The sequence below is a fragment of the Caballeronia catudaia genome (genome assembly GCF_001544755.2).
Classification (GTDB): domain Bacteria; phylum Pseudomonadota; class Gammaproteobacteria; order Burkholderiales; family Burkholderiaceae; genus Caballeronia; species Caballeronia catudaia.
In genome coordinates, this window is record NZ_FCOF02000004.1 from 1 (window position 1) to 114555 (window position 114555).

Genomic DNA, 114555 nt, shown 5'->3' on the forward strand with positions numbered 1-114555 from the left:
GGCGCGGCTGAAGGGGTCGCCGGGGCGGTGCTTGGCGGCGCGGGTTCGAGCGACGGCGATTCGATGCTCAAGAGCTTCGGAGATACTGACGGTGGCGAAGGCGGTTCGTTGCTCAGTGACGCGCAGCCGTTCCAGTATCAGCCGAACGCTTTGAGCGATGATGTAACGGAACTGGCGGCGCGTGGCGTCAGTGAAGCACAAGAGGCTGAATGCTTCGCTGAGTACGATATCGACATGGAAATGTGCTCGGCGGGCGGCGCGATGTACAAGAGTCCGGCGTATTACCTTGAATGTAAGGCGCGTGCCTTCCAGAAATACCAGCAATGCAGAGGATATTGAGATGACCAAACCACCGCGAGCGGCGATTGTCTTCTACGACGAAGACACTCAAGAATTTAAAGTCTGTAACGTACAGCGATCAAAGGTGCAGCCTTTAATCGAACGCGCTACGGTTATGCCTGTCCCGCTTGATGAACATGATGCCACTATCACTGATGAGGACGCACGCAGGCTGGGAGGCATGGTCATGCTAATGCAGGGACACACGAATCCAGAATTGCGTGACCGTTTCAGGATCACAACGGAACGACCAATGAATTGGGAGTCCACACAGCGACCCGAATAAAGACAGTGAGAAAAAACGGACCGAACGTGGCCACGTAAGGAGCAAAAAGGCCGCCCCGTACACGGGCGGCCAAGTCGTACGAACGCGCGATATCCAGGCCCTTGGCGGCGGTTGAACCGCTATTGGTCCGTCGACACCAGCGACGGCCAGTTGTTCGCCGGTCATCTTCAGGACTTCCAAAACAGCGCGCCTTTCGCGCGCTTCTTGGACAAGCAGCGCCGCCCATCCGGCTTGGTCTAACCGCTCGCGGATAGTTTCAATGAGGAAACGATCCAGTCTGCGATACTCTTTCGCGCCGCGCGTCTGGTCTCGAACCCACTTAAGTTCGCCATAGCGCCGCGCGCTTTCGCCTGCTCGAATCGACGGCGCCCGACGCTCAGTTCGACCCGTGCCGCGCTTCCCATGCGCGCAACGCCGTCTCGTAGCGTTCGAGCGCCTCCTCGTAAAGATCGAAGACGCACGGATTGCAGCCGCTCTGACAGCAATCGTCCGGCAATGGACGCTCGGGCGGCGTCGGGCGCGGGTCGTCGGGATCGGGCATCGGCGTGAGCAAGGCGTAGACGGTTCATTGTGCATCGGCTTCGCGAGGCGCGACGCGAGCGGCTAGACTTTGGCGGCGGGCCGCGCCGCGCGCGATGCGATACTGCGCGCGGGGCAATTGCCCGCCCGTCATCACGTCGACAGGACCGAGGACTCACGCGATGAATCAGTTCGTCCGCTCTGCGATCTCCGGCGCGCTCGCGAGCGCCTTGCTGGCCGGCTGCGCCGTGCAGCCGGAAACATCGGAAACGCCGGGCGGCGCCGGGCAGACGGGCGCGGCGAATCAGTCGAATGCCGGCTCACCGGCCGCCTACAGCGCGGAAATCCGCCGCACGCAGGACGGCATTCCGCACATCCGCGCCGCCGAGGTGGGCAGCCTCGGTTTCGGATTCGGCTACGCGCAGGCGCAGGACAACCTGTGCACGCTCGCCGATGGCTTCATTACGTATCGCGGCGAGCGCTCGGCGTATTTCGGGCCGGACGCGCGCCCGATGTCGGCGGCGACCTTCGGCCAGCCGCGCAACATCGACGCCGACTTCTTCTTTCGTCTCGTCGGCGATCCGGCGACGGTCGAGCGCTACCGTTCCGCGCAGCCGGCCGACCTGCGCAGTCTCATCGACGGCTTCGCGGGCGGCTACAACCGCTATCTCGCCGATCTCAACGCGGGCCGCTTTCCCGGCGCGCACGCGGCGTGCCGGGGCAAGCCGTGGCTCGGCAAGATCAGCGCGGACGACATCTATCTGCGCCTGATCTCGGCCAATCTCGCGAGCGGCTCGGCGCGCTTCGTGACGCCGATCGCAACGGCGCATCCGCCGAAGCCTGCTACATCGACGCCGCGCGGCGACACCAATGAAACGCAAACGGCGCTCGACGCACTGCGCTATTCCATCGGCGAGCATCCGGGCATCGGCAGCAACGCGCTGGCGTTCGGCGCGCCGATCACACGCGACAAGCGCAGCATCCTGTTCGGCAATCCGCACTGGTTCTGGCGCGGCCCCGATCGTTTCTATCAGGCGCAACTGACGATTCCCGGACAGATGAACGTCGCGGGCGTGTCGTTTCTGGGCGTGCCGCTGATCGTGCTCGGCTTCAACGAGAACATCGCGTGGACGCATACAGTGTCGAGCGCGCGGCGCTTCGGCATCTTTCAGTTGACGCTCGATCCCGCCGATCCGACGCGCTATCTGGTCGATGGCCAGAGCGAAGCGATGACGCCCGTGCCGCTCACGGTTCGCGCCCGCCGCGCCGATGGCAGTGTCGAAACCGTGTCGCGCACGCTATTCCGCACGCGCTTCGGGCCGGTCGTCGATCTGTCCGCGATGGCGCAGGGCCTCGGCTGGAACGCACAGCGCGCGTATGCGCTCGCCGACGTGAACGTCGACAACACGCGCGTGTTCCAGAACTTTTTCGCGTGGAATCAGGCGCGCTCGCTCGTCGATTTCATGGCGATCCAGAAGCGCTACGCGGCGATGCCGTGGGCGAACACGTTCGCGATCGGGCGCGGCGACGAGCGCGTCTGGTTCGCCGACATCGGTCCGATTCCGAACGTGCCCGACGCCCTCGCCGATGCGTGCACGACGCCGGCAGGCCGCGCGTTCGCGAGCCGCGTGCCGGGCGTGCCGTTCCTCGACGGCTCGAAGAGCGCGTGCGCGTGGCGCATCGATCCGGCGAGCGTACAGCCGGGCGCGCTGCCGCTCGATCAATTGCCGAACACCGTGCGCGGCGATTACGTCGGCAACTTCAACGACAGTTATTGGCTCACCAACGCAAATGCGCCGATGTCGGGCTATCCGCTCGTGGCGGGCGCGACGCGTGTCGAGCAGTCGCTGCGCACGCGTTATGGCCATCTGCTCGCCGCGCGATTGCAGCGCGAGCGCGGCGGCGTCACGCGCGAGGCGCTCGAATCGGCCGTGCTGGAAACGAACTCGATGTCCGAGCGCCTTTTCCGCAAACCGCTGCTCGACGCGGTCTGCACGGTCAACGAAGCGGGCGGCCCGCTGCGCGAGGCCTGCGAGGTGTTGCGCAAATGGAACGGCACGGCGGATATCGACGCGCGCGGCGCAAACCTGTGGGACGAGTTCTGGCTGCGCGTGATGCGCATCGCGCCGGAGCGTCTGTACGAGTCGGGATTCGATCCGAACAAACCGCTCGCGACGCCGGGCGGCTTCAACGTCGACAATCCGGCCGTGCTCCAGGACTTGCGCCAGGCGCTCGGCGGCGCGGCGCTCGCGCTGAATCTGAACGGCTTCGCGCTCGATTCACGGCGCGGCGACATTCTTTACACGACGCGCAACGGCGCGCGCGTGCCGCTCTACGGCGGCTGCGACGAGGCGGGTTACTTCGTGATCGTCTGCGCGCGACGGCCGCTCGACCGGCAAGGTTATCCGATGGATGCGAACGGTCAGGGCGACAGTTACGTGCAGATGGTCACGTTCGGCGAGAACGGCGTGGAAGCCGACACGATGCTTTCGCATTCCGAATCGGACGATCCGGCCTCGCCGCATTCCGGCGACGCGACGCGCGCGTTCGCCGCGAAACGCTGGTCGCGCTTTCCGTTCACCGAACAGGCGATCGATTCCGATCCGGCGGTGACGCGCGCCGTCGTGTCCTCCATGCCCAACGACGCCGCAGGCCCGCCGAAACGCTGACACATCGCTGCAAAAGCGCCCGCCCGGTCGAGCAGAGGACGAATCCCGTCTATGATGGAAGTTTGCTCGAATGGAACTACGGTCATGACAATCGGCGACAGCACGCAACACGAAGCGGTGCGGCTCGATTCCGCCGCGCTGCGGGATTTCGTGGAACGCAAATGGAACGACGAGATCGTGCCGGCACTGACCGACTACATCGCAGTGCCCGCGAAAAGCCCGATGTTCGATGCCGACTGGGCGCACCACGGGTTCATCGAGCGCGTGGTCACGGATGCGGTCGACTGGGTCAAGACGCAGCCGGTGAAAGGCCTGAAGGTCGAGATCGTGCGCTTGCCCGAGCGCACGCCGGTCATCTTCTTCGAGGCGCCCGCCACGCGTTCCGGCAGCACGGAAACGGTCGTCCTGTACGGCCATCTGGACAAGCAGCCGGAATTCGAAGGCTGGCGCAGCGATCTCGGGCCGTGGACGCCGAAGCTCGAAGACGACAAGCTGTACGGCCGCGGCGGCGCCGACGACGGCTACGCGACCTACGCCAGCATCACCGCGCTCGCCGCGCTGGATGCGCAGGGCGTCGAGAGGCCGCGCTGCGTCGGCATCATCGAAACGTGCGAGGAATCGGGCAGCTACGATCTCCTGCCTTACATCGACGCGCTGCGCGAGCGGCTCGGCGACGTGGGCCTCGTCATCTGCCTCGATTCGGGCGCGGGCAACTACGATCAGCTCTGGCTCACCACGTCGCTGCGCGGGCTCGTCGCGGGTGATCTCGAAGTGCAGGTTCTGGACGAGGGCATTCACTCGGGCGGCTACGGCGGCATTGCGCCGTCGACGTTCCGCATCATGCGGCAACTGTTCGAGCGCCTCGAAGACTCCAGCACCGGCGATCTGCTGCCGAAGGAATTTCACTGCGCGATCCCGATGATGCGCCGGCGCGAAGCCGAAGCCACCGCGCGTATTCTCGGCGACGACGTCTGGAAGAAACTGCCGTGGAGTTGCGGCCAGGACGGCGGCAGCGTCTTGCCGACGACGACCGATCCGCGTGAAGCGCTGCTCAATTCCACGTGGCGTCCGTCGCTCACGGTGACGGGCGCGTCCGGCCTCCCGCCGCTCGCCGATGCGGGCAACGTGCTTGCGCCGCGCACCGCGTTCAAGCTGTCGCTGCGCCTGCCGCCGCTCATCGACGCGACCGAGGCGGTCACGCGGCTGCAAAGACTGCTCGAACGCGACGCGCCGTACAACGCCAAGGTCACGTTCAAGCCGGAAGCGGGCGCGGCCACCGGCTGGAATGCGCCTGATCTCGCGCCGTGGCTGGCGACGTCGCTGAACGAGGCGTCGAAGCGGCACTTCGGCGCGAACGTCGCGTTCATCGGACAGGGCGGCACGATTCCGCTGATGAACACGCTGAAGGAAGGCTTCCCGCGCTCGCAATTCATGGTGTGCGGCGTGCTCGGCCCGAAATCGAATGCGCATGGTCCGAACGAATTCCTGCATATTCCGTATGGGAAGAAGCTGACGGCTTCCGTCGCCGAAGTCATCGCAGCGGCGCCCTAAGCGCTGCGGATCGTTGAACTCCGATGAAGCCCGGATCGTCCGGGCTTTTTTTCGGCCGTATTCAACGATTTTGTAAAACAAACTGGTAAGGCCAGTTGAACGCCGGTAAAGTGATGGACCCGAGCGCGTCTCAAAAAACGAACGCGCGCCATCAACTACGGAGACGAGTGTCGCAATGAATGCATCCCCCACGCCCAACGCTTCAACCACCGAACAGCGCATCGCCGCCGACACGCTGCACGCCTATGTCCGAGCCATCTGGGAGTCCGCCGGCAGTGCGCCGCGCGAGGCGGAACTGGTCGCGGATCACCTGGTGATGTCGAATCTGTCGGGTCACGATTCGCACGGCGTCGGGATGATTCCGCGCTACGTCGCGTCGCTCGGCGAGGGACAACTGAAGCTCAACACGCACGCCGAGATCGTGCGCGATGCCGGCGCGGTGCTGACCGTCGACGGCCGCAAGGGTTTCGGGCAGGTTGTCGCTTACGAGGCGATGGAGCACGGCATCGAGCGCGCGAAGAAGCTCGGCGTGTGCGCCGTGGGCTTGCGCAACGCGCACCACATTGGGCGGATCGGCCATTGGGCGGAGCAGTGCGCGAAGGCGGGGCTCGTGTCGTTTCACTTCGTGAACGTGGCGGGCGATCCGCTCGTCGCGCCTTTCGGCGGCATCGACCGGCGCTTTGGCACGAATCCGTTTTGCGCCGCGTATCCGCGCGACGGCAAGAGCCCGCTCGTGCTGGACTTCGCGACCGCCGGCATCGCTTATGGCAAGACGCGCGTCGCATACAACAAGGGCGTGAAGGTCGCGCCGGGCATGCTGCTCGATCATGAAGGCCGGCCGACCGTCGAGCCGAAGGTGATGCACGAAGAGCCGTTCGGCTCGCTCACCGCGTTCGGCTTGCACAAGGGTTCGGGGCTCGCCGCGCTGTGCGAGATTTTCGGCGGAGCGCTGTCGGGCGGCTACACGACGCACGAAGACACGCTGGAGAAGTCGAGCGCGATCATCAACTGCATGACGTCGGTGATCGTCGATCCGAACGCATTCGACGCGCCCGCCGCGCAAGCGGAAGCCGAGGCGTTCCTCGAATGGATGAAGGCGTCGCCGCGCGCCGAGGGCGTCGATGCGATCTACGCGCCGGGCGAGCCCGAAGAGGCGCGCCGTGCGGAGCGCACCGCGAACGGCATTGCGATCGATCCGACGACGTGGAAGCAGATCCGCGATTCCGCGACGAAGTCGGGCATGACTGAAGCGCAAATCGAGAAATTCGCGAGCGCGCTCAAGTAAGTCGCCGATGCAACTACGCGGCAAATTGGTCAAGCCAGTTTGCCGCGCGGCGCAATCAGGCGGTCATGTCCTGCGCGATCCATTCGATGACGGACGTGCGCTTCGGCTGCCAGCCGAGCAGTTCGCGGGTGCGCTTGCTGCGCACGCGGCTGTTCGAACCCAGCCCGTACGAGGCCATTTCGTAGCCCCATTCCTCGATCGCCTGTTCGAGCGGCCAGTCCTCCGGGCCGCGCAGGCCGAGCGCCTTCGCCATCGCGGCCGTCATGTCGCGAAACTGCGCTTCGCCGCTCTCGACGAAATAGAACGTACCCGCCGGCGATTTTTCGAGCGCGAGACGGTAGACAGCGACGACATCGTCGATATGCACGTTCGACCAGATATTCAGCCCGCGTCCCACATGGCGCACGACGCCGCTCTTTTTCGCCTGGCGCTCGAGGCGCGGCAACTGCACGCTCGCCGTATCGGGCACCGCGCCGTGACCATAGATCAGCGTGTTGCAGAGCACGGCGGAGCGTATGCCGCGCTTTGCGGCTTCGAGCACGAGAGCGTCGATTGCGACGCGCGGCGCCTTGTCGGGCGTCGGCTCGGGCAAATCGTCTTCGGTGTAGATCTTGTCCGATGCCTCGCCGCCCGACGCGTCGCCGACGATACTCGACCCGCTCGTATGCAAGAACGGCTTGCCCGAGCCTTCGAGCGCGCCGATCAGCGCTTCGACCGCGCCGCGATGATCGCTGCTCGCCGCGTTGATGACGGCATCCGCCGCGCGGGCTTCGGCGGCGAGAAGCGCGGTGTCGTCCAGACTGCCGGTCACCGGTTCGATGTTCAGGCGTTTAAGTTCGTCGGCTTGCCCGTCGCGCCGGATGAGTCCGCGCACGCGATGGCCGTCGCGCGCCAGTCCCGCCGCAATCGATCCGCCGATGAAACCGCCCGCGCCCGTGATGAAGATGTTCATGTTGCCGCTCCACTGAGTGTCCAAACTGCGATGAACACAGTATGGGCCGCTTCGACTTTCGCAAAAACGGTGATAGTCTCAAATGAACCTTGACTCCGAATCAATAATCGCGATGCCACCGATCGAACTCATCAACGCTCCCGGCCTGCCGATTCCCGCCGGCCACTACAGCCACGCGACGCGCGCGGGCAACCTCGTGTGCGTTTCCGGCCAGTTGCCGATTCGTCCCGACGGCACGCATACCGGCGACCGGCCGTTCGAAGAGCAGGCCGAACAGACGCTGGCCAACCTGCGGACCGTACTCGAAGCGGCAGGGGCGAGCCTTGCGGACTGCATCGAAGTGACGGTGTATCTCGTGGGCGTCGAGCACTGGAAGGCGTTCAACGAGATTTACGCGCGTCACTTCGGCGCGTGGAAGCCGGCGCGCGCCGTCGTGCCGGTCGGCGCGCTGCACTACGGCTATTTGCTGGAAATCTCCGCGCGCGCCTGGATAGAGCGCGCGTAGCCGCTACGCCAGATCCAGCGACTTCGTCAGATCGCCGAGGGGCGCTTCGCCGTTCACGGCGAACGCGCGATCTCGCGCCGCGACGCCGTCGAGTGGCGCGAGATCGTGCACGCGCGAGATGAAGCGCAGTATCGAGTTCGTGTCGTAGACCGTGTGATCGACATAGCCTTTTTTCGCGAATGGCGAGATCACGAGCGCCGGAATGCGCGAGCCGGGGCCCCAGCGATCGCCCTTCGGCGGACCGACGTGGTCCCACCAGCCGCCGTTTTCGTCGACGGTGACGATGACCACCGTGTTCTGCCACTGCGGCCCGCGCTGGATGTGCTCGATCACGTTGGAGATATGGCGGTCGCCCGAGGCGATGTCCGCATAGCCCGCGTGCATGTTGAGATTGCCCTGCGGCTTGTAGAACGTGACGGCCGGCAGGCGGCCCGCGTCGATATCGGCGAGCAGCTTGTTCGTCGATGGATCGTCGCCGATACCTCCGTCGCGCAGATGCCGCTCGCGCGCGGCCGTGCCCGGCGCGAAGCTGGCGAAGTAATTGAACGGTTGATGGTGGTACTGAAAATCCGGCACGGCGCCGGTGTCGCGATGCTCCAGCGCGTACTGCCAGGCGCCCGAATACCACGCCCAGTCGACATTCTTGCCCGACAGACGATCGCCGATGGTCGCGTACGTCTGCGGCGGCAGCACGAGCGCATTCGATCTGTCCGCAAGGCGCGGATCGCCGCCTTGAGGAGGCGGCACGTTGCTCGGCTGGTACGGCGGGAACATGGTGTTGACCGCGTAGCCGTCGGCGGTGAGCGCGCCGTCGCGCACGAACTTGGGTGGTCCTTCGAGCGCGGATTTCGGTGAATCAGGCGCGAGCTTGAGGCGCGAGCCAGTGAGATCCTCGCCATCCACGACCGCGAGCAGCTTCGCCGCCGGACCGCTCTTCGCATCCGGGTAGAAGGGCGCTTGCGCGGAAATCAGGAAGATATGGTTGAGCCACGAGCCGCCGAACGCCGACATGAAGAAGTTGTCGCAGAGCGTGTATTGCTGCGCGAGTCCCCAGAGCCTGAGCGTGTCCGGCGAGCTGCGGTAATGGCCCATTACGAGGCCGCCCGAATCGCCCCACGCGGCAAACTGATTGTTGCGGCCCGCGTTGATCTGCATCTGGTTCTGGTAGAAGCGATGCACGAGGTCCCGCGTGATGACGGAATTAGGCAGCGGCGCACCGTGCGCGTCCACGATCTGGAAGGGCGCATTGCGCTGAGCGGCGATCTGCTGCTCGGTGATCGCATAGCGCTTGCCGCCGACCTCCTGCGCCTGCGGCACGAGCCCGCCCCAGATTTTCGGCAGCGTAGGCATGGGCGTGGCCCCGTCGCGGTCGAGCTGCACGTATTGCGACGCCGGCACCGCCGACAGCGGATACTGCACGCCCGGATAGTCGCCGTAGAGATTCGTGAAGCTGCGATTCTCCGCATAGATCACGACGATGTTTCGCACCTGCGCCGCGAGCGTGCGATCCAGCGCCAAGTCGGCCGTGGTCTTCGGCGTGGACGGCTTTTGTTCGAACAGGTTGCACCCGCCGAGCGACAGGCCCGCGATGCCAACGCCTGCCGCGAGAAGCCGCCGCCGCGCGGGGTCCGCGGGTGCGTCGCCGGCTCGGGTGTCGTTGTCGTTGCTGGAGGGAAGCTCGTTCTGCGGACGGTCGTGCTCATTCATCGACTGACTCCTCGTGAACATGTGGCTCACGCCCGATGGCGCGCGCCTGCATTATCGACACCGAAAGATGACGCGCCAGTTAAGTGCTCATTTGCTGCCCATTACGCCGGCGCACCGACTTGACCGCCCTGCGACTGACGGGTCAACTGAGCGGCAATGATGCCGCAACGACAGGTTGCGTGAAACCCGGCCGAACGGCATAGGCAAAAATTCAGAACGATGTGTGAATCGGCTTATGTCTTCTGGCCGACTGGAAACCGCAATGGAGCGTGACTAACATCAACTGAACAGAAGCTTTGCTCCGACGAGAATCAGCGCCGCGGCAAGGACGTGGCGCAGCAGCGCTTCGGGCGCCTTGGAAGACAACATGCTGCCAATGGCAATGCCCGGGATCGAGCCCACGAGGAGCGAGGCGAGCAGGCCCCAGTCGACCGAGCCGAGCATCCAGTGCCCCGCGCCGGCAATCAGCGTCAGCGGCACCGCGTGCGCCACATCGGACCCGACGATGCGAACCGTCGCGAGACGCGGATAGAGCAGGAGCAGGACGGTCACGCCGATCGCGCCCGCACCCACGGACGTGATCGAAACCAGCACGCCGAGTATGGCGCCGGTGACGACGGTCCACGCGGCGGTGCGCACCGGGTGTTCGGGGCGGCCACGGCCTTTTTTGTAGGCGAAGCGCGCGAGCTGCGGGCGGAATACCAGTGAGATGGCGGTGATGAGGAGCGCCGTGCCGAGAATCACCTGGATCAGCCGCGCGGTTCCGGGCGCAGCAATGTCGTGCTGATGCAGGAAGAACAGTGTGATAGCCGCGGCCGGCACGCTGCCCGCCGCGAGACGGCCGGTGATGCGCCAGTCGACCGAGCCCTTGATGCCGTGCACGAGCGTGCCGGCGGTTTTGGTCGCGGCGGCGTAGAGCAGGTCGGTGCCGACAGCGGTCGCCGGATGAATGCCGAACAGCAGCACGAGCAATGGCGTCATCAGCGAGCCGCCACCCACACCCGTCAGGCCGACCAGCAAACCTACCGCGAAGCCTGAGGCAGAATAAAGTAAGTCGATATGCGGAAATGACATTGCGCGCGGAGAACCCGTCAGGCGTGGTTGGGTCGAAAAACCGTCGATGATAGCGGGTAAGCGGCGCACGTGCTGCAGGAAAGCAGCGTCGAAGGCGCCCGAGCACGATCCGACGGTCCACGAAACACCCTTCAGATTACTTTCAGGAAGGTGCGATGAATACAAAGCAACAGACGCAGGAACAGGTGCAGGAACAAATCCAGGAGTCGCAGGCGAGGCTCGCTGACGAGGCGTTCATCCCGACCGAGCATGCGAACATGCCGAGCGAGCGCCAGTTCGTGCTGAAGTCCGGCAACACGTTTGCTGTGTACGACGCGAACGGCGACATCCGCGGCCACGACGACGGACTCTTCGTCAACGACACCCGCGTCCTTTCGGAACTCGTGCTGACCTTCGGCGGTCGAGCGCCATCGCTGCTTTCGGGCAGCGTATCGAGCGACAACGCCGTGTTCACCGCGCACCTGACGAACCGCCCGCTGCCACCGATCGGCGGTGCACGCACGCCCGAGGGCGTGATCCACGTCGAGCGCAAGCGCGTGCTCTCCGGGCACGTGCTGCACGAGAGCATCGTGCTCACGAACTACGGCACGGAGCCCTCCACGGTGCCGCTCTCGATTTCCTTCGCGGCGGATTTTCTCGACATGTTCGAGGTGCGCGGCGCGACGCGCGGCAAGCGCGGCACCTTGCGGCCGCCGGTGATCGAGAACGGCGAAGTCGTGCTGCGCTATGTCGGTCTCGATGAAGTGGAGCGCACGGCGCGCATCCAGTTCACGCCCGCGCCTGACGTCCTCTCGCCCACGCGCGCCGATTACGCGCTGCATATCCAGTCGGAAACGGCGATTTCCATGTATCTGTCGGTGACGGCGGTGACGCACGCCCTTTCCGACGCCAGCGAGGAAAGCAAGCGCAACGCAGCGGAAGCGGCGGAGTGCGCGCCCGAATCGGGTCGGCCTGCGATCCGCGACGCGCTCGTCGAGGCGCATCGCCGCATGCGCGACAGACGCCGCGCGAGTGCGCGCGTGCGGTCGAGCAATCCGCTCTTCAGCGAATGGATCGACCGTTCGCTCGCGGACCTCGGCTTGCTCACGACCGATCTCGATACCGGTCCGTATCCGTATGCCGGCATCCCGTGGTTTTCGACGGCGTTCGGCCGCGACGCCATCATCACGTCGCTGCAGATGCTCTGGCTGCATCCGACGCTCGCGCGCGGCGTGCTGCGCTTTCTCGCTGCTAACCAGGCGCGCGAGGACTCCGCGTTCCGCGATGCCGAAATCGGCAAAATCATGCACGAGACGCGCAAGAGCGAAATGGCCGCGACCGGCGAAGTGCCGTTCGCGCTGTACTACGGCGGCGTGGACAGCACGCCGCTCTTCATCGTGCTCGCGGGCGCCTACGGCGAGCGCACGGGCGACAGCGAACTGATCGACGAAATCTGGCCGGCGCTGCAGCTCGCGGCGCAATGGGTCGCGCGCCATTGCGACAAGAATCCTCACGGTCTGCTCGACTATCAGCGCGCATCGGAGCACGGTCTTGCGAACCAAGGCTGGAAGGACAGTCAGGATTCCGTCTTCCACGCCGACGGAAAATTCCCGATCGGGCCGATCTCGCTCGTCGAAGTGCAGGCGTACGCGTCGACCGCGTTTTCCACGATGGCGCGCCTTGCCCGCGAGCGCGGCGAAGACGACAGCGCGCGCGACTTCGAGCGGCGCGCGCGCCATATTCGCGAACGCGTCGAGGAGATGTTCTGGATGCCGGAGATGGAGTTCTACGGCATCGCGCTCGACGGCAAGGGCGAGCTGTGCCGCGTGTTGTCGTCGAATGCGGGGCATCTGCTTGCGTTCGATCTCGTCGAGCGCAAGCGTGGCGAGGCCGTCGCGCGTCAGCTCGAATCCACGCTCTTTCACACCGGCTGGGGTGTGCGAACGCTGGCGGCGAGCCAGCCGCGCTTCAATCCGATGTCGTATCACAACGGTTCCGTGTGGCCGCACGATACGGCGCTGTGCGCGCGCGGTCTTGCGCGCTACGGCGAACGCGGCGCCGCCGTGGGCTTGCTGCAATCGCTGTTCGAAGCGGCCGTCACCTTCGACATGCGGCTGCCGGAGCTTTTCTGCGGATTCACGCGCCAGCGCGGCGAGCGGCCCATCGCCTATCCGGTCGCGTGCCTGCCGCAAGCCTGGGCGGCGGGCGCGCCTTTCATGATTCTGGAAGCGTGCCTCGGCATGACCGTCGACGCCGTCAACGACGAAGTGCGGATCGACCGGCCGCAACTGCCGGAGGGCATCGACTGGCTGGAAATCGGCGATCTGCGCCTCGGCGACAAGACCGCGACGGTCACCTTCCGGCGCGTCGGCGGACAGGTGATTCCTTCGGTGGACGGCGACGTGCGGGTCGTCGCGGTGCTTTGAAGCGTCGAACGCGCGGCGCCGGTGCGGCGCCGTGCATTCGACGAGCGCTCAAACCGCCACGCTGCCGACGTAGTTCTCGGCCAGCGCGGTGGCGGCCGCGCGCGACGTCGTCACGTGCTCGAGTTCCGCCACTTGCAGGCGCTGCTCGAACGGCGACGTGTCGTCCAGCTTGTGCAGCATGCGCGTCATCCACCACGAGAAGTGCTCGGCGCGCCACACGCGCTTGAGCGCCGTTTCGGTATAGCCGGCGAGTTTGTCGCTGCGGCCTTCCTTGTAGAAGTCGATGAGCGCAGCAGTCAGCACGCGCACGTCCGACACCGCGAGGTTGAGGCCCTTCGCGCCGGTCGGCGGCACGATATGCGCGGCGTCGCCGGCGAGGAAGAGCCTGCCGGATTGCATCGGCGTGGAAACGAAGCTGCGCATGCCGACAATGTTCTTCTGGAAGATCTTGCCTTCCGTGATCTGCCAGCCGTCGGCGGTATCGACGCGTGCGTGCAGTTCCGCCCAGATGCGGTCATCGGACCAGGCGTCGACGGTATCCTTCGGGTCGCACTGGAAGTACATGCGCTGCACGCCCGGCGAACGCGTGCTGATGAGCGCGAAGCCGCGGTCATGGCGCGCATAGATGAGTTCGTCGGAAGAGGGCGGCGCCTCGACCAGAATGCCGAACCAGCCGAACGGATAAATGCGCTGATAGTCCTGCCGCACCGCCTCGGGAATGCACTGGCGCGAAACGCCCTGCGAACCGTCGCAACCGATGATGAAATCGCACTCGAGTTCTTCGTCGCGGCCTTCGTGCTGATATTTGATGCGCGGCTTGCGATCGCTGCCATCGTGGAAGTCGTGCAGCGAGACGTTCGATACGCCGAACTTCAGCGCGCCATTCGCCGCGAGGCGCGCCGCGACGAGATCCTTGATGACTTCGTGCTGCGCGTACACCGTGATCGAATGTCCGGTCAGCTCGGTCAGCGCGATGCGGCGTCGCTGGCCTTCGAACGCGAGTTCGAAGCCGTGATGCAGCGCGCCTTCCGCCTGCATGCGCGCGCCGAGTCCGGCCTGATTGAGCGTGTCCATCGTGCCTTGTTCGAGCACGCCGGCGCGAATCGTCGATTCGATATCGTTCTGGCTGCGCGCTTCGAGCACGACCGATTCGATACCGCGCAGATGAAGCAGATGAGAGAGCAGAAGCCCGGCGGGGCCCGCACCGACGATGCCGACTTGTGTACGCATGATTGTCTCCGTGAGGCGTTGGTGATGTCGTGCGTACAGTGTCGGCAGAGCGGCCTTATGCCGCAACGCGATACCGAAGATAAGGTCTATCCGATTTCGAGATAAAGGTCCGAAAATGGCCGAAAACGCGTTGAGTCGAGGGTAAATCCCTAAGCGAAGCGGGCGGCATTCGATGCCGCCCACGTCCTGACACTTACTCCGCGCGCTCTTCCTTCAGCTGATTGCGCCGATATTCGCCCTGCCGCGTGAGCATCCAGCCGGGATACTCCGCAGGCAACTGGCTGACTTCATCGAGTGCTGCGAGCTCGTCCGCGTTAAGCTGGACTTTCGTCGCGGCGATGTTGTCATCCAGCTGCTCGATGCGTTTCGCGCCGATGATCACGCTCGACACGACCTTCTGATGCAGCAGCCACGCGAGCGCGATCTGCGCGACCGACACGCCTTTGGCTTCGGCCACGCGCCGCATCACGTCGACGCAGTCGTACGCGCGTTCGACGTCGACCGGCGGAAAATCGAACTTGGTGCGGCGGCTGCCTTCTTCCTTGCTTCCATCGCGCGTGTACTTGCCCGACAGCAAGCCGCCCGCGAGCGGGCTCCACACCATCAGGCCGACGTTTTCGCTACGCAGAAGCGGCGCGATCTCGCGTTCCAGATCGCGGCCCGCGATCGTGTAATACGCCTGCAGCGACTCGAAGCGCGCGAGCCCGAGCCGCTCGGAAATCCCGAGCGCCTTCATGATCTGCCACGCGGCCCAGTTCGACACGCCGATATACCGCACATGCCCGTGCTGCACGAGATTGTCGAGCGCGCGCAGCGTTTCCTCGATCGGCGTCGCCGGATCGAAGCCGTGAATCTGATAGAGATCGACGTGATCGAGTTGCAGGCGCTTCAGGCTCGCTTTCACGCCGTCGATGATGTGATAGCGCGACGCGCCCCGCGAATTCGCGCCCTTGGTGCCGGTTTCGCCGAGGATCTTCGTCGCGACGACCACGTTTTCGCGCGGCACTTTCAGGTTCTTCAACGCCTGACCGGTGATGACCTCCGACTGGCCGTCGGCGTAGACATCGGCGGTATCGATGAAATTGATGCCCGCATCGAGCGAGCGCCCGATCAGCTTGTCCGCGTCCGCCTGCTGCAACTGGCCGATGTTGTCCCAGATTCCGCCCGTCCCGCCGCCGAAGGTCATCGTGCCCAAGCACAGTTCCGAGACGAAAAGACCGGTATTGCCGAATTTCCTGTAGCGCATGGTTGCTCCCGAGTGACGGATGAGGCGCGGCATCGCACGACCGAAACGACGCGATGCGCGCCGGCAATGCAGTATCGTCCCGGCGCACGACCGGCTCATAGCCTGATCCTGTTCGATCCTTGCCTGTTCCTGCAAACGCGCGGGGCGGCCCCGAGCATTCCCGCGCCCGCGCGAGTAAGCTAGGCGGACTCCCTCTCATCCCGAAAATAGTCCGCGAATCATGGCTTTGAACGACACGCCCGGCCTCGCCGGAAAAGACAGTCACGACCAGCCGCAGGAGCGTCGCCACGACGGCGGGCCCGATGCTTCGCTGGATCAGTCGCGGCTCGATCTCGTCGCGCTGCTCGACCGGTTCACCGCCGGTTGCGAGGGTTCGGTCGAAACGCCGGTGCCGGGGCTGTTCCTGCATCGCATCATGAATCCTGGCGGGCCGAAGCACGGCATCCAGACGCCCGCGCTCGCGCTGATCGCGCAAGGCAGCAAGCGCCTCATGGTCGGCGACGAAGTCTATATCTACGACCCAATGCACTATCTGGTGTCATCGGTGGATCTGCCCGTGTGCGGGCAAGTGTCGGTGGCGAGCGAATCGGAGCCGTATCTCGGCATGCGGCTCGATCTCGATGTCGAGGAAATCACGTCGCTGATACAGGACGAGCATCTGCCGCCCGCGACGCAGGCCGACGCGTCGCGCGGCCTCTACGTGAACCGCCTCGGCAACACGATGCTCGACGCCGTGCTGCGCCTCCTGCGTCTCGTCGATACCCCCGAAGACGTGCCGATTCTCGCGCCGCTCGTGAAGCGCGAGATTCTCTATCGGCTGCTGATGAACGGCTCGGGCGCGCGGCTGCGGCAGATCGCGCTCCAGGACAGCCAGACGCAGCGCATTGCGAAGGCCATTCAGCTCTTGCGTCAGAATTTCGATCAGCCGCTGCGCGTGGAGGACATTGCGCGCGACGTGCACATGAGCGTGTCGTCGCTGCATCATCATTTCAAGGCCGTCACCGCGATGAGCCCGCTGCAGTATCAGAAGCAGTTGCGCCTGCAGGAAGCGCGCCGCCTGATGATGCTCGATATCGTCGATGCCGCCACGGCCGCGCATCGCGTGGGCTACGAGAGCGCGTCGCAGTTCAGCCGCGAGTACAGCCGCCTGTTCGGCGCGCCGCCGCTGCGCGACACCCGTCGCTGGCGCGATGCGACGGCGGCCGCGGCCGGCGCATGAACAACAAAATTTCCATGAACCACTGGCCGAGCGCGCGCGAATGGTCTTGAATGGATTGCCGACAGCCGATGCGAGGGCGCTGCCGCATCGATTTATTTCATCGTCCGCGGAATAGTGCAGCGCTTACGAACGTTCTACGGATACTTCTACAACAAGGAAAGATGAAATGAAGAAGCGCATCCAGATGTTCGCCGCTGCCGCAACGGTCGCAACCGTGTTCGCGTCGCTTGCTTCGTCCGCCTATGCCGCGGCGCCGAAGGAAGCCAACGGCATGTACGTCGATGAAAACGGCATGACGCTCTATACCTTCGACAAGGACACGAAAGGCGGCCCGAGCGCCTGCACCGGCGGTTGCGCGCAGGCGTGGCCCGCCGCGATGGCGAGCGATTCGGACAAGCCGAGCGGCAAATGGACCATGGAATCCGCCGATGGCGGCAAGCAATGGGCCTACGATGGCAAGCGTGTCTATCGCTTTGCGAAGGACACGAAACCCGGCGACAAAAACGGGGACAACTTCCGCGACGTCTGGCACGTCGTGAAGCCCTGACGTTTCGGACACGGGCAAGGGACGGAAAACACGCGCGACGCGGCGGACTTGCGGAATAAACCAGCGAGTCCGCCAGTCTTTCAATCAATGGGTAAGGATCATGAAACGATCGATCGGAGTGACGGCGCTCCTGTTCGCGCTCGGCCTCGCATGTGGCGTGGCGGGATGCGCGAGCGGCACGCAAAGTACGCCGGGATCATCGGGTGCGCCGAGCGCGCCGGCAGGCGGAGGCAGCTACTGATGGCGCGGGTCTGGATCGCCTTGCGCGTGCAAGCGGGCGCACGGCCTTGAGCTTCGAAAGCGATCTGCTCGCCCATCTGCCGCAGCTGCGCCGTTACGCGCGCGCGCTGACGGGAGATCGCGCCTGGGCCGACGATCTCGTGCAGGACGCGACCGAGCGCGCGCTCAACCGCGCTAAATCGTTTCATGCCGGCACGAACCTGCGCGCGTGGCTGTTCACGATCATGCGCAACTTGTATATCGACCAGTTGCGCGGGCGCCGCGATATCGCCGTCGACGATGAAACCGCGCCCTGGCGGCAGATGGCCGCGCCGCGCGGCGAAGTCGACGGTCTCGTGCTGCGCGACGTGCAGCGCGCGCTCTACTGTCTGCCGGTCGAGCAGCGTGAGGTGATGCTGCTCGTGTGTGTCGAGGAAATGAGCTATCAGGAGGCATCCGTGGTGTTGAACGTGCCGACCGGAACCGTGATGTCGCGCCTCTCGCGGGCGCGGGAGCACATGCGTGTTCTGCTCGGCGAAGAACCGGGCCGCAAGGCGTCGTCGTCGCTGAAAGTGGTGAGCCGCTCATGACCAATCAAGACCGTCCATCCGAAGGCGGCGACCGTATGGGGCCGCCGAAGCCCGATCGGGACTTGCAGGCGCTGTCCGCCTTCATCGACGATGAACTGCATGGCGACGAGCGCGACGCCCTGGTTGCGCGCATCGCGGACGATCCCGCGAGCCAGGCGACCGTCAATGCTTATCGCGCGCAGGATAACGCGCTGCGCGCGCTGTTCGCCGATCAGACCGAACCACAGGTGGTTCGCCTCCGGCCGAGTGCGCGCGAGCGTTATCTGATCGCGGCGTGCTTTCTGGTCGTCGGCGTTGCGTGCGGATTTCTGATGCACATGCTCCTGCCCGCGCTGGGCGAAAAGCCGCGCTTCGCGGAGCGCGCGGATATCGCCTATGCGGTGTACGCCCCCGAGCAGCGGCATGCGGTGGAAGTGGCTGCATCGCAGCAGGATCATCTGGTCACGTGGCTGTCGAAGCGGCTGAATCGCGCGGTGACGATTCCTTCGCTGACCGAGTACGGGTTTCAGCTCGTTGGCGGACGCCTGTTGCCGGACGAGGAAGGGCCTGCCGCACAGTTCATGTATCAGAACGCGGCCGGCGAGCGCCTCACGCTCTACATGACGACGGCCACGATCAGGGGTAACGACAACAGGATCAGAACGCTCAAGGACGGCCAGCGCACGACGTTTTACTGGGCGTGGGACCGTGTCGGTTATGCGCTGTCGGGACAGATCGGCGAGGCGAAGCTGCAGGCGATCGCCTACGACACGTGCAAGGAGCTCGGCGGCGACCCGAAGAACTGGTGAGCCGCAGCGCGTGTCAACGCGCTGCGGCTCTTTCATGCGCTGCCGGGCTTAGTAATAACGATGCGGTGCCGGCGCGGCGTGGTGATGACGCTCCCACTCGCTGCGCTGCCAGTAACGATGGCCGTCCCAGTAACGATCGCCGTGCCAGCCGACCTTCACGTGATGCGGCGCGGGATGATTCACTTCCGCCGAAGCCACGTTCGCGAGGCCCATGCCCAGCGCCGCGGCGAGGGAGGCGATCAGCAGGCTCTTCTTCGTCTTGTTCATCTTGTTCATGATGTTTGCTCCTTTCTCGTGTGCTCAGTCACGTGATGCGCGCAGGATGAACTGCGATTCATCGGGTAAGAGTTTGATGTTTTGATTCAGTGCGGTTTCAATCGCGGTAATAGCCGTGATGATGGTGCCACTCGCCACCGTCCGGCACGACGATGCAACCCGACAGCGCGCTGCTCAACAACACGCCCAACGCTGCAAGGATCGCTAGTTTCTTCATGGGTTTCTCCCTGTGAATCCATGGAGATCAATTTAGCGGTTGACAAAATGACAAGCCGTGTTCGTTTGTAAGCAAACGTGTAACCTGAAATATTTGCGACGGGCGTCCATAAAGGTACGACGCGGCGCAACGCATCCGTTGCACCCCGGCGCGCGACGCGTTATCCTGAACTCCGATTCGAATTGTCGGAGTGGACATGTCTCACATCAGCACGGGCGTGGAGTACGCGCTGCACTGCATGCTTTATCTCGCGGAAGCGCCGCATGGCGTACGCGAGGCGAGCGTGCGCGATCTCGCCGAACTTCAGGGTGTGCCGGCGGAATACGTCGCAAAGCTCTTCACGAAGCTTCACAAGGCGGGGCTCGTGGTCGCGACGGAAGGCGCGCGTGGGGGCTTTGCGCTCGCGCGGCCGTCGCGTGAGATCAGCGTGCTGGATGTCGTCGACGCGATCGACGGCGACAAGCCGCTCTTCGACTGCAGGGAGATTCGCGCGCGCTGCGCGGTATTCGGCGAGGACGCGCCGCCCTGGGCGACGAGCGGCGTATGCGCGGTTCACGCGGTGATGAAGAACGCCGAGAAGCGCATGCGCGAGGCCCTGGCGGCCGATCGAATCTCGGATCTCGCGGGCCGCATGCACGCGAAGGCGCCGCGCACGTTCGCGCCGCAGGTCGTCAAGTGGCTCGACGAACGTACGAATCAGCGGCGCGCGGCGAAGAGCTAGTTCAGCGGACGATCTTCGGCTTCATGTTCGGCGTGAGCGACACGCCGACCACGTGACCATCGCGCACGCCGCAGCGGCTATCGACGCGCGTCCATTGTTCCTTGCCGCGCGCCTTCGCGAATGCGCGCATCACGATGACCTTGTCGACCGGAATCGGGTTGCCGACACTGAAGATCGCAGTATCGTCGTCGATCTTCGCGGACAGCACGCGCCGGTCCGGCACAATCAGCGTGTCGTACTTCGGCGCGTTCTCGACCCAGCGGTCGAAAGCGGCGACGCATTGCGCGACGGTGTCCGGAACATGCAGCCGCGTCAGATACGAATAATCCTCGGGCAGATCCGGCGTTTCCTGCGCCTGTACGAGCTGACACATCGACGCTGACAGCGCGAGCGAGAACAAGGCGGGGACAAGAATGTTCTTCATGCGATGAGCGATGAAAGGGCGTTCGGGAGGTTCGGGCAAGGTGCGGATCGCCGGGACACGGATCGCGTGATGGGCGCTGTGAGGGCTGCGCGCGCCTGCGCTGGAATGGCGCGGAGTATACCGTGTGACGTTTTATGACGTCGAGTGAATCGCGCATTTTGAATGCCGATCGAAAGCATCGGCACGGGCGTTGTATCCTTCGAAGCGGACAAACACGGCGGCGAGGTGCGCGATGAAAGCGGTGCGATGGTCGCAACAGGACGGCACGGGGCTCGAGCATCTGGTTCTGAACGAGACGCCCGATGGCATCGTGATCGAAAGCGCGGTCGTGGGCGAAGATGAAGCGCATGCCTTCGGCCTCGTCTATCGAATCGAGTGCGATGCGCGCTGGCAAGTCACGCGTCTCGCGATGAAACTCGCGGGGGGCGCAGCGCTCGATCTGCACCGCAAGGACGGCGACAACGGCGACGCGCACGCATGGAGCGACGCGAACGGCCAACCACACGAACTGCTGCGCGGCTGCATCGACGTGGACATCACCGCGACGCCCTTCACGAACACGCTGCCAATCCGCCGTCTGCAACTCGAACGCGGCGAGCGGCGCGTGATCCGCGTCGTCTACGTGCGCGTGCCGGAGTTGAGCGTGAGCGCGGTGGAGCAGGCGTACACGTGCATCGAGCCGGATCATCGCTATCGCTACGAGGGGCTCGATACGGGCTTCACGGCGGATATCACCGTCGACGAAAGCGGCCTCGTGCTCGACTATCCGGGCCTCTACAAGCGAGTCGCATGAGCAACGGCGATAATACGCGGACTCTCGCTTCAACGAACCCCACGATGACCGATACTCCATCACCCCGTCTCACGAGCCTGTCCCACGGCGGCGGCTGCGGCTGCAAGATCGCGCCCGGATTGCTCGCCGATCTGCTCAAACGCACGACGCCGATGCAGGCGTTCCCGAACTTGTTGGTCGGCAACGACACCGACGACGACGCCGCCGTGTACAAGCTCAACGACGAGCAGGCGATCGTCGCGACGACCGACTTCTTCATGCCGATCGTCGACGATCCGTTCGACTTCGGCCGCATCGCCGCGACCAATGCGCTATCCGACGTCTACGCGATGGGCGGCAAGCCGATCCTCGCGCTCGCGCTCGTCGGCATGCCGATCAACGTGCTGCCGCACGACGTCATCGCGCAAGTGCTGAAGGGCGGCGAAGCGGTATGCGCGGAAGCCGGCATTCCGGTCGCGGGCGGGCATTCCATAGATTCGGTCGAGCCGATTTACGGGCTCGCGGCGCTCGGCATCGTGCATCCGTCGCGCGTGAAGCGCAACGCGGCCGCGCGCGCGGGCGACGTGCTCGTGCTCGGCAAGCCGCTCGGCGTCGGCGTGCTGTCGGCGGCGCTGAAGAAAGACAAGCTCGATGCGGCCGGCTACAAGGCGATGATCGACGCGACGACCAAGCTGAACCGGCCGGGCGCGGAACTCGCGCAACTCGACGGCGTGCACGCGCTCACCGATGTAACCGGCTTCGGTCTGCTCGGCCACACGCTCGAACTCGCCCGTGGCGCGAAGCTCACCGCGCGCATCCGCTATGCGGATTTGCCGTGGCTGCCGCAGGTGCGGGATTTCGTGCGTGCGGGCATCTACACGGGCGCGTCGGGACGTAATTGGAGCGCTTACGGTCATGACATTTCGTTGAACGTCGAGGGCAAGGAGGGCGATGAGGCCCGCGCCTTGCTGACCGATCCGCAGACTTCGGGCGGCCTGCTCGTGTCGTGCGCGCCAGAAGCCGTGGACGAGGTGCTCGCGATTTTCCGCGCGGACGGCTTCAACGATGCAATCGTGATCGGCGAGATGGTCGACGGAGCAAGCCGCGTCGACGTGACCTGACCGGCCATCCAAAACCAAAAAAAGGCATGAAGGAAGAATCCCCGAAAGCCATTTTCTACGCGCTCGCCGCGAACTTCGGCATCGCCGTCTGCAAGTTCGGGGCGGCGGCCTACACCGGTTCCGGCGCGATGTTCGCCGAAGCCATCCATTCGACTGCGGATTGCGGCAACCAGTTGCTGCTGCTTTTCGGCCTGAAGCGCGCGCAGGCGCCCGCGAACGCGCTGCATCCGCTCGGTTCCGGGCGCGAAATATACTTCTACGCGCTCATCGTCGCTTTGCTGTTGTTCTTCGTGGGCGGCGCGTTTTCGGTGTACGAAGGCGCGCATCGGCTGCTGCATCACGAGCCGTTGAGCAATCCGGTCGTCGCGCTCGTGATTCTCGGCGTCTCCGTCGTGCTCGAAGCGTTTTCGCTCGCGGGCGCGATCCGCGAAATCCGCAAGGGCGCGCCGAACAAAACCTTCTGGCGATGGTTTCGCGAGACGCGCGAATCGGAGCTGCTCGTGGTCGCGGGCGAGGACGTCGCGGCGCTGCTGGGTCTCGCGATCGCGTTCGCCGCCGTGCTCATGACCATGCTCACCGGCAATCCCGCCTACGACGCGGCAGGCTCGGTCGGCGTCGGCGTGCTGCTGATGATCATCGCGTTTCTTGTCGCGCGCGAAGTGAAGTCGATGATCGTCGGAGAATCGGCGAGCCCCGAAGTGCGCAAAGCGATTGATGCGCACCTGCGCGGGCGTCCCGAGATCAAGCGCATCATCAGCCTCATCACGCTGCAATGGGGCAAGCACGTGGTCGTCGCGGTGCAGGCCGAAATGATCGACTATGCGAGCGGCCGCGCGATGATCGACGCGATCAACGTGATCGAGGACGATCTGCAGCGTGCGTTTCCGCAAGTGCGCTGGGTTTTCTTCGAACCCGATATCGCGCGCGACCGCGGCGAGCCCGCAATCTCGTGAGGGCAGGAGCGCGGCGTGCTGACGCCGATGGGGTCGTCGGGACCGCTTCTGCCGGATCGACGGCATCGCGTTAACATACGTCATGCGCGTCGTCCGCATCGAGTCCCTGAAATTTCGAGATCTTCATCCGACCCATGCGCAAATTGCTCCTTGCCGTATTGTTGATCGTCGTATCGAGTAGTCTTTCGATCGTTTCGCAGTCCTCCTTCGCCGCAGCCGATCCCGCGCAACACGCGTCGCAGCCGGGCGTCGCGCTGACGCCGCAACAGGCGCGCGATGCGCTCTCGGTGCTCAACGATCCCGCGCGCCGCTCGCAGGTCGCGGACACGCTGCGCGCCATCGCGGCAGCGGGGGCGCTGGCGTCGCCGGCGAGCGCGCCGCAGGGTCCATCCACGGCTGCGGCGGCGCCCGCATCGGGCGCGTCAGGCGTGCTCGCGCATTCGCTGACGGCCAACGGTCTCGCGTCGCAGTTATCGCGTCAGGCGGGCCATTGGCTCGTGCAGATCGGCGCGGGCATCCGTCATTCCGTCGCCGCGCTGCTCGATTTCGGCTCGGTGGCCGCATGGTGGCGCGACCGTACATCGAGCGATGAATCACGCGCGCTCATCGGGCATGTCGCGTGGACCGTGCTCGCGTCGCTGCTGCCCGCGCTGCTGCTCGAATTCGTGTGCTCGCGTTTGTTGAAGAAACCGCGCGCCCGGATCGCGGCGCGCGGCATCGCCGATGCCGAAGTGCAGCAGCCCGAACTGGTGCATGAGGAACGCGCCGCCGAACGCGCGGAAGACGCCGCGGCGAAAAGCGGCGACGAAACCGCAATGCATCTCGCCGGGCACAAAGCCGACACCGCGCGCGGCCAGCGTCATGCGGCGCGTCACTGGACCCTGTTGCAACGCCTTCCCAGCGCGCTGCTCTACGGCTTTCTCGCGCTGATCCCGCTCGTCGTGTTCATCGGCGCGGTGACCGTGCTGATGTCGATATTCATCGACGACAACACGCCCGAAGCGCGCGTCGCGGGCTCGCTCATCGATGTCTATCTGGTCTGCCGCGCCGTCGTGATCGTGAGCGGCTTCTTCGTCGCGCCGCGTGCGCCAGGGCTGCGTCTCATCCAGATGCGCGATGTCCATGCGGCCTACACGCATCGCTGGGTACGGCGCATCGTGTGCATCGCGGGCGCGGGCATCGCGCTCGCCAACGGTGCGGAGCCGCTCGGCTTGTCCGGCGACGCGCGCATCGCGATCCTGAAGATCGTGCTGCTGGCGGTGCATCTGATGATCGCGTTCGTCATCTTCGAGAGCCGCGTGTCGGTGGCCGAGCGCATCCGGGCGAGCGCGCGGACGAATCGCTCGGTGCGGCTCTTCGGCAACTGGGTCGCGGATATCTGGGCGGGCGTCGCGATCTTCTTCGTGATCGCGCTGTGGTTCGTGTGGGCGCTCGACGTGCAGAACGGCTACCGGACGCTCTTCCATCTGGGGGGCGTGTCGCTGCTCGTGCTCGTCGGCGCGCGCGTGGTGGCGATCGTCGCGTTCGGCGCGCTCGGGCGCGTCTTCCATCAGGACGACGAGGACGACGCCTCGGACCAGTCGATCGCGCGCCGCCGCGCCTATCGCTACTACCCGGCGCTGCGGCGGATCGTGCAGGCGATCATTTCCATCGCGATGATCGTCGCGCTGCTCGAAGTGTGGGGCGTCAACATCATTCATTTCTTCACGTCGGGCGGCGTAGGCAACCGGCTCGCGTCGGCGTTCATCACGATTCTGATCGCGGCCGTGTTCGCGGTGCTCGTGTGGGAGGCGGCGAACATCGTCGTCGAGCGGCGGCTGGAGCAATGGACCGCGACCGGAGAACGCCTGCGCGCCGCGCGCCTGCGCACGCTGTTGCCGATGATGCGCACCGGCCTTTTCATCGTGATCGCGATGGTCGTCGTGTTGACGGGACTCTCGCAGCTCGGCGTGAACACGGCGCCCTTGCTCGCGAGCGCGAGCATCTTCGGCGTGGCGCTCGGCTTCGGCTCGCAAAAGCTCGTGCAGGATCTCATCACCGGCATCTTCCTGTTGATGGAAAACGCAATGCAGGTCGGCGACTGGGTGACGCTCGCGGGCGTGTCGGGCACGGTCGAATATCTGTCGATTCGCACGGTGCGACTGCGCGGCGGCGACGGTTCGCTCTATACGGTGCCGTTCAGCTCGGTGTCGACGGTGAACAACACGAATCGCGGCATCGGCAACGCGGCGGTGCGTGTGTCGATCGCGCTCGGCCAGGACGTGGATCTCGCGATCTCCACGCTGAAGGGAATCGGCGCGGCATTGCGCGAGGACGAAGCGTTCCGCGACGGCATTCTGTCCGACTTCAGCTTCTGGGGCGTCGATGCCGTCGACGGCTCGACCGTCACGCTCGCCGGTCAGATCCAGTGCCGCGACAGCGCGCGCTGGCCGGTGCAGCGCGAGTTCAACCGGCGCATTCTCAACGAGTTCACGGCGCGCGGCATCGAGATCGCGAATCCGCAGCGCAACTTCGTGATCGTGAACGGCGGCAATCCCGAAGGCGCGCCGGATGCGGACGAAGCGGGCGCGGATCAGCAAGGCGAGCCGTCGAAGGCCGCGCAGCATCCGACGAACGAGGCGGCGGGCTCGCAGAGCGTCGCGTCGAATGCGCCGCCGCCACGGTCGTCGCAGAGCGGAAGCTAATCCTATAATCGTTTGGCCCTGATCGCGCCCTCTGCCGGGCGCGTTTTTTTTCTGAAGGCCGAACGTTACGAGGAGCACGCCCCGCCATGAGAACCGACGCATCGCTATCGCAAAGAATGACGAAGGCCTTCGCCGCGATGACACTCGCGGCCAGTCTCGCGGGATGCGCTTCCACGCCGCGTTCGCCAGAGAGCGCAAGCGGCGCGCGCGAAGTCAAGGTGATGATCGTCACGATGTTCGCGCCCGAAGGCAAAGCCTGGCTCGACAGACTCGGCCCGTGGGACGCGATCGACGTGGCTGGATTGTCGCCGGATTATCCGCAAGTCCATTGCAATCGCGACGACGTGTGCCTCGTCACCACGGGCATGGGTCACACGAACGCGGCGGCGTCGATGATGGCGCTCGCGTTCTCGGACCGCTTCGACTTGCGCACCACGTACTTTCTGATCGCCGGCATCGCGGGCATCGATCCGGCGCAGGGCACGGTCGGCTCTGCGGCGTGGGCGAAGTATCTCGTCGACTTCGGTCCGCAATGGGAGCTCGACGCGCGTGAGAAGCCCGCCAGGTGGCCCAGCGGTTTCACCGGCATCAACACGAAAAAACCGGACGAGAAGCCGCCGCTCGACTATCGCACCGAAGTCTTCGCTCTCGATGCGACGCTCGCCGACACCGCGTACGCACTCTCGCATGACGTCACGCTCTCCGACAGCGACGCGGCCAAAGCCGCGCGCGCCAGATTCCGGTATGCGCCGGCGAACCAGCCGCCAGCCGTAATCCAGTGCGACACGCTCGCGGGCGATACGTGGTGGTCAGGAAAGTTCATCGGCGAGCGGGCGCGCGTCTGGACGCGTCTTCTGACCGATGGCCGGGGCGTGTATTGCACGACGCAGCAGGAAGACAACGCCACCTACGAGGCGCTCAGACGGGCGGCGAGCGTGCGGCGGGTGGATGTGTCGCGCGTGGCGGTCCTGCGCGCCGGATCGGATTTCGATCGTCCGTACGAAGGGCAGAGCGCCGTCGACAATCTGCTCGATTACGCCGCGCAAGGCGGCTTTGCGCCGGCCCTCGAAAATCTGTACCGCGCTGGTAATCCATTCGTACAGGAAGTTGTTACACATTGGGGCACGTGGAGAAGCGGTGTCCCGAAAAGGTAACGGCCGGCGTTACAAACTCCGGTAACTCAGCCCGTAACATCAGCGTAATAAGCGATAGGTAAATATTGCCTGATTCGCATTGCATCGGTAAAGGACGTTCGCGCGGCCATTTTTAGCGTTATTTCTTCTGATGAATAACGTTAAAGATAGCTGGCTCGACGGTCAACCGACTCCCGCAATCCCCCGTTATTGCTGGCGGACAGCGATTATTCCGATAAAAACCAGGCTGTTCTTTTTAAGTCCGGCAAACGTTAGACGAAACAGAAAAGTCCGGCAAAACAGGTCGAAATCTGCAGACCGAAAAAATTACCGATCGCAAGTGTTGTTTGCAACAAAATATTATTGAGATGTGCTTGCTTTAGTTTCAGACAGTTCTTAGAATCCGTCTCACAGTGCTTGTTACAAGATGTAACTCACTGAAACAAAGATTACGCGGTACGTAGCCGGGCAGAACTAGTCCGGTGAGGCACAAAAAAGACATCGGCAAAAAGCCGGCAGAAATTCGGGGATTTACTGGAAGTTGCAACCATGAACGGTCGCGAAACGCTGGAATCGATCCGGGAAATCAACTTGTCGTACATCATGCTCGCGCAGCGTCTGCTGCGCGAGGACCGCGCCATCGGCATGTTCCGGCTCGGTCTGTCGGCGGAGCTCGCCGATCTGCTGTCGGGCCTCACGCTCGCGCAGGTCGTCAAGCTCGCGTCGTCGGATAACCTGCTTTGCGCATTCCGCTTCAACGATCACACGATGCTGTCTGCCCTGACGCAACCCGCGAAGAACGCGGACATCGCGCAGACGCATGCGGCCATCCTGCTGGCTGGCCAGCCGGCTGAACAGTTCGCTTAAGGTGACTCAGGTGACGGAGCGAGCCATGCTGAAGAAGAGCCTCACTGAAGACGCCCAGGAAGTGTTCCGCGCCATCGCGCTGATCGAGCTCGGCGCGCGCATGCAAGTGCTTGAGAGCGAACTCACGCTCTCGCGCGATCGCATGATCCGTCTCTATCGCGAAGTGAAGGGCGTATCGCCGCCGAAGGGCATGCTGCCGTTTTCGGCCGACTGGTACATGACGTGGCTCGCCAACATCCACGCATCGCTTTTCTACAACACCTATACGTTCCTCAAGAACGAAGCTGGTTGCTCGCATCTCGATGCGTTGACCAAAGGGTATCGGCTGTATCTCGAGCACTGCAACCATAGCGGCGCCGAGGCGGTACTCGATCTCACGCGGGCCTGGACTCTTGTGCGCTTCTTCGACGCGGGCATGCTGCAGATGACGCCGTGCTGCCGCTGTACGGGCAAGTTTGTCGCACACAAACATGATTTGCAGAACAACGTGGTGTGCGGGGCCTGCCAGCCGCCGTCACGCGCGGGGAAGACCAAGAAAGCGGCGGCCGCGAAACAGGCCAGCAAAGAAGCCGCTCTGGAGGTGGTGATGTCGAAGAACGAAGTGCCGGAGCATGCGGAGCACACGGTACTCGCACACGTAGCGGCGTTACAGCCGCAACGCGCAGGCCTGGTCGCACAGGCCGCTTAGGCGGTAGCGGCGGCCGCCGCCCTCCGGGGACCGTCCGCGAGGATGGTGGACGATCGGCCCGCCGCTACCGCGTTTTACTTTTTCCAGGATTTCCGAAGCCCGGCGCCGGTTCGCGCGCCGGGCTTTCTCATTTCTCACGCCCAGTAAAATGCTTCGATGGCACGCGCTTTTCGGGGTATCGGTTTGGCTTCGGCACAACAGGGTTTTCTGCTGACTCGTCACTGGCGCGATACCGCGGCGGGGACGGAAGTCGATTTCTGGCTCGCCACCGGCGACGGCCCGAAGAAGATCCGCATCGCGCTGCAAACGAGCGTCGCGTTCATCCGCGCCGAGGACCGCGCGAAGGCGGAACCGGTCGTCGCCGGCGTGCGCGACGCGTATTTGCGCGAGCTGCCGCTGAAGGATCTCGGCCAGAAGCCGGTGCTCGGGCTGTATTGCCCGCAATATCGCCAGTTGCTTGCGCTCGAAAAGCATCTGCGAAGCGCGGGCGTCAATGTCTTCGAAGCCGATATCCGTCCGCACGAGCGCTATCTGATGGAGCGCTTCATCACCGCGCCGGTGTCGTTCGAGGGCGTCGAGCGCGACGGCATCCTCTCCAGCGAACTGAGGCCCGCGCCGGATTACCGGCCGTCGCTCAACGTGGTGTCCCTCGATATCGAAACGAGCGTGAGGGGCGATCTGTATTCGATCGCGCTCGAAGGCTGCGGAGCGCGTCAGGTGTTCATGCTCGGGCCGCCGAATGGCGTTGCCGCCCCGACCGATTTCGCGCTCGATTATTGCGATTCCCGCGCCGACATGCTGCGCCGTTTCAATGCGTGGATCGCCCATCACGATCCCGACGCGATCATCGGCTGGAATGTCGTGCAATTCGATCTGCACATCCTTCAGCGACATGCCGACGACTACGGCGTGCCGCTCGCGCTCGGCCGCGACGGCAGTGCCGTCGAATGGCGCGAGCACGGCATGAAGCGCAATCACTGGTTCATCGCGATTGCGGGCCGGCTCGTGATCGACGGCATCGAGGCGCTGCGCTCGGCGACGTGGAATTTTCCGTCATTCAGCCTGGAGTACGTGGCGCAGTCGCTGCTGGGCGTGGGAAAGGCGATCGACAGTCCCTATGCGCGCATGGACGAAATCGAGCGGCGCTTCCGGGAGGACAAGCCCGCGCTCGCGCATTACAACCTGAGCGACTGCGAGCTCGTGACAAAAGTCTTCGAGAAAACGGAATTGCTGCCGTTCCTGCTCGAACGCGCGACCGTGACGGGCCTGCAGGCCGATCGCAGCGGCGGCTCGGTCGCGGCGTTCACGCATCTGTACATGCCGCGGATGCATCGGCTCGGCTACGTAGCGCCGAATCTCGGCGACGTGCCCGAGGAAGCCAGCCCTGGCGGATTCGTGATGGACTCGCGCCCCGGTCTCTACGATTCCGTGCTCGTGCTCGACTACAAGAGCCTGTATCCGTCGATCATCCGCACGTTTCTCATCGACCCGGCCGGGCTCGCGCAAGGGGTGGCCACGTCCGATGAAGCCGCCACCGTGCCCGGCTTCCGGGGCGCGCGCTTTTCACGCGACACGCATTGCCTGCCCGCGATCGTCGCGCAGGTCTGGGAGGCGCGCGAGGCGGCCAAACGCCAGCGCAACAAGCCGCTGTCGCAGGCGCTCAAGATCATCATGAACTCGTTTTACGGCGTGCTCGGATCGAGCGGTTGCCGCTTCTTCGATCCGCGTCTCGCGTCATCGATCACCATGCGCGGTCACGAGATCATGCATCGCACGCGCGAGCTGATCGAGGCGCGCGGTTACAGCGTCATTTACGGCGACACGGATTCGACCTTCGTCTGGCTGCGCCGCGCGCGCGGGGAAGCAGACGCGGCGCGCATCGGCCGCGCGCTCGTCGTGCATGTGAACGAATACTGGCGCGAGCATCTGCGTGAGACTTTCGGTCTCGACAGCGCGCTCGAACTGCAATTCGAAACGCACTTTAAACGCTTTCTGATGCCGACGATCCGCGGCACGGAAGAGGGCAGCAAGAAGCGTTACGCCGGACTGACCGCGCGCGAGGACGGCAGCGAGGAAATCATCTACAAGGGTCTGGAAACCGTGCGCACCGACTGGACGCCGCTCGCGCAGCGCTTCCAGCAGGAGCTGTATATGCGCGTCTTCAAGGGCGAGGCGTACGAAGATTACGTGCGCGATTATGTCGGACGCACGCGGCGCGGCGAGATGGACGAACTGCTCGTCTATCGCAAGCGGCTGCGGCGCACACTCGTCGACTACCAACGCAACGTGCCGCCGCATGTTCGCGCCGCGCGCATCGCCGACGAATACAACGCGCGCGCCGGCCGTCCGCTGCAATACCAGAACGGCGGCTGGATCAGCTATGTGATGACGACGGCCGGTCCCGAGCCCGTTGAGGCGCGGCATGCGCCGATCGACTACGAGCACTATGTGAGCAAGCAGCTTCAGCCAGTCGCGGACGGCATCCTGCCGTTCATGCGCGACGATTTCACCGTGCTGATGTCCGGCCAGAAAGCGCTTTTCTAGCGCGGTTTCAGGCTAGAAACGCACGCCGATGCCCGCCTCGATGATGTCCGCATCGCGGTCATAGCGCGTCACCATGCGATTCCACGTCACGCGAGCAAGCCAGCGGTTCGTGAATCGGTACGAGGCGGTGAAATCGACGTAATGCCATAGCCCGCGCCGGTACTCGATGCTCTACGCCAGATTCGATTCCGAGTCGGGGCTGTTGAGGATCGTCGTGCCGAGCATCACGGTGACTTCGTTGCTGGTGACCTTCGTCGTGCGCGACGGCGGCCGCGCGCGCGGGCCGGTGCCGTCAGGCGCGTCGAGCTGATAGCCGATGCCGAAGGGCAGCGCGGTCGTATCGGGACCGCCGAACGCCTGCACGCGGTTGAGCTTCATCTCCGCGATCCATCGGCTATCGAAGTAATACGCGGCGCGCAGCGTGAACATGCCGCCCCAGCCGTGCGTGTTCGAATAGTCGCTACCCACTTGCGCCTGCTTGGTATCGAACCCTTGCGTCGGAGCATACCGGCTTAAGAAGATTCTTCCAGTATGCGAATTATTTCGAAATTGGGTCGCCGCGCGGTGAAACGTTTGCGCGACTTTCCGGCTGCCGCTGCAACGGAACAATCGCCCCGCCTACGTTCGCAGCCACTCACAGGCGGGGTTACGCACTTTGCCGACCTTGCGTAGATTGAGCCCATGCCCGTCCCTTCATGCAAGCGAGGTCTGAGTTGGACTCCACTCCTATCGAATATCGAGGCTGCGAGCTCTCGGTCATCGTCCGGCATCTTGCCGGTCAATTTGTCGCGACGCTGCTGATCGAGCGGCCGGGCGGCGTGCGCCGCGCGATCGGGCCGTTTCGCGCATTCCCGACCGCGCTGGCCGCCGCCAGCTACGCGATCGAATGCGGCAAGGCGGAACTCGACGGCCGCCTGGCCGCGCGCCGGCCGCAGGTCGCGATGTCGGGCTGAAATTCTCGTCCGGCTCAGGGGACGCTTGCCACCGCAATGGCGACCGCTTCGAGAAGATGCCTGGGCAAAGCGACGCGTCGCAAACCAGAAACACAATCCGGTGTGCCGCTATGACATAGCGCTCTTCGCTCAATCGACGACGCTCATGTTCGGATATCGAACGATCTCCATGCTTGTCATCGCCGTGATGCTGCCGGCTTGCGCGACGCCGCTCTCGGAGAAATGCGCGACGGGCGAGCAGCGCGTCGTCAGCGATCTCGTCTATTTCGGCACCGGCCGCGCGAAGGGCGCCGTGACCCAGGTGGAATGGGACGACTTTCTGCGCGCGGAGGTCACGCCGCGTTTCGCGCAAGGCTTCAGCGTGTGGCAGGCGAGCGGGCAGTGGCGCGCGGCCGATGGCTCGATGGTGCGCGAGGCGTCCTACGTGCTGAACCTTGTCCATCCCGACGACGCAGCCAGCGATAGCGCCATCGGCGAAGTACGCGAGCGCTATCGCACGCGCTTCGAGCAGGAGTCGACGATGCGGGTCAGGCAGGCGGCGTGCGTGTCGTTCCAGGACGCGCGGTAGCACGTGCGACCCGGGTCGCCGGCAAGCGTCGTCCTAAAAATTTCCTAAAATCGGCGAATTCTTAGCGTCGAACGGCCGTTTGGCCCAATAATTACAAACACCCGCCACCGGCAGGACATGCTCTCGCGCACCATGCAAACGGTCGCCCGCAGCCCTCGTTTTTCGCTATCCGTCTTTCGATTGTTGAACCACCATGACTATCCTGGTTAGCTGTTTCGCTGATCGCAACGCGACATCGTCGCTCGACAACCATATCGAATATTGTCGGCGCACGAATGTGAAGCATCGTCTCGAAGCGATATCCAATTGCGTCGATTCGATTGAGTTGCGCACGCTCTACAAATACCAGTTGCTGAGCGACGTGTTGCGCGAGAGCGAAGAGGGCGAAGTCGTTATCTTCGCGACCGAAAACGCGCTCTTCATTCGCTTTCACGACTTCGAGCAGATCATGGCGGGCCGCGACGTCCTGTTGACCCAGGGCCACTTCGGCGTCAACACGGAGATGTTCGTGCTGCGAAACAACGAAGAGAATCGCCGCATCGCGCGCGGTCTCGCCGCACGGTGTCGCAAGTACTATGACTACGGCGCGTTCGTCACCGAGGAAGCGCTGCTCGAAGATCTGCCGACCGTGCCCGACTGGGACGAACTAAACGGCGTGGTGCCGATCGCGTCGATGTGGTCGGGTCAGCATCCGGATCTGCACGGCTTGGAGGTCGTTGCGGTCTCGCTCGTCTACACGCCGCGGCTTTACAGCAAATATGGCCCGCAGTGGCGCGCCGTGTTCGCCCGGCACGTGAACGCGTGCCACGCGTCCGGCGAACCGGGCGTGTGGAAGAGCGCGGCCCCGCTTCTCATTGATTCGAACGAGCCGCTTTCCGTGTATCAGCCAAGCCGCGCCATCGCGGTCGTGATGCTCTATACGCCGAATATCGCAAGCTACGCCCGCTTCGGAGAAGCGAGCTTGCGCGCCTATTGCGAGCGGCACGGCTACACGCTTTACGTGCATCGCGACGTGCCCCCGGACTTCGGACGCGACGCCTGCGGCAACTGGGCCAAGCCGTTCCTTCTCAGCAAGTATCTGCCGCATCACGAATGGGTGTTCTGGATCGACGCGGATATCATCGCGATGAACCAGACGGTGACGCTGGAGAAGTTCACCGAAGGACGCGACCGCGTGCTGACCGCGGACATCTGCGGGTGGCCGTTCAACTCGGGCGTGATGGGTTTTCGTCATGTCGAGGCGAATGCGCGCTTGCTCGACGCGGTGCTCGCGAAGGTGCGCGAGATCGAGGACGTCAAGCACACGTTTTCGAGTCATGGCGATCAATACATCTTCATGGAAGAGGCGATGGCGCACGGCCTGTGCCCCGAGGCGGATTCGCCCGAACTCGTGAGCTTCAGGGAATTGAACACGCCGTGGTATTACGCGGACCGGAACACGTTTCTGTGTCACTTCCACGGCCTGAGCACCGAGATGCGGGCCTTGTACATGTCGATGGAGCGCGTGCCCGACGGCGGCTTCGAAGCCATCGAACGACCCGCTCCGTCAACGCCCGCCTGATGCGCGGCGCGAGCGCTGCTTACGCTCCGTGCCCGGTCGCCTTCGAAATCAGCCACGCGAGGCGGCGAAAGACGAATTCGCTGCGGGTCTTCGCGAGTTCGTGCATCGCGATGGCTTCGGGGTCGCGGGACTTGAACAGGACTTTCATTGACGCCTCCTCGTTGGACATGAGTTCAGCGTAAGGCGTCCGTTCGGCGCGAAAAAGCAGAGCCAATGGAACACGAACTTCGGAAAAACCGAAGTTCAATCGGCCGCGCGCGCGAGCACTTGCTGCGTCAACGGATGATGCCGGCCGCGCCGCGACACGATCGCGTGCACTTCCTCCTTTACGTCGGGCGAGCGGCCGAGCCAGCGCAGGCCGCGCAGGAGCGGCGCATCGCCTGCGCCGAATTCCGCGAGCGGAAACACGCCGAGCCCGCGCGCGCCGAACACGGCCATCAGCGCGCTGTCCTCGAACTCGCCGACGATGCGCGGCGCGATGCGTTGCGCTTCGAGCCATCGATCGAGCCGTGCTCTCAGCGACGAATGACCGGTCGGCAAAAGTATGGGCAGCGAGGCGAGACTCTGCGGAAACTGGTCGATCGCGCTCTTGCGCACGAGAGAAGCGGGCCCGTACCAGTCGACTGGCGATGCGATGAGGCGCTCGCTCGTCAGACGCAGATTGTGGTTATGCGGCGCGGCGTGGCTTGCGAGCACGAGATCGAGACGATGCAGCGCCAGCTCGCCGAGCAGTTCGTCGGTCTCGCCTTCGTGACACAGCAAACGCAGCGACGGATTGCCGAGCACCGGCGCGAGCAGCGCATGCGCGGCGAGCTTGGAAATGCCGTCCGAGAGTCCGACCGCGAGACGCGCAAGCGTGCCGCTCGCCGCTTCGCGCACTTCGTCCTGAATGATCTGGCCGATCTGAAAGATTTCCTCGGCGCGCGCGAATGCGGCTTGTCCCGCTTCGGTCATCGTGACGCCGCGCCCGGCCGGTTTGAGCAACTGATGACCGAGCGCTTTCTCCAGATCGCGCACCTGCGCGCTGATGGTCTGCACCGCCATGTCGAGCCGCTCCGCTGCGCGCGCGAATCCGCCTTCCTTGACGACGACCCAGAAGTAATGCAGATGTCGATAGTTGAGCATGCGCGCCTTTCGGGTTTAGGTGGTTCGGATAAACCGAAGTGTCGTTTCGATTATCGCTGATTTTTACGACGACGCGATCGGACCATCATGGCGCGAAACGTCTGACCAATCCAACTTTCCCTACTCATGGAATATCTTCTCTCTCTTGCCGCCGATCCCGCCGTCTGGGCCGCGCTCGTCACGCTGATCGTGATGGAAGTCGTGCTCGGCATCGACAATCTCGTGTTCATTTCGATTCTCAGCAACAAGTTGCCCGTCGCGCAACGTGCGCGCACGCAGCGCATCGGCATCATGCTTGCGCTCGTGATGCGGCTGGCGCTGCTCGGCACGGTCGCGTGGATCGCGCAACTGACCGCGCCGGTGTTTTCCGTGTTTGATCACGCGTTCTCGTGGCGCGACCTCATCCTTCTCGCGGGCGGCCTGTTCCTCGTCTGGAAGGCGACCAGCGAAATGCATCATCACGTGCGCAAGGATCACGGCGACGCGCCCGGCGTCGCGTCGGGCGTGGCCAGCCTGACGGCGTGGTCCGCGATCGGCCAGATCCTGCTGCTCGACCTCGTGTTTTCCGTCGACAGCATCATCACCGCGGTCGGCATGACGGAGCATCTGCCGATCATGTACATCGCCGTGATCTTCGCCGTCGCGACGATGCTGTTCGCCGCGCAACCGCTGTCGCGCTTCATCGAGCGCAATCCGACGGTCGTGACGCTCGCGCTCTCGTTCCTGCTCGTGATCGCGATGACGCTGATCGCCGAAGGTTTCGAAACGCACGTGCCGAAGGGCTACATCTACGCGGCGATGGGCTTCGCCGGATTCGTCGAAGGGTTGAATCTGCTGGCGCGCAGCGCGAAGGGCAAGCGCGAGGGGAATGTGCAGACGGAGGCTCAACAGACTGCCGCGCCATCGGCTCGAACAAGCTGACGAATTTCCCGCGCCCAGAATTGAAACGAGCATTCGCGATTCGTCTCACTGTGCGCTGCCCGGCAATCCGCGCGATCAGATCGGGAATTAGCCTTGCTTATCTTCGGTCAAGTGACTAGGGTAAGGCCATAGCGAACGGGCATTCTTTCGGTTCCCGAAATATCTGCTGATAGATGCACGGCGCTGTCACTGCGATCAATCGTCGTCGGAATACGCAAAGATGAGCCCGAACTGGGAGATCGGCACGGCGAGCGAAGGGTTCGAGCCCATCGCGCCGCACGCGCTCGCGTCCGTCGCGCGCATCGATCCGTATATCGTGTGGGCCAACGCGACGCAGTATCGCGATCTCGGCGGCATGCCGCACGGCCGCATTCCGATCGCCATCGAGATGAAGCAGGGCGGCGACACCGCGCAGCAATTCGCGCGGGCGATCGAGCGCAATGGCTGGCAGAACTGGATCTGGATGTCGGCGCTCTATCGTGACCCGCCACCTGCCCTCGAAGCCACGCGCTTTTGCACCGCCCACGTCACGCGCGAGTTCTATGCGCGCCTGGGCACGGATCTCGCCGGTAAATTCGAGCGTTTTACGGAAGCACTGGCGATCACGTCGCACGCCGACGGACGGCTGGACCGCGTTCTGGCCGGCAACACGGCCACGCGCGCGGGCCCGGGCAACTCGATCGTCGGCGTATGCGATGAGGACGTCGCCTTCACGCACCGGCGCTTTTCCGAGGACGCAGCCGGAACGCGCACGCGTTTTCTGTGCTTCTGGAACCAGAACGATTCCGCCGATACAGCCGCGACGCTCGGCTACGGAAGCGAGCTGCTCAAACATCAGATGGACGCGCTGCTGAGCGGCGCGCGTCTGTCCGTAGAAGCGGCGCAGGCGGCGCAGGCCGCGGGCGGCGCGCGCGTCTATGCCTTCGCAGACCAGGAACCGCCGGCCACAGCGCAAGGCGCCGACGACGCCGATCATCGGAACGAACACGACGCGCCCTTGCCGATGATCGGCGTGCAGCTCAAAAAGCGCTGCCGCGCGATGCGCGACGCATTCGGTCCCTGTCTCGACGCCGAAGTGCTCGATGGCGTCCGCTATATCGTGCAGCGTGCGCAGGAAATCGGCGGCGCGGCGTGCCATGCGCTCGTCAGCGTGAGCGCGGGCAATGCGGCGTGGCAGCAGGACGGCAGCTCGCTCATCGAAAGCGCGCTCGACGAATTGACGGATACGGGCGCCTGCTCCGTCGTGCTGCCGTCCGGCAACATCGACATGGCGCGCTGCCGCGGTGCGCTGACGATCGCGCAGCGCGCCGTGGCGGAGCTGCGCTGGCCCGTGCGCGCGAATGCGTCGTCGCCGAGTCTCGCGGAAATCTGGTTCGCCAGCAACAACGGCACGCCCAGCATCGACGTGCAGATCGTGCCGCCCGGCGGCGTCGCGAGCGCGTGGCTCACGCTCGGCGATATCGGCACCTACACGCGCGGCGGTGAAGCGATCTGCACCGTGGTGCATCTGGGCCGTGGCGCGCGCGGCAACGGGCACATGATTCTGATCGCGCTCGCGCCGACGTCCGCGCGCAGCGGCTTGCGACGCGCGGCGGCGGGCGAGTGGCTCATTCGCCTGAGAAACAACGCGCGCTCGGGCGTGACCGCCCATGCGTGGATGCAGTGCGACGAATCATCGGACGAGACGCCGCTCGTCGCGCCATCGCGTTGAAAAAATCAACCGCGCGAGTGTATCGCCATGATTTCCTGCAGATCGAGGTCGTGCTCCAGCGAATGCAGCAGCTCGTCGTGAATCTCCCCGGCGCGGTGCATGCGCAATAGCTCCGCGCGCCCGGCGGCGATCGCGGCGAGCACGACATCGTAGTGCGCATGGCGCGCGTCCGTCGGGAAGGTTTCCATGCCCTCGAAGCGCTTGGTGAGCCCCGCACGATATGTGTATTGCTCGAGCAGGCGCGGGTGGATCACGTTGCCGTCGGCGTCGCGCACGAGCGGCTGGATCGCGGCCAGTTGCGCGTCCTCCATGCGCGCCCACGCCTGCGGCTCGCTGAGATGGCGCGCCGAGCGCTCGTGTCCGGCCGCGAGCGACAGCCATGCGATCAGCGGGCCGATGGTCGCGCCCTGCAGCAGCACCGTCACGAGAATCACCGCGAAGCCCGCGAACACGATGAGATCGCGGCCCGGCATCGCCTCGGGCAAGGACAGCGCGACCGCGAGCGTCACCACGCCGCGCATGCCGGCCCAGCTCACGACGGTCGCCGCGCGCCAGTCGGGGACGGCGGCGCTGGCTTCTTCGCCGTGCGCGCGCTTGCGGCCGGTGACGGTCCACGCGATCCACTTCACGCTTTCGGTGCCGAACACCCAGACGAAGCGCGACAGGATCACGACGGCGATCACCGCGGCCGTCGCCGGGCCGAGCAGCGAAAATGCGTCGCCGACGCCGCCCAGACGCACGACGATGCCGCGCAGCGATAGCCCGATCAGCACGAACACGAGCGCCTCCAGCACGAACACGACGACCTGCCAGAACGCCGTGCCGCGCATGCGCTGCGCCGCCGTGAACACTTCGTGCTGATGCCAGCCGACGACCATGCCGCACGTGACCGTCGCGATGACGCTCGACACGCCGAGCTCTTCGCCCGCGATATAGCTGACCCACGAGGTGAGCATCGACGTGGTGATGACGAGGTAGTCGTCCTCGAGCGCGCGCATGACTTTCACGGCGATGAAGCCCGCCACGATCCCGACGACGATGCCGCCGATCGCGAGCCCCGCGAAACTCGCGACGGCGCGCGGGGCGCTGAACACGCCGCTCAGCGCCGCCACCAGCGCGAAGCGGAAGAGCACGAGGCCGGCCGCATCGTTGAGCAGGCTTTCGCCTTCGAGCAGCACCATCAGACGACGCGGCAGCGCGACGCGCTCCAGCACCGCCTTGGCCGCCACTGCGTCGGGCGGCGAGACGACCGCGCCGAGCGCGAAGCATGCGGCCCACGGCAGCGCGGGCACGACGAGATGCACCGCGACGCCGACGACGAGCGTCGTGAAGGCCACCGCGCCGATCGCGAGCAACAGGATGCCGCTCAGATTGCGCTTGAAATCGTCCCAGACGAAGAAGTACGCGCCGTACATCAGAAGCGGCGGCAGGAACACGACGAGCACGAGCTCCGGATCGAGTTCGAAATGCGGCAAGCCCGGCACGAAAGCCATCGCGACGCCGCCGACGAGCAGCGCGGCCGCGGGCGGCAGACGCACGCGCCTGGCGAGCACTTCGAGCGCGATGATGGCGATGAGCGAGACGAGCACCAGATTGAATGCCGTGGCGGCGTGCATGAAGTGTCCTCGGGTTGGAATGGTTTCTTGTAAGGCAATGCGCGGCGGCCCACGCAGGCGCTGCCCCGCGCGCTGCTACCATCGGCGCGGGTCCGGCCCGCGAGCCGGGGGTCATCGTATCCGAAAGGGAGTGAAAATGAGACGAAAGTCGTCGGGCGTCGCGGTGGCGGCGGTGCTGGTGGGCGTCGCCGTGGCGGCCGTGGTCTATATCGCGAGCTTCGGCGCATCGCGCCACGCCGATGCGCCCGTGCCAACGACCTCAACCTTCGCCGCGCAGAACGGCGCCGCGAGTGCGGCCGCTTTCGGCGATGCGCCGAGAGAGCATGTCCAGACGACAGGTGAGCAGACCGCCGGCCAGTGACGCGTCCTGTCCCGAATCTGTCATTCTCGACAGGAATATGACTTGCTGCCCGCCTGACGTTGCCTTCAGGCTCGTCGGGAGCACATCGCGATGGGACATCATCCCGAGCAGATTCCACCCGCTGCATTGCCCGTCGACGGGCGCGGCATGATCGGCAACATGAAGACGGCGGCGCTCGTGTCGCTTTCCGGCACGATGGATTTCATGTGCTTTCCGCGCGTCGCGACGCTGTATCCTTGCTGCTCACGCATCCGTGAACGGAGGATCGGCGCATGAACGGCAAGACGGTCATGGCGTGCATCGACGCGGCGCACGCCTCGCTCGGGGAACATGCCGATGAAATCGCGTCGCTCGATCAGGCGATCGGCGACGCCGATCACATCATCAACCTGTTGCGCGGGATGGATGCGCTCGTTGCGATGCGCGCGGCGATCGAAGCCGAAGCGTTCGCGCCCGCACTCAAGCTCGCGGCGACGAAAGTGCTGTCGACGGTCGGCGGCTCGTCGGGGCCGCTCTTCTATTCGATGCTCACGGGCATGGCGAAAACGTCATCGGACGATGCAGACGTCAACGCGTTCGCGCGCGCATTCGCGGCGGGCGTGGGAGCCGTCGGCCAGCGCGGCAAGACGGGCACGGGCAGCGAGACGATGATGGACGTTCTGATTCCCGTCGCCGAACATTTCACCGCAATCGCCGATGCCGGCGCTTCGAAACAGGATGTGCTCGACGCACTCCCGCGCGTCGCCGAAAAGAACATGCTCGCCACGCGCGACATGCTCGCGACGAAAGGGCGCGCATCGTTTCTCGGTGAACGCTCGCGCGGTCATATCGATCCGGGCGCGCGGTCGAGCCAGCTCATGATCGCGGCGGTCTGCGCGCGTCTCGCGCAAGACTGAGCCTCAACATAACAGGGAGCAGGGGACATGAAGAAGTTCATCAATCACGTCGACGATTATCTGACCGAAAGCCTCGCGGGTTTCGCCGCCGCGCATGCCGATCTCGTCACGGTGAATGTCGAGCCGTTGTACATCGTGCGCAAGACGCTCAAGCCGGGCAAGGTGGCGATCATTTCGGGCGGCGGCTCGGGTCACGAGCCGATGCATGGCGGTTTCGTCGGCCACGGCATGCTCGATGCCGCGTGCCCCGGCCAGGTGTTCACGTCGCCGACGCCCGACCAGATGTTGGCCGCAGCCCAGGCCGCCGACACGGGCGCGGGCGTGCTGTTCATCGTGAAGAACTATTCGGGCGATCTGATGAACTTCGAGATGGCGTCCGAGCTTTGCGAGATGCCGAACGCATCGGTGCTCGTCAACGACGACGTCGCGGTCGAGAATTCCAGCTTCACGACGGGCAGGCGCGGCGTCGCGGGCACGGTCATCGTGGAGAAGCTCGTCGGCAGCTTCGCGGAGACTGGCGCCGATCTGCAGGCGTGCAGGGCGTTCGCTGAAAGGGTGACGGCGCGCATCGCGTCGATGGGCGTTGCGTTTTCGAGCTGCACGGTGCCCGCCGCAGGCAAGCCGACCTTCGCGCTCGGAGACGATGAAATCGAAATCGGCGTCGGCATTCACGGCGAGCCGGGGCGCAGGCGCGCGAAGTTCGAAACGGCCAACGCGATCGCCGATGAACTACTCACGGCGATGGTCGACGATCTGAAGCCGGCCGCCGATGCGCCTTTGCTCTTGCTCGTCAACGGGCTCGGCGGCACGCCGTTATCGGAGCTTTATCTGCTCTATCATGCGGCGCGTTGGTGGCTCGACGGCCGTGGCCTGAGCATCGCGCGCTCGCACGTGGGCGCGCTGACGACATCGCTGGAAATGGCGGGCGCGTCGCTCACGCTCTGCGCGCTCGACGAAGAGATGATGCGCCACTGGGACAGTCCCGTGCATACGGCGGGCTTGCGCTGGGGCATGTGATCAATCGGCGCGCTCGGGCAACAGCGCCGCCAGCAGCCGCCGCAGTTCGGCGCTTTCGCGCGCCGTCAGTCTCGCCGTGAGAATGCGTTCGACTTCCTCGACGCGCGGACGCAAGACCGCAAGCTGCTTCTTGCCGGCCGCGGTGAGAAAGAGCACGTAGCTGCGCTTGTCGACGGGATCGTCGGACCGCTCGATCAACCCGTTGCGAACCATGCGCGCAACGAGATCGGCGATGGTCGAACGGTCCACGTCGAGTTCATCGCCGAGTTGCCGCTGATTGACGCCGGGCGCTCGTTGCAGGATCTCGAGCGCCGCATACTGGACGCTCGTGATCTCGGCCGAGACTTCGCTGAGCCATACCGCCACATGGCGCTGCTGCGCGCGGCGCACGAGGCTGCCCGTGAATTTCGCGAGCGCTTCGGGTGCTTCGTTTCTAGTCGGCAATTTCGCAGTGTCGCTGTAAGTCAGTGCGCGTGGAAGATGGGCCGGAAGAGGGCGGCCAGCTCTTCGTACGCATCGAGTGGAAGAACATGCGCGACATATTGATCCGGACGGACCACGACGAGCACGCCCCGTTCGCGATCGATGCCACGCTCGTCGAAGATATCAGTCGCTGCGTCGCTCGTAAATGCCTTCTCGTAGTCGACGAGACCGAAACGTCCCTTGCGCGGCAGCAGAAGCGCGGGGACATCTTCGAGACGGACTTCGCGATGAGGCTGCTGCAGCACCGCACGCACATCGAGCACGCTGTCGATGTCCGCATCCTTTGGCGTGACGAGCCGCAAGATCGAATCGGGCGATGATGCGAGATGCTCGCACCATGCATCGAGCGCACTGCGATTCGCGTCCGCGAAAGCGTACAGACGCCAGCGGCCGTCCGCGCGCGCGGCGTGGCCGAGATGCATTGGCTTCGCATCGGCAAGCCGCACAACGGGCGACGAATGAAAGCGCGTGCCGATCACAAAGCCCTTGGCGAGCGGCTGATGCGTCGCTTCGCCCGTGAGCATGGCCGGACGGTAACGCGTCGCGACGCCCGCCGTATAGCGGCCCGCGCGCACGAAGTACGCCTGAAGCTCGGCGGGATCGACGCCGCCTGCTTCGGGCCGGGCCGGGTCCTTCGGCGGGGCGGCCATCATCGCGGACCATTCCTTGTCGAAATCGATCAACTCCTGCGCGATGGGCTGACGCTCGTCGGAATAGGTGCGCAACAAGGCGGCGTCGCTGCGTCCCTGCAATACCGCGCCGAGCTTCCAGCCGAGATTGAAGCCGTCCTGCATCGACACGTTCATGCCCTGACCGGCTTTCGCGCTATGCGTGTGACACGCGTCGCCGGCGATGAACACGCGAGGCTCGCGCGACGTGCCATCGGCCGTGAGGGCATCGTCGAAGCGGTCGGTCAGACGCTGTCCGACTTCATAGACCGAGAACCATGCGACCTCCTTCACATCGAGCGAATAGGGATGCAGAATCCGTTGCGCCGTCTCGATGATGTGCTCGACCGAAGTCTGCTTGAGGCCGTCGCGATTCTCGGGCGAGACCTCGCCGAGATCGACATAGAAACGCACGAGATAGCCGCCTTCGCGTGGAATGATGAGCAGATTGCCTTTGCTCGCGGACTGAATCGCCGCCTTCAGCCGGATGTCGGGGAAGTCGGTGACGGCGAGCGCATCCATGACGCCCCACGCGTGGTTGGCAGCATCGCCGCGCAGCGTTTGCCCGATGGCGGTACGCACGCGACTGCGCGCGCCGTCGCAACCGACGACATAGCGCGCGCGCACGGTCACATGCTCGTCGAGCCGCGCGGCATCGGTGCGGCGCATCGTGACGCGCACCGGATAGTCGCCGGCATCGTCGCGTTGCACGTCGATAACTTCGAGATCGTAGTCCGGTTCGAGCCGCTGCGCGGAGCGGCGCATGACACCGAGCAGATAGTCCTGCACGCGCGCCTGATTGACGATGACATGCGGAAACTCCGACATGCCTGTTTCGGTATCCTGAACACGTCCGGTGCGTTTGATGGCGCCGCGATCCTGCGCGTCGGGACGCCAGAACACCGTTTCATTGACCCAATACGCTTCGCGCATCAGGCGGTCGCTGAGCCCGAACGCATTGAACATTTCGACTGTGCGGCACGCGACGCCATCGGCCTGTCCCATCAACAACGGTCCCGCGCGGCGCTCGATGATGCGCGTTTCGATCCCTTCAAATTGTGATAGCTGCGCCGCGAGCACGAGTCCGGCAGGACCACTCCCGACGATGAGCACGTCCACCGTATCGGGCATTTCGGTGCGGGGCGCGCCGTCGACCGCGGGCTCGATCATCGGATCGCCAACTCGGAAACCGTTGAGATGAAACTGCATGATGTCTTCCTCCATTCGATGCACGTCAGTGTGACGATAAATATACTCCGTACACCAACCATTTTCCAAGAATTTCGTAGGGACGTGATGTTTACCCCTAATTTCAGGCATTCGTGTCGAGACCGTTGTCGTACCAAATGACGGGACGCGATACATTCTGCCCGCCACGGGTGCAAGCCAGAGCGGCCCGGTCGAATGACGGATTAAATTCGTTTGGAAGTAGGCGCCTAATTCAGCGGGAGTTCATTTCGGCGCGACTCGAATGAACTACTTATTTTTTAGCCGGGAAATTGGCGATATAGTGGGCCGAATCGCGAGCTTAGCGAACCAATGTTCAGCCGATGCCTGATCTAATACCGGGCGTCATGATGCCGTTTTTAACGTAAAACATTCCTCTGAACAGGTGCCCGTCATGAAAGCGTTCGTCTCCTTCCTCGCGGCATCCGCGCTCTGTGTCGTCCCGATGGCAGTCAGCGCCCAGCAAACCGTTCACATTGGTGTTTCGGCGCCGCTTACCGGCCTGGGCGCGGCCAATGGCAAGGACATTGAAAACGGCGTGCGCCTGGCTGTGGAGGAGGCGAACGCGCAACAGATCAAGATCCAGGGCCAGCCGGTCAAATTCGAACTCACATCCGTCGATGATCAGGGCGACCCGCGCATCGGCGTTCAAGTCGCGCAGAAGCTCGTCGACGATGGCGTTGTAGCCGTGGTCGGCTATTACAACTCGGGTGTCGCGCTTCCCTCGGCGCCGATCTTCGCGCGCGCGGGCATTCCGCTCATCGATCCGGCGGCGACGAATCCGGCTATCACCCGCCAGGGCTTGAACAATGTGTTCCGCATCATCGCGACCGATACGCAGAACTCGGGTAACGCGGGCACGTATGCCGTGAAGGTCACGAAGGCGAAGCGGATCGCCGTGATGGATGATCGGACAGCCTTCGGACAGGGCGCGGTCGAAGAGTTCAAGAAGGCCGTGCAAGCGGCCGGTGGCCAGGTGGTGGCCGAGGAATATACGACCGATAAAGCCGTCGAGTTCAACGCCCAACTGACGAACATAAAGGCGGCCAACGCGGACCTTCTGTACTTCGGCGGGCTCGACGGCCAGGCAGGATTAATCGTCAAGCGCATGAAGCAGCTTGGCATACACGCGCAGTTCGTCGGAAGCGGCGGAATAGCCGATAGCGTGTTCATCAGTTCGGCGGGAAATGCGGCCGAAGGCGCGATGGCATGGGAGTACGGCCGGCCCGTCGATTCATTGCCCGAAGGTCGTGCGTTCGCGGAAAAATTCAAGAAACGCTTCGGCGCGGAGACGCTGACGTATGCGCCGTTCGCCTATGACTGCGCCTGGCTCGCCATCACGGCAATGAAGCAGGCGAACTCCGTCACGCCTGCCACGTTCATGCAGACACTCCGCACGATGAAATACGACGGCATCACCGGGCATATTTCATTCGACAAATACGGAGATCTGAATAACCCCACGTCGACGCTTTATCAGGTCAAGTCGATGAAGTGGCAGCCGGTGACGACGATCGGAGCGGAGAAGTAAGAAAGGACGCCTGGCGACCCGTTCGAACGTTTGCGTGTCCATGCGCCCATGCGTCGGGTGAGCGACGTTCGTGTGGTCGCGTGCCGCGAGGAATCGGTGCATCGTCGGCAGTATATGCGTCCTCGCACATACGCCGCCTAAAATTTGCCACACGAACATAAAACACACTGTTAATCTGCACTCCGCAACATGAATTCGTGCAGATATCTTTATCGCGATTCGCCCTCTAAAAAAATAAGACGAAAGCATTCGACTCCGGAAATCTTACGGTTCGAATAAATCAGTAGCGCGAATGGGCGCCATCGGTTTTCATGTGAACTCGTAAGTCGAAGGCCCGCCTTCCAGCATCGAGCGCGCGGCATCCGAATCGGCCGCTCATGGACCGGCCAACATCTCACGCATCGTGGCGGCAGGGATCACTTGGAGAACAGGCATGCACCGAGACGGAACATCGCTCGATTACGGCTATCCCGATGAAGATCCGCCATCGAATTTCGCAAACTATCTCGACATAATCTATGACAACCGGAAAATGATCGCGGTGGTTATCACGATCGTGCTCGCCCTTGGCGCCGCATATGCGATTCTGGCGCAGCGGATCTACCGCGCGGACATACTCGTGCAAATTGAACAGAGCGCCAATGGCGAGACGGCGAACAACGTTTTGGGCGATGCGTCCGCTATGTTCGATACCAAGACCGCCGCATCGGGCGAGGCCCAGGTGATCGGCTCGCGCTCGGTGGTGGGGCACGTGGTGGACTCGATGCATCTGTTCATCGAGGCGTCGCCGCGTTACTTCCCGGTCATCGGACGCTGGCTCGCACAGCATGCGGATGGCCTGTCTACACCGGGTCCCTACGGCTATGTTTCGGGCACGGAACGAATCGATGTCTCGCGGTTCGATGTGCCGCGGCAGTTGTACGGCCGTCGATTTGTGCTGACGAAAGAGCAGGGGCGTAACTATGAATTGCGCTATGGCGACATCAAATTGCACGGGATAGCGGGCGAAGTATTGCAAGCAACGACGATCTACGGTCCAGTCACCTTGGTCGTCGATAGCGTTGACGCGAAGGATGGCGCGACCTTCGACCTACGGCGCTCTTCGCCTCTCGCCACCACGGAAAAGCTGCGCAAGAACCTGGCGATCGCGGAAGAGGGGAAGGCGTCGAACGTTATCAGCGTTTCGTTGATGGGCCCCGATCCCCAAAAGATCAGTGCAGTGCTGGGGGCCATCGGCGCGGAGTATGTCAGCCAGAACATGCGACGTAAATCCGAGGAAGCCGAGCGCTCGATCGGATTTCTTCAGCTCCAGTTGCCGGAGCTGAAGCAGCAATTGGAGAGTTCGGAAAGCCGCTTCAATAGCTATCGTGCGACTCACGGCACCGTCGATCTCGGTGAGGAAGCAACGAACCTGCTCCAGCGTTCGGTCTTGGCGCAGACGAGGCTCGTGGAGCTCGAACAGAAACGCGGTGAGTTGCTGGCCAATGTCACCGAAGATCATCCTGCGGTACGTTCCATCGATGCGCAGCTACAGGTTGCGCGGCGCGAAGCGGATGAAGTCGGCGATGCGACGCGCATGCGGCCTCCACTGGAGCAGAACGTCATTCGCCTTCAACGCGACGTGACGGTGGGCACCGAGCTCTACACCACATTGCGCAACACGCTCGAACAGCTCAGGCTGGTGAAGGCGGGAAAGGCGGGTAATGTTCGTATCATCGATACCGCGGCGGTGCCCGAAGAGCCGGTCTGGCCCAAACCCCTGCGCGTTATTGCTGCGTCGTTAATGCTGGGCCTCTTTCTTGGCATCGTGACATCGTTGACGCGCGTGCTCCTGTTCGACGCGATCGACGATCCGCACGAGGTCGAGTTGCGCACCGGACTGCCGGTCTACGCGAGCGTCCCGTACAGTCGACGAGAGGAAAAGCTCGGGCACATCCGCCGTAGCTCGGGAATACACCGCTCGATTCTGGCGAATGAATCCAAAGGCGATCACGCGATAGAGAGCCTGCGCGGCTTACGCACGGCGTTGGAGGTTGCGATGCTCGAAGCGCGCAACCGGGTAGTGCTCATTACCGGCCCGACGCGAGGCGTCGGCAAAACCTTCATCGCGCTGAACCTCGCCGTAGTCATCGGTGCGTCGGGCAAGCGCGTGCTGCTCGTCGATGCCGATATGCGAGGAGGGTTTCTTCATCGCCATATCGGTGGCGATTGCAGTCCGGGGCTTTCCGACCTGATAAACGGAGCTCTCGGGCGCAGCGAGGTGATCCGGTCGACGACCATGCCGGGCGTCGATTTTCTTCCGGTCGGGCGTCTGGTTTCGAGTCCAAGCGATGTGCTCTCGCACCCCAACCTGCAAGCGCTGCTTGGCCAGCTCTGCGTAGCGTACGACGTGATTCTCATGGATGCGCCGCCGATCCTTCCCGCCGCCGACGCATCGCAGCTGGCATGTCTGTCGGGTACGACACTGCTCGTTGCGCGACAAGGCATTACGGGGCTCGGCGAACTGCGCGAGTCGATACGGCAGTTCAGAAAACTTGGCGTTACGGTCCGTGGCGTCATCGTCAACGGGATGAGGCTGCGGCCCGGCCGCTACAGCCACGATTACGGACGTTACCGTTATTCGAGCTACGTTTACAAGCGGCGCGGGGCTGAAATAGCGCGATAAGCACTTCTTCTCTCATTTTTCCGGACAATCACATGGCAACGCATTCGGCCACGGCGAGACCGAGAATAGTGAAGTTTATTTTCTGGGCAACCGTGGTCGTTGCTCTTCTGTATTCTTCGTACCGCTATCCGTTTCAGATCAATGCCAGCGGCACTAGCCCAACTTACACGGACACGCCGCCGCTATTGCAGGCGGGCAAATATCTGATTCTTGTCATGGCATGCGTCGTGATGGCGCTCGTAGCAGGCGGATTCTACGTTTCCCGGCGTAAATTGGGCTTTGTCGCGCTATACCTTGCGATATCCGTTTATCCTCTGATTCACTTCATGTTCGATAAAGACCCCAAGCACCTGACCTTTTCTATCATTGCGATGGTCGCTCTTTTTATTTCAGTGTCGGTGCGCAGGGTGGATTTGAAGTCAGTCGATGCCTTCATGACTTTTACGTTATATGCCTCACTGATTGTCGATGTCATACAGGTGGTGCTATTTTTTTCGGTCGGGCGACTACCTGCTCTGGCCTATTCAGATTCACTATCCGTCAGGTTCGGCAGTTTTCTGGACGACCCGAATGGTTTTGGAGCGCTATTGTTTCTTCTGCTGGGGTATGCGTATTGTTCACCACGAACGATGGTAAATCGCCTCTGCCTGCTCGGAGTGATATTATCGATCATCTTTACGCAATCTTTGACTGCTATCGGCTTTCTGGTTCTCTTGTTTATCGTGTGGGGACTCGTTAATTATTTTAAGACGTCGTTGATCATTGTGGCGATGGCTTGCCTTCCTTTGATCTTTCCATTTCTGTTCGAAGGTTCCAGACTGGGTACCCGCGGTCTGGATGCTGTCCTTACGTCGAAGCAGGCCAGTTCTGACGATCATTTCTCTTCCTTTACGGTGGACAACCTGGCAGACCCTTCTGTATGGGTTTTGGGGGGCGATGGTTACTCGTCGTCAGAGTCCTGGTGGGTGGGCTCATTCAGCAACTATGGTTTGATATGGACAGTGTCTCTGTTGTTCATGTTTTGTGCGTTCGTGTGGCGTCTGTACGTTCTCAGCCGGAAAGCAAGTTCCCAAAGATTCAGGCGCCTTGTCTGGAGCACACTGCTGTTTTCGATTTACGTCGTCGTGGCGTCGTTGAATCTTCCGTTTCCGGCCGTATTTCCCATCAATTTCATATTCATGCTGTTTCTCTGTCTTTTTATGCTCGAGAAACTGCAGGATAGAGTAGCTGAGAACTCCGGAGGAGCCAGGTATGGGTGAACTATCTACACCTGCGGAGCCTATTGCGCCGGCGAATGAGTCAATGCGTTTATGAAAAGGTTATGGCATTGGTTCCCGGTCGCGGCGCTCGCGTGCAGCAATAGCCTCACCGCCGACCGCACCGCCGTGCCCCGCAACAGCGCGAAGCCAGTCGCGCAGATATTGGCGGTGCAAGACGTGGCACCCTCGCAGCAAGACGACGAACGGGTCCCGTCGGCTTCTGGCGTCGGCCTTGTCGGCTATCAAACGGCTGCGGCAAACGCGATCGCGGCGAAGGTCTCGGAGAAATTCGGCTCGAGCGTCGAATGCCATGCCGATTTCGCGGCTGATAATACCGGCGCGACCGACGCGACTGCAGCGCTCAACAATTGCTTTGCCACAGGCGGCAAGGTCCGCCTGATGGCCGGCACATATAAGATCTCGTCCTATCTGCTGGTGCCGGCCAATACGTTTATCACGGGCGACGGGCCGGCCAGCACGATCATTCGACTATTGGCGGATGTTCCACTGTATGTGCCATGGGGGAGCGCCGATCAGGGTCAAATTGTGCTGATCAACGGCGACAATGCCGGTGTATTCAACCTGCAGATCGACGCGGGCGGCTATAAGGGCTGTGGCATAGCCATCTGGCAATTCGCAAATAACTTTATCGGCGGTAATCATATCTGGAACTGCGGGAGCAGCGCACAGGGCATTCTGCAAACGTTCTCGAGCTATCAGTACGTCTATAACAACTATATCTTTGACACGCAACATGGTATGGAAGTGTGGCAGGTCACTCACGGCCAATACACCGACAACGTAATCGATACGACTTCGGAGGGCGGCTATTTCGAAACCGATAGTGAAGCTTTGACTGTCACCGGTAACGTTATTTCTAATAGCGGAGATGTCGGACTCGACGCCGAAGGGGGCGTCGATGTGCTTCTCGCGGGTAATACCGTACGCAGCGCTCAGTTCGGTGAGATGAGTTACTTCGCCAATGGCACGGGATCTGGCCGCATTCCGCGCAACGTGGTGTTCTCGAACAATGTGGCTTATCGCACGGCCACTTATCTCGCGGGCGCAGCACAGACGATGAAAGAGACGAGCACAGAAGCTGGCGGCATCATGCTGGCAAGTTCGACCAACGGTCAAACGGGCATCGTGTTCAGCAAGAACACGGTCTACGCGACGGGGCGTACGGCGCTGTGGGCGCACGATCAAGGCGCTGGCGTGCAGACGGGCTTTCAGATCGTCGACAACAATCTCACGAGCGACGACAGACTCTTCACTTTCTACCGCGCGCGGGGCGCCATCATCAAGGGCAATTATCTGCACGGCTTGTCGGGAGCCGAGGTTCATCAGGGAGAATGGAAGAATCCGGATGGCGGCGCATTCGTGAACAACACGTTCGCCTATGACGTCGCGAAAACCACCAACTATGCGCTGTTCTATTACACGGACACGGCGATCACCGCGAACCCGGTCATCGCAGGAAACTCGTGCCTTAACTGTGGTGCATACGTGTTCAAACGTGATCTGTACGATTCCGGCGCGGCGGCGATCGATTACAGTAATGCGTTCGTGGGCAAATGACAGCACGTCGTGAAGGTCAGTAAGGGATTACAGAAATTTTGCTAATTTATGTTATGTAAAGTAAGACGTGGAAATCTCCTAGCTGGCGGCACTGCCCGGCACCCCAGCCCGCGCTCAAAAATCACATGCGGCCGTAACAATCGTCCAGACGCACGATGTCCTCGCCGAGCCTGATTGAACCTCGATGATTTCCAGCTCAAGCGATGCGGCGGCAAGACGGCGCGCGCGATATGTCGGGGCTCGCGATCATGATTGAGGGTTCCACACTCGTGCTATGCAATTGGCGAACTCGTCGGCGAATCGTCTTCACTTAATTCGCCCGCCACTAAACGATTGCAGTCCTCACAAATTATCGCGAGATACTCCATTTGGACCGTATCCCAGGTAATGTCATCAACCGGTTCGGAAAGCGTGGCCAGATAGGCCCGGTGAAAATTCGTCCTGTCCACAGGCAACCGACAAACGGCACAATTCGCGACCCGGTCCGGACCCGGACGGGTAACCGGTATTTTCTCGCGGATCATCACCCCGTCCAGACGAGCTTCCAGACACGCGCGAGAACAGTAGCATTCAATGCCACGCAAGTCTTGATTCTCGACATAAGGCACGCGTTCCTCGAAGTGCAAACGACATCGCTCGTGAACAATTTCGTACACTCCGTCGCGAAAAATAGTATGACAATGGAAGCATTCGAAATTGTCTGAGAATACGGGTTCCACGGCATTCTCCAATTCGTTAGTCTACCTTATCGTATTGCTGGCGAGGCCATGCCGAGAACCAACTGACGACACCGTGCGGTACATCTTCAGAAATTCAGCCGGAGCAAAAGGGATCGCCCCATGTGTCTCAACGCGGGAGACGTGACCAGAGACCAGGCGAGGTCCGCGAGAATCAGCAGCGCGCCGGCGGCGAACGTAAGCAAATGACTCTCGAAAGAACTGGTCAGCCACAGGCAAACGAGCAGGAAGGCGGCATGGGCGAACATTCCTCGTAGCGACGACCATAAAGGAACGCGCGCCAATCGCAAAAGAACCACGAAATCGAGCGAAACTCTCAAGACGTTCGCCACGGCCGCGCCCATCAGTCCGAATTGTTGAATGGCAACCCAGAGAATGGCCACATAGACCGAAAGCTGCAGGACGCAGGCCTGCGCTGCCCGTGCCGCGCTGACGTGAGATTGGACGAGTACGCGCCAGATGTCCGCCTGTCCGGCGATCCACATGGTGAAGATCAATACCCGCGCGAACGGCGTCGCGACCGCAGCTATATCGTGTCCTACCCAGATCTGCAGGAATGGCCCAACGGCAAGCATCGCGGCCATCACAATCGGCGTATAGACTGCGCCGAGAAATTGGCTCGACTCCTGCATGAGCACGCCCGCGGCCTCGCGATCGACCGCCGACAGCCGGGGAAACAGCACGCGCTCAAGCGCCATCGCCACGATGTTAAGGCGTGTAACGAGGTTCTTCGGCACCGAGTAGACGGCGACGAGCCGTGCGCCAAGGGCGGACCCGATCAGCAAGCGATCGATGGACTCGGAAATCATCGACGTTACGGTGGCGACAAACATCCATCCTCCGAAACCGAACAATCCCTTTATCACCTCGCGCCGCGGTCCCATAACGCCAGCGATGTTCAACACGCGCGAAGACTGCCACGCGAGTTGCCCAGCGGTTATCAGCCGCATGGCAATCGCGGCGACCAGCACGTTCTGCAACGTCGGACTTATGACGAAGGCGACACTGAGCGGAATCACCTGAAACAAGATCGTGCCGATCGTCTGCGTCGTGTTGAATGCGCCGAATCGCTCGGCGCCGGTCAGGGCCGCGCCGAAAGCACAACTTACATTCGCGATTGGAACCGACAGTGCGAGCCAGGGAAGCCCGCTCTCTATTTCGTGTCTCAACCCGGTGTCTACATTGGTGCAGCAGGACGTATAGAGGAATCCGGCCGCATATACCGCGATGCCGATCAATGCTCCGGTCGCAAGGTTCACCCAGGTCACGCTCCAGAAGACTTCCGCGCAGGCGCGCGAATCGCCCGTCGAATACGCTTTGGAAATGCGGTTTTGTGCCGCCACGCTCATCGTGAAGCCCAGAATGCCGAAGTAATCGATCAGAATCCATACGAGGGCGACGATTCCATATCGCTCGAGCCCTAGCGTATGGATATAGGCAGGTACCGTTGCGAGCGAGACGAACGCCGGCGCGATGAGTCCGGCGAAATTGATGACGATGTTTTTGACGATGACTTTTTCCATGGCGTAAGTTCGGCTTTTCTATTGTTGTCCCCGCCGGTTCAAACGCATGTCTCCGGCATTCGCCATGTATAAGTTTCGCGAGGATGGCCTCAAACCCAATTCCGCAATGTAGATCTCGCACCCTCTTCCCCGCTAATCAGGCGCGGGGCAAGGGCGGCGTGCCCTGCTCCTTTCGGCGCGCCGCTACCGCGTGAGGTCCGACCGTTCATCCAGTTCCATGAGCACGGCCTCGATCTTCCTCGCAACATCTTCCCACTTGAAGTCCCGCGCACGGGCAATGCCCTTTTCACCCATCACACGGCGTAGCTCCGTGTTTCCCGAGACGCGCCGGATGGCCTGCGCGATTTGCGGCGCGGACAGTGGATCGACCATGATCGCGACATCTCGCGCAATTTCCGGCATCGCTGTGCAATTCGATGTTATGACCGGCGTCCCGCATGCCATGCTTTCGACGATCGGCAGCCCGAAACCCTCATACAGCGAAGGGAACAGCAAGGCTTGCGCTCCCCGATACAGCGCCGCGAGCTCTTCCTCCGATAGCCGGCCCATGAACTTGACCCGGTCCCTCGCCCCAAGAACCTCCAGATACGACAGGATCTCTGCGGAAGGAACACCGACGAACAGCAACTTGACCCGATCGCCGAGGCACGCGTCAACGAACGCCTGGATCGTCTTTTTGTTGTTCTTGTGCCCCTTTCCGTTCGATATGCCGAGGAAATAGGTATCGTCGCCTTCCAGCGCGAAGCGTGGGCCGTCTTGCGTGAACGCGTCCGACACGCCATTGCCCACGACTCTTATCTTTGTTGGGCTGACGCCTGTGAATGTCGCCAGTCTTTGCTTCGAGAACTCGGAGACGGTAAGCACCGCGCTGGCGCGGCGGCAAACCCTCCTTAGAATCACTTCGCAATAGATCTTCTTCAGAAGCCAGAACGAACTCGGCACATCCACGTGAATAAGGTCATGCACTACCAGCACACCCCGTCCGCGGTAGAACAAAGGATAGCTATATCCCGGAGAAAAAAAGATGGTCCCGGTTTTCGGAGCCAGCTTCACGCTGAGATACAGCCAGTCGAACGGAGAAGCTGGATTGCCGTGGAGCTCGGCTTGAGTGAGCCGCAGGGAGTTCGACACTTCGGTTGCGAATCGGCCGATTCCGTGCATGCCTTTCCATCGGCCGTCAAAGATCACTCCTTCCATGGCTGCTCCTAGCATTCATTAGACCGACCGTTTGCGCCGGACCGAAGACGAATCTCTCCCGGATCACCCGCCTCGCGCCGCGACTACGTCCGTATTGAGACGGATGTACTTATCGACCCAGCTCTCTATGTTCAGAAAAGCAGGCGCCGACGCTTTGGCGGCGCGTCCCATGCATTCAAGGTCCTCTTGCCCGCGACGGAAACGGGCCATGATCGTACCCAGCTCGCCCTGATTGTTCGGCTCGAAGATGCGCCCATTCTTTCCGTCCTCGATCATTTCCGGAATTCCACCTCGTCTCGCGGCAATGACGGGCAAGCCAAATGCAAACGCTTCTGGCACGACCATGCCGAGTGCCTCTTCGCACAGGCTCGGCACGACCAGAACGTCGATTTGCGGAAAGAAATCGGCTTGCTTCTGATAACCCAGAAATCGTATTTGCGGGCTCGAATAGCGACGCTTGAGCTCCGTCTCGTATCGGGCTTGCCCGGTTCCCGCAATCCAAAGTTCCGAGCCCGGATCGTTCATCGACAGGAATTCATCGATCAAAAAAGCGATGCCCTTGGCTGGACTGAGGTGGCCGATGTAGCCGAATACGAACTTCCGATTTGCCTTCGCCTGCCTTTGAAACGGCTCGATGTCGATCAGGCGAAGATCCCGCGCGTTGTGAATGGCTACGCGATGCTTCGCCCGGGCAAAATAGCCCGCAGCGAGATGCCGGTCGAGTACGAACTGGCTGACGCCAACAACCGCATCGGCATTGTTCGACATGGACTTGTGCGCGACACGGAAAACCTTGCAACTCATGCACTGAGTTGCGCAGCTATGACCGTTGCGGAACATGTTGGAGTTGGGGCACATGAAGTTCGCGCTGTGCAGCACCTGCACCGTCGGAATGCCAAGCGACTTGCTGATTGTCAGCACCACCGCAGACCAGCCCTCTATGGCATGCACGTTCACCGCGTCTGGACGCTCGTCCTTCAATATGTCTTTCGCAATCGAAAGCATTCGCAGGTTCACCGAATCCATTGCATGCCAGATAGCTTTCTTCCACGGTTCGCGCGTGTCTTTAGTCCCATGCCAATAAATGTTCTTGATCGGCACTCGGATAACCGGAACGTCGTTCACCAGATCCCGCTCGATGTCGCCTTTCTCCTTCGTGGTGAGCACCAGCACCTCATGGCCACGATTCCGAATGCCCTCCGCGAGCGTTTGCAACACGATCTCCGCTCCACCAGTAATTGCGGGCGGATAAAGTCCGCTAACGAACGCGATCTTCATGATGTCCGCCCTCGTGTCTCAGTCGCTCGTCTCAGGACAGCGCTCATCATCAGGCTTTCCTCGTAATCTTCAGTTCGTAGCTCTCTGCGGAGTAACGATATCTGCCGTACCCGTAGCTCCTGCGTCCCGACCGAAGCTTCAGACCGTTGACGACGACGCCCTGCGTAGACAGACCGATCCGTTCGAGTCGGCGGATAGACTCACGTAATTCACCGACACCTGTCACGCCCTGTTGCGCCACAAGGAAGGTCGTAGCGGCAAGACTTGCCAACTGCAAAGCTGCGTCGGTCGGAAGAATGGGCGCCGCATCGAGAAGCACGACGTCATATCCGACACCCAGTCGCTCGATGAGGTCATGAGCCTTCGGGCGCGCGAACAGATCGCTCGGACTCGGAAAACGCGTGCCGGAGGAAACAAAATCGACACCGGCGCACACATCACGATGAATGATGTCGCGGGGGACACAAGATCCGTTTAGCAAGTCGGACAAGCCCGGTCCTGGATTCACAACGAAATGCCGGCCGAGGTCGCCTCGATGCAGGTCGGCATCGACCAGCAAGACGCGCTTGCCCGTAGCGCCCAGAATCGCAGCGAGATTCGATGTTACGAACGATTTGCCAATGCCCGGCGTCGGTCCTGTGATGAGCACGAGGTTATTTCGCGCTCCGGTGAGCGCGCGTACCATCGCGGTCCGGAACCCGCGAATGCTTTCTATTGCGGGATCGATAACCGGCGAGGTCGCCAGCAGGCCGCCCTTGGACTTCGGCGAGCGGATCGCTCTTGTGAGGCGAGCCTCATGCGGGCTATACGGAACGGTCGCGTACACCGGCACTCCGATATTCTCTTCGATCTCGGACGGCTCGTTGACCGCGTCGAAAAGCTGTTTGCGTGTCAATGCAACAAGAACGCCGGATATCAGGCCAAGGAACAGTGCGACGCCCATGACGAGCAGCGGCCTGGGCCAGAACGGTTGGTCGGGGACCATGGCGGAATCGACGAGCCGGGCGTTACCGAGCTTTCCTGCCTTGACCACGCGAAGCTGCTCATAAGTATTCAGCAGTGACATGTACAAGTTGCTATTGACCTGGACATCGCGCTGCAGCCGCAAAATGTCTTGCTCCATCGGCGGCAGCCTGCGCGATTGACTCGCAATCGATTCGAGCTCCTTCTGCGCCACCTGCAACTGCGAATCGACTGAGCGTACGGCCGGATGGTCGCTCCTGTAGAGCGCAAGCAAGTCATTGCGCTTCTGTTCGAGCTCGACGCGCCTTCTTTGTGTCTCGACGGCGCGTTTCAGCAGACTTCCGGCTTCTTCGCCCAGGTTCACTGTTCCGTGGCTCGCACGATATTCATTGAATCGTGCCTCGGCCACTTCGACCCGTTGTTTCAATTCAGGAAGTTGCGCCTCCAGGAATTTGATGGAGCGTGCGGCTTCTTCCGACTTTCGCTCGATACCCTGCTCGATATAGGTGTTCGCAACCGCGTTCAGAATAGCCGCGGCCTTGATAGGATCGACGTCGTCCAGCGATGCCTTGATGACATTCGATTCCTTGCCTATGTCGCTGATGGACAGCTTCTTGCGCAACGACTCGATCGTCGCCACAGGCGAGTTGCGCGTGAGATCGAAGGTCGCGCCCGGATTTGCATCGATCTCGTCGACACGCAATTCGATCGGTCCGAACGGTGTTTTGGCCTCGGTGGTGTGTCCAATCACCCCCCGAAATCTGAACTCCCGGAACGATACTTCATACATTCTGCTATCAAGCTTCTTGAGCTTGAACTTCCGGCCGTAGAACTGCGACGGCGTATCGAACAGTCCAACCTCGATGTGCTCCGCCCCCCAGACATAACCGCGCGGACCCGGCGTGGAGATAGTGTCGCTAAGCCTTGCGATCTGCCGGCCGATTACAGGGAAGTAGCGCGGCGTCGCCTCGATGCCCAGCTTGAGCTTGTTCACAGCCTGCGCAATGACGAGCCGCGAGCCGAGCACTTCCATCTCACCCGGCGAATCCGCATTGACGTCGAACATAGACGAGACGTCGCTCAATATGTTCTTGGGGCGGCTCGTGCCATCAGGTTTCTGAAATTGAATGAGAATATCGGCGCGGTAGACCGGTGTCGACAGGAACGTGTACGCTGCCGCGATCAACAGTACCGATCCGGTCACAACAGCGATCAGCTTCTTGCTATCGAATATTGCGTCGAGATGCACGCCGATATGCGATGGCTGACTTCCGCCCGCACCAGTTATACTCATAACGTCGATTTCCTTTTTCATGCTTTCCCCATCGCGCGCAACATTGATCCAATCAGCTACGTCGCAAAAAACCGCATGATTCGACTCGACTTCTTATCGTCCATCAACGTCGAATATCTGGATATCGGCGCTTCGCATCCGCTCTGTGTCGTTTGGAGACGAACGGTGATACTTCAGTACGCCCCATCTTTTTCGAAGACAACTTTAAAGGTACGTAAAAGAATGGATACATCGAGCAACACGGATCGCTCTTTGACATAGGAAACATCAAGCGAGACCCTGGTCGCATAGTCGACATCGTTCCGCCCGCTGACCTGCCATAGTCCTGTCATGCCTGGTTTCACCATCAGGTAGTAACGTGCGTCCTGGCCATACCGTGGCAGTTCTTTGTCGACGACGGGTCGCGGACCTACCAAGCTCATGTCGCCGCGAAGCACGTTCCAAAGTTGCGGAAGCTCATCAAGACTCGTGCGACGCAGAATCCGGCCGATGGGCGTGATCCTGATATCGTTTCTGAGTTTGAAGTCACGATTCCATTCCTCGCGAGCTTGAGGGTTTTTCGCAAGGAAGTCCGTCAGCACTGCATCGGCATTGTTGATCATCGAGCGAAACTTCAGGCACCTGAAGGTTCGACCGCCCCGTCCGATGCGTTGATGACCAAAGATCGCGTGTCCTCCATCGCTCAATACGATCAATCCGATTCCTATGAGAATCGGAAGTAAAACAACCAGCAAGGTCGAGGAACCGAGGATGTCTATGGTCCGTTTGGCGATGTCGCTCACCGTGGCCCCTTCGCCCGCAGTGCCGGAAGCACAATTTTCGTGGGGGATCTGCCAGGCTATCGTCTGGTGGGAGGCGTCCGATGGTATCGCTTCTTTATCGCCCGTGTGTTCAGGCTGGTCATTCATAGAGGAGCCAATTGAATTCCGGCCAGCCGATTCCAAAGGATTCGAGCCCAAACGGCTTTCGTGAAGGGCATCGAACGACTCGCTTTCGTCTGACACTGGTTGCCATACTTTGCTGACTAAGGCCATCGCTGTCCCCGGTTCAAAGTCACCTGACAATTGCAACTGCGTTTGCGCATTCAAGTCAGAAATGAGGCATGTTCGACGACATCGTCGTGGAAGACGTTGAGCGTTGAGGCCTCGGCCCCCCGCCCGAAGATGACGGTCGTCACGACGCGGACAGAGCGCGTCAGTGTCTCCGTTGTGAAGCGATGACCTATGCCTCAAACGGTGGTGCGTTGCGCATCGACATCGAGATCGCCCACGAATCCCTTCAGTCGTTTGACGGCCGGCTATCATGGCGCGCGTCATCTCGAATAATCGTAGTCCTGATTAACTCTCGAAATAACTTCGACACGCACGCAAGTTTGACTGCCTTAGCCCGTCGCTCCGACCCGACACTCGCGAAACCCGAGTGTCGGCGGCAAAAAGCCGAACTCCACCTGCTGAACAGGTTCAATCAAGAAAGCACTCGGAAACGACGTTGAGATACGATCGATCGCGCTCACCAGGCTATGACCCATGAATCGAGCCGGACCGATCCGCGGTCATGCGTTCCGAATGGGTATCTACGCGAGCTATCGTTGTTGCACCTAGGATACTTCATCGAAAATAAAATTCTCGCCAACTCCTTGGTCAATCCTGCCAACCATTCAATGCACGTCGCTGACAGAGTATGATCTACCGAGGACGCCGAACATGCTTCTGCGGACGACGTGCACGGGTCACTGATAGCGTGCACCTTCTGGCAACATCACCCGCCCAGCTTTCGCCTCGAATTCAAGCGTGTGTGAATTCCACCTATTTTCCCTAATCATCATTTTGTCTCATCCACTTCATTCAACGGATTTGTGCGGAACCGGACCTTCGAAGAGCGTCTCACTTCGTCCGATCTTCTATTGATCGTCCTGATCTCTAGGCGCTCTTGATCGCGCGACGCACAGCGCGCACCCGAAAACTCCCAACACCACACCCAATATGAAGCATAGGAGATGGGTAAAAATGCTCATTAAAGATCTCTCTAATTGAATGCCAAGAATCTTGTCTGATCCGGAAGCGGTAGCGTCGCTCTTGCCCGCCAGAATCGTGGTCGCATAGGGTATGCGGAGGGGACAATTGCGGCTGGCTCCTCAACCGGCGTACTTTAGCTCGAACCCTTCCGCTACCGTTACCCCAAAGAAGGGGGGCAGCGTGCAGAGCGTAACGCCGTGTTCCTGAGGTCGGCCTGAATTCCACGCGCGTAGATTATAAGCCCGCACCCGCCCGGCCCAACGCGCCGTGAAAGACGGCGGCTTGGCATGTATCAACAGAGAGAGACTTCGACGAGGGTGACCACCGGCGGGCCAATGCTCCTAATAGGCACGCTCGGGCGGTGATTTAGAGTGGAGATGAAAGTATCCGAACGCTTTTACCAGGAAAGTAAGTCCCGTCCGGGCCCAAGACACTGTTGGCACAACACTTACCTGGCGCGCGGCACTAGCTTCTTTCAAGCGAGTGACGGGCCCGTGATTCGAGCGAAACCGGACCCTGAAACATACGCTAATCGCACGCGCCCTAGTCCCGTCCCATGACCAACACGTCCGGCGTGAGCCGCGAAATCAGACGACCGGGCGAGTCCTCGGAAAACGGGACCACCCAGTCGACGCACGATAACGCCGACACCATGCGCATACGCGTCGAAAGAGGATGGACCGGACGTCGCACTCCTTTGAGACGTTGGACGGAAGCGTCGTCATTGACGGCTACGATCAGCTTGTCCCCTAACGCCCGCGCTTTTTGCAGGGCATCGATGTGGTCAGGAAGAAGAATATCGAAACATCCATTCGTCATGACGATACGCTCGCCTCTTGTTCGAGCGCCGCTTACCTGACTGAGCAGATTATCTTCTTCAAAAATGCCTCCGGCGGCGAACGCTGCTTCACGGTTGAGCGCTTGCTGAAGCTCGATCGGACTGGCCGTGGCGGTACCCAATTTCGTTACGACCACACCTGCCGCAATGTTGGCGAGCGCGACGCATTCGGGAAGTGCTACGCCGGCCCCCAGTGCGGCGCTGAGCGTGGCGACGACCGTATCGCCAGCCCCCGTCACGTCATACACTTCGCGCGCCCGCGTCGGCAAATGCAGCGGAGCGAGGCCGCGAGCGAGCAATGTCATTCCGTTCTCGCTGCGCGTAACGAGCACTGCCTCGAGGTCAAGCGCGTTGCGCAGTGCCTCGCCCTTGCGTTCAATATCGGCTTCGTTCTCGCAACGCCCGACTACCGCCTCGAATTCCGACAGGTTCGGCGTAATGACAGTGGCGCCATGGTAGCGCTTGAAATCCGTCCCTTTTGGGTCGACGATAATAGCCTTTCCAGCCTCCCGAGCGGCGGAAATGAGATCCGCTGACCGGCGCAATGCACCCTTTGAATAGTCCGACAGAACGACCGCGTTGACGTCGCTGAGTTGTCGCTCAAAGGCAAGCTTCAACTCAGCGAAATTCCAATTCAGAAACTGATCTTCGAAGTCCGCTCTTATCAACTGTTGATGGCGAGAAAGAATGCGAAGCTTTGTAATCGTGCGACTACCCTCGACGCGCTGCAACAGACATTCGACGCCACCGGCCTCCAGCATCTCTTCGAGTTGATCGGCCTGAGCGTCCTGCCCAGCAAGGCCCAGAAGACGAGTGTGTGCGCCGAGGACGGCTGCGTTCAATGCTACGTTGCCAGCGCCCCCGATCCTCGTCTCGTCCATTTGGACATGGACCACGGGAACAGGCGCTTCCGGTGAAATGCGAAGCGCCGGTCCGTGCCAGTATCGATCGAGCATGACATCGCCGACTACCAGGACGTGAGCTTGCGAAAAATCGGGGAGTGTGAGCAGTGGCGGCTGATCCCTTGTCTGCGGCATGTTCATGACTGCTCCACAGAGTGCGCCAGTCCGAGCGCCACTTCCACGGCACCGCAAATCGTGTGACCGATGAGGATGTGTGCTTCCTGAATACGTGCAGTGACGGACGACGGAACAATAATGCTCATGTCGCAGAGCTTCGCCAACTTCCCGCCCTCACGACCGAGGAGACCAATCGTATGAATGCCCATTTCTTTTGCATATTCCACCGCGCGCAATACATTCGCTGAATTGCCAGAAGTTGAAATACCGATCAGGGTATCGCCCTTGCGTCCAAGTGCAGCAATCTGTCTGCTGAAGACGTCATCGAAGGAATAGTCGTTACTGATGCAGGTAAGCGCGGAGGTGTCCGTGGAAAGTGCCAGCGCAGGCAGCGGTCGGCGATCCTTGATGAACCGTCCGGTGAATTCGGCTGCCAAGTGCTGGCTATCGGCCGCTGAACCTCCGTTTCCGCACAGCATCAACTTCCCGTCATGGCGCATGGAAGTGGCAATGATGTCGATCGCTGCCCCGATCTCTTCGTTCAGACTCGCCAGCCTAGAGATCATCGCAGCGTGCTCGTCTAGATTTGCCAGAAAAATACTTGACATTTGGACTCCCGCTAATACCCGTTAAATAATGGAGTATTCGAGACGCAAGGCATTGACCACTGCATCAACGCTTATTTTGTCCATCAGATACTCCGGCTTCTTCGGATACTCAAACCCCAAGTTCAGGTACATGCCCCCCTCTCTCTCCGATACGGCAAGAACACCTCTCTCTTTCGACACAGGCCCCCATCGCAAGGGATTGGTAGGGCCGTGCAAACTGATCATCGGGGTGTCCAGCATCGCGGATAGATGCATGATTCCGGTGTTCACGCAGACTACGCAAGCCGCACGATTTATAATCTCTGCAATCCCCAGGAAACCGAACTTCGCCGCGGCATTGATCACCTGCCCACCGCCAATCTGCCTTCGCAAGTCCTCGGCGCGATCAGAGTCACCGGGGCCACCGGTGATCACAACCGTATAACCCTTCTCAATGAGTGTCCCAGCGAGGTTGCACCAATAATTGAGCGGCCATTCCCGCATGGCACTGTTGGTACCCGACGCCCACGGATGAAAGACGACATACCTTTCGCTCGCAATACGCGGTGCCTCCGCTGCCTGAACGTCATTGGTGATCCGTGGAGATTCTCGCGACTCAACCCCCAACGGGCGCAACAGTTTCCTGAAATTGTCAACTTCATGCACATTACTATCGTGCTCGACACAAGCATCATAGGCATAGTGACGAAATTGCGAACGCGTCTTGAACCCGATCGTAAATTTCGACCTCGTGAGCGCAGCCAATATTGCCGATATTCTGGGCCATTGAGAGGTATCGATCAGGATGTCGACCTCGAACTCCCTCACCCGTCGAATCGCCATGAAGGGGTTCGTCACTGGAACGATGACAATTCTATCGAAGCCCTTGAACAACTCGTATATTCCGGCATTACTTCTTGAAGCAAATACGACAACCTTCGAGACATTTGAAAGCCGTCTTATCTCGGATATCAAAAACGACGATAGAATGGAATCGCCTATCGCGGCGAACGCGAAAATCCCTACCGTAGAGTAATCGGACGGGACGCTCCTTTTCTTAAATATCGCACCCAATACGTAGAGAAAGGCTCCTCCCAGAAAGAGATCGACCTTCTTCAACAGGCCCTGCCCGCGCTCGCTTTTCATGTCCCCCCCGAGTGGGTTTTCAGCATGGCAATGCAATGCACCGCGCTCGCCAGCCCTCGATCCCTGATCAGAATTGTGGTGAATTTCCGGAAAAGTTGTGGGCATGGCGCAGGTATCGCAGGAACACCGGAATGCCCGTCAGTTGCGCCGCAAACCACCACACGGCAGCATCGTCGTCTATGACGATCGTTTTGAGACGATACGGATCGCTGCGGCTATCGTTCCATCCAAGATTGCAAGTGCGCGCCGTTTTGAAACCGGCTGCTTTCACGAACCGGATTTCGCGTTCGGTGAAATTGCCATTCGGATACGCAAAATGTTCACATTCGGTGCCGAGCATGGATTCGAGTTCCGACTTGCCAACCGAGATTTCCTCTTCGCAGTCGCGATCGTCGCAACGGGTCAAGATCGGATGAAAGCGCGTATGTGCCTGAAAATCAACGAACGGGCGCATCGTCTCGATCTGCGCCGTTGTCAGGCCCGTTCCTTCTCCCTCGTGCGCCTGCTGATACCCGTATTTTCCAAGCTCGGCGAGGCGCTCGACATTGCTCAGTCGCTTGAGTCTTTCGATGCCGGCTAGTTTGGCGGCGGGATGAAGCCACCAGTGCATGGTGGGTCGACCGACGAATTGGCTGCAGAGAAAAAGTGTTGGACGCACATTATGTTTGATGAACACCGGCAACAAGTCCGCGTTCCCCACTGCGCCGTCATCGAGTGTGATCGCGGCCCGAGGCCGCCCATTTCCTGGCGAAGCCACCTGACTAAGCGGGACAAAATCGCAAAAGGATTTCAAATATGTCAGATGGTCATCCAGCGTGTCGGGTCTGGGATCGTGATATAGAAGAACCGCGACGCGGTCGCGCCATAGGAGTTGCCGCAATGCGCGGTCGAACCTGAACGTCGTAATGCCGCGCGCCAGTACTCTTTGTAAGGTTCTCTTAGCAATCATGTTGTTCTCGTTCCGTCGTGAAAGGCTAGCGTAGTTCCGCACCGCGGCAACCGCCCCTCGATAATGCGTGTCAGCTTATGCTTCCCGCTCGTTTCCGGGCGCGATATTCGGTAGGCGACATGGAGAACTGCTTTCTGAACAATTTCGATAGCCGCTCCCCACTGCTAAGACCGGTTCGTCGAGCGATCTTGTCAATGGGAAGCTCGCTGTTCGCCAGTAGTTCGCAACTGAGTTTCAGGCGCGCATTCAATAAGTACTGTGAGGGCGTAAGCCCCATCTGACGCTTGAAATGGCGAGAGAAGTTTCGCCCACTCATCGCGGCAGTGTGCGCAGCGTCGATTACCGAAACCGGTTTGCCGCAATTGCGCTCCAACCAGCGAGCGGATTCCTGCGTTTTCTCAGCGGCGGTCGGCGTGCCTATCTCGCTCAACATAATAGAGAGATGTTGATTATCGAGAAGACGTTCGGCGGCCGACGATGCGATACCGTAGCCGAGATCTCGCTTTAGCCGGCGCAGCGCATACATCAAGGCATAGATGCGCTCGTCCCTGGGTCGAGTGGGGCAATCCTGCGCGAACACATCGCGTCCGAGCGCAGCACACGTTTCGCATGACAGACCTGCGGCCGTCAGGAGCGCATGCCCGCTGCCCAGCGCACTTATGGCGGCGCTTTCGGAGCAGATCGTTTTCAGCAATCCAATTAGCGCATCGTCTGACGACGCGTCAGTCACTCCGGGTCCGCCAGCAATATACAACGCTTCGAAAGCGTCCGATCGTTGTGCGTCCAATCGTTCTGTGCAAATGCGGATGGACGACGAGCAGGCGACTATTCCTCCGCGGGCCGACATGATCGAGGCTCTATAGGATAGACGCTGCCCTTTCGTTGTCTCTTGCAATTCGTTTGCGATGTGTAGTGTTTCTATCAGCGTGCCGACCCCGACAAGAGAAAACCCTTCATATATGACGATTCCAATATGCTTCACTACTGGTCCGCCGAACGTTTCCAATTCACTGCCTAAGTCTGCATCGGAATAGGGGATAGCGTGAGACATAGCCGTGAATTCCTCTTAGGTTCTTCTTAATGGCGGAAGTGTCCATCAGCCCATGTCCCTTCGAACGGACAAGGGGGATGCGGCCCATCACTACATCGTGGCGGAATAGATCAGGAATCTGTCCGAAAGGGACAGTCCGATACTGCATCGCCGCCGGATTGAGGTGTTGCATGACAGATCAATCTCATCGGCAGATAGGGCTGGTTATCTTCCTCCGTTGAACCGATATAAAGCAGACCCACTAGCGTTCACGTTTGACTGCAGTGCTAACGAACGTACGAAAACGGAATGCGTTGACATCAAATATATTTACCCGTTCGACGACATGGACTGCTAAACGAATGAAATGGGGACTTCGTACTTTTTATTGCTGTGCGCAAGCGAAAGCCTAGTCCAAAACCGACGGGTTCGGTACCGTCGATACGCGGATATGTGGCGTAACGCACGGTTCTTTCTACCGTCTGGCATACCTTTTGTCAGGTGAGAAAAGTTTCTGCGGACTCTGAAGAAGAATAAATACCATTCAGGACAGCAAATGAACTTTATTATCAACAACGCACTTGTCCGTGTAACGCGCTCGCATATCTTCTGACCGCGACCCCTTCCGCCCCCGAGCTTGAAAAAGAACGGCAGTGCTGATCATCTTGAATCTCAGTCACGATACTTCGCTGCGCCCTATTGAGCCATTTGCGTCCGTCAATAGTTCTGTCGACTCTGTGTCCGGAATTCGGTGGGCGACATCGAGAACTCCTTGCGGAACAGCTTGGACAGCCGCTCTCCGTTGCTTAGGCCGGTGCTGCGAGCGATCTTGTCCACCGGAAGCTCACTGCTCGCGAGCAGCTTGCATGTCAGGTCGAGTCGCGCGCGAAGGAGATACCTCGATGGCGTGACACCGATTTCCCGCTTAAAAAGGCGCACGAAATTACGCTCGCTCATCGAAGACATCCGCGCAGCATCGACCACGGATATCGGTTTCGCGCAGTTCTGCAGGAGCCAGCGCGCCGATGCACTGACCTTTTTCGCGAGCGTCGCCGTCTGCGTCTCCTCGAAATCGGCGGCCAGGGCGATGTCTGCGCCCGAGCCAACGCGGTCGGCCACGCGCACCGCCATTTCGCGACCCAAGTCCTTCTTCAGGAGTGCGAGCGAGCTCATCAATGCCTGATCGGGAATGGGAGCCGGTCGCGATCCGATGAAAGGCTCCCCTTTCGCCGGAAGCAAGTTAGTTTGCCGCACGCCGGCGGCCGACAACAACACGTTCCCGTTGCCGATCGCCGTGATGGTGGCGCTCTTGGCACAGAGCCTGCGCAGCAGGTCGATGAAGGACGCGTCGGCCGAGGCCCGTGCAACGCCATTTCCGCCGGCAACGAACAGTGTGTCGAGCCGGTCGAACGCCTGGGCTCCCGGCTGCTCGGTCCAAACCGACATCGATGATGAACAGGAAACCGTACCGCCATGCGCCGAGATCAGATTCACGCGATAAGTCAATCCGCCCTTCGAACCTTCGCACTGCAACTCATTGGCAACGTGAAGTGCTTCTGCGAGCATGCCGGCAGCGAGCAGCGGAAATCCGTCGTACAAAACAATGCCGACATCTTTGACGGTGCCTGTGTGCTGCATCAGTCGAATGTCGTTGCACGGGCCGGTCACACTTTCGATAGAAGGTGGAGTTGACATGACGAAGCCTCCAATTCAATTCTTTCTTAATTGTTGGTGTGGGATGCTCAAGTCGCCAGCAACCCTCGATAGCGCGTCACATGCTTCCACCTGTAAGAATACAGGCTAGAAAAAATTGCGTCGATAGTATCGATTAAATAGACATCCATATGAAAAAACGCCCGATGCGGATCGGGCGTTGTATAAATCGCACGTTCGCATAACGCACGCGAACGCGCTGCCGAGGATGGATGACTGCCAGTTGATTTGATCTTATGCTAAGAGCCATCCCAGTTTGGCGCACGATTGATTGAGATAACGCGTGATCGCCCCAGAGACGAATGGCACGCCAAAGCCACGGAGTGCGAACTAATTTCTTGGATCTCTCGCTGAGAACTAGGATAGGGGTTGCTGCCTCTCGCGGTTCGGCCGAGGAACCGTATTCAATCGGGAGAATGGCTGGAGCGACTCGGGAAAAAACAGGGATCCGAATCCAGACCTCTACACGCCCCAAGCACCACGTCAAAAAAATTTCACCCAAAATCTCCCACAGGGCGAAACTTTCCCCTATAATTCGCGCCTTCTGTAGGCTCGTAGCTCAGCTGGTTAGAGCACCACCTTGACATGGTGGGGGTCGTTGGTTCGAGTCCAATCGAGCCTACCAACGCATATATGTTCAAACGCACCGCCGCGATTTCTATCGCCGCGGTGCGTTTTCATTCGCGCGCGGGTTTCAACCGGCGCGTCGACTCAGTCCCAGCAATTTCGGAACGCCACAGCGACGATCACCGGCACGGTGAGCACGAGCGGAATGGCGAAGTAAGGGATTTCCAGGTGGACAATCCACGTGTAGATCAGCCAGCCGACGCCCAGCACGAGCGTGGCCAGCCCGATAAGCGCCGTCAGCACGTTGAGCATGCGCGGCGACATCCGTTTAGCAGGGACTTCTTTGCTCGAAGGAGTTTCCATGGCGGCGGGCGCATTCGAGCGCGAGACAAGTACAACTCGATTTTATACCGCACTGCCCGCCGCCGTACTGCCGCCGTCTCGCTCAGATGTGGAACAGTTGCGCCACCAGCGCCGCGCCCAGAAACGTCCCGGCGTTCGCCACGAAGGACACCAGCACGATGCGCCAGCCGAGCCGCCGGAACGCCGGAATGTCCTTGGCAATTGAAAGCCCGGCGAAGGTCAGCATCGGCGTCGTCACGCCGAGGAAGTCGTTTTGCGCGCTCAGCGTCGCGATCTGCGCGCCCCACGGGCACCACGGCGAGGTCAGGAACATCGCCACGATCGACACCCAGCAGACCGCCGGAATCTTGCGCCCGGTCGCCTGCGCGAGCGCATCGCCGACGATCGTCGCGAGCACCATCACCGCCATGCCGGGCAGACCTTGCAGCGGCGTCGTGCCGTGCGTGATCCAGTCGGCGACGAGCGCCATCGCCGCCGTCACGCCCCATGCAAGCATCTTGCCGCCGTAACCGAGATGCGGCGCCTCGGTCTTCACATCGCCCAGTTTCGGCGCCGACGAATCCGCCTCCCGCGCGCTCGACGCCTTCGTCGTGCGGCCGATCAGCGGCTCCAGCAGCCGATAACCCCACACCGCCATCGGCAGGGAGATGAACAGCGTGAAATACGTGCCGATGGTCGTCGTGATCAGATTGCTCGCCGCCGCGAACGTCAGCACGGATTTCGCCGTTTCCGGGTCTTGCTGCGCCGCGATCGCGCCCGATGCCGCCGCCATCATGCTGCCCGAACCGACGCCCGAGCCCATCGCGAGCGCGAGCGGGTGAAAGATATGCAAGCTAGCGACGAAGCCCGCGAAAATAGCGATGAACACTGCGCCGAACACCGTGCCGGTCAGATATTCGGCGAGCACGCCGCGCCCTTCCGCCGAATCCATGCCGTATTTCTCGCCGATGATCGCAAGGCTCGGCTCGCGCCCGACCGAAAACGTCGCACCGATCGCTTCGCGCTTGATGCCGAGCAAAAGCGCGAGCGGCAAGCCGAGCAGAATCGTACCGACGAAATGGCCGAGTTCCTGGAACGCGAGCGCCCAGCCCGCGGCGGCGAGCTTGGGCAACGCGCTGCCGACCATCAGCCCGAGCTTCGAGACGAACAGCAGAAGCGCTGGCTGAAGGATGGCCGCGGCATAGAACTGGCTGCGCACGTCGAGCCGCGCGGGGCTCTTCCAGCGCTCGGAGACCAGCCCGAGCGCGGCGCCGAGCAGAAGCGCCCAGATCATCGGCAGCAGAACGACTTTGCCCGGGCCGATCTTGAACGTGAACGAGCCGATGAACTCCGCGATCAACAGAATGATCGCCGCATAAAAAAAGAGCTTCGCGGTTCTCAGTCCGCTTCCATCCGCGCGATCCGCGCTCAACGTGCTTTGCATTGTCTCGTCCCCCTCGTATGCCCGCGCGATGACGCAGCAACGCGCGGGCGCTTTGGTCATAAACAGATCATAGATAGGTCATGACCAGTCATAGATAACCGAACGTGGTTGCCGGGTCCTTCGCCGTCTCGATCCACACGCTCTTCGTCTGCGTGTACTCGTAGAGCGCCTCGACGCCGCTGGATCGTCCATAGCCGGACAAGCCGTAGCCGCCGAACGGCGACGCCACGTTGATCGTCTTGTAGCCGTTGACCCAGAACGTGCCGGCGTCCACCTGGCTCGCGACGCGATGCGAGCGCGCGACATCGTTGGTCCACACGGCGCCCGCGAGACCGAACTCGGTATCGTTGGCGATCGCGACGGCATCTTCTTCCGTGTCGAACGGAATCGCAGCGACCACCGGTCCGAAGATCTCCGTGCGGGCGACGTCCATGTCGTTCGAGACGCCCGCGAGCACGGTCGGCGGGACAAAGTAGCCCGCATCCGAACGCTCGGCCGTGCCCGCCGCGAGCGTCGCGCCAGCGGCGACGCCCTTTTCGATCATCGAAATCACGTGGTCATATTGCCTGCGATTATTAATCGGGCCGACTTCGGTGGCATCGTCGAGCGGCACGCCGACGCGAATCTTCTTCGCGCCCGCCGCGACCATCGCGACGAATTCGTCGTAGACGGAACGCTGCACGAGCAGGCGCGAGCCCGCGACGCAGCTTTGCCCCGCGCCCGCGAAAATCGCCGCTTGCGCGGTCAATGCGGCGCGCTTGAGATCGGCGTCGGCGAAGATGATGTTGGCCGATTTACCGCCCAGTTCGAGCACGCACGGCAGCACGCGCTTCGCTGCCGCTTCCGCGATGCGCGCGCCCGTCGCCGGCGAGCCGACGAACACGACTTTCTTCACCGCCTTGTGCGCAATCGCCGACTGCGCCACCGTCTGCCCCAGCCCCGCCAGCACGTTGATGAGACCCTTCGGCGCGCCACCGCGCTCGGCGAGCATGCCGATCACGAGCGACGTGAACGGCGTCAGCTCCGAAGGCTTGAGCAGCACGGCATTGCCCATCGAGATTGCGGGCGCGACCTGCCAGCCGCACGTGAAGACCGGCGCATTCCACGGCGTGATCTGCAGCACGGTGCCCGCGGGCTCGCGGCGCGTGTAGTTCAGGTGCGATGTCGGCACGGGAATGACATCGCCATAAAACTTGTCGGCCCAGCCGCCGTAATACTCGAACATCTCGGCGACCTTTGCCACTTCGCCGCGGCAATCGCGGATCGGCTTGCCCGAGCCGAGCGATTCGAGCCGCGCGATCTGCTCCGCTTCCTTACGAATCTCGCGCGCGATCTCGAACATCACGCGGCCGCGCGCCGCATGCGTGAGCGCCCACCATTGCTTCTGCGCGCGCGTCGCCGCCGCCGCTGCCTGCTCGACGACCGCCGCGCCGCCGTCCTTGTACGCGAGACTCGGTTTGCCCGTGGCGGCATCGTGGAGCTGGATGCCATCGCCCGCGCCCTCGATCAGTTCGCCACCGACATACGAGCCGATGGTCTTCGCGCCCGGAAAGAAATGCGCGAAGGCCGCGAGAAGCTGTTCTGCTGCGTCGTATTCCATATTCGATTAGTCCCGTTGCGTCGATTCATTGAACTGCACGATGCGATTGAAATCCTCCGCGTCGCCGATGCTCGCCTCGCTCGCCGCCCACAAGCGCCCTGCTTCCCGCGCGACCGGCGCGTTCTCGTGCACGCTGTCGAGCAACGCCATCGCGAGGCGCACATCCTTGCGCATCAGCTTCATCGTGAAGCCGGAGTCGAACTTGCCGTTGAAGATCCACGTCGGATAGTTGGTGAGCGTCGCGCTGTTGCGGCCCGATCCGCCGTTGAGCGCCTCGACGAGCTTTTCCGGGTCGACGCCCGCGCCTTTAGCCGCGCGCACGGCCTCGCTCGCGGCGAGCAGATGCACACCCGTGAGCATGTTGTTGATGATTTTCGTCACGTGCCCCGCGCCGACCGGTCCGACATGCACGCGCTTCGCGCTGATCGCGGCGAGGATCGGCTCGACCGCCGCGACATGGCTTTCCGAGCCGCCTAGCACCATCGTCATCGTGGCCGTTGCGGCGCCTTTCGGGCCGCCGCTCACGGGCGCGTCGACAAAGCCGATGCCGCACTTCGCGAGCGCGGCGGCCACTTTCTTCGTACTGTTCGGATCGGCGGTCGTGGTATCGACAACGATCAGGCCGGGCTTGCCGCTCGACACCACGCCGCCTTGCCCGAGCACGACTTCCTCGACGATCGCGGATGTCGGCAGCGAGAGAACGAGCACGTCGACCTCGCTCGCAATCGCCGCGATCGATGCGCGCGCTTCGATTCCGTCTTCCTGCAGCGTTTCGGCGACACCCGGCGCCGCGTCGAAGCCGAGCACGCGAAAGCCGCCCCGTTTGGCGCAGCGCGCCATGCCGCGTCCCATGTTCCCCAGACCGATCACACCTACTGTCTTCATCCGTTCAGCTCCTCGCGTGCGTTTTGCGGTCTTGTCATAATCGGCCGACGAAGCCGTACAATCAATCAACGCCAATATTGGAATTGTTCTAATTTCTAGAACACTCGCCCGTCATGACGGACAATCTGACCGACAGCCGCATCGTCTATTTCTTCGAGTCCGTGCGCTGCGGCACGATCCGCGCGGCCGCCGATTACCTCAACGTCGCGCCGTCGGCGGTGAGCCGGCAGATCGGCCTGCTGGAAAAGGAACTCGATGCCGCGCTCGTCGAACGCCATGCGCGCGGCGTGAAGCCGACCGAGGCCGGGCAATGCGTGATCGAATACTTTCGCGAGCAGCTCGCGCATCGCGATGATCTGCTTTCGCGTCTTCAGGAGTTGCGCGGATTGCGCACGGGGCGCGTGAATATCGTGCTCGGCGAAGGCTTCGTGTCGGATCTGCTTTCCGGTCCCATGCAGCAATTCTGCCGGCAATATCCCGGCATCAAGGTGAATCTCGATCTTGGCGGCACCAACGACGTGATTCGCAAGATCTCCGAGGATGAAGGCGAGATTGGTCTCGTGTATAACCCGCCGCAGGAGCCGAAGCTCGTGTCGCGCGCAATCAAGCGTCAGCCGATGATGGCGATCGTCGGCGCGAATTTTCCGCTTAAGGAACGCAAGTCGATGAGCGTGCAGGAACTCGCGCAATATCCGCTCGCGGTGACGCACGCTTCATACGGCACGCGCCAGATGTTGGAGGCAGTCGAGTATGCGGAGAAACTGCGGCTCGATCCGGTCGTGACGACGAACTCCATCGCCATACTCAAGCAGTTCGTGAAATCGGGACTCGGCATCACGGTGCTGCCCGCGTTTGCCGTGACAAGCGAAATGGCAGCGGGCGAGCTCTTCGCGATCGAAATCAATCATCCGATTCTCGCGGATGCCGAAGCGCATCTCGTGACGCGCGCGGGACGCAGGTTATCGGTCGCATCGAACAAGATGCTTCAGTTGATGACGGCGCAGATGCGCGCATTTCGCTAATTCGGTCAACAAGAGGACACAGCATGATCGACGATACCGACAAGAAGCATTTGATTCGCTGCATCGAGCTCGCGCAGGAAGCGCTCGACGATGGCGACGAACCGTTCGGCTCGATGCTCGTTGCGAAAGATGGGCGCGTGCTTTTCGAAGACCGCAATCGCGTGAGCGGCGGCGATCACACGCGGCATCCGGAATTCGCCATTGCGAAATGGGCGGCGGAGAACGTGCCTGAAGCTGAGCGCAAGGACGCGGTCGTGTACACGTCCGGCGAACATTGTCCGATGTGCTCGGCAGCGCACGCGTGGGTCGGGCTGGGCCGCATCGTGTATGCGGCATCGACGGACCAGTTCACGCGCTGGCGTGCCGAACTCGGCGCAAAGCCGGGACGCGTGCGTGCCCTGGCGATTCATGAAGTTATCGACGATACGGTTGTCGAGGGGCCTGTCGAAGAATTCGCCGAACGCGTGAAGGCATTGCATGTGGCGCACTATCGCAAGGCGAGCGCTTAGCGATAGATCGGCACAAAAGCCCGGCGGGAAGATCTCCCGGCCGGGTGAGACGCCCTCGGATGATTTAAAGGTTATGCCGTATGCCGAGCGTCACGGACAACTGGCGGTCGCTGTTCGAATTCGGCAGATTCGGAATCGAAGGCACGTAGAAATTCCGCGGCATTCGCGAACCCTTCCGACTTCACGCCGACGGAATCGAGCAGCCATGCAAGCGACGTTCGCATGCCGTTGTCGTCATCGACGATATAAACCACGGGAGCGGGAGAGTTCATTGCCAAAGCGGTTCTTACGAAGCGGCCATCATAACCAGACGAAATCAGCCGCGAAAGTCGTTTCTTTACCCGAATTAGCCGCGATAGGTAAAAGCTTTAGTGCGCCCGGTAACGAGGCCGGGCAAGTCGGCTGATCGTGCCGATATGTTTTGTGCGGTTCAGCGCGTACGCTCGAATCACAACTTGATATACACAGACTTGAAAACGAAACGAACAGGAGACGCCGTTATGTCCGCGATGCCCCGCCCCGAATATGCCGATATCGAACAGGTGCGCAAGCAGTTTCGCCAGGCCATGTCCCATCTCGGCGCCGCGGTGAACGTCATCACGACGGCGGGTACGCACGGACGCTGCGGCATTACCGCGAGCGCGGTGTGCTCAGTCACCGATGCGCCGCCCACGCTGCTCGTCTGCATCAACCGGTCGAGCGCGATGCATGCCGCCTTTGCGGGCAATCGCAAAGTGTGCGTGAACGTGTTGCCGGGACATCAGGAACAGATCGCGCGGCATTTCGCCGGGCTCACGCAATTGTCGATGGAAGAACGATTCTCGCTGCCCTGCTGGAACGAAGGCGCGAACGGCGTGCCTGTCTTGCGCGATGCGCTGGCGAGTCTGGAAGGCATCATCGTCGAGGCAAAGGAAGTGGGCTCGCATTCGGTGATGTTCGTTCAGACCGACACGATCCGCGTGCGCGACGATGGCGATAGCCTGATCTATTTCGATCGCAACTTTCATCGCGTGCCGCGCGCGTGCGCCGCACAATGATGTCTTCTCGCCATGTCCGCGTTAATTGATTACAGGAACCTCGCTTCCTATACTCCACGCGCAGACAGGCGATTGAAAGGAACGCATCAAAACGCCGTCACGCATCGCACACGGGCTCGCGCCGGTCGATCAATTCAGCGTGCAAAGACGCGCCTTCAGCCGCGCGCGCGTGATCGCCGCAATCTGCGCCAGCGCCTCATCGAGCTCCTGCTGCGTGCTGCGACCGATGCGGCGTTCCAAGGCGCTGAAAATACCTTCGCGCGTGTAATGCCGCACGCAGATGATGAACGGAAATCCGTGACGCGCGAGATAACTTGCATTGAGGCGATCGAGCGCGGCTTCCTGATCGACCGGCATGGAGTCGAGTCCGGCGCTTTTCTGTTCGGCATCCGAATCCGCCGTCATCGTTCCCGAACGAATGTTCGCACCGGACAAGAGCGGGTGTTGATTAAGGAACGCGCGCTGGGCGTCGGCGTCGAGATGACGGATGACGTCCATCATCGCGTCATGCAGTGCTGCTTCGGACACGAACGGACGCGCGCTCCACGCGCCCTCCGCGGCTTGCGGAAAATGCTCGAACACGCTTGCAAACGCGCCGACGAAGGCCGCGCGATCGAGCGCGTTGACCGGCTCCAGGTTGATCGACTGTGACATGAACTGCTCTCCTATAAGGCACGCCGGATTCGCATGGCGTCGATGGCGATTCGTGCCGAGTATAGGAAGCGAGCGGGTGCGCGGCGAGACAGCCGATCCTATTGACCGCATAACAGAACGCGATAGCGCTACGCGCGGTGCATGTCGCGCAGCGCGCGCAACTCAAGCGCTGCCGCCATGAGCATGCCGCGCAGCCACACGTGCGAGGCCGAACGATGCCGCGACGGATGCCATAGCTGATAAAAGCGCATGAACGGAAATTCGATCGGCGGATCGAGCACGGCGAGCGGCAGATGCTGCGCGTGATAGTTGGCGAAATGCCGGCCCGTCGTGAGGATAAGATCGGTGCCCGGAATCAGGCTCGGCGCGAGATTGAAGTAAGGGCAGCTCACGCGATTGTCGCGATGCACGCGCATGGTGCTGAGCCCGGTATCGACGACGCCACGCTGATCGCGCGAATACGGCGTCGGCACGATATGCGATGCGCTCAGATAATCTTCTGCATCGAACTTGCCCGCTTGCGCGTAGACGCTGTCGCGTGCGACGACACACACCACCTCGTCCTCAAGCAGCACGGACAGATGCAAATGCTCCGGAGGATTGGGCCAGTTGCCGATGACGATATCCGGCGAGCCCTCCGAAAGCCCCTGCTCATAGTTGAACGATGCCGAGAGCGGCAGCGCGACGATCCGGGCATGCGGCGCCGCGCGCCTGAACTCGCGCACCACATGCGCGAAGAAAGGCGGCGCCAGATAGTCGGGCATGCCCACGGTAAAGCTTTGCTCGGTCGTAGCCGGATCAAAATGATCGTCCGATACGAGCAGGTTATCGAGCGCACTCAATGCGGCCTGCGCGCTCTGCGCGAGTTGAATCGCGCGTTCGGTGGGCACCATCACGTTCTTTTCGCGCGTGAGCAATGGATCATTGAAGATCGCGCGCAGCCGCTTCAGCGCCGAGCTGATCGCCGGTTGCGACTGGTTCATACGAATCGCCGTGCGCGACACGCTGCGCTCGGCGATCAGCGTGCATAACACGCGCAGCAGATAGGTATCGAATGGATCGTCGGTGCGAGTCATGATGAGTTCAGTGTCTGATGAGTTCGCGTGGCCGCGCCCGTTATTCTGACAGCCGGAATCGCCATAACCGCGCCAATGAAGCCGCGCTAGGGTAATCCATAAGTCCCGAAAGCCACCCGGCAAGATCGTCTGAAGCCGCGCCATATAAGGCTTTGCAACCCATATAGGGGTTGCTATGGGGCCTATTGGCCCGTCCCCCGTTCCCGTATTGGCGGCCGTTTCTATACTTGCTTCCAACCGGACGCACGGCCGTCACCGCGCGACGCAAATCGACAGGAAAGGAGACACCATGTCGCTCATCAAACAGGAGATGCCGGTATTCGCAAGCGAGGCGGAAAGCGCCGAAGCGAGCGTCTATCGCAAAGTCTCGTGGCGCTTGCTGCCGTTTCTCGGCGTGTTGTGGGTGCTTGCGTGGCTGGATCGCGTGAACATCGGCTTCGCCAAATTGCAAATGCTGGACTCGCTGCATTTCAGCGAAGCGGTGTATGGCCTCGGCGCAGGTATTTTCTTTATCGGCTACTTCCTGTTCGAAGTGCCGTCGAACATGCTGTTGCAGAAGATCGGCGCGAAAAAAACGATCATGCGCATCACGATCTGCTGGGGCATCATCTGCATGCTGCAAACGCATGTCACGACACCCACGCAGTTCTATGTCCTGCGGTTTCTGCTGGGCGCATTCGAAGCGGGCTTCTATCCCGGCGTGATTCTCTATCTCACGTACTGGTATCCGTCGCAGCGGCGCGCACGTGCATTCGGTACGTTCATGTCGGCATCGGCGATTGCGGGCGTGCTCGGCGGCCCGCTCGCCGGCTGGATCATGACATCGATGAGCGGCGTGCACGGCATGTACGGCTGGCAATGGCTCTTCGTTCTCGAAGGCATTCCTTCGGTGCTGGCCGGCATCTTTGCGTGGTTCTACATGACCGACAAGCCCGAGCAGGCGCGGTGGCTGTCCGATGCCGAAAAGCGCGTCGTGCTCGACGCCCTGCAACGCGATAACGCAGCGATGGGCGAACGCGGTCACGACTGGCGCTCGCTCTTCACCAACCGCAAGGTGTGGCTGCTCATCGCCATCTTCTTCTGCCTGCTGTGTGCGAATTCGACGCTGACCTTCTGGATTCCGACCGTCATCAAGGATGTGGGCATCAGCACGCCGATGGCCGTCGGCTGGATCGCGGCAGTCGCTTATCTCTGTGGCGCGGCCGGCATGATCATCAACGGCGCGCATTCCGACCGCAGCAACGAAGTGCGCTGGCACTTCAGCGGCGCTGCGATCGTGGGCGGCGTAGCGATGGCGGCGCTCGCGATCCTGATGGGCTTCGACAAGCTGTCGCCGGTGATTGCATTGCTCGCCATGACGGTGTCCCTCGTCGGCACGATGAGCGCGATCCCGGTGTTCTGGCAATTGCCTAATCGCTATCTCGCGGGCAGCGCGGCGGCGGTCGGCGTGGCGCTCATCAACTCCGTGTCCAATCTTGCGGGTTTCGGTGCGCCATACGCGATGGGGCTCATCAAGAATGCGACAGGCAAGGTCACGACCGGCCTGTATCTCGTCGCCGTGATCGAAGTCCTTGCTGCGGTGCTCGTGCTCATCGGCATTCGCAAGCTCGGCAACAAACAAGGGGCCTGACATGCGCGACAAAGACAATTTCCCTGCTTTCGATGTGAGCCGCCGCCGCTTCGCGCTGCAATCGGTGGCGCTGGGCGGCAGCATGTTGATGGCGAAGGCCGCACTCGCAGCCGACGCGCCAACGCCGCTCGCGCCCAATCAGACGACCGGCCCGACGCAACAGGAAGGTCTGAGCCCGCGTCTCACGATGCACGCGCTCGACACGTGGCACGGCACGCCCGGGGCCGGCATGCGCGTGGACCTGTTTGCCATCGAGGATGGCCAGTCGAAGCTTCTGCGGACCATCACGCTTGCCGCGAGCGGCCGCAGCGAGCCGCCGCTTCTGATCGGCGATACGTATCGCGCGGGCACTTATGAGCTGTTGCTGCACGCAGACGAATACTTCGCCGCGCGCAAGGCGAATCTGCCGCAGCCGCTCTTTCTTTCGAAGATACCGCTGCGCTTTCGCATCACCGACGTCAATCGACGCATTCACTTGCCGGTGTTGTTCGGGCCGTGGAGCTATAACTACTACCGCGGCAGTTGAGCAGAAGTCAAACGACAGGCGAGATCAGGAGACACATCATGGCTGCAGGCATCACCACGCATGTACTCGACGTCGCGCTCGGCAAGCCCGCTGCCGGCATGCAGATCGAATTGTTCGACGTCAGCACTCAACCACCCACGCTGATCGCACGCACGCGCACGAATGGCGATGGACGCACGGATGCGCCGATCCTGCCGGCCGCGCAAGCGCGCGCGGGCGATTTCGAATTGCGCTTCTGGGTCGCCGATTACTTCAAGACGCCCGACGTCTTCGCCGATGTGGTGCCGGTGCGCTTCACTCTCGCCGATGCGGCACAGCACTATCACGTGCCCTTGCTGTGTTCGCCCTGGAGCTTCGGAACCTATCGCGGCAGCTGAATACGGTTTGCTCTACATGCCCCGCATCATCAATCAGAATTAAAGCGCGACTGCTTCATCATTCTCGATGATCAAGGGGCATATCGGAGGAGAGCCGCAGCGCCATGCTCGACGTAACGACGCCGAAAGGACCGCTGCGGCCAGATATCACAAGACATATCCGCAAGTACAGCTTTCCCTCATTACCGGCACGACGAGCGAGCTCATCAAGGCAGTGGAGAATCATCGGCAACGCACCGACGATCACGATCGCCTGTTTATAGCTCAGTCCGAACAGAAGTCGAATCAATTGCCCTGCTCCGACCATCTGCACCACGAGATAAAAGCAGACGACGGTAAGCGAGCCAAAGGCCATCATCGCGCGCGTTTTCTGTTGATCGAGCCGGATGAAGCAATGTCGGCGATGGTGACCTGCCCGAGATTTCTGATCCGCTCGGCGAACAGAAGCATCAGCAATGGCCAGGCGACGAAAAGACTCACCGCATAGATCATCCCGTCATAACGGTTGAAGAAGATCATGCTCGTGAGACCGAACAACGCCGCGGCCGACATGTAATCGCCAGCGAGCGCGAGTCCGTTTTGAAAGCCGGTGATCGAGCCTCCCGCGTTATAGAAGTCCTTCATGGAACGCGTCTTCGAGGCCGACCACCAGGTGATCGCCAGCGTGGCGATGACGAAAGCGAGGAACATCGAGATTGCGCTCGGATTCATTGGCCGCCTCCGTTCAGGATTGCGTTCGTGAGTGCATCGAACTCGCCGTTCGCGCGATAGATGTAAATGCCGGTGAGAAGCCAGGTGCCCGCAATGAGCAACACGCCGACGGTCCAACCGGCCGTCATGACGCTTGCGCCAAAGATGCGTGTCGCGAGAATGTCGGGTGCGAATCCAGCGATCAGCACGAAGGCGTAATACGGCACCAGCGTGGCGAGCGTCAGACAGGCGATGAATCGGCGTCTGCGCGAAACCAGTTGACGGAAAGCGGGCGTCAGCCAGAGATTCTGGCCAGCAGTCGAGGGCATTACGATGTCTCCAGTGTCGGAATGTATGGCGCATTCGCCGGTGGTCCCGGACGCGCTTTGCTGGGTGTCGAAGACAACGATAGGCGTCGGAATGTCTCATGTAGAATGATGATTGGTGATCTGGAACATCATTGATAGTGAATCGCCGGCGGCCCCGCATCTGTTCTTCGAGCATTGCCCGCTCGATTGCGCTCTGCTTGAATAAGAGGCCGTTGACGACCTCTAAAGATATTCCGAGATGTCTTTCCAAGGGCGAAACTTTCATACGGTCGGCGAACCGCTTATTCGCTTAGCCCTTTCATTTGCAACTCATTTATACGATTAGCCCCTAGCGTATCGAGCATGTGCATGGCATAGTGCAAAAACAATCAATTAGAGGTTAGTCATGTCCACGCTCGAAAGTATTCAGGCACGTATCGAAGCACTTCAGGCGAAAGCCGATGCGCTCCTTGCAAAGGAATCGGAAGGCGCGCTTCAAAAAATTCATGAATTGATGTCGCGTCACGGATTGAGCATCTCGGACATCGAAGGTTATTCGGGCGCACGCAAGAAGGCAGGACGGCCGGGCTCGGTAAAGAAACAAAGCACGAAACAAAGCACGGTCGCTTATCAGGATCCCAAGACCGGGGCGACATGGAGCGGACGCGGGCGTGCGCCTGGCTGGATCGCCAACGCAAAGGACCGCACCAAGTTCGCGGTTGGCGCAAGCGAGCCGGGTACGAAAACTAAAAGCAAGTCGGGCGTCGCAACCAAGCGCAAAAAAGCGGGACAACCGCGTGGTCCTCAACCCGCGCTTTATCGCGATCCGCAATCTGGCGCAACGTGGAGCGGGCGTGGCCGTGCTCCTGCGTGGCTCGCGTCTATCGAAGACCGCACGCCATTTCTAATCGGCTGATGCGAAAATTCATGGCCGGTGGGGTGCTTTCGTCACTCCGCCGGCCTTATCACGAACGCATTGCCTGACTTAAACGCGTGGATCGAAATCGAATTCGATCCGAATGCCGCCCGGCTCATAAATCATCATATGGCGTTTGGGACCGGCGCCTAACAGTTCTGGCGCAAACTCCACGTTCACACCCGGCCACGCCGATACGCGCTCGAGTATCGTTGCGAGCGCGGCTTCATCCGCTGCGCGCAATGCGAGATGGTGAAGCCCGACATTCTTTCGCCTGTCGAACGCCACTGGCGCTGATTCGTCTGTCGCCTGCCATAGCGTAACCAATAGCTTTCCGTCCGATACGAATACGGCCGGATACTCCGGCCGCTCACCGACAATCTTCCATTCGAGACATTGAACAAAGAAGTCTCGCGTCGCTTCGAGGTTGCGCACGGTGAGACCAACGTGATCGATTCCAGATGTCAGCATCGTTTCCTCCGGGCCGTCGGATAGGAAGCATCTCTTGCCTCCGTTGGCATGCGATCCCGATTCGCTTACCCCTCGCGACAATATAGTGCGACGTTCGAGCGCCCATGCACGGAACGTTCGAACAGTCGAGCACGCTCAGGCGAGCGTCAATTTGACATCGATGTTATTGCGCGTCGCATTCGAATACGGGCACACGATGTGAGCCTTGTCGACCAATGCCTGCGCCTCGCTGCGATCCATGCCCGGCAGCGATATCTTCAATTCCACTTCGATGCCGAAGCCATTCGGAATTTGACCGATGCCCACGCTGCCATCGACGGCGACATCTTTCGGCAGCGTAACCTTGTCGCGCGCCGCGACGAACTTGATCGCGCCGATGAAGCATGCGCTATAGCCCGCAGCAAAGAGCTGCTCGGGATTCGTGCCATCGCCTCCACCGCCGCCCAACTCTTTCGGCGTCGTCAGCCTCAGGTCCAAGTTGCTTTCGGGCACGGTCGCGCGGCCGTCGCGTCCGCCGGTGACATGAGCATGCGCACGGTAAAGAACCTTTTCAATCGACATCGTCAGACTCCTGTGCGTTGTGTTGAGCGGCCTTCGTGGCTTGAGCGCGTCGCTCGAAGTCCGCTGACATGGATTCCCGATGGGACGCCGTCCCGCAAGGGTCGGGTTCCACAACGAAGGATACTCAAGACGCGGCAAGCTCGCTGACGTGGAGCTCGCGCAAGGTGCGACTGGTGCTCGCGAAGGCGGGCCTCCAAAAACGAGCGAACGGAGGCCGACGCCTCGATCACGCGGCCTGTCCCGCCCTTTCCTCCTCCACCATCCGCGCATGCGCGTACACGCGATCGCGCTCTCGGGCGACGAGCGTGCGCTTGCCAGCGAGCGTCTGTCGATGATATTTCGGATCGCCCATCTGCAACACGTACTCGCCATGTCGATAACGCAGATAGCGCTGGAAAAACTCCGCGCCGGGCAAGCCGCTGTCCAGCGCCATGAGCACGCCATAGTCGATGTTGCGCACATCGCCCAGTGTGTTGATCGCGGATTCGAGCGCCGCATAGCGCTGAGGCAGCGGCACGGTCTTGTCGCACAGCGCATGAAAACGCTGATAAGCCAGCACGTGCCCGTGCAATGCGCAACGCCATAATGCCTTCGCAAGCCGTTGACTGAGTTCCGTTTCCACGTTCCCTCCCGCATGGTACGCGCACGGATGCGCGCGACATTCCACCGTCATTCGGAAACGATGACGGTGACCGATTTCTGGAAATCACTTGCAACGCCAAGAGATATCGCGTCTCGAGCCAATGCGCGGATTGATTTGCGCGTCATGCCATAACTTGCTTTGCAAAAATGGCAACGTTCGATCAGATTACTTCGAAGATTCGGCTAAAGACGCTTCAACAGAACGACATGTTTTTTATTACCTGCGTTGAACGACACAGCGCAAATAGCCATGCACACGAAACGCGTTGAGGATTATGCTTATCAGGTTTTCTGCAAAGCGACTGCGACCCGGGGCGTCGGATAGCATTCTTGCCAGCGCGGCGGCAGACGAGCAAAAACAAAGCGCGAGCGTTACGCGCTTCACTTACTTTTCGGCTCGAAGTACTTTGTTGATCCGGCGCCACGGTGCCGCGCCTCTTGACCGAGGACTCTCGCGGCAGCATGCAACTCGATTACATGCTAGCAAACATATCGCGGGAAACCAAGGAAAGTTTCCTCACGGCGGAGCCTCGAACGGTTTCACGCGGCTGTCATTCGGCATATTTTCCCGCAGCAGCTTGACCTGAACGGTTCATGCGAATTCGCGAAACCTTGAAAAGAACGCGTCAAGCAAATGATTAACGCATTATGGTAAAGACGCCAACCGAGCGCCGATTAGCCCTTTCCCATCGCGATAGCCCAGCGCGAGGTTTCGCGCGCGGCACAGCGCTTTAAGATTGGTTTAAGCATCAAAGACTAAAACGTGTCGTGAGATGCAGGCAGCACGGCGGCTCTGTACAGTTTCACTGCGCCCTGCTTCAAATCGGCTTTCGTTCCAACGTCCACGCGGATGGTCAAACCGGGCAACGCCACGACGCGCTTTCGCAAAGCGCGGCACGGCGCAGGCGATGATCATCCCATTCAGCCCGGCATAGGTCTGCCGGGCTTTTTTTCATCCGTGCGGTCCGCGTATTTGCGGTGCGCCATTGCCCGTCTGCGTAACGGCAGCGGGCAGATCGAAGCGGAATGCAGTGCCCGTACCCGCCGTATCGATCAGGCGAATCTGGCTGCCGTGTAATTGCAGCATGCGTTGCACGATGAGCAGGCCCAGGCCTCCGCGATGAACGCCACCCGATGCGAACGGCCGCTGAAAGAGCGCGTCGCGCATGTCGGGCGGAATGCCCGATCCCGTGTCGCTGATCGTGACCGTCACGCTCTCGGCAGGTTCGCCCGCCTGCGCGAGCGTCACGCTTACCGTGCCTTGCGCGGGCGTATGACGGATCGCGTTGTCGAGCAGGTTCGTCAGCACGCGCTCGATCATGCCCAGGTCAGCCATCACGTTCGGCAAACGCGGCGCGATGTCCGCAACGAGCTGCACGCCGCGCGACTGCGCAGGCAACTCGAATTTCTCGAAAACGTCCTGCACCAGATCGGTGAGCGAAAACGGCTCAGATTCAGGCGCGACCATGCCGTGTTCGAGCTTCGCGAGCTCGAAGAGCGACTGCGCGAGATGGCCGACCTTCGCGCTCTGCGCAAGCGCGATCGACAAATAGCGCCGGCGCTCGGCGTCGGCGAGCGTGTCCGACTTGAGCGATAGCGTCTCCAGGTAACCATGCAGCGACGAAAGCGGCGTGCGCAGATCGTGCGAGATGTTGGCCACCATCTCGCGACGTTCGCGATCCTGCCGCCCAAGCTCACGCCATTGCTCGCCGATGCGCTCCGCCATCTGCGCAAAGGCACTTTCGAGCACCACGATCTCGTCGCGCTCATCGGCTTTGTCGATATGAAGCGTCGATGACAACGGCGGTTCGGCAGGCGCACCGCGTGCATCGAACTTGCGCATCGCGTCAGTCAGGCGGCGCAGCGGCCGCGTGACGAGCCCGAACGCGACGACGCCCGCGACGAGGCCGAGCAGCGTGACGAGCCCCATCGACGCGAGCGTGGTCCGCAATACCGCGCTCGCCGATGCCTTCGCCGCGAGCACGTCGTGCTCCTCGCCGAGCAGCACGACATAGACATAGCCAAATGGCGCTTTGCCCGGCGCGGCGAGCGGCGCGGCGCTGAAGACCTTGCGCGCGTCGTTGCTGCGCGGATCGTCGCCGGGAATCGGCAAGGGATCGCCGTCGAGAAATCTGCGCACCGGCGCGAGATCGACGCGATCACGTTTCAGATGTCCCGGCGGCGCGTCGTCGGCGCGGATATGGCCCGTGTCGTCGAGCAGATAGACTTCGACGCTCGGGTTCACCACCATCAACTGATTGAAGAGACGGCGCACGGCGGGGGCGTCGATATCTTTTGCATCGGCGAGTGCGCCATCACGCGCGATATGCGCTGCGAGCCCACGCGAAAGACTTTGAATGACCTCTTTCTCGCGCAGATCGCTCGCGCGAATCTGCAGCCATGCCGATGCGCCGCAGCACGCGAGCAGCAGCACGCAGAACACCGCGAAGAGCCGTTGCGACAGCGTGAGCTTCACGGCGCGGCGTCCTTGTCATCGGGCGCATGTGCCGCGAGCTTATAACCGTGGCCCCATACGGTGAGAATGCGCTTCGGATCGGCGGCGTCTCTCTCCACTTTCGCGCGCAAGCGGTTGATATGCGTATTCACCGTATGCTCATAGCCTTCATGCCGATAACCCCAAACCGCGTTGAGCAGATCCATGCGCGAGAACACCTTGCCGGGATGACGCGCGAAGTGATACAGCAAATCGAATTCGCGCGGCGTGAGTTCGATGCGCGCGCCATCGACCCACGCTTCGCGCGCTAGCGGATCGATAGCGATGCCCGCTACTTCGATGCGCCCGGCATCGAGCCGTGAATCCTTCGCGACGGCGTCGACGCGACGCAGCAGCGCCTTGACACGCGCGACGAGTTCGAGCACCGAGAAAGGCTTGGCGAGATAGTCGTCCGCGCCGAGTTCGAGACCGAGTATGCGATGCACCTCACTGGAACGCGCACTCGTGATGATGATCGGCGTATAGCGCGTCATCGCCCGCGCGCGGCGGCAGATTTCGAGGCCGTCGACGCCCGGGAGCATCAGGTCGAGAATCAGCGCATCCCAGCCGCCTTGTTCGAGCAGCCGCAATCCTTCGGCGCCGTCGGCGCTGTGCACGACTTCATAGCGCTCGTCGCGCAGATTGAGACTCAGCACATCGGCGATATGAACGTCGTCTTCGACGATCAGAATGCGTTTCGGATGATCCATGAGCGAATGTCATCGACGGACGGTGAATCATGCGCGCCCTGTCCGAAGAACAAAAAGCGCGTCCTTGTCATTGTGCAGAAAAGCGCGTCGCCAAGTATCACATTTAATTTAACTTTCGGTGAGGACTCGGGGATGCGCGCGCGACTACGATGCGCTCAATCCACTCGACAACGAGGATCGCATCATGCAAACACGCCGCCGTTTTCTCCTGACGGGCACCGCCGCCGCAGCCGCCGCGTTTGCTTTCGGCGGCCGCCTGCGCGCGCTGGCGGCCGGTGCGCAGGCGCAAGCGCCATCGAAGGAAGGCTTCGAAATCGTCCATACCGATGACGAGTGGCGCCGCCTGCTGAATCCGGCGCAATTCGACGTGCTGCGCCGCGAAGGCACCGAACGGCCCTATACCAGCCCGCTGAACGACGAGCATCGCGCGGGCACGTTCAGTTGCGCGGGCTGCAAGCTCGCCGTGTTCTCGTCGCGTACCAAGTTCGATAGTCACACGGGGTGGCCGAGCTTCTGGGCGCCGCTCGATCATGCGGTCGGCACACGCGTCGATGGTTCGTTCGGCATTGAGCGCACCGAAGTGCATTGCCGGCGTTGCGGCGGTCATCTCGGCCATGTTTTCGACGACGGTCCGAAGCCCACCGGCCTGCGCTACTGCATGAACGGCATCGCGATGAATTTCACGCCGGGCGCGGCCTGAATCGCGCACGCATTCCCACTAACCTCGACACGACATCATCATGTTGCTCATCGTCCTTGCCTATCTCGGCGGCGCGCTGACGATTCTCAGTCCGTGCATCCTGCCAGTGCTTCCTTTCGTCTTTGCACGCGCGGATCAGCCGTTCGTGAAGAGCGGTCTGCCGCTGCTCGCGGGCATGGGCCTGACCTTCGCCGCAGTCGCGACGCTCGCCGCTGTCGGCGGCGGCTGGGTCACGCAGGCCAATCAATACGGCCGCTGGGCGGCCAGCGTATTGCTCGCGGTGTTCGGCCTCACATTGCTGTTGCCGAAGCTCGCCGATCGCGTCATGCAACCGCTCGTCAGCGCGGGCAATCGTCTAACCGCGTTCGCGCAACGCGGCGACGGCAATCCGGGCATGGGCGGATCGTTCGTGCTCGGCATCGCAACGGGGCTTCTATGGGCGCCGTGCGCGGGCCCGATCCTCGGCCTCGTGCTGACGGGCGCGGCGCTCAATGGCGCGAGCGTCGGCACGACGTTGTTGTTGATCGCCTATGCGGCCGGCGCGGCGACGTCGCTTGCGATCGCGTTGCTCATCGGCGGACGCGTCTTCACTGCGATGAAACGCTCGCTGGGCGCCGGCGAATGGGTGCGGCGCGGCATCGGTGCGGCAATGCTCGCGGGCGTCGCCGCGATCGCGCTCGGGCTCGATACCAGCGTGCTCGCCCGCGTATCGACGGTCGCGACCTCGGGCATCGAGCAACATCTCGTCGACAAGCTTTCGAATCGAAACAACGGCGCGATGATGATGTCCGCCAACGCGCAAAAGCAAGCGCACGACGATGCCCCCGCGATGATGCGCGCCAGCACGGAACCGCCGAAAGACGCGACGCTTCCGGTAGAAGGCGCGTTGCCCCCGCTCGATGGCGCGGTGCAGTGGATCAACTCGCCGCCGCTCACCAAGGAAGCGTTGCGCGGCAAGGTCGTGCTCGTCGACGTGTGGACGTATTCGTGCATCAACTGCCTGCGCACGTTGCCGTATCTGAAGAGCTGGGCGCAGAAGTATCGCGATCAGGGGCTCGTGGTGATAGGCGTGCATGCGCCGGAGTTTGCATTCGAGCGCAACGTCGATAACGTGAAGCAGGCGGTCCACGATCTCGGCATCGACTATCCCGTCGCGATCGACAATAACTTTGCGATATGGCGTGCACTGAACAATCAGTATTGGCCCGCGCATTACTTCATCGATGCACAAGGCAATATCCGTTATCACCATTTCGGTGAAGGCGACTACGCGCACTCGGAACACGTGATTCAGGAACTGCTCGCCGAAGCGGGTCATGGCGTCGCGCCCGCCACCGCAATGACCGCGCATGACGACAAGGCTATCAGCCAGGGCGCGATGATGCAGGCCGATAATGCGGACATGCGTTCACCGGAAACATACATCGGTTATCAGCGCGCGGAGCAGTTCATGTCGCCTGGCGGCGCGACGCCCGATCGCCTTCACGACTATGCCGCGCCGAAATCGCTCGACGTCAACGACTGGGGGCTTGCGGGCGCATGGAAAGTCGGCGCGGAGCACGCGACGCTCGAAGGCGCCTCGGGCCGCATCGTGTATCGCTTTCATGCACGCGATCTGCATCTCGTGCTCGGGCCGTCGAAGGATGGCAAGCCCGTGCGTTTTCGCGTGAGTGTCGATGGCGCCGCGCCGGGCGCTTCGCATGGCAGCGACGTGAACGCCGATGGAAGTGGTACCGTGACCGGGCAACGCCTCTATCAGCTCGTGCGGCAAACGGGGCCCGTCGCGGATCGCACTTTCACGATCGAATTTCTCGATCCTGGCGTCGAAGCCTACGCATTCACGTTCGGTTGAGCCTGAGGAGCAGACATGTCGAAGATCACCAGCAGGACTTTCAAGGCCGCGAGCGTAGCCGTGCTGTTCGCGGGCGCGTTCGCATTGCAACGCGCCGCGCATTCGAGTGAGGAGGCGGTCAAGATTCCGCCGCCCGCGCGCGATGAATCCGCGGGCGCCGTGCACACGGAAACCGCCGTATTCGCGGGCGGCTGCTTCTGGGGCGTGCAAGGCGTGTTTCAGCACGTGCGCGGCGTGAAGGAAGTGATGTCGGGCTATGCGGGCGGCGCGGCGAACACCGCGCAATACGATCGCGTCAGCGAAGGCGACACCGGTCACGCGGAGTCGGTCCGCATCAGCTATGACCCGGCGCAGGTCACCTACGGCAAGCTCTTGCAGGTTTTCTTTTCGGTGGCGCACAATCCGACGCAACTGAACTATCAGGGCCCTGACCACGGCACGCAATACCGCTCCGCCGTGTTTCCGACGAACGCTGCGCAACGCGAGATCGTCAACGCGTATATCGCGCAACTCGACAAGGCGCACGTCTATGGCGGCAAGATCGTCACGAAGGTCGAGGATTACAAGGGCTTCTATCCGGCGGAAGGCTATCACCAGAACTATCTGACCGAGCATCCGGAAAGCCCGTATATCGCGATCAACGATCTGCCCAAGGTGGCCAACCTCAAGCAGATGTTTCCCGATGCTTACCGTCAGGATGCGGTGCTCGTGACGGTCGCGTCCAAATAGGCGTCGAGGATCGCGAGCACATCGGGCATGTTGCGCCTGCCGAAGCCGAGTCGAACATGCGCGTCGCCATGATCGATCAACGTCGAAGGCAGCAGCAACACGCCCGTTCGTTCGATCAGTTTCGCGCAGAACTCCTCGGCGTGCCCCTGCGTGAGCCGCACGAAGCCGATCGTGCCCGCACGCGGACGACGCCATGTGAAGCGATCCGCGTGACGCGCGAAGAAATCGTCGAGCCGCAGCAGATTGGCGCGCACGATCGACACATTGCGTTCGATGAGCGCATCGGTGTGACGTACGGCGATGGTCGAAAGATATTCGCTCGGGGCGCTGTTGCTGATGGTGAGATAGTCCTTGAACGTGCTCATGCGCTCGATCACATGCGCGCTTTTCGACGCGATCCAGCCGAGGCGCAGACCGGCGAGTCCGTGCGTCTTCGATAAAGCGCCGAGAGAGATGGCACGTTCGTAGACATCGCAGGCGGCGGGCAGGCGATCGGCCCGATCGTGCTCGAGCCCGCGATACACTTCGTCGCTGAAAAGCCATAGCCCATGCCTGCGCGCGAACGCGACGATCGCGTCGAACACTTCGCGCGAAGGCAGATAGCCGGTCGGATTGTGCGGCGCGCAGATCACGAGTGCGCGCGTGGCGGGCGTGACGAGCGCTTCCAGCTCATCGGGATCGAGCGCCCAGCCCGCGTCCTCGCGCGCCTTCCAGGGCGACACCTTCGCGCCCATCGCCTCCGCCACCGAATAGTGCGACTGATAGCCGGGCATATGCACGATGACGTGATCGCCCGGCGCGAGCATCGTGTTCATGAAGGAATAGATGGCTTCCTGCGCGCCCGTGTGCACGATGATGTCATCCGCCTCGATGTTCGCGTACAGCGACGCCAACTCGCGCCGCAGCGCCGGCGCGCCGGGATACTCGGTATAGCCGAGCCAGGTCTCGCGCAGTCCGTCGAGCGCGTTCGGCTCGAGGGCGAGCAATTCGCCTATCGACATCGATTCGGGATCGGAACTGCACAGCAGATGGCGCGCGGTGAATTCGTGCCGCGCGAAGTAACGTTCGAGCTTGAAGGGAGTCGGCTGCATGGAGCGCTTGATCGCGGTCGAAGAAAGCCTCAGTCTGCATGTTCCCCCGACATGCAACCAGCTAATCTTTCTAATTTCGATTAAGCAACGCTAATGCTCGATTACGCCCTCCTCGATGCGCTGCTCGCCGTGGTTCGCACCGGTTCCTTCGAACGCGCCGCGCGCGATCTCAACGTCACGCGCTCCGCCGTATCGCAACGCGTAAAGCTGCTCGAAGAGCGGGTGGGCAGCCTGCTCGTCAAGCGCGGCCAGCCGTGCGAGGCGACCGCATCGGGCGCGCTCCTGTGCCGTCACACCGAACGCGTGCAATTGCTCGAAGCGGAACTCGGCGGACGCATGCCTTCATTGCCCGGCACGCCGAGCGAGCGGCGCGCGAAATTGCGCATCGCCGTGAACGACGACAGCATGAGCACCTGGTTCATCGACGCCGCCGCGAAATTTTGCATCGAACGCGAACTGATGCTCGATCTCGTCGTGGATGATCAGGATCACACCGCGCAGCGCATTCGCGAAGGCGACGTTCAAGGCGCGATCACTACGCAAGCCGAGCCGGTTTCCGGCTGGCGCTCGGTGAAACTCGGACGTATGCGCTATCGCGCGGTGTGCTCACCCGGGTACTTCGAGCGTCATTTCGCGGACGGCCTGACACGCGACGCCCTGCGGCGCGCCATGTGTGAATTTCAACGAGAAGGACGAATTGCAGAAGCGCTTCGCAAAGCGCGTGTGCCGCGTGGATATCGAACCGCCCGCGCATGTCGTGCCGCATGGCGCAGGCTTCGTTCGCGCGTGCACGTCCGGGCTGGCGTGGGGCATGTGCCCGCAACGGCTCGTCGCGCGGCAGCTCGAAAGCGGCGAGCTCGTGGAAGTGCTGCCCGGCTCGCGTTTCGACGTTGATCTCTACTGGCAGAGCTGGCGTCTCGCGCTCGGCTGGCTCGACGAACTCAGCGCGATGCTGAAGCATCGCGCCAAATCGTTTCTCGACTAAACGCTACGCGTCGCGCGTTTCGAACGAATCCACGCGATCGCGATAGAACGCGAGATGCTCCTTGATCTCGGCGACAGCATCGTACGGAGATTCATACGTCCACACCGCGTTGGCAGCCTTTTGTCCACCTGAAGGAATGCTGTAGTAGCTGCATTCGCCCTTGTAAGGGCAATACGTAGTGTGCGACGTGCGCTCCAGTTGCGACATGTCCACGTCCTTGCGCGGCACGTAAAGCACCTCGGGATACGAGGCCTCGCGCAATGAAAGCGCCTCGGTCGTATCAGCGATCACATGGCCGCCCGCTTTCACGATCACGCGCAGCGGAGTGCGCTCGATCGTGATTGGATGGTCGGGACCGGGAATCTTGACGGCTTTGTCCATGAGTTTCTTCCTGCGTTAGGCACGCAAAGCAAGCGGAAGGACCGATGGTAGCGTCGTTGCGCCAAACGCGCAGTCTCCTGACCGCGCGTGAGCGACGAATCGGTTTGCGCAAACGAGAGCGCCGGCGCCACCATTCGATTTCATGGGCCGCACACGGTGATTTCTGTGCGTGCTCCATAAATCAGCATCGCCCGAGCCCGCCCTTTTGCCGGAGTGCGCCGCAACGCGCACTATGAACCCTTGCTTTCGATTGCTTTCACGAGCACGTGCAGCATGCGGTTCGCGGGCGTCGGCACGCCGCGCGCTTCGCCCCGCCGCACGATAAGCCCGTTCAGATGATCGATCTCGCTCTTCTTGCCGCGCGCGAGGTCTTGCGCCGTCGACGAATACTGGTTCTGCATCGTCTCGGCGATACGGCGTACCGCTGCATCGACATCGCCGGGAATCGTCACGTTATCGGCCTTTGCCACGGCGAGGCATTCATCGACGACATCGCGCATCGCACGCGTCACGCCTTCGCCCTGCACGAGCTTTCCGTATGGCAACTGCGTGATCGCGGACAACGCGTTATACGCGCAGTTCAGCACGAGCTTCGCCCACAGCGCGCCGCGCACGTTATCGGAGATCTCGGTCGGCACGCCTGCATCGATGAGCGCCCGCGCGACGTTCTCGCTTTGCGTCGAAGGCTCGATCACGAGTTCGCCGCGCCCGTTGTGCTTCACATGGCCGGGGCCTGCCATTTGTGCGGCAACATACACGACCGCGGCCGCCGCTTCCTGCGGCAACAGTTCGCGCAGACGCTCGGCGTTTTCGACGCCGTTTTGCAGCGAGAGAACGAGTGCATCGCGTTCGAGATACGGCGCGAGCGACTGGGCCGCGCTATCCGTATCGGTGGATTTCACGCAGAAGAGCACCAGTTGCGCGCCCTTCGCGGCGCTGGCTTCGGTGCTCGCAGACACACGCACGCGCTCGTCGAAATGCTGGGTGTCGAGGCGCAAGCCTTCGCGCCCGATCGCCTCGACATGCTGCGGCCGTGCGATCAGCACGACCTCGTGACCCGCACGCGCAAGCATGCCGCCGTAATAACAACCGACCGCGCCCGCACCCATGACCGCGACTTTCATGTTCCGCTTCTCCTCGTTGCGTTGCTATGGCTCGCAAAGGTAACACACGGGCGCTGCATCGAAACGCTGCGTGCGATGCTTCGCATAACCGATGACGCGCAAACGCTTGCGCAACTCGACCCTGATCACGCCGCGTGCCGTGCCCGCCGTATTTTGTGGGCGGACGCACGATAGTCAGTCGAATTAGCGGTGGACCATATTGTTAAAACCGGCCACACGGAGATACGCTTCCTTTCAGCGGATCGACGATGCTGTCCAAACAAATGCCGGCCGCTGCGGGGGTGCGGCTCTTGCCGCATCGGTAGCTGAAAACCTGGGGACCAAATACACGGCGTGCCCGGAAGGGGAAACGCTTCGCGCGAGCACTCGGCCGCGCGGCGCACCGAGGCGCTGTGATCTTAGACAAACGCTGGCTTTGCTGCCTGGACACACGTGGCAATGAGCCGCAAGCGTGGGCGTTATCACGAGAACAAGAAAATGAATCATGGATATGAAGCATCGCTCGTCAAGCGCGTGGTGAATCAACTCGTCGCGGGCATTGTGGGCGGCGAATACCAGGACAACGTGCTGCCGCCACAAGTCATCTTGTCGAAGAAGCACGGCGTCAGCCGCACCATCATGCGCGAAGCCCTGAGCATTCTCATCTCGCGACGCATGCTCGACGTGCGGCCGAAAACGGGCACGCGCATCAAGCCCGCACGAGAATGGCTCATCATGGACCCGGAAGTCGCGGAATGGCGCCTTCGCGCACTGCACGATCCCGATTGCATCCGCCGGCTGATCGAGTTCCGCTCGCTCGTCGATCCGCCCGCCGCCGCGCTCGCCGCCACGCGCGCGAATCGCCATCAGCGCATCGCCATCAACGCGGCTTATCAGCGGCTCGTGCATGCAAGCCCGTCCGAGCCGCTACAGTCGGCCGCGGAAGACGCCTTGCAGGCCGCCATCGTCGATGCCAGCGGCGACGAAATGCTGCGGCAGATGGGCAGCGTCGTGCGCGTCGGCATCCGAACGATGAAGGCCGCCCTGCGCACGCAGCCGCATGCGCTGCCGCGCGTGCCCGATTCGCAACTCGGCGACTACGGCCGGGTCGTGCGCGCCATCGAAACCGCCGACGGCGACGGCGCGCGCACGGCGATGTCGCAAGTGCTGTCGCGCACCGCCTCGATCTGGATCGAAGAAATCGCCTGAACTGCATCCATCGGCGCGGCCACGGGCCGCCGCCGTTTCAAACCTCCGAGCCGGGAGCGTATCTTGCGCGCCCCGGCGCCGCAGTTTCGCCTCGCATGCGCCGCCCACGTGACTACAATGAGTGGAGCCGCAAGCGATTAGGCGCCTGGCGTTGAAAATACGGAGGCTGGAATGGCAGAGCTCGAAAAGGAAAAGGTTGTCGCCGTCCTGAACAAGATTCTCGAATCCGAACTGGCCGGCGTCGTGCGTTACACGCACTATTCGTTTCTCGTGTTCGGCTTCGGCCGCATTCCGATCGTGTCGTGGCTGCGCGCGCAGGCCGACGAATCGCTCACGCACGCGCATCAGGCCGGCGAATGGATCACGACGCTCGGTGCGTATCCGTCGCTGGAAATCGGCCCGCTGCTCGACAATCACACGTTCGACATCGCCACGATCCTGCGCGAATCACTACAGGCCGAGAACGTCGCGCTCGGTCTGTATCGCGACTTGCTGACAGTCGTGGAAGGCCGTTCGGTCGCGCTGGAGGAATACGCGCGGCAGATGATCGAGGTGGAGGAAATGCACGCCGGCGAAGTCGACAAGATGCTGCGCAGGCCCGGCGAAGTCGATACCTCGCCCGAGCGCCGCACGGGTCACGGTACCGAGCCGAAATAACAAAAACGCCGGCCCGCATGGCGCGGGCCGGCGCTGCTTCATCGCACGAACGGAAGAAAGAGGCGCGCGTGAGCGTTACTTCGGCTGCGCGACGGTGCGCAGATAGGGCTTCAGCGTCTTGAAGCCGTCGGGGTACTTCTTCTTCGCGTCTTCATCCGACACCGACGTCGGGATGATCACATCCTCGCCCGGCTTCCAGTTCACCGGCGTCGCAACCGTGTGCTTCGCGTTCAGTTGCAGCGCGTCGAGCAGGCGCAGCACTTCGTCGAAGTTACGGCCCGCGCTCATCGGGTACGTGAAGGTGGCCTTCACCTTCTTGTCCGGACCGACGATGAACACGGCGCGAATGGTCGCGTTGTCGGCCGCGGTGCGCGGATTCGCGCCGCTCGCGTTCGGGTGGATCATGTCGTAGAGCTTCGCGACGTTGAGATCGGCGTCGCCGATCATCGGATAATTCACCGCCGTGCCCTGCGTTTCCTCGATGTCCTTCGCCCACTGCGAGTGATTGGTCACCGGATCGATCGAGAGGCCGATGACCTTCGTGTCGCGCTTGTCGAACTCGGGCTTGAGCCTGGCCATATAACCGAGTTCGGTCGTGCAGACCGGCGTGAAGTCTTTCGGATGCGAGAACAGGATGGCCCATTTGTCGCCGATCCACTCGTGGAAGCGGATCGTGCCTTCGGTCGTCTCTGCCGTGAAATCGGGAGCTTCATCACCAATGCGTATAGCCATATCAATTCTCCACATGATGGAAAGTCCGGTGAACGTTCCGCTGTAAAAACGGAACGGATGCCGGGTTGAAAAATGCAACTGTGAATCCGATTATAGTGCGCCGCGCATCGGCATCCGAATGATGCTTGGTCACGCCCTCGAGCATCGTGTGGTCTTGCGTCGCGCGCAATGGACGAGGTTGTCGAAAGAGCGCGGCACACTTCGTGCTGTCGCGCTCCCGCTGAACGAGCGTACGCAATAAAACCCTTCGCTTAAGATGCGGTTCATAGGGCGCCACGCTCGAATTCTGCTGCAAAATCTGCTATCACAAGACGACGTAACGTCAGAACGAACGTGCAGGTGTGGAAGCACAGGAGGCGATCGTGACCGTCATGCAAAGAAAATCCGTCGCTGCGCTGCAAAGCGAAGCAGAGGAGACCGAGGAAGCGCTTCAGGAGCACGGCGGCCACGCGCTCACCCGTTCGCTCACCGCGCTCGATGTCACCATGCTCGGCATAGGCTGCATCATCGGCGCGGGGATTTTCGTGCTGACCGGCCATGCGGCGGCGACCAACGCCGGGCCCGCCATCACCATCTCGTTCGTGCTCGGCGCGATCGTCTGCGCGCTCGCGGGCCTGTGCTACGCCGAAATGGCTTCGACGGTGCCGGTGTCCGGCAGCGCCTACACCTACGCTTATGCGACGATGGGCGAGCTGATCGCATGGCTCATCGGCTGGGATCTGATTCTCGAGTACGCGGTCGGTGCGACGACGGTCGCGATCGGCTGGTCGGGCTATGTCGTGAGCTTTCTGCATTCGCTCGGCATCGACATACCCGAGCAGTTTGCGAAGGCGCCCTTCGCTTACGAGCCGGGCCACGGCTGGAGTCACGCCGGCGCGATTCTCAACGTGCCCGCGATGGTGATCGTCGGCCTCATCACACTCCTGCTCGTGACCGGCATACGCGAGTCGGCGCGCGTGAACAGCGTCATCGTCGTGATCAAGGTGCTGATCGTGCTCGCGTTCATCGCCGCTGGCATCGCGTATGTGGACAAGGCGAACTGGGTCACCGCGCAGAACCCGACTGGCGCGTTCCTGCCGCCGAATACCGGCGAGTCGGGGGTGTTCGGCATGAGCGGCGTGCTGCGCGGCGCGGCGGTCGTGTTCTTTGCCTATATCGGCTTCGATTCCGTGTCGTGCGTGGCGCAGGAAACACGCAATCCAAGACGCGACATGCCGATCGGCCTGCTCGGTTCGCTCACGATTTGCACGATTCTCTACGTGCTCGTGTCGTATGTGCTGACGGGCATCGTGCCTTACGACAAGCTCAACGTGTCGGACCCGATCGCCGTCGGCGTCGATGCGATCGGCATGCGCTGGCTTTCGCCCATCGTCAAGCTCGGTGCGATCTTCGGGCTGACCTCCGTGATTCTCGTGCTGCTGCTTTCACAGCCGCGCATTTTCTATTCGATGGCGAAAGACGGCCTTTTGCCGCCATTCGCCTCGAAGATTCACCCGCGCTTCCATACGCCCTACATCACGACGATCTTCACCGGCGTCATCGTGATGATTCTCGCGGGGACGCTGCCGATCGGGCTCGTCGGCGAACTCGTGAGCATCGGCACGTTGTTCGCGTTCACCGTCGTGAGCATCGGCGTGCTCGTGCTGCGCATCACGCAGCCGAATCTGGAGCGTGCATTCAAGACGCCCGCCGTGTTCATCGTCGCGCCGGTCGGCGCGCTGTCGTCGCTATTCCTGATGTCCGGATTGCCCGCCGACACATGGATACGGCTCGTGATCTGGATGGCGATCGGTGTCGTGATCTACTTCGTTTACGGCATCAGGCACAGCAGGCTGCGCAAGCAACGCGAGTCATAGACAGATATGCAAGGGGCCGCACGAAAACGCGGCCCTTTCGCTTATTCCGACGCGCGTTTCGATTCGTGTTCGCGCGCTTCTTCCGGACTTTCGTAGATATACGGCGCTACGCCGCGGCGCTTCAACGCATCGCCCAGTTTCAGGCGCAAGAAGCTGCTCGTGGTATAGCGCGTCACGCGGTCGTAATGGCCATCGACCAGCTTGGTCACCATTTCCGAATACGCGTCGAGCATGTCGGGGCGTATGGAAAAGTTATCGTAATTCACGATCGCATGCGGCCGCGTCGCCGCATCGGCCAATTGCTTTTCGACTTCGCGGCGGATCGCTTCGACATCGCTCAGGCTCTTGACTTCGAGCCCTTCGAAATTGATGAAGAAGAGATCCTTCTCCGCGTCATAGCTGAAGCGTTCGGACAAGTCGAGGCTCAGAAGGATTTTACGCAAGCCCATCGGCGCATCGCGGAAAATGCGTTCGTCCATCAGACGCGGCGGCGTGTCCGTGATCGGCGCGAAACCCATTTGCGCGACGATGTCCCGCTCGATATCGATGCCCGGCGCGACTTCAGTCAGCGCGAGTCCCTTGTCCGTGAGCTCGAACACGCAGCGCTCGGTGATATAGAGCACAGGCTGTCCGCGCTCTGCCGCATAACTGCCGCTGAACGTGCGATGCTCGACTGCCTCGACGAACTTGCGGCAATCGCCTTCGCGATTGATCTTGAGCTTGCCGTCTTCGATCGCCACATCGAGCTTGCCCGCGTTGAACGTGCCGACGAACACGACCTTCTTCGCCGCCTGGCTGATGTTGATGAAGCCGCCCGCGCCCGCGAGCTTCGGGCCGAACTTGCTCACGTTGAGATTGCCTTCGCGGTCGGCCTGCGCGAGACCGAGGAACGCGATATCGAGGCCGCCGCCATCGTAGAAATCGAACTGATACGGCTGATCGATGATCGCCTGCGTGTTGGTCGCCGCGCCGAAGTTCAGACCTCCCGCCGGAATGCCGCCGATGACGCCCGGCTCGGTCGTCATCGTGAAGAGATCGATCACCTGCTCTTCGTTCGCCACGCTCGCGATGCCCTCCGGCATGCCGATGCCGAGATTCACGATGCTGTTCGCCATGAGTTCGAACGCCGCGCGCCGCGCGATGATCTTGCGCTCGGTGAGGCCCATCGGCGGCACGGAGCTCGCGGCCACGCGCAGTTCGCTGGAAAACGCCGCGCTGTATTGCTCGCCGAAGGTCTGCCAGTGATTGTCGGCTTTCGCGAGCACGACGCAATCGACCATCACGCCGGGAATCTTCACCTGACGCGAGTTGAGCGTGTTCGATTCCGCGAGCCGCTCCACTTGCGCGATCACGATGCCGCCGGAATTGCGCGCGGCCATCGCGATGGACAGCGCTTCGAGCGTCAGCGCTTCCTTTTCCATCGTGACATTGCCGTTGAGATCGGCCGTGGTGCCGCGCACGATCGCGACATCGACCGGGAAGGTCTTGTAGTACAGATGATCCGTGCCGTCGATGGGCATGAGCCGCACGAGGTCTTCCGTCGTGCGCGCATTGAGCTTGCCGCCGCCGTTGCGCGGATCGACGAACGTGCCGAGGCCGACCGTCGAGATCTGTCCGGGCCGGTGCGCGGCGATATCGCGAAAGAGCTGCGAAATCACGCCTTGCGGCAGGTTATACGCTTCGATGCGGTTTTCGATCGCCAACTTCTGCAAGCCCGGCACGAGGCCCCAATGCCCGCCTATCACGCGCTTGACGAGCCCTTCGTGCGCGAGATGATTGAGGCCCTTGGCGCGGCCATCGCCCTGACCGGCGGCATACACGAGCGTGAGGCCGGCGATCGGATGCGCGCCTTCGACGAAGCGCTCCTCCAGCGCGATGGCGACTTCCTCCGCGAAGCCGATGCCGACGAAGCCGCTCGTCGCGATCGTGTCGCCCGACTGGATCAGGCGCACGGCCTCGCGCGCTGACACGATCTTGCCGCGCTCGACGAGGCGCGTGCCGGAGGGAAACGGATGGCGGGTCGGCGTGCTGCTGGCGGTCATGGCGTCTCCTGTTTGCCGCGTTGTCTTGTCGTCAGTCTCGCTCCCCGTCGCGACGCGTGCTTTCCTCGAATGCCCGCCTATCAGCCGATTTGCGCCGTCATATCTCGACGCGCGTGCCGACCTCGATCACGCGATCGGCAGGCAGGCGCAAATACGCCGCGACGTTCCCCACATTGTGCAGCATGATCGCGAAGAGCCGTTCGCGCCATAACGCCATGCCCGTGCCCGGCGTCGGCACGACGGTCGCCCGCGAAAGAAAATAGGAACTGCTTGCGCGATCGAACTTGACGCCCGATGGCCGGCATTTCTCCAGCGCGGCGGGCAAATCCACTTCGTCCTTGAAGCCGTAGTTCACCGTCACCTGAAAGCAGCCGTTTCCTAGGGCTTGCAAGGCCACGCGCCGCGTTTCGTCGACCCACGGCACCGGTTCGGTCGCAACCGTCAGGAACACCGTGTTTTCGTGCAGCACGCGGTTATGCATGAGGTTGTTGATGAGCGAATGCGGCACGCTGTTGGGATCGTTCGACATGAAGATGGCCGTGCCCTCCACGCGCGCGGGCGAACGCGCGGTCAGATTCGCGAGGAACGGCTTCAGCGGCGTCGTGCCCGCGCGCACGTGCGCTTCCTGAATCATCATTTGCGCGCCGCGTCCCCATGTCGCCATGATCGTGAACATCACGAGGCCGATCGCGACCGGAAACCAGCCGCCCTCCGCAATCTTCAGGCAATTCGCCGAGAAGAACATGGCGTCGATCACGAAGAAGAACGCCGTCGCGAAGAGGCACAGCGCCCAGTTGTAGTGCCAGGCGTAGCGGATGACGAAGAAGGTCAGCACGGTCGTGATGAGCATCGTGCCCGTGACGGCGATGCCGTATGCCGAACCCAGCGCGGTCGACGAGCCGAAGCCGAGCACGGCGGCGACCACGGCGAGCAGCAGCGTCCAGTTGATCCCCGGCACATAGATCTGACCGATCTCCCGCGCCGACGTGTACACGACGCTCATGCGAGGCAGAAAGCCGAGCTGCATCGCCTGCTTGGTCATCGAGTACGTGCCGGAGATCACGGCCTGCGACGCGATGACGGTCGCGATCGTCGAGAGCACGACCATCGGATAGAGCATCCACGACGGAAAGAGGCGATAGAACGGATTCTGCAACGCGGATGGATCGGCGATCAGCAGCGCGCCCTGACCGAGATAGTTGAGCGCGAGCGCCGGAAAGACGATGACGAACCACGTGAGGCGAATCGGCCGTGAGCCGAAGTGACCCATGTCGGCATAGAGCGCTTCCGCGCCTGTGAGCGAGAGCACGACCGCGCCGAGCGCAACGAACGCGAGCCAGCGATGATGCAGGCAGAATGCGAGCCCTCTCAGCGGATTCAGCGCGGTGAGAATGTGCGGCGCATCCTTGATGTTCATGAGACCCGACACCGCCAGCACGATGAACCACAGCACCATGACGGGCCCGAACACCGCGCCGATGCCCGAGGTGCCGTGCTTCTGCATCACGAAGAGCCCGATGAGCGCGACGAGCGTGATAGGCACGACGTACGGCTGCAACATCGGCGCGGCCACTTCGAGCCCTTCCACGGCGCTCAGCACGGAAATGGCCGGCGTGATGACGCCATCGCCGTAAAAGAGCGCGGCGCCCATCACGCCGATGAGCAGGAGCACGTGCTTCAACCGCTTTTTCGATTCCACCGACGACGCCGCGAGCGCGAGCAGCGCCATGATGCCGCCTTCGCCGTGATTATTGGCGCGCAGGATCAGCGCGACATACTTCAGCGAAACGATGACCGTGAGCGACCAGAAGATCAGCGACACGATGCCGATCACGTTCGCGGGCTGCAATGGCAGGCCGCCCGCGGGATCGAACACGGTTTTGAGCGTGTAGAGCGGGCTCGTGCCGATATCGCCATAGACGACGCCCAATGCCGCGAGCGAAAGCCCCAGCAACGCCGGATGGCCGTGCGGCTCGGGCGCGTGTTTGTCGTCGGCCGGCAAGCCGGGTGCAGTCGATCCCATGATTCCTCCCTGCATTTTCCTGGCCGCCGTGACTCGCGCGGCCTATTTGTCAGAGGATGAGCGTCTGCGTTGCTGTGTCGATAAGTATAGGAACGGATATGGGCCGTGTCCGCGCAAGAAGCGTTATTTACGCGTATTTGATTTGTGCGACAGCGCGCAAATCGTCGGCGGTGGCGGTGCCGTAACCGAAAAACTCGAGATACGCCGGGATCATTTCGAAAAGCATGTCCGTGCCGACCTGCACGGCGCAGCCCTTTTCCTTTGCGGCGCGCAGGAGCGGCGTGTACTCCGACTTCATCACGACTTCACCGACGAACGTGGTCGGCGCGATCCGCTCGATATCAAACGGCAGCGGGTCGCTTTCCTTCATGCCCAGCGGCGTCGCGTTCACGATGACGTCAAAGCCGTCCGGGTCTTTCGTGTCCGTCCTGACGACGAGTTGGGGATAGTGCTCGCGCAAACGCGACGCGAGGCCCTCGACGGATGTCGTATTCGTATCGAAGATCGCGATCTCCGCGACGCCCGCAGCCGCGAGCGATGCCGCGATCGGCGAGCCGACGCCGCCACTGCCGAGCACGAGCACGCGCGTGCCCGCGAGCTTGCGGCCTTTGCGTTCGACGCCGCGCACGAAGCCCGCGCCATCGAACTGATCGCCGACGAGCGTGCCGTCAGGGCGTTTCAGGATCGCGTTGCACGCCCCGGCGATGCGCGCGGTCGGGCTCACTTCGTCCATCAGGCCGACGGTCGTGATCTTGTGCGGCATCGTGACGAGCGCGCCGCGAATGTTCGTCAGCTTGAATAGATGCGGAAGAAACGCCACGTAATCCTCGGGTTTTACGCCCATTGGCACGACGACGGCGTCGATGCCCTGCTTGTCGAACCACGGGTTGTAGATCATCGGCGCCTTGAACGCTTCGGTCGGGTAGCCGAGGTGAGCAATCAGAGTGGTCTTGCCGCTGATCATGGCAGCTCCTTGTTGGGGATGTCGAGGGCGCGCGTGGTCGCGCCCCCTGACCATGATAGGGCGGATTTTTTCTGCCGCAGTGCGGCAATCAATGACTCGCGCCGAGATAAGCCGCTTTCACCGATGGATCGTTGCGCAATTGCTCGGCCGGGCCGTGTGTCGCGACGCGGCCGTTCTCCAGCACATAGCCGTAATCCGCGACATTCAGCGCGGCGGCGGCGAACTGTTCGACGAGCAGCATCGTGACGCCATCGGCTTTCAGACGCTCTATGATGCGGAATACTTCATCGACGAGAATGGGCGCCAGGCCCATCGACGGTTCGTCGAGCAAGACGAGATCGGGGTTGAGCATGATCGCGCGCGCCATCGCGAGCATTTGCTGTTCGCCGCCGGAAAGCGTGCCCGCCAGTTGATTGCGGCGTTCTTTCAGGCGCGGGAATAGCTCGATCGCGCGTTCGAGATCCGCGTTGACGTCGCCTTTGGGTCTTGACCACGTGAGGCGTGGGAATGCGCCCAGCAACAGGTTATCGGTGACGGACATCGTCGCGAATACGCGTCTTCCTTCGGGGGAATGGGCCAGTCCCAGCCGCGCGATCCTGTGCGACTCGAGCGAGTCGATGCGCTTTGCGTCGCTGCCTGCGCCCATTGTGATTTCGCCTTCTGTCGGCTTGATCATGCCGGAGATGGCGCGCATGGTTGTGGTCTTGCCTGCGCCGTTCGAGCCGATCAAGGTCACTACTTTTGCCTTCGGCACGGTCAGGGATATGCCATGCAGGACTTTGACTTTGCCGTAGCCGGCGTGGAGGTTTTTTATCGTCAGCATTTTTGTTTTCTGCTTTGGCTCTGCATTGCTTTCGTGGAATCCTGAAGCAAGCTCCCCGATAACAAAAAGAATCAAACAGCCTCAGCCGTCTGCCCACCCAAATAAGCCTCGATAACCTTCTCATTAGCCTGAATCTCGGAAGGCTTCCCCTCAGCGATTTTCTGCCCAAAGTCGAGCACCGACACAACATCGCACACGCTCATCACCACATCCATATGATGCTCGATCAACACCAGCGTGATGCCGTGATTGCGCACCTTCCGAATGATCGCGACGAGTTCGCGAATATCCGGTGCGGTCAAGCCAGCCGCAGGCTCATCGAGCAAAAGCAGTTGCGGATCCAGCGCCAACGCACGCGCGATCTCCAGCAACCGCTGCTTGCCATAAGGCAAGTTCCGCGCTTCCTCGCCCGCGACATTCTCCAGCCCGACAAAGCGCAGCATATTGAAAGCACGCTCACGCGCCGCGCGCTCCTCACGCCGATACCGCGAACTCATCACACCGACATCCGCGAAATTCGACTTGAACGTGTGATGCAAGCCCACGAGCACGTTCTCCAGCGCCGTCATTTCGCCAAAGAGCTGCACATTCTGGAACGTCCGCGCGATACCCGACAGCGCAATCTTCGACGAGGTACGTCCCGCAAGCGATTGGCCTTCGTATTCGATCGCGCCCGCAGTCGGCACATAGATGCCCGTCAACACGTTCATCATCGTGCTCTTGCCAGAACCGTTCGGACCGATGAGACCGTGAATCGTGCCGCGCTTCACCGTCAGGTTCACGTCGTTCAACGCCTTCAGCCCGCTGAACTGCATCAGCACGCCGCGCACGTCGAGAAGCGTCTGCGCGCCTTGCGTGGCGACCGCCGCCACGGCATCGTCCTCGCGCGTATAGCTCGCGAGCTCGTCGGTCTCGACCTTCGTCACTCGCACGCGGCCGAGATTCAATGTCTTGCGCACGAAGCCCACGATGCCATCCTGCAAGTAATAAACCACGAGCAGGATCATCAAGCCGAAGATCGTGAGGCGCCAGTCCGTCAACGCTTCGATCCAGAAAGAAAATACTGCGAGACCTGCCGTGCCGATGATCGGCACCACCACGCGCTGCGGCGTCGTGGTCTTGCGCACGAGCGCCAGCACCGCGCCCGCTACGACGACCACCGCCAGCGCCGTCGCCACCACGCGAAAATTCGCTATATCGTCTAGCAGCTTCGGCAACAGTACGATGACCGTCGAGCCGATGATCGCGCCCGTGCGGGTCTTGCGCCCGCCCATGATGATCGCGAGCAGGAACAGAATCGTCAGCTCGAAGTTATACGTGTTCGGCGAGATGTATTGCTCCGAGTACGAATAGAGACAGCCCGCCAGACCCGCAAAGCCCGCGCTGATGACGAACGCATAGACCTTGTAGCGATACACCGACACGCCCATGCAGTCCGATGCGATCGGACTGTCGCGCAAAGCCTCGAACGCGCGCCCCAGATGCGACTTCAGCACGCGATGCACGACGATCAGCGACAGAACGAGCATCGCCGCGACGAGCCAGTAATACTCCACTTCGTCGAGCTTGTGACCGGCGAACATCGGCTTCGGGATCTTGAGGCCCATCGGTCCGTTCGTCAGAAAGTCCATCTCGTTGATGAGAATCTGGATGATCGTGCCGAACGCGAGCGTCACCATCGCGAGATAAGGTCCCGATACACGCAGCGCGGGCAATGCAAGGATCGCGCCGAAGGCTGCCGTCACGAGTATCGCGAGCGGCGCCGTCACATAGAACGGCATGCCGAGCTTGCTGAAAAGCACGCCCGCCGTGTATGCACCCACGCCGAACAAGCCGGCATGACCGAGCGAAACCTGTCCCGTATAACCCACCACGATATCGAGCCCGAACAACAGGATCGCGTAAATCATGATGGTTTCGACCAAATGGATGTAGTACGGATTGCCCGATACGACCGGAAAAATCATGAGCGCGGCAAGCCCGATGAGTGCCGCGAGCCAGTTCTTTGCTTTCATCGTCGCCGCCTCAGACTTTCTTGATCGCAGTCTTGCCGAACAGACCTGCCGGTTTGACCGCAAGCACGATCAACAGCAGCACGAGCCCCGGCACGTCTTTGTAGCCGGTGGAAATATAGAAGCCGGTCGTCGTCTCCGCGATACCGAGTATCATCCCGCCGACGATGATGCCCATGCCGCTCGACAAGCCGCCGATGATCGCCACGGCGAATGCCTTGAGACCGAGCACCGCGCCCATCGTTGCGCCGGTCAACGTGAGCGGCGCGATCAAAACCCCTGCAAATGCAGCGGTCAACGACGACAGCGCATACGAGAAGGTGATGACGAGCCCCGTGTTGATGCCCATCAGCGACGCCGCATCGCGATCGTTCGCCGTCGCGACCACGGCCTTGCCGAAGATCGTCTTGCGATTGAAGAACTCGACTGCGAGCATCATCACGAGCGCGCCGCCAACGACGAGCAGTTCCATCGGCAGTACGTTCGCGCCGAATATTTTCAGGGGCGCTTCGGGCAAAGGCGAAGGAAAGCGCAGATCGTCGCGGCCCCAGACGTTCTCCGCGACGTTCTTGAAGATGATGCCGAGCGCGATCGTCGACATGATCCAGCCGAATTCGGATTTGATCCTGATGGCAGGCCGCACGCCGATGCGCTCGACGAACGAGCCCTGCACGAGCCCGAAGAAACACACGAGCGGAATCATCAGCCAGTAATTGACGCCTGCGGAGACCAGCGTCAGGCCGACGAGCGCGCCGAGCATCAGCGCATCGCCCTGACCGAAATTCAGCGTGCCCGATGTGGCGAATGTGAGTTGATAGCCAAAGGCGATCACGGCGTAGATCATGCCGAGCGCGACGCCGCTATAGATGAGTTGCAGAAGGATCATCGGGGCGTTTGGGTTGGTGTTCGTACGCTTCTATGAAATCTCGTATTCTTGTCGGTCTATTGGCACTGCCCCTGTGCGGGGCAGTGCTAACAAACCAACGCGAAAGCAAGTTTCCAGAAAAAAACTCAATTAGCAGCAGTAGTCTGCTTAACACGCAATGTCCCGCCGCCCTTCTTATCGGCCTCGTAAGCAAAAACCACCTTCCCACTCTTCACTTCCCCGATAACCGGCACATTCGGCGTGATCGCTTCGTGATCGGCCTTCGTGAAAGGCTTGTCATACACCATCACCACGCCTTCCACCTTGCCGTTCAGGTTCTCGAGCGCCTGCTTGACCTTCGGGCCATCCGTCGTGCCAGCCTGCTTGATCGCCGCCGCGAGCAAATAGATCGAGTCATAACCCTGCGCCGCCGACACCGGCGAATCGATACGCTCGTTCTTCGGCTTGAATTCCTTCAGATAGGCCTCGATGAACGCCTTGCGCTTCGGCGTGTTCGCCTCCTGAATGAAGGTCTGCGGCATGCGCGCGCCTTCGCCGTTCGTGCCAGCATTGTCGATGTAATTCGCCATCGACAGCGTCCACGATCCGACCAGCGGCACCTTCCAGCCAAGCTTGGCCATCCCGTTCGCAATCTGCGCAAGCTCAGGCCCGATGCCATACGTCAGCACCGCTTCCGCCCCCGCTTCCTTCGCCTTCAGCAACTGGGCCGTCATGTCGACGTCCTTGATGTTGAACTTCTCGACAGCAACAGGCTTCACGCCTTTCGCAGCCAGCGCCTTCTCCAGATCTTCGCGGCCAAGCTGGCCGTAGTTGGTCGAATCGGCGAGAATCGCGACCTTCTTGAAGCCGCGCTTCGTGATGGCCTCCTCGACGATCATCGGCGCCTGGATGCGGTCGGCCGCCGAATTGCGGAACACATAGTTATCCGGCTGATCGTCGAATTGCTTCGTCACGACAGTGCCCGTCGCGACGTTGTTGAACACGGGAATCTTCGCTTCCTGGAAGAAGCGCTGCGACGCGAGCGCGACACCCGTGTTGATATAACCAACGACCGCGACGACCTTTTCCTTGTTGATCAGCTCTTGCGCGATCTGCACGCCGCGCTCGTTCTTCGCTTCGTCATCGCGCTCGACGAGCACGATCTGGCGGCCGAGCACACCGCCTGATTTGTTGATCTCCGCCGTGGCGAGACGCACGCCGTCGCGCATGCTGACACCCATGGAAGACGAGCCGCCCGTGAACGGGCCATCGACGCCGATCTTGATCGGATCAGCCGCGTGCGCCAACGAGAATACGCCAAATGCGAGCGCGCCCGCGATGAGCTTCATCTGCATACCCATGTGTGTCTCCTTCGCTGAATCGTTGATCGTTATTTGAAGGCCCATGCAACGCAGCGAAAGCCGGCAGTGCTTTTAAATGCACTATGCGTTATCGATTACATAGGTTGGAAGCGAGTTTAGAAAAATGTAAGGATATGACCATATTCGGACATACCCGAAGAGCACGAGCGTTAGCGCACGTCTGACGCACCGTAAGCGTGCAACGCAAGAAGTGACACCGAATCCCGAACACAAAAAAGCGCGCGGCTATCCCCCGGAGGACGACCGCGCGCAACCTTGCGCACTCCTTGAATCAATTCGACTTGCCTAGCGCGGCGCACCCGTTTCGATCGCGTGCGCGAACTGGCGCAGCACCGCGCCCGATGCATCGGTGACGGCCCAGAACGTCATGCCGTCGTGATTCCAGCGCGCGAGCGCATAGCCGTCGTCGGACTGGGTGACGACCGGCTCCGTCTTCGCTTCGCCCTTGCGCTCGGGAAATACATACACGTCGATTGGATGCTTCAGATACCGATAGACCACGACCGCCACCGGCCGATGATCGATGTAATCCAGCCGCCCGCCGACGAGCGCGAAACCCGGCCCCGCCGGATCGATCACCGGCGGCGCGTAGTCGATCCGGCCGTTGAACCACGGCTTCACCGTGTGCTTGTCGCTGGACAGCACGTCGATCGGACGGTCCGACATCAGCGCGCGCACGTGGCTCGACACGATCTCCTGCGCGATCGGCGAGCCGCTCGACAGGGTCGACACGAGCGGCGCTGCCTGGAACCACAGCATCGTGCCGAGCACGAGCGCGGAGAGCGTCGCGCCGGCAAATGCGCCGCCGAAGAACGGCCAGGGCGCCGCGAACGGATTGCTCCAGCTACGTCGGGCACGGCGCGCCGGCGCATGCCTGCGCGCGTCCTCCTCGGCTTCCGCCCTCACGCGCGCCAGCACCTGCGCCCGCAGATGCACGGGCGCGCGCTGATAGAGCGAACCATCGGTGAGCCTCGTATCGAGCGAGGCGGTGTCGTTATTTTCCATTTCCCGACTCCTCTGAATGACCCGGTCCCGCGCGGCGCACGAGCCTCACGTTCGGCCTGTCCTGCCCGCCCTGCGCCGCGCGCACCGCCCCCGCCAGCATCTTGCGGCCGCGCGCGAGCCGCGACATCACCGTGCCGATCGGCACGCCGGTCACGGACGCCACTTCCTTGTAACTCATGTCTTCCAGCTCACGTAACACCAGCACCTCGCGAAAGGCGATCGGCAGCGCCTCCAGCGCGCGATGCACCAGGTGAACTTCATCACGGCGCACGGCGAGCGTTTCCGGGTCGGCCGCGCCTTCCTCCGACCAGCCCGGCAGCGCTTCGTCGCCGCCCAGTTCCTCGTCGTAGGGCGTCGCGTCCGCGAGTTGCACGCGCCGCCGCCATTCCGTGAACCACGTGTTGCGCACGATCGCGAGCAGCCACGCCCGCGCGTTCGCTTCCTCGCCGCCCTCGAATCCGCCGAAGAATCGGAAGGCGCGCAGATAGGCTTCCTGCACGACATCGTCGGCATCGTTCGCGCTGCCCGACAGCCAGCGCGCGAGGTTGTACGCGGCGTCCAGGTGCGGCATCACCGTCGCCTCGAAGCGCGCGTGGGCCGCCTCGGCGTCCGCCTTGCCGCGGCGCCCGGACTTGTCTTCTTTCGACCTGCTCTGCCACATCGCGCGGGTCTCCTTTCGACAACCACGTTCGGGGAACATCGCTTCGGCGCAGCCGTGTCACGCCTTTGCGCGCCTTCCCCTCGGATACTCCCCACGCTCCCGGTTTATTCCCGTTTGCGTCGATCAATCGAAAAAATATCGCGGGAATAACGCGCCGTCATCGCCGGTTCGATGAACAGAAGCCGCTGCGGCCTCGCTCATCGGGGGAAAGCCGCCGGCCTCGCGCCCATGCATCGAGCCGCCATGCGCGTGAATTTGCCGATTCGAACGACAAGAAACGCGGCCGCCAACATCCAAGGAATTGTCATGAAACCCGATCCCACCCTCGTGCCGCCGAAGCACGAACACGACGAACTCGACGAGCGCGGCAAGCGCCGCCGCACCGCACTCTCCTGCATGGCCTGGGCCGGCGCGGGCGTGATCTGGACCGTGAGCGGCGGCGTGCCGGTCTCGCGGCTGATCTCGTCGGCGCAGGCGGCCGAGAAAACCAGTTCGTTCAGTTTCGTGCAGATCAGCGACAGCCATATCGGCTTCAACAAGGACCCCAATACCGAGCCGGCGAGCACGCTCGAAGAAGCCGTCAACCGCGTGAGCGCGATGAAAAAACGCCCCGCCTTCATGATCCACACCGGCGACATCACGCATCTTTCCAAGCCCGCGCAGTTTGACACCGCGACGCAGATCATCAACAAGGCAGGCATGGACGTGCATTACGTGCCGGGCGAACACGACGTTCTGGTCGAAGAAGGCAATCCGTTCTTCGAACGCTTTTCCGGGCAATACGGCAAGGACAGCACCCGGCATTGGTACAGCTTCGATCAAGGCGGCGTGCATTTCATCGGACTCACCAACGTGATCGACCTCAAGGGCGGCGGCCTCGGCTTTCTCGGCGATGCGCAGCTCGCCTGGCTCAAGGCCGACTTGCAGGGCAAATCGAGCAGTACGCCGATCGTCGTGTTCGCGCATATTCCGCTGTGGGCGCTGTATCCGCAATGGGGCTGGGGCACCGACGACAGCGCGCAGGCGCTCGCGCTCCTCAAGCGCTTCGGTTCGGTGACGGTTCTGAACGGCCACGTGCATCAGGTGGCGCAAAAAGTGGAGGGAGAGATGCGGTTCTATTCGGCGATGTCCACCGCGTTTCCGCAGCCCGCGCCGGGCGCGGCGTCCGGGCCCGGACCGATGAAAGTGCCGGCGGAGCAATTGCGCACGATGCTGGGCCTGCGCGAAGTCACGCATGTCGCGGGACGCGAGTATCTGGCTGTGACCGACACGGCGCTCGCCGACGCGCAATCATGAACGCCGCCATGATCGCGAGCTACATCTCGCCCGCCAACCTGCGTCCGCTCGCCGGCAAGTTCCTGCGCAAGGCCGCGTTCGCGCTCGTCGTTAAGGGCGTCATCAGTGCGGCAATTCCGACGGCCTGCGCACAGGAACCCCCGCAACAGGTCGCGGCGGCCAATGCGCCGACCATCACCATCGACAACTTCGCGTTCAACCAGGCGGCGATCACCGTGCCGGCTGGAACGAAGGTGACATGGGTGAATCGCGACGACATGCTGCATACCGTCACCGACGAAGGCAAGACCTTCAAGTCCGATCCGCTCGACAGCGGCGAAAGCTATTCGCATGTGTTCGACAAGCCCGGCACGTACAAGTACTTCTGCTCGCTGCATCCGCACATGACGGGAACGGTCGTCGTGCAATGAGGCCGCGCGCGAAGGCGTGCCGCGTCAGCCGCGCGCCTTTGCGATCGCCGCAAGATTGCCCTCGCCGAAACCGTGATGCCCACGGCGCTCGACGATCTCGAAGAACATGTCGCCGGGCTTGCGCTCGACGAAGGTTTGCAGGAAAAGCTGCGGGGTGCCGTCGGCGAGGATTTCGCCATCGACGAGAATGCCGCGCGTGCGCAGCGCGTTCGTGTCGAGTCCGTGACCGGGCAGACGCTCGTCGATCTCGTCGTAATAGCGCGGCGGCGGTTGCAGGAAGCGCACGCCGCGCGCCATCAGAGCATCGACGGAAGCGAAGATATCCGCCGATGCCAGCGCGATATGCTGCACGCCCTCGCCTTCGTGATCGGGCAGATACTGCTGCATCAGGTCCGTGCGATACGTGCCTTCCTCGTACACCGGAATGCGGATCGAGCCGCACGGCGACAGCGTGACGGCCGAATCCCGCGACACGTGCCAGTCCGGATGCACCTGATGAATCTCCGAGAAGTGCAGCACTTCGCGGTAGAAATCGAGCCATTCCTGAATGCGGCCCGCGCCGACCGTCTGCGTGAAGTGATCGACTTCGAGCAGGCCGGCGCCTTTCAGATCCGGGCTCGCTTCAGCGATCGGGCGAAAGTCGATGTCGTAGATCGACGCCTCGCCGCTGTTCTTGCCCGGCCAGTGATCGACGAAATAAATATGCGAATCGCCGATGCCCTGAATCGCCGGAATCGCCAGTTCGTTCGGGCCGATCTTCTCGCCCTCGAAATCCCACGCGCCATATTCGAGCGCGCGCTCATGGGCGGTCTGGGCATCGAGCACGCGAATGGCGATCGCGGCGATGCCGACGCCATGTGACTCGGCGAAGCGCGATGCGAACGAATCCGGCTCCGCGTTCAGGAGGAAATTCATGCTGCCCTGGCGAAACAGCGTCACCGCCTTGCTGACGTGCTCCGCGACCGGCACGAAACCGAGCGTTTCGAGCAGCGTCGCGAGCCCTTCGGGATCGGGACTGGAAAACTCGACGAACTCCAGCCCCGCGATGCCGAGCGGATTGTCGCCGACGTTCGGATCGGGCATCGCGCGGGCGGAGGAAGAGGAGTCGGGCTGGGTCATCGGCAATACCTCGAAAATGGTCGATCTGGTTCACGGACGCAAAACTATCACGACCTGCCGCATCCGTGCGACCCGGCGACTGCATCGGGTGCACCTAGAGTAGCGGCTGCGGGATTACCGTGTCAAAGCCAGGGCAGCCCGACGCGCCCCGGCAACGATCGACGCCATTTACGCGGCGAGGCGCTCCGCGCTCATCGACGGGCGCTTCGCCTGCGGCGGAAACACGTTCCAGGTGCCGTCGTCATGGCGGAAGAAAATGATCGCGAGCGGGCCGCCCGGATGCTGCGCCTCGATGCAGACATAGCGCGCGCCGGTGACATGCGAGCGGCACAGACGCACGACGCGTGCCGGATGCGCGGGCGTCGGGGCAAGCCATTTGTCGACGGCCCAGTGCAGCGAATTTTCGGTGGTTTGCATGATGGTCTCCTCGGAATCGGTCAGCTTCGGTCGGCTACGCTTCGGGTTCAGGCTGCGAGCGCTGCATTCATGCGGCGGCGGCGCTCGGCGGCGACATAGGCGCGGAAGAGGCCCGCGACGGCGCGAACCGCGGCGCTCGGGTGGACGAAGCAGGCCTGCACCTGACGGCTGCGGGCGCGGCCGTCGAGGCACCACGTGACGAAGTGCTCGCAGTTGTTGGTCAGCAGGTGATAGTTGTCTTCGCCGAGGCGGCTGCGCGCGCGGCGCACCGCTTCCATGCCGACGAACTTCGCGGCCGGATTCTGACGGATCGTGATTTCATGGCCGGCGGCGAACTGCCCGAGCGTGACTTCTTCCACCGGGCCGCGATGCAGCGACTTTGCGAAGCCGGCGTAGTGGATGACCATGCCGTTGCCCGCGTAGACGCCGTGGTGTTCGTAGCCCGAGCGGCGCGTAACGAGTTCGGTGCCGAGCGCCGGTTCATCGTCGATCGAGAAAGCGCAGACCGCTTGCTGTTCGATCAGTCCGGATTGTTGGTTGGTTGACATGGCTCGCTCCGATTTTTCTTTGCCCGGCGCCGGGTGTTTGTTTGGCGCCGGGTTGCCATGTCATTTGCATCTTCCTTGCCAGCTTCTTTAAGTTATTGAATTTACGAGGTTAAGCCCGATTTAACGGCGTGTCTTGGTGGCTTTATGTTTTTTCCGAACCAACAGATTTCGACGATGTTTGTTGGATGCAGAGCGTCAGAAACGGATGCGACGAAATCGCCCTGACCCGCCCGATCAAGCGTCCCGTCGATCGAAGCGTCGATGTGTTGGTTCGTCTTCAATGCGCCAACATCGCGTGTTGGCGGCGATCCGACTGTTACCTAGGTGATCCCGGCCAGGCGGGGATCGGATTCTGCCGCCACAACCCCGCCCCATCGGCCAAGGGGCGAAAAGGCCCGGAGGGACGTGGGCGTCGGCATGAGCCTTGCATTGAATGCGGGTGTCCTGCTCACAGGCCATCACGGAGAAAACGACATGTGCGCCCTCACCATCAGCGATCTTCAGTACGACCGCGAGCTGGATCACTCGGCGATGTCGGCCATCGGCGGCGGCGGCGGAGCGCCCTGGGTGTTCGGCTGGATCGTGCCGTTCGTCGAACAGTCGTCGGGCGGTGGCGGTGGTGCGGCGTCGGTGACGCTCGTTGATGTCACCAACAACATCTATCAGGTCACCAACAACATCACGAACAACAACATCACGGTCGGCCAGATGGTCAATCAGTTTCAGAGCGTCGCGGTCAGCAACACGGGCAACGGCGCAACGCTCACCGTCAATCCGAATTCGGTGGCGGGAAATCGCGCGGGCTGACGTGGTGGGCATCAAGATTCGTTTCAGGCGCGGGTTGGGTCACAATGAGCAGGACCGTCCGCCCAGCCCGCCCCCTGCCGCGTCACCCAGGATTCCGGAGGTTGCCGTGACCTTCAGCACCGAATTCCGATGGACTTCCGCCGCTCGCACCGACACCGGCTGCGTGCGGCACATCAACGAAGACGCGTTGCTCGATGCGCCCGAGCGCGGCCTGTGGGTCGTCGCGGACGGCATGGGCGGGCACGCGGTCGGCGATCTGGCGAGCCGGATGGTCGTCGAGAGCCTCGCGAAGGCGGCGGGCCCGGATGGCCTCGCGAGCGTTATCGCCGATGCCCGCGCGCGCCTGCTCGACGTCAACGAGCGCTTGCGGCTGGAAGCGGCGCGTCGTCAGGTATCGCGCATCGGCAGCACGGTGGTGCTGCTCGCGGCGCGCGACGGCGCGTGCGCTTATCTGTGGGCGGGCGA

General features: G+C 61.9%; 102 protein-coding genes, 1 tRNA gene and 5 pseudogenes (1 of these 108 only partly in view). 52 read left to right on the plus strand and 56 right to left on the minus strand.

What is annotated here, in order from left to right; translation table 11 throughout:
• Positions 1-339 (plus strand): annotated as a pseudogene (locus AWB75_RS37615) (hypothetical protein); the annotation flags it as partial.
• 662 nt (positions 340-1001) lie between these two features.
• Here the strand turns inward: AWB75_RS37615 and AWB75_RS05460 are convergent.
• Positions 1002-1166, minus strand: a complete 165-nt coding sequence (locus AWB75_RS05460) for an oxidoreductase-like domain-containing protein (protein WP_061123304.1) — start codon at positions 1164-1166, stop codon at positions 1002-1004.
• Between the two features lie 160 nt (positions 1167-1326).
• Here AWB75_RS05460 and AWB75_RS05465 point away from each other — a divergent pair, with 160 nt between their 5' ends.
• The 3 genes from AWB75_RS05465 to AWB75_RS05475 all read left to right on the plus strand — a co-directional run bounded on the left by AWB75_RS05465 (position 1327) and on the right by AWB75_RS05475 (position 6649).
• Positions 1327-3813 carry a penicillin acylase family protein gene (locus tag AWB75_RS05465; RefSeq protein WP_061123071.1) on the plus strand — a complete coding sequence of 829 codons (2487 nt, stop codon included), beginning with the start codon at positions 1327-1329 and terminating at the stop codon, positions 3811-3813.
• 84 nt (positions 3814-3897) lie between these two features.
• Positions 3898-5364: a M20 family metallopeptidase gene (locus AWB75_RS05470; protein WP_061123072.1), complete on the plus strand. Its 1467-nt coding sequence runs from the start codon at positions 3898-3900 to the stop codon at positions 5362-5364.
• A 175-nt stretch (positions 5365-5539) separates the two neighbouring features.
• Positions 5540-6649, plus strand: a complete 1110-nt coding sequence (locus AWB75_RS05475) for a malate/lactate/ureidoglycolate dehydrogenase (protein WP_061123073.1) — start codon at positions 5540-5542, stop codon at positions 6647-6649.
• A 55-nt stretch (positions 6650-6704) separates the two neighbouring features.
• Here AWB75_RS05475 and AWB75_RS05480 read toward each other — a convergent pair whose 3' ends face one another.
• Positions 6705-7601 carry an NAD-dependent epimerase/dehydratase family protein gene (locus AWB75_RS05480; protein ID WP_061123074.1) on the minus strand — a complete coding sequence of 299 codons (897 nt, stop codon included), beginning with the start codon at positions 7599-7601 and terminating at the stop codon, positions 6705-6707.
• 112 nt (positions 7602-7713) lie between these two features.
• On the opposite strand from AWB75_RS05480, the gene AWB75_RS05485 reads away from it, so the two are divergent.
• On the plus strand, positions 7714-8106 hold the full coding sequence (locus AWB75_RS05485; RefSeq protein ID WP_061123305.1) for a RidA family protein: 393 nt from the start codon (positions 7714-7716) through the stop codon (positions 8104-8106).
• Positions 8107-8109: 3 nt separating this feature from the next.
• On the opposite strand, the gene AWB75_RS05490 is transcribed toward AWB75_RS05485, so the two are convergent.
• Positions 8110-9813 (minus strand): acid phosphatase, encoded by a 1704-nt coding sequence (locus AWB75_RS05490; protein ID WP_061123075.1) that lies wholly within the window; start codon positions 9811-9813, stop codon positions 8110-8112.
• A gap of 279 nt (positions 9814-10092) precedes the next feature.
• On the minus strand, positions 10093-10887 hold the full coding sequence (locus tag AWB75_RS05495) for a sulfite exporter TauE/SafE family protein (RefSeq protein ID WP_061123076.1): 795 nt from the start codon (positions 10885-10887) through the stop codon (positions 10093-10095).
• 155 nt (positions 10888-11042) lie between these two features.
• Between AWB75_RS05495 and AWB75_RS05500 the strand changes: the two genes are divergently transcribed.
• Positions 11043-13292, plus strand: a complete 2250-nt coding sequence (locus AWB75_RS05500) for an amylo-alpha-1,6-glucosidase (protein ID WP_061123077.1) — start codon at positions 11043-11045, stop codon at positions 13290-13292.
• Between the two features lie 48 nt (positions 13293-13340).
• Here the strand turns inward: AWB75_RS05500 and AWB75_RS05505 are convergent, their stop codons facing one another.
• The gene (locus AWB75_RS05505; protein ID WP_061123078.1) at positions 13341-14522 is read right to left on the minus strand and encodes a 4-hydroxybenzoate 3-monooxygenase; all 1182 of its coding nucleotides are present in this window, start codon (positions 14520-14522) and stop codon (positions 13341-13343) included.
• Positions 14523-14715: 193 nt separating this feature from the next.
• Positions 14716-15768, minus strand: coding sequence for an aldo/keto reductase (locus AWB75_RS05510; RefSeq protein ID WP_061123306.1), 1053 nt, complete (start codon positions 15766-15768; stop codon positions 14716-14718).
• A 220-nt stretch (positions 15769-15988) separates the two neighbouring features.
• Between AWB75_RS05510 and AWB75_RS05515 the strand changes: the two genes are divergently transcribed.
• The 5 genes from AWB75_RS05515 (at position 15989) to AWB75_RS05530 (ending at position 19131) form a co-directional block, all read left to right on the plus strand.
• A complete protein-coding gene (locus AWB75_RS05515) occupies positions 15989-16987 on the plus strand; it encodes an AraC family transcriptional regulator (protein ID WP_061123079.1) in 999 nt (332 codons plus the stop codon).
• 166 nt (positions 16988-17153) lie between these two features.
• Positions 17154-17534, plus strand: coding sequence for a COG4315 family predicted lipoprotein (locus AWB75_RS05520; RefSeq protein ID WP_061123080.1), 381 nt, complete (start codon positions 17154-17156; stop codon positions 17532-17534).
• A gap of 100 nt (positions 17535-17634) precedes the next feature.
• Entirely contained in the window at positions 17635-17775 is a 141-nt protein-coding gene (locus AWB75_RS37620) for a hypothetical protein (RefSeq protein WP_159462767.1), read from the plus strand.
• A gap of 46 nt (positions 17776-17821) precedes the next feature.
• Positions 17822-18343 carry an RNA polymerase sigma factor gene (locus tag AWB75_RS05525; RefSeq protein ID WP_061123081.1) on the plus strand — a complete coding sequence of 174 codons (522 nt, stop codon included), beginning with the start codon at positions 17822-17824 and terminating at the stop codon, positions 18341-18343.
• On the plus strand, positions 18340-19131 hold the full coding sequence (locus tag AWB75_RS05530; RefSeq protein WP_087086489.1) for an anti-sigma factor family protein: 792 nt from the start codon (positions 18340-18342) through the stop codon (positions 19129-19131). The genes AWB75_RS05525 and AWB75_RS05530 overlap by 4 nt, the downstream gene beginning before the upstream one ends.
• Before the next feature lie 48 nt (positions 19132-19179).
• Here AWB75_RS05530 and AWB75_RS05535 read toward each other — a convergent pair whose 3' ends face one another.
• Positions 19180-19398, minus strand: coding sequence for a hypothetical protein (locus AWB75_RS05535; protein ID WP_061123307.1), 219 nt, complete (start codon positions 19396-19398; stop codon positions 19180-19182).
• A gap of 422 nt (positions 19399-19820) precedes the next feature.
• Here AWB75_RS05535 and AWB75_RS05545 point away from each other — a divergent pair, with 422 nt between their 5' ends.
• Positions 19821-20345, plus strand: a complete 525-nt coding sequence (locus tag AWB75_RS05545; protein ID WP_061123083.1) for an RrF2 family transcriptional regulator — start codon at positions 19821-19823, stop codon at positions 20343-20345.
• A 1-nt stretch (position 20346) separates the two neighbouring features.
• Here AWB75_RS05545 and AWB75_RS05550 read toward each other — a convergent pair whose 3' ends face one another.
• Complete coding sequence (locus AWB75_RS05550; RefSeq protein WP_061123084.1) at positions 20347-20769, minus strand: BspC domain-containing protein; 423 nt, start codon at positions 20767-20769, stop codon at positions 20347-20349.
• 232 nt (positions 20770-21001) lie between these two features.
• On the opposite strand from AWB75_RS05550, the gene AWB75_RS05555 reads away from it, so the two are divergent.
• The 8 genes from AWB75_RS05555 (at position 21002) to AWB75_RS05590 (ending at position 31531) form a co-directional block, all read left to right on the plus strand.
• Positions 21002-21562, plus strand: coding sequence for a putative glycolipid-binding domain-containing protein (locus AWB75_RS05555; protein ID WP_061123085.1), 561 nt, complete (start codon positions 21002-21004; stop codon positions 21560-21562).
• Positions 21563-21606: 44 nt separating this feature from the next.
• Complete coding sequence (gene selD, locus AWB75_RS05560) at positions 21607-22662, plus strand: selenide, water dikinase SelD (RefSeq protein ID WP_061123086.1); 1056 nt, start codon at positions 21607-21609, stop codon at positions 22660-22662.
• Positions 22663-22688: 26 nt separating this feature from the next.
• On the plus strand, positions 22689-23615 hold the full coding sequence (locus tag AWB75_RS05565) for a cation diffusion facilitator family transporter (protein ID WP_061123087.1): 927 nt from the start codon (positions 22689-22691) through the stop codon (positions 23613-23615).
• Positions 23616-23749: 134 nt separating this feature from the next.
• A complete protein-coding gene (locus tag AWB75_RS05570; RefSeq protein ID WP_061123088.1) occupies positions 23750-26299 on the plus strand; it encodes a mechanosensitive ion channel domain-containing protein in 2550 nt (849 codons plus the stop codon).
• A gap of 116 nt (positions 26300-26415) precedes the next feature.
• On the plus strand, positions 26416-27453 hold the full coding sequence (locus AWB75_RS05575; protein ID WP_407642129.1) for a purine-nucleoside phosphorylase: 1038 nt from the start codon (positions 26416-26418) through the stop codon (positions 27451-27453).
• Between the two features lie 528 nt (positions 27454-27981).
• Complete coding sequence (gene flhD / locus AWB75_RS05580; protein WP_061123090.1) at positions 27982-28299, plus strand: flagellar transcriptional regulator FlhD; 318 nt, start codon at positions 27982-27984, stop codon at positions 28297-28299.
• Between the two features lie 25 nt (positions 28300-28324).
• Positions 28325-28987 carry a flagellar transcriptional regulator FlhC gene (gene flhC, locus AWB75_RS05585; RefSeq protein WP_061123091.1) on the plus strand — a complete coding sequence of 221 codons (663 nt, stop codon included), beginning with the start codon at positions 28325-28327 and terminating at the stop codon, positions 28985-28987.
• A 156-nt stretch (positions 28988-29143) separates the two neighbouring features.
• Positions 29144-31531: a DNA polymerase II gene (locus tag AWB75_RS05590; RefSeq protein ID WP_061123092.1), complete on the plus strand. Its 2388-nt coding sequence runs from the start codon at positions 29144-29146 to the stop codon at positions 31529-31531.
• A gap of 12 nt (positions 31532-31543) precedes the next feature.
• Here the strand turns inward: AWB75_RS05590 and AWB75_RS05595 are convergent.
• Positions 31544-32032 (minus strand): annotated as a pseudogene (locus AWB75_RS05595) (hypothetical protein); the annotation flags it as partial.
• Positions 32033-32244: 212 nt separating this feature from the next.
• Here AWB75_RS05595 and AWB75_RS05600 point away from each other — a divergent pair.
• The 3 genes from AWB75_RS05600 (at position 32245) to AWB75_RS05610 (ending at position 34613) form a co-directional block, all read left to right on the plus strand.
• Complete coding sequence (locus tag AWB75_RS05600; protein WP_061123094.1) at positions 32245-32484, plus strand: hypothetical protein; 240 nt, start codon at positions 32245-32247, stop codon at positions 32482-32484.
• Between the two features lie 169 nt (positions 32485-32653).
• On the plus strand, positions 32654-33052 hold the full coding sequence (locus AWB75_RS05605; protein WP_235011998.1) for a DUF3574 domain-containing protein: 399 nt from the start codon (positions 32654-32656) through the stop codon (positions 33050-33052).
• Positions 33053-33245: 193 nt separating this feature from the next.
• The gene (locus tag AWB75_RS05610) at positions 33246-34613 is read left to right on the plus strand and encodes a glycosyltransferase family protein (protein ID WP_061123096.1); all 1368 of its coding nucleotides are present in this window, start codon (positions 33246-33248) and stop codon (positions 34611-34613) included.
• 19 nt (positions 34614-34632) lie between these two features.
• Here AWB75_RS05610 and AWB75_RS39135 read toward each other — a convergent pair whose 3' ends face one another.
• Both AWB75_RS39135 and AWB75_RS05615 read right to left on the minus strand, forming a co-directional pair.
• Positions 34633-34761 carry a hypothetical protein gene (locus AWB75_RS39135; protein ID WP_268807814.1) on the minus strand — a complete coding sequence of 43 codons (129 nt, stop codon included), beginning with the start codon at positions 34759-34761 and terminating at the stop codon, positions 34633-34635.
• A 95-nt stretch (positions 34762-34856) separates the two neighbouring features.
• Positions 34857-35738 carry a LysR family transcriptional regulator gene (locus tag AWB75_RS05615; protein ID WP_061123097.1) on the minus strand — a complete coding sequence of 294 codons (882 nt, stop codon included), beginning with the start codon at positions 35736-35738 and terminating at the stop codon, positions 34857-34859.
• A gap of 126 nt (positions 35739-35864) precedes the next feature.
• Here AWB75_RS05615 and AWB75_RS05620 point away from each other — a divergent pair, with 126 nt between their 5' ends.
• Together AWB75_RS05620 and AWB75_RS05625 are read left to right on the plus strand one after the other, a co-directional pair.
• The gene (locus AWB75_RS05620; RefSeq protein WP_061123098.1) at positions 35865-36659 is read left to right on the plus strand and encodes a TerC family protein; all 795 of its coding nucleotides are present in this window, start codon (positions 35865-35867) and stop codon (positions 36657-36659) included.
• A gap of 220 nt (positions 36660-36879) precedes the next feature.
• Positions 36880-38370, plus strand: a complete 1491-nt coding sequence (locus AWB75_RS05625) for a S8/S53 family peptidase (protein WP_061123099.1) — start codon at positions 36880-36882, stop codon at positions 38368-38370.
• Between the two features lie 5 nt (positions 38371-38375).
• On the opposite strand, the gene AWB75_RS05630 is transcribed toward AWB75_RS05625, so the two are convergent.
• Complete coding sequence (locus tag AWB75_RS05630) at positions 38376-39986, minus strand: Na+/H+ antiporter (RefSeq protein WP_061123100.1); 1611 nt, start codon at positions 39984-39986, stop codon at positions 38376-38378.
• Between the two features lie 136 nt (positions 39987-40122).
• Here AWB75_RS05630 and AWB75_RS05635 point away from each other — a divergent pair, with 136 nt between their 5' ends.
• The 4 genes from AWB75_RS05635 to dhaK all read left to right on the plus strand — a co-directional run bounded on the left by AWB75_RS05635 (position 40123) and on the right by dhaK (position 42260).
• Complete coding sequence (locus AWB75_RS05635) at positions 40123-40347, plus strand: hypothetical protein (protein ID WP_061123101.1); 225 nt, start codon at positions 40123-40125, stop codon at positions 40345-40347.
• A gap of 90 nt (positions 40348-40437) precedes the next feature.
• Entirely contained in the window at positions 40438-40623 is a 186-nt protein-coding gene (locus AWB75_RS05640; RefSeq protein WP_061123102.1) for a hypothetical protein, read from the plus strand.
• The gene (dhaL, locus tag AWB75_RS05645) at positions 40620-41243 is read left to right on the plus strand and encodes a dihydroxyacetone kinase subunit DhaL (protein ID WP_061123103.1); all 624 of its coding nucleotides are present in this window, start codon (positions 40620-40622) and stop codon (positions 41241-41243) included. Before AWB75_RS05640 ends, dhaL begins: the two co-directional genes overlap by 4 nt.
• 27 nt (positions 41244-41270) lie before the next feature.
• Entirely contained in the window at positions 41271-42260 is a 990-nt protein-coding gene (dhaK, locus tag AWB75_RS05650; RefSeq protein WP_061123104.1) for a dihydroxyacetone kinase subunit DhaK, read from the plus strand.
• On the opposite strand, the gene AWB75_RS05655 is transcribed toward dhaK, so the two are convergent.
• Positions 42261-42704, minus strand: a complete 444-nt coding sequence (locus AWB75_RS05655) for a MarR family winged helix-turn-helix transcriptional regulator (RefSeq protein WP_061123105.1) — start codon at positions 42702-42704, stop codon at positions 42261-42263.
• 20 nt (positions 42705-42724) lie between these two features.
• The gene (locus AWB75_RS05660) at positions 42725-44620 is read right to left on the minus strand and encodes an FAD-binding monooxygenase (protein ID WP_061123308.1); all 1896 of its coding nucleotides are present in this window, start codon (positions 44618-44620) and stop codon (positions 42725-42727) included.
• 412 nt (positions 44621-45032) lie between these two features.
• Between AWB75_RS05660 and AWB75_RS05665 the strand changes: the two genes are divergently transcribed.
• The 4 genes from AWB75_RS05665 (at position 45033) to AWB75_RS05680 (ending at position 51671) form a co-directional block, all read left to right on the plus strand.
• The gene (locus tag AWB75_RS05665; RefSeq protein ID WP_061123106.1) at positions 45033-46169 is read left to right on the plus strand and encodes a branched-chain amino acid ABC transporter substrate-binding protein; all 1137 of its coding nucleotides are present in this window, start codon (positions 45033-45035) and stop codon (positions 46167-46169) included.
• Between the two features lie 433 nt (positions 46170-46602).
• Positions 46603-48834, plus strand: coding sequence for a GNVR domain-containing protein (locus AWB75_RS05670; protein ID WP_061123107.1), 2232 nt, complete (start codon positions 46603-46605; stop codon positions 48832-48834).
• Positions 48835-48866: 32 nt separating this feature from the next.
• Complete coding sequence (locus AWB75_RS05675; protein WP_061123108.1) at positions 48867-50093, plus strand: hypothetical protein; 1227 nt, start codon at positions 48867-48869, stop codon at positions 50091-50093.
• Positions 50094-50144: 51 nt separating this feature from the next.
• Positions 50145-51671, plus strand: a complete 1527-nt coding sequence (locus tag AWB75_RS05680) for a right-handed parallel beta-helix repeat-containing protein (RefSeq protein ID WP_061123109.1) — start codon at positions 50145-50147, stop codon at positions 51669-51671.
• Positions 51672-51943: 272 nt separating this feature from the next.
• Here the strand turns inward: AWB75_RS05680 and AWB75_RS36925 are convergent, their stop codons facing one another.
• The 12 genes from AWB75_RS36925 to AWB75_RS05735 form a co-directional block, all read right to left on the minus strand.
• Complete coding sequence (locus AWB75_RS36925; RefSeq protein WP_143746403.1) at positions 51944-52390, minus strand: hypothetical protein; 447 nt, start codon at positions 52388-52390, stop codon at positions 51944-51946.
• A gap of 86 nt (positions 52391-52476) precedes the next feature.
• Entirely contained in the window at positions 52477-53931 is a 1455-nt protein-coding gene (locus AWB75_RS05685; protein WP_061123110.1) for an oligosaccharide flippase family protein, read from the minus strand.
• Between the two features lie 183 nt (positions 53932-54114).
• Positions 54115-55128 carry a glycosyltransferase family 4 protein gene (locus AWB75_RS05690; protein ID WP_159462768.1) on the minus strand — a complete coding sequence of 338 codons (1014 nt, stop codon included), beginning with the start codon at positions 55126-55128 and terminating at the stop codon, positions 54115-54117.
• A 63-nt stretch (positions 55129-55191) separates the two neighbouring features.
• Entirely contained in the window at positions 55192-56406 is a 1215-nt protein-coding gene (locus AWB75_RS05695; protein ID WP_061123112.1) for a glycosyltransferase family 4 protein, read from the minus strand.
• A gap of 49 nt (positions 56407-56455) precedes the next feature.
• Positions 56456-58684, minus strand: coding sequence for a GNVR domain-containing protein (locus AWB75_RS05700; RefSeq protein ID WP_061123113.1), 2229 nt, complete (start codon positions 58682-58684; stop codon positions 56456-56458).
• A 152-nt stretch (positions 58685-58836) separates the two neighbouring features.
• Positions 58837-59697: a sugar transferase gene (locus AWB75_RS05705; RefSeq protein WP_061123114.1), complete on the minus strand. Its 861-nt coding sequence runs from the start codon at positions 59695-59697 to the stop codon at positions 58837-58839.
• Between the two features lie 1524 nt (positions 59698-61221).
• Positions 61222-62559 carry a bifunctional D-glycero-beta-D-manno-heptose-7-phosphate kinase/D-glycero-beta-D-manno-heptose 1-phosphate adenylyltransferase HldE gene (hldE, locus tag AWB75_RS05710; protein ID WP_200822930.1) on the minus strand — a complete coding sequence of 446 codons (1338 nt, stop codon included), beginning with the start codon at positions 62557-62559 and terminating at the stop codon, positions 61222-61224.
• Positions 62556-63143 (minus strand): D-sedoheptulose 7-phosphate isomerase, encoded by a 588-nt coding sequence (gene gmhA / locus AWB75_RS05715; RefSeq protein ID WP_087086492.1) that lies wholly within the window; start codon positions 63141-63143, stop codon positions 62556-62558. The genes hldE and gmhA overlap by 4 nt, the downstream gene beginning before the upstream one ends.
• Positions 63144-63164: 21 nt before the next feature.
• Complete coding sequence (locus AWB75_RS05720; RefSeq protein WP_235011999.1) at positions 63165-64373, minus strand: glycosyltransferase family 9 protein; 1209 nt, start codon at positions 64371-64373, stop codon at positions 63165-63167.
• The gene (locus AWB75_RS05725) at positions 64336-65217 is read right to left on the minus strand and encodes a polysaccharide deacetylase family protein (RefSeq protein ID WP_061123117.1); all 882 of its coding nucleotides are present in this window, start codon (positions 65215-65217) and stop codon (positions 64336-64338) included. The genes AWB75_RS05720 and AWB75_RS05725 overlap by 38 nt, the downstream gene beginning before the upstream one ends.
• 70 nt (positions 65218-65287) lie before the next feature.
• Positions 65288-66268 carry a GlxA family transcriptional regulator gene (locus AWB75_RS05730; protein WP_061123118.1) on the minus strand — a complete coding sequence of 327 codons (981 nt, stop codon included), beginning with the start codon at positions 66266-66268 and terminating at the stop codon, positions 65288-65290.
• A 696-nt stretch (positions 66269-66964) separates the two neighbouring features.
• Positions 66965-67942 (minus strand): GlxA family transcriptional regulator, encoded by a 978-nt coding sequence (locus AWB75_RS05735; protein WP_087086493.1) that lies wholly within the window; start codon positions 67940-67942, stop codon positions 66965-66967.
• A 566-nt stretch (positions 67943-68508) separates the two neighbouring features.
• Between AWB75_RS05735 and AWB75_RS05740 the strand changes: the two genes are divergently transcribed.
• A tRNA-Val gene (locus AWB75_RS05740) sits at positions 68509-68585 on the plus strand.
• A gap of 86 nt (positions 68586-68671) precedes the next feature.
• On the opposite strand, the gene AWB75_RS05745 is transcribed toward AWB75_RS05740, so the two are convergent.
• From AWB75_RS05745 to AWB75_RS05760, 4 genes are all read right to left on the minus strand, one after another.
• Positions 68672-68839, minus strand: coding sequence for a hypothetical protein (locus AWB75_RS05745; protein ID WP_407642125.1), 168 nt, complete (start codon positions 68837-68839; stop codon positions 68672-68674).
• Positions 68840-68972: 133 nt separating this feature from the next.
• Positions 68973-70313 (minus strand): DUF3100 domain-containing protein, encoded by a 1341-nt coding sequence (locus AWB75_RS05750; RefSeq protein ID WP_061123120.1) that lies wholly within the window; start codon positions 70311-70313, stop codon positions 68973-68975.
• 88 nt (positions 70314-70401) lie between these two features.
• Complete coding sequence (locus AWB75_RS05755) at positions 70402-71913, minus strand: aldehyde dehydrogenase family protein (RefSeq protein ID WP_061123121.1); 1512 nt, start codon at positions 71911-71913, stop codon at positions 70402-70404.
• 6 nt (positions 71914-71919) lie between these two features.
• On the minus strand, positions 71920-72798 hold the full coding sequence (locus AWB75_RS05760) for an NAD(P)-dependent oxidoreductase (RefSeq protein WP_061123122.1): 879 nt from the start codon (positions 72796-72798) through the stop codon (positions 71920-71922).
• Between the two features lie 113 nt (positions 72799-72911).
• On the opposite strand from AWB75_RS05760, the gene AWB75_RS05765 reads away from it, so the two are divergent.
• Positions 72912-73820, plus strand: a complete 909-nt coding sequence (locus AWB75_RS05765; RefSeq protein WP_061123123.1) for a LysR family transcriptional regulator — start codon at positions 72912-72914, stop codon at positions 73818-73820.
• Positions 73821-73843: 23 nt separating this feature from the next.
• Positions 73844-74329: a nucleoside deaminase gene (locus AWB75_RS05770; protein WP_061123124.1), complete on the plus strand. Its 486-nt coding sequence runs from the start codon at positions 73844-73846 to the stop codon at positions 74327-74329.
• A gap of 134 nt (positions 74330-74463) precedes the next feature.
• Here the strand turns inward: AWB75_RS05770 and AWB75_RS38380 are convergent.
• Positions 74464-74601, minus strand: a pseudogene (locus AWB75_RS38380) (DNA-binding response regulator); the annotation flags it as partial.
• A 228-nt stretch (positions 74602-74829) separates the two neighbouring features.
• On the opposite strand from AWB75_RS38380, the gene hpaC reads away from it, so the two are divergent.
• Positions 74830-75366: a 4-hydroxyphenylacetate 3-monooxygenase, reductase component gene (gene hpaC, locus AWB75_RS05780; RefSeq protein ID WP_061123126.1), complete on the plus strand. Its 537-nt coding sequence runs from the start codon at positions 74830-74832 to the stop codon at positions 75364-75366.
• A 129-nt stretch (positions 75367-75495) separates the two neighbouring features.
• On the opposite strand, the gene uraD is transcribed toward hpaC, so the two are convergent.
• On the minus strand, positions 75496-76020 hold the full coding sequence (uraD, locus tag AWB75_RS05785; RefSeq protein ID WP_061123127.1) for a 2-oxo-4-hydroxy-4-carboxy-5-ureidoimidazoline decarboxylase: 525 nt from the start codon (positions 76018-76020) through the stop codon (positions 75496-75498).
• A gap of 128 nt (positions 76021-76148) precedes the next feature.
• Positions 76149-77096, minus strand: a complete 948-nt coding sequence (locus AWB75_RS05790) for a LysR family transcriptional regulator (RefSeq protein ID WP_061123128.1) — start codon at positions 77094-77096, stop codon at positions 76149-76151.
• Positions 77097-77385: 289 nt separating this feature from the next.
• On the opposite strand from AWB75_RS05790, the gene AWB75_RS05795 reads away from it, so the two are divergent.
• The 3 genes from AWB75_RS05795 to uraH are packed head-to-tail and all read left to right on the plus strand — an operon-like array spanning position 77386 to position 79629.
• Positions 77386-78726: an MFS transporter gene (locus AWB75_RS05795; RefSeq protein WP_061123129.1), complete on the plus strand. Its 1341-nt coding sequence runs from the start codon at positions 77386-77388 to the stop codon at positions 78724-78726.
• A 1-nt stretch (position 78727) separates the two neighbouring features.
• Positions 78728-79252, plus strand: coding sequence for a hydroxyisourate hydrolase (locus tag AWB75_RS05800; protein WP_061123130.1), 525 nt, complete (start codon positions 78728-78730; stop codon positions 79250-79252).
• 38 nt (positions 79253-79290) lie between these two features.
• Complete coding sequence (uraH, locus tag AWB75_RS05805) at positions 79291-79629, plus strand: hydroxyisourate hydrolase (RefSeq protein WP_061123131.1); 339 nt, start codon at positions 79291-79293, stop codon at positions 79627-79629.
• Positions 79630-79687: 58 nt separating this feature from the next.
• Here uraH and AWB75_RS05810 read toward each other — a convergent pair.
• Both AWB75_RS05810 and AWB75_RS05815 read right to left on the minus strand, forming a co-directional pair.
• Positions 79688-80340, minus strand: a pseudogene (locus AWB75_RS05810) (sodium:solute symporter family transporter).
• Positions 80337-80648: a DUF485 domain-containing protein gene (locus tag AWB75_RS05815; RefSeq protein WP_061123134.1), complete on the minus strand. Its 312-nt coding sequence runs from the start codon at positions 80646-80648 to the stop codon at positions 80337-80339. The pseudogene AWB75_RS05810 and the gene AWB75_RS05815 overlap by 4 nt, the downstream one beginning before the upstream one ends.
• A gap of 385 nt (positions 80649-81033) precedes the next feature.
• Here AWB75_RS05815 and AWB75_RS05820 point away from each other — a divergent pair, with 385 nt between their 5' ends.
• Entirely contained in the window at positions 81034-81543 is a 510-nt protein-coding gene (locus AWB75_RS05820; protein WP_061123135.1) for an H-NS family nucleoid-associated regulatory protein, read from the plus strand.
• A 69-nt stretch (positions 81544-81612) separates the two neighbouring features.
• Here AWB75_RS05820 and AWB75_RS05825 read toward each other — a convergent pair whose 3' ends face one another.
• The 5 genes from AWB75_RS05825 to AWB75_RS05845 all read right to left on the minus strand — a co-directional run bounded on the left by AWB75_RS05825 (position 81613) and on the right by AWB75_RS05845 (position 86421).
• Positions 81613-82014, minus strand: a complete 402-nt coding sequence (locus tag AWB75_RS05825) for a VOC family protein (protein ID WP_061123136.1) — start codon at positions 82012-82014, stop codon at positions 81613-81615.
• A gap of 135 nt (positions 82015-82149) precedes the next feature.
• Positions 82150-82575, minus strand: a complete 426-nt coding sequence (locus tag AWB75_RS05830) for an organic hydroperoxide resistance protein (protein WP_061123137.1) — start codon at positions 82573-82575, stop codon at positions 82150-82152.
• A gap of 226 nt (positions 82576-82801) precedes the next feature.
• A complete protein-coding gene (locus tag AWB75_RS05835) occupies positions 82802-83197 on the minus strand; it encodes a hypothetical protein (protein WP_061123311.1) in 396 nt (131 codons plus the stop codon).
• Positions 83198-84169: 972 nt separating this feature from the next.
• A complete protein-coding gene (locus AWB75_RS05840) occupies positions 84170-85693 on the minus strand; it encodes a sensor histidine kinase (RefSeq protein WP_061123138.1) in 1524 nt (507 codons plus the stop codon).
• Positions 85690-86421: a response regulator transcription factor gene (locus AWB75_RS05845; protein WP_061123139.1), complete on the minus strand. Its 732-nt coding sequence runs from the start codon at positions 86419-86421 to the stop codon at positions 85690-85692. The genes AWB75_RS05840 and AWB75_RS05845 overlap by 4 nt, the downstream gene beginning before the upstream one ends.
• A 184-nt stretch (positions 86422-86605) precedes the next feature.
• Here AWB75_RS05845 and msrB point away from each other — a divergent pair, with 184 nt between their 5' ends.
• The 3 genes from msrB to msrA are packed head-to-tail and all read left to right on the plus strand — an operon-like array spanning position 86606 to position 89702.
• Positions 86606-87121, plus strand: a complete 516-nt coding sequence (gene msrB / locus AWB75_RS05850; RefSeq protein ID WP_061123312.1) for a peptide-methionine (R)-S-oxide reductase MsrB — start codon at positions 86606-86608, stop codon at positions 87119-87121.
• A gap of 40 nt (positions 87122-87161) precedes the next feature.
• Positions 87162-88973, plus strand: coding sequence for a cytochrome c biogenesis protein DipZ (locus tag AWB75_RS05855; protein WP_061123140.1), 1812 nt, complete (start codon positions 87162-87164; stop codon positions 88971-88973).
• A 15-nt stretch (positions 88974-88988) separates the two neighbouring features.
• Positions 88989-89702 (plus strand): peptide-methionine (S)-S-oxide reductase MsrA, encoded by a 714-nt coding sequence (msrA, locus tag AWB75_RS05860; protein ID WP_061123141.1) that lies wholly within the window; start codon positions 88989-88991, stop codon positions 89700-89702.
• Here the strand turns inward: msrA and AWB75_RS05865 are convergent.
• Positions 89666-90793, minus strand: a complete 1128-nt coding sequence (locus AWB75_RS05865; RefSeq protein ID WP_061123142.1) for an aminotransferase class I/II-fold pyridoxal phosphate-dependent enzyme — start codon at positions 90791-90793, stop codon at positions 89666-89668. The genes msrA and AWB75_RS05865 overlap by 37 nt on opposite strands.
• A 93-nt stretch (positions 90794-90886) precedes the next feature.
• Here AWB75_RS05865 and AWB75_RS05870 point away from each other — a divergent pair.
• Positions 90887-91778: pseudogene (locus AWB75_RS05870) on the plus strand (LysR family transcriptional regulator ArgP).
• Between the two features lie 3 nt (positions 91779-91781).
• Here the strand turns inward: AWB75_RS05870 and AWB75_RS05875 are convergent.
• Together AWB75_RS05875 and AWB75_RS05880 are read right to left on the minus strand one after the other, a co-directional pair.
• Positions 91782-92159: a DUF427 domain-containing protein gene (locus AWB75_RS05875; protein WP_061123143.1), complete on the minus strand. Its 378-nt coding sequence runs from the start codon at positions 92157-92159 to the stop codon at positions 91782-91784.
• Positions 92160-92389: 230 nt separating this feature from the next.
• The gene (locus AWB75_RS05880; RefSeq protein ID WP_061123144.1) at positions 92390-93283 is read right to left on the minus strand and encodes a ketopantoate reductase family protein; all 894 of its coding nucleotides are present in this window, start codon (positions 93281-93283) and stop codon (positions 92390-92392) included.
• A 477-nt stretch (positions 93284-93760) separates the two neighbouring features.
• Between AWB75_RS05880 and AWB75_RS05885 the strand changes: the two genes are divergently transcribed.
• Positions 93761-94471 carry a FadR/GntR family transcriptional regulator gene (locus tag AWB75_RS05885; RefSeq protein ID WP_061123313.1) on the plus strand — a complete coding sequence of 237 codons (711 nt, stop codon included), beginning with the start codon at positions 93761-93763 and terminating at the stop codon, positions 94469-94471.
• 171 nt (positions 94472-94642) lie between these two features.
• A complete protein-coding gene (locus AWB75_RS05890) occupies positions 94643-95128 on the plus strand; it encodes a ferritin-like domain-containing protein (protein ID WP_061123145.1) in 486 nt (161 codons plus the stop codon).
• Positions 95129-95203: 75 nt separating this feature from the next.
• Here AWB75_RS05890 and AWB75_RS05895 read toward each other — a convergent pair whose 3' ends face one another.
• The gene (locus tag AWB75_RS05895; RefSeq protein WP_061123146.1) at positions 95204-95860 is read right to left on the minus strand and encodes a peroxiredoxin; all 657 of its coding nucleotides are present in this window, start codon (positions 95858-95860) and stop codon (positions 95204-95206) included.
• 371 nt (positions 95861-96231) lie between these two features.
• Here AWB75_RS05895 and AWB75_RS05900 point away from each other — a divergent pair, with 371 nt between their 5' ends.
• Positions 96232-97716 (plus strand): amino acid permease, encoded by a 1485-nt coding sequence (locus AWB75_RS05900; protein ID WP_061123314.1) that lies wholly within the window; start codon positions 96232-96234, stop codon positions 97714-97716.
• Between the two features lie 41 nt (positions 97717-97757).
• Here the strand turns inward: AWB75_RS05900 and AWB75_RS05905 are convergent, their stop codons facing one another.
• The 9 genes from AWB75_RS05905 to AWB75_RS05945 form a co-directional block, all read right to left on the minus strand.
• Complete coding sequence (locus AWB75_RS05905; protein WP_061123147.1) at positions 97758-99758, minus strand: acyl CoA:acetate/3-ketoacid CoA transferase; 2001 nt, start codon at positions 99756-99758, stop codon at positions 97758-97760.
• Between the two features lie 97 nt (positions 99759-99855).
• On the minus strand, positions 99856-101781 hold the full coding sequence (locus tag AWB75_RS05910; RefSeq protein WP_061123148.1) for a potassium transporter Kup: 1926 nt from the start codon (positions 101779-101781) through the stop codon (positions 99856-99858).
• Between the two features lie 127 nt (positions 101782-101908).
• Positions 101909-102745, minus strand: coding sequence for a shikimate dehydrogenase family protein (locus tag AWB75_RS05915; protein ID WP_061123149.1), 837 nt, complete (start codon positions 102743-102745; stop codon positions 101909-101911).
• An 88-nt stretch (positions 102746-102833) separates the two neighbouring features.
• Complete coding sequence (locus tag AWB75_RS05920; protein WP_061123150.1) at positions 102834-103568, minus strand: ABC transporter ATP-binding protein; 735 nt, start codon at positions 103566-103568, stop codon at positions 102834-102836.
• 71 nt (positions 103569-103639) lie between these two features.
• Complete coding sequence (locus tag AWB75_RS05925; RefSeq protein ID WP_061123151.1) at positions 103640-105583, minus strand: branched-chain amino acid ABC transporter ATP-binding protein/permease; 1944 nt, start codon at positions 105581-105583, stop codon at positions 103640-103642.
• A gap of 10 nt (positions 105584-105593) precedes the next feature.
• A complete protein-coding gene (locus tag AWB75_RS05930; protein ID WP_061123152.1) occupies positions 105594-106466 on the minus strand; it encodes a branched-chain amino acid ABC transporter permease in 873 nt (290 codons plus the stop codon).
• Positions 106467-106591: 125 nt separating this feature from the next.
• A complete protein-coding gene (locus tag AWB75_RS05935) occupies positions 106592-107800 on the minus strand; it encodes an ABC transporter substrate-binding protein (protein ID WP_407642130.1) in 1209 nt (402 codons plus the stop codon).
• 312 nt (positions 107801-108112) lie between these two features.
• Complete coding sequence (locus tag AWB75_RS05940; protein ID WP_061123154.1) at positions 108113-108832, minus strand: anti-sigma factor family protein; 720 nt, start codon at positions 108830-108832, stop codon at positions 108113-108115.
• Positions 108822-109493, minus strand: a complete 672-nt coding sequence (locus tag AWB75_RS05945) for an RNA polymerase sigma factor (RefSeq protein ID WP_061123155.1) — start codon at positions 109491-109493, stop codon at positions 108822-108824. Before AWB75_RS05945 ends, AWB75_RS05940 begins: the two co-directional genes overlap by 11 nt.
• Positions 109494-109799: 306 nt before the next feature.
• Between AWB75_RS05945 and AWB75_RS05950 the strand changes: the two genes are divergently transcribed.
• The gene (locus AWB75_RS05950; protein ID WP_061123315.1) at positions 109800-110789 is read left to right on the plus strand and encodes a metallophosphoesterase family protein; all 990 of its coding nucleotides are present in this window, start codon (positions 109800-109802) and stop codon (positions 110787-110789) included.
• Complete coding sequence (locus AWB75_RS05955) at positions 110786-111199, plus strand: cupredoxin domain-containing protein (protein WP_061123156.1); 414 nt, start codon at positions 110786-110788, stop codon at positions 111197-111199. Before AWB75_RS05950 ends, AWB75_RS05955 begins: the two co-directional genes overlap by 4 nt.
• Before the next feature lie 24 nt (positions 111200-111223).
• Here AWB75_RS05955 and AWB75_RS05960 read toward each other — a convergent pair whose 3' ends face one another.
• The 3 genes from AWB75_RS05960 to AWB75_RS05970 form a co-directional block, all read right to left on the minus strand.
• Complete coding sequence (locus tag AWB75_RS05960) at positions 111224-112318, minus strand: 4-hydroxyphenylpyruvate dioxygenase family protein (RefSeq protein ID WP_061123157.1); 1095 nt, start codon at positions 112316-112318, stop codon at positions 111224-111226.
• A gap of 168 nt (positions 112319-112486) precedes the next feature.
• Positions 112487-112735 carry a hypothetical protein gene (locus tag AWB75_RS05965; RefSeq protein WP_014250790.1) on the minus strand — a complete coding sequence of 83 codons (249 nt, stop codon included), beginning with the start codon at positions 112733-112735 and terminating at the stop codon, positions 112487-112489.
• Positions 112736-112782: 47 nt separating this feature from the next.
• Positions 112783-113283, minus strand: coding sequence for a lecithin retinol acyltransferase family protein (locus AWB75_RS05970; RefSeq protein ID WP_061123158.1), 501 nt, complete (start codon positions 113281-113283; stop codon positions 112783-112785).
• Positions 113284-113757: 474 nt separating this feature from the next.
• Here AWB75_RS05970 and AWB75_RS05975 point away from each other — a divergent pair, with 474 nt between their 5' ends.
• Both AWB75_RS05975 and AWB75_RS05980 read left to right on the plus strand, forming a co-directional pair.
• Positions 113758-114090: a hypothetical protein gene (locus AWB75_RS05975; protein WP_061123316.1), complete on the plus strand. Its 333-nt coding sequence runs from the start codon at positions 113758-113760 to the stop codon at positions 114088-114090.
• Between the two features lie 106 nt (positions 114091-114196).
• Positions 114197-114555: the 5' portion of a PP2C family protein-serine/threonine phosphatase gene (locus AWB75_RS05980; protein WP_061123159.1), read on the plus strand. It continues 412 nt past the right edge of the window; the window shows 359 of its 771 coding nt (coding positions 1-359); the start codon lies at positions 114197-114199; its stop codon lies off the right edge, out of view.

Excerpts from the sequence above, each read along its gene's own strand:
- AWB75_RS05675 (WP_061123108.1), top strand. The coding sequence starts at position 48,867 with ATGGCAACGCATTCGGCCACGGCGAGACCGAGAATAGTGAAGTTTATT.
- AWB75_RS05730 (WP_061123118.1), bottom strand. The coding sequence starts at position 66,268 with ATGTCTCACGCTATCCCCTATTCCGATGCAGACTTAGGCAGTGAATTG.
- AWB75_RS05545 (WP_061123083.1), top strand. The coding sequence starts at position 19,821 with ATGTCTCACATCAGCACGGGCGTGGAGTACGCGCTGCACTGCATGCTT.
- AWB75_RS05465 (WP_061123071.1), top strand. The coding sequence starts at position 1,327 with ATGAATCAGTTCGTCCGCTCTGCGATCTCCGGCGCGCTCGCGAGCGCC.
- AWB75_RS05660 (WP_061123308.1), bottom strand. The coding sequence starts at position 44,620 with ATGCAGTTTCATCTCAACGGTTTCCGAGTTGGCGATCCGATGATCGAG.
- AWB75_RS05975 (WP_061123316.1), top strand. The coding sequence starts at position 113,758 with ATGTGCGCCCTCACCATCAGCGATCTTCAGTACGACCGCGAGCTGGAT.
- AWB75_RS05925 (WP_061123151.1), bottom strand. The coding sequence starts at position 105,583 with ATGAAAGCAAAGAACTGGCTCGCGGCACTCATCGGGCTTGCCGCGCTC.
- AWB75_RS05765 (WP_061123123.1), top strand. The coding sequence starts at position 72,912 with ATGACGGACAATCTGACCGACAGCCGCATCGTCTATTTCTTCGAGTCC.
- AWB75_RS05875 (WP_061123143.1), bottom strand. The coding sequence starts at position 92,159 with ATGGACAAAGCCGTCAAGATTCCCGGTCCCGACCATCCAATCACGATC.
- AWB75_RS05510 (WP_061123306.1), bottom strand. The coding sequence starts at position 15,768 with ATGCGCTACAGGAAATTCGGCAATACCGGTCTTTTCGTCTCGGAACTG.
- AWB75_RS05640 (WP_061123102.1), top strand. The coding sequence starts at position 40,438 with ATGGGACATCATCCCGAGCAGATTCCACCCGCTGCATTGCCCGTCGAC.
- AWB75_RS05725 (WP_061123117.1), bottom strand. The coding sequence starts at position 65,217 with ATGATTGCTAAGAGAACCTTACAAAGAGTACTGGCGCGCGGCATTACG.
- selD (WP_061123086.1), top strand. The coding sequence starts at position 21,607 with ATGACCGATACTCCATCACCCCGTCTCACGAGCCTGTCCCACGGCGGC.
- dhaK (WP_061123104.1), top strand. The coding sequence starts at position 41,271 with ATGAAGAAGTTCATCAATCACGTCGACGATTATCTGACCGAAAGCCTC.
- uraD (WP_061123127.1), bottom strand. The coding sequence starts at position 76,020 with ATGTCACAGTCGATCAACCTGGAGCCGGTCAACGCGCTCGATCGCGCG.
- AWB75_RS05930 (WP_061123152.1), bottom strand. The coding sequence starts at position 106,466 with ATGATCCTTCTGCAACTCATCTATAGCGGCGTCGCGCTCGGCATGATC.
- AWB75_RS05890 (WP_061123145.1), top strand. The coding sequence starts at position 94,643 with ATGGCAGAGCTCGAAAAGGAAAAGGTTGTCGCCGTCCTGAACAAGATT.
- AWB75_RS05935 (WP_407642130.1), bottom strand. The coding sequence starts at position 107,800 with ATGCAGATGAAGCTCATCGCGGGCGCGCTCGCATTTGGCGTATTCTCG.
- AWB75_RS05920 (WP_061123150.1), bottom strand. The coding sequence starts at position 103,568 with ATGCTGACGATAAAAAACCTCCACGCCGGCTACGGCAAAGTCAAAGTC.
- AWB75_RS05555 (WP_061123085.1), top strand. The coding sequence starts at position 21,002 with ATGAAAGCGGTGCGATGGTCGCAACAGGACGGCACGGGGCTCGAGCAT.
- AWB75_RS05830 (WP_061123137.1), bottom strand. The coding sequence starts at position 82,575 with ATGTCGATTGAAAAGGTTCTTTACCGTGCGCATGCTCATGTCACCGGC.
- AWB75_RS05575 (WP_407642129.1), top strand. The coding sequence starts at position 26,416 with ATGACGAAGGCCTTCGCCGCGATGACACTCGCGGCCAGTCTCGCGGGA.
- AWB75_RS05885 (WP_061123313.1), top strand. The coding sequence starts at position 93,761 with ATGAATCATGGATATGAAGCATCGCTCGTCAAGCGCGTGGTGAATCAA.
- AWB75_RS05770 (WP_061123124.1), top strand. The coding sequence starts at position 73,844 with ATGATCGACGATACCGACAAGAAGCATTTGATTCGCTGCATCGAGCTC.
- hpaC (WP_061123126.1), top strand. The coding sequence starts at position 74,830 with ATGTCCGCGATGCCCCGCCCCGAATATGCCGATATCGAACAGGTGCGC.
- AWB75_RS05665 (WP_061123106.1), top strand. The coding sequence starts at position 45,033 with ATGAAAGCGTTCGTCTCCTTCCTCGCGGCATCCGCGCTCTGTGTCGTC.
- AWB75_RS05820 (WP_061123135.1), top strand. The coding sequence starts at position 81,034 with ATGTCCACGCTCGAAAGTATTCAGGCACGTATCGAAGCACTTCAGGCG.
- AWB75_RS05965 (WP_014250790.1), bottom strand. The coding sequence starts at position 112,735 with ATGCAAACCACCGAAAATTCGCTGCACTGGGCCGTCGACAAATGGCTT.
- AWB75_RS05615 (WP_061123097.1), bottom strand. The coding sequence starts at position 35,738 with ATGCTCAACTATCGACATCTGCATTACTTCTGGGTCGTCGTCAAGGAA.
- AWB75_RS05470 (WP_061123072.1), top strand. The coding sequence starts at position 3,898 with ATGACAATCGGCGACAGCACGCAACACGAAGCGGTGCGGCTCGATTCC.
- AWB75_RS05940 (WP_061123154.1), bottom strand. The coding sequence starts at position 108,832 with ATGGAAAATAACGACACCGCCTCGCTCGATACGAGGCTCACCGATGGT.
- AWB75_RS05900 (WP_061123314.1), top strand. The coding sequence starts at position 96,232 with ATGCAAAGAAAATCCGTCGCTGCGCTGCAAAGCGAAGCAGAGGAGACC.
- AWB75_RS05950 (WP_061123315.1), top strand. The coding sequence starts at position 109,800 with ATGAAACCCGATCCCACCCTCGTGCCGCCGAAGCACGAACACGACGAA.
- flhD (WP_061123090.1), top strand. The coding sequence starts at position 27,982 with ATGAACGGTCGCGAAACGCTGGAATCGATCCGGGAAATCAACTTGTCG.
- AWB75_RS05880 (WP_061123144.1), bottom strand. The coding sequence starts at position 93,283 with ATGAAAGTCGCGGTCATGGGTGCGGGCGCGGTCGGTTGTTATTACGGC.
- AWB75_RS05520 (WP_061123080.1), top strand. The coding sequence starts at position 17,154 with ATGAAGAAGCGCATCCAGATGTTCGCCGCTGCCGCAACGGTCGCAACC.
- AWB75_RS05680 (WP_061123109.1), top strand. The coding sequence starts at position 50,145 with ATGAAAAGGTTATGGCATTGGTTCCCGGTCGCGGCGCTCGCGTGCAGC.
- AWB75_RS05755 (WP_061123121.1), bottom strand. The coding sequence starts at position 71,913 with ATGGAATACGACGCAGCAGAACAGCTTCTCGCGGCCTTCGCGCATTTC.
- hldE (WP_200822930.1), bottom strand. The coding sequence starts at position 62,559 with ATGAACATGCCGCAGACAAGGGATCAGCCGCCACTGCTCACACTCCCC.
- AWB75_RS05960 (WP_061123157.1), bottom strand. The coding sequence starts at position 112,318 with ATGACCCAGCCCGACTCCTCTTCCTCCGCCCGCGCGATGCCCGATCCG.
- AWB75_RS05685 (WP_061123110.1), bottom strand. The coding sequence starts at position 53,931 with ATGGAAAAAGTCATCGTCAAAAACATCGTCATCAATTTCGCCGGACTC.
- uraH (WP_061123131.1), top strand. The coding sequence starts at position 79,291 with ATGGCTGCAGGCATCACCACGCATGTACTCGACGTCGCGCTCGGCAAG.
- AWB75_RS05605 (WP_235011998.1), top strand. The coding sequence starts at position 32,654 with ATGCTTGTCATCGCCGTGATGCTGCCGGCTTGCGCGACGCCGCTCTCG.
- AWB75_RS05670 (WP_061123107.1), top strand. The coding sequence starts at position 46,603 with ATGCACCGAGACGGAACATCGCTCGATTACGGCTATCCCGATGAAGAT.
- AWB75_RS05745 (WP_407642125.1), bottom strand. The coding sequence starts at position 68,839 with ATGCTCAACGTGCTGACGGCGCTTATCGGGCTGGCCACGCTCGTGCTG.
- msrA (WP_061123141.1), top strand. The coding sequence starts at position 88,989 with ATGTCGAAGATCACCAGCAGGACTTTCAAGGCCGCGAGCGTAGCCGTG.
- AWB75_RS39135 (WP_268807814.1), bottom strand. The coding sequence starts at position 34,761 with ATGAAAGTCCTGTTCAAGTCCCGCGACCCCGAAGCCATCGCGATGCAC.
- AWB75_RS05845 (WP_061123139.1), bottom strand. The coding sequence starts at position 86,421 with ATGGATCATCCGAAACGCATTCTGATCGTCGAAGACGACGTTCATATC.
- AWB75_RS05515 (WP_061123079.1), top strand. The coding sequence starts at position 15,989 with ATGGCTTTGAACGACACGCCCGGCCTCGCCGGAAAAGACAGTCACGAC.
- AWB75_RS05625 (WP_061123099.1), top strand. The coding sequence starts at position 36,880 with ATGAGCCCGAACTGGGAGATCGGCACGGCGAGCGAAGGGTTCGAGCCC.
- dhaL (WP_061123103.1), top strand. The coding sequence starts at position 40,620 with ATGAACGGCAAGACGGTCATGGCGTGCATCGACGCGGCGCACGCCTCG.
- AWB75_RS05480 (WP_061123074.1), bottom strand. The coding sequence starts at position 7,601 with ATGAACATCTTCATCACGGGCGCGGGCGGTTTCATCGGCGGATCGATT.
- AWB75_RS05530 (WP_087086489.1), top strand. The coding sequence starts at position 18,340 with ATGACCAATCAAGACCGTCCATCCGAAGGCGGCGACCGTATGGGGCCG.
- AWB75_RS05815 (WP_061123134.1), bottom strand. The coding sequence starts at position 80,648 with ATGCCCTCGACTGCTGGCCAGAATCTCTGGCTGACGCCCGCTTTCCGT.
- AWB75_RS05905 (WP_061123147.1), bottom strand. The coding sequence starts at position 99,758 with ATGACCGCCAGCAGCACGCCGACCCGCCATCCGTTTCCCTCCGGCACG.
- AWB75_RS05565 (WP_061123087.1), top strand. The coding sequence starts at position 22,689 with ATGAAGGAAGAATCCCCGAAAGCCATTTTCTACGCGCTCGCCGCGAAC.
- flhC (WP_061123091.1), top strand. The coding sequence starts at position 28,325 with ATGCTGAAGAAGAGCCTCACTGAAGACGCCCAGGAAGTGTTCCGCGCC.
- AWB75_RS05690 (WP_159462768.1), bottom strand. The coding sequence starts at position 55,128 with ATGGAAGGAGTGATCTTTGACGGCCGATGGAAAGGCATGCACGGAATC.
- AWB75_RS05800 (WP_061123130.1), top strand. The coding sequence starts at position 78,728 with ATGCGCGACAAAGACAATTTCCCTGCTTTCGATGTGAGCCGCCGCCGC.
- AWB75_RS05485 (WP_061123305.1), top strand. The coding sequence starts at position 7,714 with ATGCCACCGATCGAACTCATCAACGCTCCCGGCCTGCCGATTCCCGCC.
- AWB75_RS05720 (WP_235011999.1), bottom strand. The coding sequence starts at position 64,373 with ATGCCCACAACTTTTCCGGAAATTCACCACAATTCTGATCAGGGATCG.
- AWB75_RS05630 (WP_061123100.1), bottom strand. The coding sequence starts at position 39,986 with ATGCACGCCGCCACGGCATTCAATCTGGTGCTCGTCTCGCTCATCGCC.
- AWB75_RS05475 (WP_061123073.1), top strand. The coding sequence starts at position 5,540 with ATGAATGCATCCCCCACGCCCAACGCTTCAACCACCGAACAGCGCATC.
- AWB75_RS05620 (WP_061123098.1), top strand. The coding sequence starts at position 35,865 with ATGGAATATCTTCTCTCTCTTGCCGCCGATCCCGCCGTCTGGGCCGCG.
- AWB75_RS05535 (WP_061123307.1), bottom strand. The coding sequence starts at position 19,398 with ATGAACAAGACGAAGAAGAGCCTGCTGATCGCCTCCCTCGCCGCGGCG.
- AWB75_RS05460 (WP_061123304.1), bottom strand. The coding sequence starts at position 1,166 with ATGCCCGATCCCGACGACCCGCGCCCGACGCCGCCCGAGCGTCCATTG.
- AWB75_RS05865 (WP_061123142.1), bottom strand. The coding sequence starts at position 90,793 with ATGCAGCCGACTCCCTTCAAGCTCGAACGTTACTTCGCGCGGCACGAA.
- AWB75_RS05590 (WP_061123092.1), top strand. The coding sequence starts at position 29,144 with ATGGCACGCGCTTTTCGGGGTATCGGTTTGGCTTCGGCACAACAGGGT.
- AWB75_RS05570 (WP_061123088.1), top strand. The coding sequence starts at position 23,750 with ATGCGCAAATTGCTCCTTGCCGTATTGTTGATCGTCGTATCGAGTAGT.
- AWB75_RS05495 (WP_061123076.1), bottom strand. The coding sequence starts at position 10,887 with ATGTCATTTCCGCATATCGACTTACTTTATTCTGCCTCAGGCTTCGCG.
- AWB75_RS05505 (WP_061123078.1), bottom strand. The coding sequence starts at position 14,522 with ATGCGTACACAAGTCGGCATCGTCGGTGCGGGCCCCGCCGGGCTTCTG.
- AWB75_RS05705 (WP_061123114.1), bottom strand. The coding sequence starts at position 59,697 with ATGGCCTTAGTCAGCAAAGTATGGCAACCAGTGTCAGACGAAAGCGAG.
- AWB75_RS05700 (WP_061123113.1), bottom strand. The coding sequence starts at position 58,684 with ATGAAAAAGGAAATCGACGTTATGAGTATAACTGGTGCGGGCGGAAGT.
- AWB75_RS05790 (WP_061123128.1), bottom strand. The coding sequence starts at position 77,096 with ATGACTCGCACCGACGATCCATTCGATACCTATCTGCTGCGCGTGTTA.
- AWB75_RS05825 (WP_061123136.1), bottom strand. The coding sequence starts at position 82,014 with ATGCTGACATCTGGAATCGATCACGTTGGTCTCACCGTGCGCAACCTC.
- AWB75_RS05915 (WP_061123149.1), bottom strand. The coding sequence starts at position 102,745 with ATGATCAGCGGCAAGACCACTCTGATTGCTCACCTCGGCTACCCGACC.
- AWB75_RS05955 (WP_061123156.1), top strand. The coding sequence starts at position 110,786 with ATGAACGCCGCCATGATCGCGAGCTACATCTCGCCCGCCAACCTGCGT.
- AWB75_RS05750 (WP_061123120.1), bottom strand. The coding sequence starts at position 70,313 with ATGCAAAGCACGTTGAGCGCGGATCGCGCGGATGGAAGCGGACTGAGA.
- AWB75_RS05490 (WP_061123075.1), bottom strand. The coding sequence starts at position 9,813 with ATGAATGAGCACGACCGTCCGCAGAACGAGCTTCCCTCCAGCAACGAC.
- AWB75_RS05910 (WP_061123148.1), bottom strand. The coding sequence starts at position 101,781 with ATGGGATCGACTGCACCCGGCTTGCCGGCCGACGACAAACACGCGCCC.
- AWB75_RS05500 (WP_061123077.1), top strand. The coding sequence starts at position 11,043 with ATGAATACAAAGCAACAGACGCAGGAACAGGTGCAGGAACAAATCCAG.
- AWB75_RS05735 (WP_087086493.1), bottom strand. The coding sequence starts at position 67,942 with ATGTCAACTCCACCTTCTATCGAAAGTGTGACCGGCCCGTGCAACGAC.
- AWB75_RS05795 (WP_061123129.1), top strand. The coding sequence starts at position 77,386 with ATGTCGCTCATCAAACAGGAGATGCCGGTATTCGCAAGCGAGGCGGAA.
- AWB75_RS05610 (WP_061123096.1), top strand. The coding sequence starts at position 33,246 with ATGACTATCCTGGTTAGCTGTTTCGCTGATCGCAACGCGACATCGTCG.
- AWB75_RS05945 (WP_061123155.1), bottom strand. The coding sequence starts at position 109,493 with ATGTGGCAGAGCAGGTCGAAAGAAGACAAGTCCGGGCGCCGCGGCAAG.
- AWB75_RS05550 (WP_061123084.1), bottom strand. The coding sequence starts at position 20,769 with ATGAAGAACATTCTTGTCCCCGCCTTGTTCTCGCTCGCGCTGTCAGCG.
- AWB75_RS05855 (WP_061123140.1), top strand. The coding sequence starts at position 87,162 with ATGTTGCTCATCGTCCTTGCCTATCTCGGCGGCGCGCTGACGATTCTC.
- gmhA (WP_087086492.1), bottom strand. The coding sequence starts at position 63,143 with ATGTCAAGTATTTTTCTGGCAAATCTAGACGAGCACGCTGCGATGATC.
- AWB75_RS05760 (WP_061123122.1), bottom strand. The coding sequence starts at position 72,798 with ATGAAGACAGTAGGTGTGATCGGTCTGGGGAACATGGGACGCGGCATG.
- msrB (WP_061123312.1), top strand. The coding sequence starts at position 86,606 with ATGCAAACACGCCGCCGTTTTCTCCTGACGGGCACCGCCGCCGCAGCC.
- AWB75_RS05895 (WP_061123146.1), bottom strand. The coding sequence starts at position 95,860 with ATGGCTATACGCATTGGTGATGAAGCTCCCGATTTCACGGCAGAGACG.
- AWB75_RS05970 (WP_061123158.1), bottom strand. The coding sequence starts at position 113,283 with ATGTCAACCAACCAACAATCCGGACTGATCGAACAGCAAGCGGTCTGC.
- AWB75_RS37620 (WP_159462767.1), top strand. The coding sequence starts at position 17,635 with ATGAAACGATCGATCGGAGTGACGGCGCTCCTGTTCGCGCTCGGCCTC.
- AWB75_RS05635 (WP_061123101.1), top strand. The coding sequence starts at position 40,123 with ATGAGACGAAAGTCGTCGGGCGTCGCGGTGGCGGCGGTGCTGGTGGGC.
- AWB75_RS05695 (WP_061123112.1), bottom strand. The coding sequence starts at position 56,406 with ATGAAGATCGCGTTCGTTAGCGGACTTTATCCGCCCGCAATTACTGGT.